Annotated in this window: 101 protein-coding genes and 2 pseudogenes (1 of these 103 only partly in view); 42 read left to right on the top strand and 61 right to left on the bottom strand. The window is 55.6% G+C overall.

The window, feature by feature from the left end; translation table 11 throughout:
* From DSM3645_RS17445 to DSM3645_RS17400, 9 genes are all read left to right on the top strand, one after another.
* Positions 1-300, top strand: partial view of an ABC transporter permease gene (locus DSM3645_RS17445; RefSeq protein ID WP_002653586.1) — the 3' end only. Its footprint begins 2478 nt before the window's first position; 300 of the gene's 2778 nt are visible here — the last part of the coding sequence; its start codon lies beyond the left edge, outside the window; its stop codon occupies positions 298-300.
* A gap of 900 nt (positions 301-1200) precedes the next feature.
* Positions 1201-2148 (top strand): DUF1559 domain-containing protein, encoded by a 948-nt coding sequence (locus DSM3645_RS17435; protein ID WP_040351935.1) that lies wholly within the window; start codon positions 1201-1203, stop codon positions 2146-2148.
* A gap of 50 nt (positions 2149-2198) precedes the next feature.
* Positions 2199-2678: a carboxypeptidase regulatory-like domain-containing protein gene (locus DSM3645_RS17430; RefSeq protein ID WP_116344518.1), complete on the top strand. Its 480-nt coding sequence runs from the start codon at positions 2199-2201 to the stop codon at positions 2676-2678.
* 38 nt (positions 2679-2716) lie between these two features.
* Positions 2717-3880, top strand: a complete 1164-nt coding sequence (locus tag DSM3645_RS17425; RefSeq protein WP_002653581.1) for a PepSY-associated TM helix domain-containing protein — start codon at positions 2717-2719, stop codon at positions 3878-3880.
* Positions 3880-5049 carry an ABC transporter substrate-binding protein gene (locus tag DSM3645_RS17420; RefSeq protein WP_002653580.1) on the top strand — a complete coding sequence of 390 codons (1170 nt, stop codon included), beginning with the start codon at positions 3880-3882 and terminating at the stop codon, positions 5047-5049. Before DSM3645_RS17425 ends, DSM3645_RS17420 begins: the two co-directional genes overlap by 1 nt.
* Positions 5042-6115, top strand: a complete 1074-nt coding sequence (locus DSM3645_RS17415) for a FecCD family ABC transporter permease (RefSeq protein ID WP_202594956.1) — start codon at positions 5042-5044, stop codon at positions 6113-6115. The genes DSM3645_RS17420 and DSM3645_RS17415 overlap by 8 nt, the downstream gene beginning before the upstream one ends.
* A complete protein-coding gene (locus tag DSM3645_RS17410) occupies positions 6112-6900 on the top strand; it encodes an ABC transporter ATP-binding protein (RefSeq protein WP_002653578.1) in 789 nt (262 codons plus the stop codon). The genes DSM3645_RS17415 and DSM3645_RS17410 overlap by 4 nt, the downstream gene beginning before the upstream one ends.
* The gene (locus DSM3645_RS17405; protein ID WP_002653577.1) at positions 6870-8231 is read left to right on the top strand and encodes an MFS transporter; all 1362 of its coding nucleotides are present in this window, start codon (positions 6870-6872) and stop codon (positions 8229-8231) included. Before DSM3645_RS17410 ends, DSM3645_RS17405 begins: the two co-directional genes overlap by 31 nt.
* Positions 8232-8262: 31 nt before the next feature.
* The gene (locus DSM3645_RS17400; protein ID WP_002653576.1) at positions 8263-9015 is read left to right on the top strand and encodes a class I SAM-dependent methyltransferase; all 753 of its coding nucleotides are present in this window, start codon (positions 8263-8265) and stop codon (positions 9013-9015) included.
* Between the two features lie 252 nt (positions 9016-9267).
* On the opposite strand, the gene DSM3645_RS17395 is transcribed toward DSM3645_RS17400, so the two are convergent.
* From DSM3645_RS17395 to DSM3645_RS17385, 3 genes are read right to left on the bottom strand one after another with little or no spacing between them, the layout of a single operon-like run.
* Positions 9268-9762 (bottom strand): hypothetical protein, encoded by a 495-nt coding sequence (locus DSM3645_RS17395; RefSeq protein ID WP_002653575.1) that lies wholly within the window; start codon positions 9760-9762, stop codon positions 9268-9270.
* Positions 9763-9808: 46 nt separating this feature from the next.
* Positions 9809-10780 carry an HNH endonuclease gene (locus DSM3645_RS17390; protein ID WP_040351934.1) on the bottom strand — a complete coding sequence of 324 codons (972 nt, stop codon included), beginning with the start codon at positions 10778-10780 and terminating at the stop codon, positions 9809-9811.
* A gap of 48 nt (positions 10781-10828) precedes the next feature.
* Positions 10829-11113 carry a hypothetical protein gene (locus DSM3645_RS17385; RefSeq protein WP_131282666.1) on the bottom strand — a complete coding sequence of 95 codons (285 nt, stop codon included), beginning with the start codon at positions 11111-11113 and terminating at the stop codon, positions 10829-10831.
* A gap of 280 nt (positions 11114-11393) precedes the next feature.
* Here DSM3645_RS17385 and DSM3645_RS17375 point away from each other — a divergent pair, with 280 nt between their 5' ends.
* The gene (locus DSM3645_RS17375) at positions 11394-12521 is read left to right on the top strand and encodes a PepSY-associated TM helix domain-containing protein (RefSeq protein WP_002653571.1); all 1128 of its coding nucleotides are present in this window, start codon (positions 11394-11396) and stop codon (positions 12519-12521) included.
* A gap of 85 nt (positions 12522-12606) precedes the next feature.
* On the opposite strand, the gene DSM3645_RS17370 is transcribed toward DSM3645_RS17375, so the two are convergent.
* Positions 12607-13737: an ISAs1-like element ISBlma8 family transposase gene (locus DSM3645_RS17370; RefSeq protein WP_002652115.1), complete on the bottom strand. Its 1131-nt coding sequence runs from the start codon at positions 13735-13737 to the stop codon at positions 12607-12609.
* A 553-nt stretch (positions 13738-14290) separates the two neighbouring features.
* Here DSM3645_RS17370 and DSM3645_RS17365 point away from each other — a divergent pair.
* The 7 genes from DSM3645_RS17365 (at position 14291) to DSM3645_RS17335 (ending at position 20070) form a co-directional block, all read left to right on the top strand.
* The gene (locus tag DSM3645_RS17365; RefSeq protein WP_040351930.1) at positions 14291-15181 is read left to right on the top strand and encodes a PEP-CTERM sorting domain-containing protein; all 891 of its coding nucleotides are present in this window, start codon (positions 14291-14293) and stop codon (positions 15179-15181) included.
* An 82-nt stretch (positions 15182-15263) separates the two neighbouring features.
* A complete protein-coding gene (locus DSM3645_RS17360) occupies positions 15264-15989 on the top strand; it encodes a PEP-CTERM sorting domain-containing protein (RefSeq protein ID WP_002653568.1) in 726 nt (241 codons plus the stop codon).
* A 462-nt stretch (positions 15990-16451) separates the two neighbouring features.
* The gene (locus DSM3645_RS17355) at positions 16452-17168 is read left to right on the top strand and encodes a DNRLRE domain-containing protein (RefSeq protein WP_002653567.1); all 717 of its coding nucleotides are present in this window, start codon (positions 16452-16454) and stop codon (positions 17166-17168) included.
* A 79-nt stretch (positions 17169-17247) separates the two neighbouring features.
* Positions 17248-17844: a class I SAM-dependent methyltransferase gene (locus tag DSM3645_RS17350; RefSeq protein ID WP_040351928.1), complete on the top strand. Its 597-nt coding sequence runs from the start codon at positions 17248-17250 to the stop codon at positions 17842-17844.
* A gap of 358 nt (positions 17845-18202) precedes the next feature.
* Positions 18203-19186 carry a polysaccharide biosynthesis/export family protein gene (locus DSM3645_RS28580; protein ID WP_002653565.1) on the top strand — a complete coding sequence of 328 codons (984 nt, stop codon included), beginning with the start codon at positions 18203-18205 and terminating at the stop codon, positions 19184-19186.
* Positions 19187-19199: 13 nt separating this feature from the next.
* Positions 19200-19619, top strand: a complete 420-nt coding sequence (locus tag DSM3645_RS17340; RefSeq protein WP_002653564.1) for a hypothetical protein — start codon at positions 19200-19202, stop codon at positions 19617-19619.
* Positions 19620-19674: 55 nt separating this feature from the next.
* Positions 19675-20070, top strand: coding sequence for a hypothetical protein (locus tag DSM3645_RS17335; RefSeq protein WP_040351927.1), 396 nt, complete (start codon positions 19675-19677; stop codon positions 20068-20070).
* A gap of 58 nt (positions 20071-20128) precedes the next feature.
* Here the strand turns inward: DSM3645_RS17335 and DSM3645_RS17330 are convergent, their stop codons facing one another.
* The 17 genes from DSM3645_RS17330 to DSM3645_RS17250 all read right to left on the bottom strand — a co-directional run bounded on the left by DSM3645_RS17330 (position 20129) and on the right by DSM3645_RS17250 (position 41391).
* Positions 20129-21310, bottom strand: a complete 1182-nt coding sequence (locus DSM3645_RS17330; RefSeq protein WP_050769413.1) for a glycosyltransferase family 4 protein — start codon at positions 21308-21310, stop codon at positions 20129-20131.
* Positions 21307-22086, bottom strand: a complete 780-nt coding sequence (locus DSM3645_RS17325; RefSeq protein ID WP_237564844.1) for a glycosyltransferase — start codon at positions 22084-22086, stop codon at positions 21307-21309. Before DSM3645_RS17325 ends, DSM3645_RS17330 begins: the two co-directional genes overlap by 4 nt.
* Positions 22087-22550: 464 nt before the next feature.
* Positions 22551-23531, bottom strand: a complete 981-nt coding sequence (locus DSM3645_RS17320) for a glycosyltransferase family 2 protein (RefSeq protein WP_002653560.1) — start codon at positions 23529-23531, stop codon at positions 22551-22553.
* A gap of 38 nt (positions 23532-23569) precedes the next feature.
* On the bottom strand, positions 23570-25105 hold the full coding sequence (locus DSM3645_RS28575) for a lipopolysaccharide biosynthesis protein (protein WP_002653559.1): 1536 nt from the start codon (positions 25103-25105) through the stop codon (positions 23570-23572).
* Positions 25102-26289 (bottom strand): glycosyltransferase family 4 protein, encoded by a 1188-nt coding sequence (locus DSM3645_RS17310; RefSeq protein ID WP_002653558.1) that lies wholly within the window; start codon positions 26287-26289, stop codon positions 25102-25104. Before DSM3645_RS17310 ends, DSM3645_RS28575 begins: the two co-directional genes overlap by 4 nt.
* A 44-nt stretch (positions 26290-26333) precedes the next feature.
* Positions 26334-27128, bottom strand: coding sequence for a sulfotransferase family 2 domain-containing protein (locus DSM3645_RS17305; protein ID WP_161603378.1), 795 nt, complete (start codon positions 27126-27128; stop codon positions 26334-26336).
* A gap of 14 nt (positions 27129-27142) precedes the next feature.
* Entirely contained in the window at positions 27143-28357 is a 1215-nt protein-coding gene (locus tag DSM3645_RS17300; protein WP_002653556.1) for a glycosyltransferase family 4 protein, read from the bottom strand.
* The gene (locus DSM3645_RS17295) at positions 28351-29484 is read right to left on the bottom strand and encodes a glycosyltransferase family 4 protein (RefSeq protein ID WP_002653555.1); all 1134 of its coding nucleotides are present in this window, start codon (positions 29482-29484) and stop codon (positions 28351-28353) included. The genes DSM3645_RS17300 and DSM3645_RS17295 overlap by 7 nt, the downstream gene beginning before the upstream one ends.
* Positions 29481-30593, bottom strand: a complete 1113-nt coding sequence (locus tag DSM3645_RS17290) for a hypothetical protein (protein WP_131282662.1) — start codon at positions 30591-30593, stop codon at positions 29481-29483. Before DSM3645_RS17290 ends, DSM3645_RS17295 begins: the two co-directional genes overlap by 4 nt.
* Before the next feature lie 275 nt (positions 30594-30868).
* Positions 30869-31621 (bottom strand): FkbM family methyltransferase, encoded by a 753-nt coding sequence (locus DSM3645_RS17285; RefSeq protein ID WP_161603377.1) that lies wholly within the window; start codon positions 31619-31621, stop codon positions 30869-30871.
* Positions 31622-31796: 175 nt separating this feature from the next.
* The gene (locus DSM3645_RS17280) at positions 31797-32903 is read right to left on the bottom strand and encodes a glycosyltransferase (RefSeq protein ID WP_161603376.1); all 1107 of its coding nucleotides are present in this window, start codon (positions 32901-32903) and stop codon (positions 31797-31799) included.
* Positions 32904-32968: 65 nt separating this feature from the next.
* Positions 32969-34285, bottom strand: coding sequence for a glycosyltransferase family 4 protein (locus DSM3645_RS17275; RefSeq protein WP_002653551.1), 1317 nt, complete (start codon positions 34283-34285; stop codon positions 32969-32971).
* Positions 34286-34293: 8 nt separating this feature from the next.
* On the bottom strand, positions 34294-35568 hold the full coding sequence (locus DSM3645_RS17270) for a glycosyltransferase (protein ID WP_081444870.1): 1275 nt from the start codon (positions 35566-35568) through the stop codon (positions 34294-34296).
* A gap of 8 nt (positions 35569-35576) precedes the next feature.
* A complete protein-coding gene (locus DSM3645_RS17265; protein WP_002653549.1) occupies positions 35577-37103 on the bottom strand; it encodes an MraY family glycosyltransferase in 1527 nt (508 codons plus the stop codon).
* Entirely contained in the window at positions 37100-37918 is an 819-nt protein-coding gene (locus DSM3645_RS17260; RefSeq protein WP_131282660.1) for an exosortase-associated EpsI family protein, read from the bottom strand. Before DSM3645_RS17260 ends, DSM3645_RS17265 begins: the two co-directional genes overlap by 4 nt.
* A gap of 45 nt (positions 37919-37963) precedes the next feature.
* Complete coding sequence (locus DSM3645_RS17255) at positions 37964-39973, bottom strand: polysaccharide biosynthesis tyrosine autokinase (RefSeq protein ID WP_237564841.1); 2010 nt, start codon at positions 39971-39973, stop codon at positions 37964-37966.
* A gap of 425 nt (positions 39974-40398) precedes the next feature.
* The gene (locus DSM3645_RS17250) at positions 40399-41391 is read right to left on the bottom strand and encodes an exosortase/archaeosortase family protein (protein ID WP_081444869.1); all 993 of its coding nucleotides are present in this window, start codon (positions 41389-41391) and stop codon (positions 40399-40401) included.
* 772 nt (positions 41392-42163) lie between these two features.
* On the opposite strand from DSM3645_RS17250, the gene DSM3645_RS17245 reads away from it, so the two are divergent.
* The 5 genes from DSM3645_RS17245 (at position 42164) to DSM3645_RS17225 (ending at position 50445) form a co-directional block, all read left to right on the top strand.
* A complete protein-coding gene (locus DSM3645_RS17245) occupies positions 42164-46453 on the top strand; it encodes a tetratricopeptide repeat protein (protein WP_002653544.1) in 4290 nt (1429 codons plus the stop codon).
* Between the two features lie 364 nt (positions 46454-46817).
* The gene (locus DSM3645_RS17240; protein WP_002653543.1) at positions 46818-47720 is read left to right on the top strand and encodes a DUF1559 domain-containing protein; all 903 of its coding nucleotides are present in this window, start codon (positions 46818-46820) and stop codon (positions 47718-47720) included.
* The gene (locus DSM3645_RS28570; protein ID WP_002653542.1) at positions 47695-48189 is read left to right on the top strand and encodes a hypothetical protein; all 495 of its coding nucleotides are present in this window, start codon (positions 47695-47697) and stop codon (positions 48187-48189) included. The genes DSM3645_RS17240 and DSM3645_RS28570 overlap by 26 nt, the downstream gene beginning before the upstream one ends.
* Before the next feature lie 218 nt (positions 48190-48407).
* Positions 48408-49208, top strand: coding sequence for a PEP-CTERM sorting domain-containing protein (locus DSM3645_RS17230; RefSeq protein WP_131282658.1), 801 nt, complete (start codon positions 48408-48410; stop codon positions 49206-49208).
* Positions 49209-49425: 217 nt separating this feature from the next.
* Positions 49426-50445, top strand: coding sequence for a DUF1559 domain-containing protein (locus tag DSM3645_RS17225; RefSeq protein ID WP_081444868.1), 1020 nt, complete (start codon positions 49426-49428; stop codon positions 50443-50445).
* Positions 50446-50827: 382 nt separating this feature from the next.
* Here DSM3645_RS17225 and DSM3645_RS17215 read toward each other — a convergent pair whose 3' ends face one another.
* The 7 genes from DSM3645_RS17215 to DSM3645_RS17190 form a co-directional block, all read right to left on the bottom strand.
* A complete protein-coding gene (locus DSM3645_RS17215; RefSeq protein ID WP_237564840.1) occupies positions 50828-51037 on the bottom strand; it encodes a sulfotransferase in 210 nt (69 codons plus the stop codon).
* 240 nt (positions 51038-51277) lie between these two features.
* The gene (locus tag DSM3645_RS17210; protein ID WP_081444867.1) at positions 51278-51940 is read right to left on the bottom strand and encodes a group II intron maturase-specific domain-containing protein; all 663 of its coding nucleotides are present in this window, start codon (positions 51938-51940) and stop codon (positions 51278-51280) included.
* Positions 51846-53600, bottom strand: a complete 1755-nt coding sequence (locus DSM3645_RS17205; RefSeq protein WP_040351922.1) for a recombinase family protein — start codon at positions 53598-53600, stop codon at positions 51846-51848. The genes DSM3645_RS17210 and DSM3645_RS17205 overlap by 95 nt, the downstream gene beginning before the upstream one ends.
* On the bottom strand, positions 53597-53848 hold the full coding sequence (locus DSM3645_RS17200) for a hypothetical protein (RefSeq protein WP_131282656.1): 252 nt from the start codon (positions 53846-53848) through the stop codon (positions 53597-53599). The genes DSM3645_RS17205 and DSM3645_RS17200 overlap by 4 nt, the downstream gene beginning before the upstream one ends.
* Positions 53849-53958: 110 nt before the next feature.
* Positions 53959-54345: a reverse transcriptase domain-containing protein gene (locus DSM3645_RS30975; RefSeq protein WP_002653533.1), complete on the bottom strand. Its 387-nt coding sequence runs from the start codon at positions 54343-54345 to the stop codon at positions 53959-53961.
* Positions 54333-54581, bottom strand: coding sequence for a hypothetical protein (locus DSM3645_RS30970; RefSeq protein WP_002653532.1), 249 nt, complete (start codon positions 54579-54581; stop codon positions 54333-54335). Before DSM3645_RS30970 ends, DSM3645_RS30975 begins: the two co-directional genes overlap by 13 nt.
* Before the next feature lie 739 nt (positions 54582-55320).
* The gene (locus DSM3645_RS17190; protein ID WP_131282654.1) at positions 55321-56205 is read right to left on the bottom strand and encodes a PEP-CTERM sorting domain-containing protein; all 885 of its coding nucleotides are present in this window, start codon (positions 56203-56205) and stop codon (positions 55321-55323) included.
* Positions 56206-56367: 162 nt separating this feature from the next.
* On the opposite strand from DSM3645_RS17190, the gene DSM3645_RS17185 reads away from it, so the two are divergent.
* Together DSM3645_RS17185 and DSM3645_RS17180 are read left to right on the top strand one after the other, a co-directional pair.
* Positions 56368-57228, top strand: a complete 861-nt coding sequence (locus DSM3645_RS17185; RefSeq protein WP_237564839.1) for a PEP-CTERM sorting domain-containing protein — start codon at positions 56368-56370, stop codon at positions 57226-57228.
* A 301-nt stretch (positions 57229-57529) separates the two neighbouring features.
* Positions 57530-58801, top strand: a complete 1272-nt coding sequence (locus DSM3645_RS17180; RefSeq protein WP_002653529.1) for an IS701 family transposase — start codon at positions 57530-57532, stop codon at positions 58799-58801.
* Positions 58802-59024: 223 nt separating this feature from the next.
* Here DSM3645_RS17180 and DSM3645_RS17175 read toward each other — a convergent pair whose 3' ends face one another.
* Positions 59025-59561, bottom strand: coding sequence for a hypothetical protein (locus tag DSM3645_RS17175; protein ID WP_002653528.1), 537 nt, complete (start codon positions 59559-59561; stop codon positions 59025-59027).
* 183 nt (positions 59562-59744) lie between these two features.
* A pseudogene (locus DSM3645_RS17165) lies at positions 59745-60454 on the bottom strand (IS701 family transposase).
* Between the two features lie 471 nt (positions 60455-60925).
* On the opposite strand from DSM3645_RS17165, the gene DSM3645_RS17160 reads away from it, so the two are divergent.
* Both DSM3645_RS17160 and DSM3645_RS28555 read left to right on the top strand, forming a co-directional pair.
* Complete coding sequence (locus DSM3645_RS17160; RefSeq protein ID WP_237564838.1) at positions 60926-62047, top strand: transposase; 1122 nt, start codon at positions 60926-60928, stop codon at positions 62045-62047.
* Positions 62048-62065: 18 nt separating this feature from the next.
* On the top strand, positions 62066-62332 hold the full coding sequence (locus tag DSM3645_RS28555; protein ID WP_131282650.1) for a hypothetical protein: 267 nt from the start codon (positions 62066-62068) through the stop codon (positions 62330-62332).
* Positions 62333-62480: 148 nt separating this feature from the next.
* On the opposite strand, the gene DSM3645_RS17155 is transcribed toward DSM3645_RS28555, so the two are convergent.
* The 11 genes from DSM3645_RS17155 to DSM3645_RS17110 all read right to left on the bottom strand — a co-directional run bounded on the left by DSM3645_RS17155 (position 62481) and on the right by DSM3645_RS17110 (position 74258).
* Complete coding sequence (locus tag DSM3645_RS17155; protein ID WP_002652115.1) at positions 62481-63611, bottom strand: ISAs1-like element ISBlma8 family transposase; 1131 nt, start codon at positions 63609-63611, stop codon at positions 62481-62483.
* A 38-nt stretch (positions 63612-63649) separates the two neighbouring features.
* On the bottom strand, positions 63650-64081 hold the full coding sequence (locus DSM3645_RS30495; protein ID WP_154657810.1) for a hypothetical protein: 432 nt from the start codon (positions 64079-64081) through the stop codon (positions 63650-63652).
* Positions 64082-64148: 67 nt separating this feature from the next.
* Positions 64149-65834 (bottom strand): IS66-like element ISBlma9 family transposase, encoded by a 1686-nt coding sequence (locus tag DSM3645_RS17150; protein WP_002653521.1) that lies wholly within the window; start codon positions 65832-65834, stop codon positions 64149-64151.
* A 33-nt stretch (positions 65835-65867) separates the two neighbouring features.
* A complete protein-coding gene (tnpB, locus tag DSM3645_RS17145) occupies positions 65868-66257 on the bottom strand; it encodes an IS66 family insertion sequence element accessory protein TnpB (RefSeq protein WP_002653520.1) in 390 nt (129 codons plus the stop codon).
* Positions 66251-67180: an IS66 family insertion sequence element accessory protein TnpA gene (tnpA, locus tag DSM3645_RS17140; RefSeq protein WP_131282648.1), complete on the bottom strand. Its 930-nt coding sequence runs from the start codon at positions 67178-67180 to the stop codon at positions 66251-66253. Before tnpA ends, tnpB begins: the two co-directional genes overlap by 7 nt.
* 220 nt (positions 67181-67400) lie before the next feature.
* Positions 67401-68006 (bottom strand): hypothetical protein, encoded by a 606-nt coding sequence (locus DSM3645_RS28550; RefSeq protein WP_002653518.1) that lies wholly within the window; start codon positions 68004-68006, stop codon positions 67401-67403.
* The gene (locus DSM3645_RS17130; RefSeq protein ID WP_002653517.1) at positions 67993-69831 is read right to left on the bottom strand and encodes a DUF4209 domain-containing protein; all 1839 of its coding nucleotides are present in this window, start codon (positions 69829-69831) and stop codon (positions 67993-67995) included. Before DSM3645_RS17130 ends, DSM3645_RS28550 begins: the two co-directional genes overlap by 14 nt.
* Before the next feature lie 163 nt (positions 69832-69994).
* Positions 69995-70852, bottom strand: a complete 858-nt coding sequence (locus tag DSM3645_RS17125) for an IS5 family transposase (RefSeq protein ID WP_002653516.1) — start codon at positions 70850-70852, stop codon at positions 69995-69997.
* Between the two features lie 655 nt (positions 70853-71507).
* Positions 71508-72275: a siderophore-interacting protein gene (locus tag DSM3645_RS17120; protein ID WP_116344427.1), complete on the bottom strand. Its 768-nt coding sequence runs from the start codon at positions 72273-72275 to the stop codon at positions 71508-71510.
* Positions 72268-73509, bottom strand: coding sequence for an FAD-dependent monooxygenase (locus DSM3645_RS17115; protein WP_002653514.1), 1242 nt, complete (start codon positions 73507-73509; stop codon positions 72268-72270). The genes DSM3645_RS17120 and DSM3645_RS17115 overlap by 8 nt, the downstream gene beginning before the upstream one ends.
* 59 nt (positions 73510-73568) lie before the next feature.
* The gene (locus DSM3645_RS17110; RefSeq protein ID WP_002653513.1) at positions 73569-74258 is read right to left on the bottom strand and encodes an O-methyltransferase; all 690 of its coding nucleotides are present in this window, start codon (positions 74256-74258) and stop codon (positions 73569-73571) included.
* 171 nt (positions 74259-74429) lie between these two features.
* On the opposite strand from DSM3645_RS17110, the gene DSM3645_RS17105 reads away from it, so the two are divergent.
* A complete protein-coding gene (locus DSM3645_RS17105) occupies positions 74430-75254 on the top strand; it encodes an AraC family transcriptional regulator (RefSeq protein ID WP_040351921.1) in 825 nt (274 codons plus the stop codon).
* Between the two features lie 275 nt (positions 75255-75529).
* Here DSM3645_RS17105 and DSM3645_RS17100 read toward each other — a convergent pair whose 3' ends face one another.
* The 4 genes from DSM3645_RS17100 to DSM3645_RS17085 form a co-directional block, all read right to left on the bottom strand.
* On the bottom strand, positions 75530-76429 hold the full coding sequence (locus DSM3645_RS17100) for a hypothetical protein (protein WP_040351920.1): 900 nt from the start codon (positions 76427-76429) through the stop codon (positions 75530-75532).
* A gap of 210 nt (positions 76430-76639) precedes the next feature.
* Positions 76640-77167, bottom strand: a complete 528-nt coding sequence (locus DSM3645_RS17095; RefSeq protein WP_002653510.1) for a hypothetical protein — start codon at positions 77165-77167, stop codon at positions 76640-76642.
* Between the two features lie 18 nt (positions 77168-77185).
* Positions 77186-78202, bottom strand: a complete 1017-nt coding sequence (locus DSM3645_RS17090) for a nucleotidyl transferase AbiEii/AbiGii toxin family protein (protein ID WP_002653509.1) — start codon at positions 78200-78202, stop codon at positions 77186-77188.
* On the bottom strand, positions 78199-78825 hold the full coding sequence (locus DSM3645_RS17085) for a DUF6088 family protein (RefSeq protein ID WP_002653508.1): 627 nt from the start codon (positions 78823-78825) through the stop codon (positions 78199-78201). The genes DSM3645_RS17090 and DSM3645_RS17085 overlap by 4 nt, the downstream gene beginning before the upstream one ends.
* A 518-nt stretch (positions 78826-79343) precedes the next feature.
* Between DSM3645_RS17085 and cas3g the strand changes: the two genes are divergently transcribed.
* Genes cas3g through csb2 form a run of 4 tightly spaced genes read left to right on the top strand, consistent with a single transcriptional unit; the run spans position 79344 to position 87679 of the window.
* Positions 79344-82211, top strand: a complete 2868-nt coding sequence (gene cas3g / locus DSM3645_RS17080) for a type I-G CRISPR-associated helicase/endonuclease Cas3g (protein WP_081444864.1) — start codon at positions 79344-79346, stop codon at positions 82209-82211.
* Positions 82208-85021 (top strand): type I-G CRISPR-associated protein Cas8g1/Csx17, encoded by a 2814-nt coding sequence (gene cas8g1 / locus DSM3645_RS17075; protein WP_002653506.1) that lies wholly within the window; start codon positions 82208-82210, stop codon positions 85019-85021. Before cas3g ends, cas8g1 begins: the two co-directional genes overlap by 4 nt.
* A gap of 15 nt (positions 85022-85036) precedes the next feature.
* Positions 85037-86143, top strand: coding sequence for a type I-G CRISPR-associated RAMP protein Csb1/Cas7g (gene cas7g / locus DSM3645_RS17070; protein ID WP_002653505.1), 1107 nt, complete (start codon positions 85037-85039; stop codon positions 86141-86143).
* Positions 86144-86146: 3 nt separating this feature from the next.
* Entirely contained in the window at positions 86147-87679 is a 1533-nt protein-coding gene (csb2, locus tag DSM3645_RS17065; protein WP_081444862.1) for a type I-G CRISPR-associated protein Csb2, read from the top strand.
* 416 nt (positions 87680-88095) lie between these two features.
* Here the strand turns inward: csb2 and DSM3645_RS28545 are convergent, their stop codons facing one another.
* From DSM3645_RS28545 to DSM3645_RS17040, 5 genes are all read right to left on the bottom strand, one after another.
* Positions 88096-91674 (bottom strand): DEAD/DEAH box helicase family protein, encoded by a 3579-nt coding sequence (locus DSM3645_RS28545; protein WP_202594955.1) that lies wholly within the window; start codon positions 91672-91674, stop codon positions 88096-88098.
* Between the two features lie 105 nt (positions 91675-91779).
* Positions 91780-93153: an IS4 family transposase gene (locus tag DSM3645_RS17055; RefSeq protein ID WP_002651881.1), complete on the bottom strand. Its 1374-nt coding sequence runs from the start codon at positions 93151-93153 to the stop codon at positions 91780-91782.
* Positions 93137-94786 (bottom strand): hypothetical protein, encoded by a 1650-nt coding sequence (locus DSM3645_RS17050; RefSeq protein ID WP_002653502.1) that lies wholly within the window; start codon positions 94784-94786, stop codon positions 93137-93139. Before DSM3645_RS17050 ends, DSM3645_RS17055 begins: the two co-directional genes overlap by 17 nt.
* Before the next feature lie 269 nt (positions 94787-95055).
* Positions 95056-95373, bottom strand: coding sequence for a hypothetical protein (locus DSM3645_RS17045; RefSeq protein WP_002653501.1), 318 nt, complete (start codon positions 95371-95373; stop codon positions 95056-95058).
* A 270-nt stretch (positions 95374-95643) separates the two neighbouring features.
* The gene (locus tag DSM3645_RS17040) at positions 95644-96156 is read right to left on the bottom strand and encodes a hypothetical protein (RefSeq protein WP_002653499.1); all 513 of its coding nucleotides are present in this window, start codon (positions 96154-96156) and stop codon (positions 95644-95646) included.
* A gap of 368 nt (positions 96157-96524) precedes the next feature.
* Between DSM3645_RS17040 and DSM3645_RS17030 the strand changes: the two genes are divergently transcribed.
* Positions 96525-98099, top strand: a complete 1575-nt coding sequence (locus DSM3645_RS17030; protein ID WP_040351918.1) for an ABC-F family ATP-binding cassette domain-containing protein — start codon at positions 96525-96527, stop codon at positions 98097-98099.
* A gap of 514 nt (positions 98100-98613) precedes the next feature.
* Here DSM3645_RS17030 and DSM3645_RS17025 read toward each other — a convergent pair.
* From DSM3645_RS17025 to DSM3645_RS16990, 10 genes are all read right to left on the bottom strand, one after another.
* Entirely contained in the window at positions 98614-98943 is a 330-nt protein-coding gene (locus tag DSM3645_RS17025) for a hypothetical protein (protein WP_002653496.1), read from the bottom strand.
* 35 nt (positions 98944-98978) lie between these two features.
* On the bottom strand, positions 98979-99128 hold the full coding sequence (locus DSM3645_RS30490) for a hypothetical protein (protein ID WP_154657809.1): 150 nt from the start codon (positions 99126-99128) through the stop codon (positions 98979-98981).
* Between the two features lie 466 nt (positions 99129-99594).
* Positions 99595-99906: a hypothetical protein gene (locus tag DSM3645_RS17015; RefSeq protein WP_131282646.1), complete on the bottom strand. Its 312-nt coding sequence runs from the start codon at positions 99904-99906 to the stop codon at positions 99595-99597.
* A 4-nt stretch (positions 99907-99910) separates the two neighbouring features.
* Positions 99911-100084, bottom strand: coding sequence for a hypothetical protein (locus tag DSM3645_RS30485; RefSeq protein WP_154657808.1), 174 nt, complete (start codon positions 100082-100084; stop codon positions 99911-99913).
* 2 nt (positions 100085-100086) lie between these two features.
* Entirely contained in the window at positions 100087-100881 is a 795-nt protein-coding gene (locus DSM3645_RS30245) for a class I SAM-dependent methyltransferase (protein WP_131282644.1), read from the bottom strand.
* Positions 100878-101396: a hypothetical protein gene (locus DSM3645_RS17005; RefSeq protein ID WP_002653491.1), complete on the bottom strand. Its 519-nt coding sequence runs from the start codon at positions 101394-101396 to the stop codon at positions 100878-100880. The genes DSM3645_RS30245 and DSM3645_RS17005 overlap by 4 nt, the downstream gene beginning before the upstream one ends.
* Complete coding sequence (locus tag DSM3645_RS17000) at positions 101393-101752, bottom strand: hypothetical protein (protein WP_002653490.1); 360 nt, start codon at positions 101750-101752, stop codon at positions 101393-101395. The genes DSM3645_RS17005 and DSM3645_RS17000 overlap by 4 nt, the downstream gene beginning before the upstream one ends.
* A gap of 1 nt (position 101753) precedes the next feature.
* Complete coding sequence (locus DSM3645_RS16995; protein WP_002653489.1) at positions 101754-102011, bottom strand: hypothetical protein; 258 nt, start codon at positions 102009-102011, stop codon at positions 101754-101756.
* Positions 102012-102021: 10 nt separating this feature from the next.
* Positions 102022-102180, bottom strand: coding sequence for a hypothetical protein (locus tag DSM3645_RS30480; protein ID WP_154657807.1), 159 nt, complete (start codon positions 102178-102180; stop codon positions 102022-102024).
* 60 nt (positions 102181-102240) lie between these two features.
* A complete protein-coding gene (locus tag DSM3645_RS16990; RefSeq protein WP_040352735.1) occupies positions 102241-102450 on the bottom strand; it encodes a hypothetical protein in 210 nt (69 codons plus the stop codon).
* 641 nt (positions 102451-103091) lie between these two features.
* Between DSM3645_RS16990 and DSM3645_RS16985 the strand changes: the two genes are divergently transcribed.
* From DSM3645_RS16985 to DSM3645_RS16965, 5 genes are all read left to right on the top strand, one after another.
* Positions 103092-103292, top strand: coding sequence for a helix-turn-helix transcriptional regulator (locus DSM3645_RS16985; RefSeq protein WP_002653485.1), 201 nt, complete (start codon positions 103092-103094; stop codon positions 103290-103292).
* A 351-nt stretch (positions 103293-103643) separates the two neighbouring features.
* The gene (locus DSM3645_RS16980; RefSeq protein WP_002653484.1) at positions 103644-104822 is read left to right on the top strand and encodes a tyrosine-type recombinase/integrase; all 1179 of its coding nucleotides are present in this window, start codon (positions 103644-103646) and stop codon (positions 104820-104822) included.
* A 513-nt stretch (positions 104823-105335) separates the two neighbouring features.
* Positions 105336-106511: a CHAT domain-containing protein gene (locus tag DSM3645_RS28540; RefSeq protein ID WP_002653483.1), complete on the top strand. Its 1176-nt coding sequence runs from the start codon at positions 105336-105338 to the stop codon at positions 106509-106511.
* Between the two features lie 1257 nt (positions 106512-107768).
* Positions 107769-108038, top strand: a complete 270-nt coding sequence (locus DSM3645_RS16970) for a DUF3892 domain-containing protein (protein WP_002653482.1) — start codon at positions 107769-107771, stop codon at positions 108036-108038.
* Between the two features lie 126 nt (positions 108039-108164).
* Entirely contained in the window at positions 108165-108647 is a 483-nt protein-coding gene (locus DSM3645_RS16965) for a DUF2321 domain-containing protein (protein ID WP_237564837.1), read from the top strand.
* Between the two features lie 348 nt (positions 108648-108995).
* Here the strand turns inward: DSM3645_RS16965 and DSM3645_RS16960 are convergent, their stop codons facing one another.
* Complete coding sequence (locus DSM3645_RS16960; RefSeq protein WP_237564836.1) at positions 108996-109391, bottom strand: winged helix-turn-helix transcriptional regulator; 396 nt, start codon at positions 109389-109391, stop codon at positions 108996-108998.
* Between the two features lie 204 nt (positions 109392-109595).
* Here DSM3645_RS16960 and DSM3645_RS16955 point away from each other — a divergent pair, with 204 nt between their 5' ends.
* The 5 genes and pseudogenes from DSM3645_RS16955 to DSM3645_RS30685 form a co-directional block, all read left to right on the top strand.
* A complete protein-coding gene (locus DSM3645_RS16955) occupies positions 109596-110723 on the top strand; it encodes a Gfo/Idh/MocA family protein (RefSeq protein ID WP_040351915.1) in 1128 nt (375 codons plus the stop codon).
* Positions 110724-110926: 203 nt separating this feature from the next.
* Positions 110927-111811, top strand: coding sequence for a helix-turn-helix domain-containing GNAT family N-acetyltransferase (locus DSM3645_RS16950; RefSeq protein ID WP_202594954.1), 885 nt, complete (start codon positions 110927-110929; stop codon positions 111809-111811).
* 345 nt (positions 111812-112156) lie between these two features.
* A pseudogene (gene mobF / locus DSM3645_RS31835) lies at positions 112157-112932 on the top strand (MobF family relaxase); the annotation flags it as partial.
* A gap of 201 nt (positions 112933-113133) precedes the next feature.
* Entirely contained in the window at positions 113134-114831 is a 1698-nt protein-coding gene (locus tag DSM3645_RS16945; RefSeq protein ID WP_390072417.1) for an ATP-dependent DNA helicase, read from the top strand.
* 58 nt (positions 114832-114889) lie between these two features.
* Positions 114890-115343: hypothetical protein (locus tag DSM3645_RS30685; RefSeq protein WP_161603372.1), on the top strand; the 454-nt coding region annotated here is incomplete at its 3' end.

The following is a 115343-nucleotide window of genomic DNA, read 5'->3' as shown; positions in this document are numbered from 1 at the left end:
GGCATTTCGAGGTCGGCAATTTTGCGAGCGATTGTCGCCGAAGGGGCGATGATCGGAATCGCCGCCAGTCTGCTCAGCGTGAGCTTTGGCGTGATGGCAGGCTGGTGCGGCTGCGGAATCGCTCAGTATGTCAGCTTCTTTGGAGGTTTGCATCCCGCGCTGAATATTCCCTGGCCCGCAGTCTCGCTCGGCCTGCTATACGTCATGGCGCTATCCACTTTGTCCGCGGTTTGGCCGGCCCTTTCTATCAGTCGGCTAAGTCCATTGACGCTGCTCCAGCGGGGCCGAGCAGCCATTTGACGAGAGGTGATTTCCTCCTATGACAAATCGCAGCACGACCATTATGCGCTGATCGATTAACGTCCCCCTGAATGTATTGGGTTCGACGATTCGGAACCCGCGTCGCCCTATTTTGATCGTCGGAATTGACATGCATGGCCCTGCCGCACCGCAAGGGGGGCGGGAAATGGAGACGTGTAAACTTGCCGCCTATGTTGACAAGTTTCTGGGAGAATTTCGTGTTGAAATTCTCGACACCTCAGTCGACTTGGGTGACATCGGTGCTGAGCCGATCCAGTTCCGAATACCCTAGCGGCAAGCAATCAGCGGCCCCAGCTGTTTCCCTTCGCCGGGAAAAATCGGGCTGGTCGCACGAACCGCGAATTACCTACCACAATTATGCAAGTTTGGCGCGGTAACTGCATCGTGCTTGTGGACTTCGGAAGAGATAGGTTGGGAACGTACGCTTACTCGGCTGGCGAAAATTTTTGGAAGCACAACGAGCGCGAGTACCTACTGGATTGTCGCTTGATTGGGGCGTCGTCGGCAGCATCCGCGAATCGATTACCAGGATTTCGTACGTTGGGGGCGGCAGACTTCATGTTGAAGTTGCTGCCTCACTTGCAGTGGGGCGCTCGCGTATTAGAATAAAGGCTCAGAAATTGAGACGTAGTATCAAATGTAGTTGGGTCGCACGTGCCGACTCCCTATGCCCCCCTGCCTGAACGGCTTTCTTCTGAAGCCCTCCACGCGTTGGACCAACAACCAAAAAGTCCAACGGCACGTTCGGTGACGAATTCGTGTCAGGTCAATGCTTGTGCGAGTTGATTCGCCCGACAGCGAGCGTGCTTGGGAGATCCCACTCGAACGTCCTATCCCTAAACATAAAATCGAAAGGCAGCTTCCCCCGTGAAAACGCAAATGTCCCCGATACGACGCGGATTTACGCTTGTTGAATTGCTGGTCGTCATCGCGATTATTGGCGTTTTGATCTCCCTGTTGCTCCCAGCCGTTCAACAAGCGCGGGAAGCCGCTCGGCGAATGCAGTGCACGAATAACCTCAAGCAATTAGGATTGGCGATCCACAACTATCACGACACCCATCGATCGTTGCCGTTTCCCGACATGGGAGTCACCTACAACAGCGGTCATTGGGTCAGCAGTTGGGGTTTGGCGATCTTGCCGCAGATGGAGCAAAGCGCCGCCTATAACCTGTTTGATCCGACCGCCGCGAACGGCGTTTCCGATCAGGCTAATCAGGTAGTCGTGGGAACCGAGTTGACTGCGTTCAACTGCCCGTCGACACCGCGGGGAAGCGGACAAATTCAAGGGATTATCGAAGACCAGTCGACCACGGACTTGAACAATGACTTCGTTGCCGGAACCGGCGACTATTTCGTGGCGCGCAGCTTTCGCGACGATACGATTACTCCCCGAGAAATTGTCGGGGCTCTATTTGACGGCAGCTATCAATCGACAGTCGGCTTTAGCGCCATAACTGATGGCCTATCGAACACGATGTTCTTCTTCGAGCGAAGCAATTTTCCAAACGTGGTGAAAGCGAACGGTTCGCCAAAAGACGTTAGCGAGTACAGCTACCAGCAAGTGGTCGACACGAATTTTCAAGGCTGGTGGGCGTCGACCCAGCATGACCGAATTCGCAGTTGGAACTTCGACGGCACGATTTACTACGGTCCTTGCGTAGTCAACTGCACCAATGACTGGGGCGGCGCCTATTCGTTCCATGCCGGCGGCATGAATGCGTCAGCCGGGGATGGCTCGGTCCGTTTCGTTAGCGAGACGGTCGACAAACTTACGTTTCGCGCCTTTGTCGGACGCAACGAAGGGGAAGTGCTAGGTGAATTTTAGTCACTTGTCGAATGGAAGCTCGCAAGCCGCCTGAAGAGAAAACGCAACCAATGATCGTCTATCGAACCACCGTTTGGGCTTTGCTCGGGGTCGCCGTGCTCGCCGGGTGCAACAATCGCCGCGCTTATGAGACAATTCCAACGATTCCCACCTCCGGAACAATCACGGTAAACGGCGTTCCGGCCAAGGGCGCCATTGTCCGACTTTACCCGAAGACGAAGCAAGCCGGCGTCAATTCGCCGCTTGCACCTAGTGGGCGAGCAGATGCGTCCGGCAAGTTTCAACTGACAACTTATTCCGGGCCAGACGGAGCCCCGCCCGGCGATTACCTCGTTTCGATCGAATGGCCCGATCCCGCTTGGCGACCGCCAGGCGGCGGAATGGCGCCTCCGCCGCCGGATCGCCTGAAAGGGCGCTTCTCAAACCCTCAGCGTTCGAAGATCGAGGTCACCATCCAGGAAGGCGACAATGAGATTGAGCCGATCGTGCTGGAAGAGGTCGCCATTCTGAAAGGATCGTCGCTTCAATGAGGGGCGATCGCAACTGCGTCGTACGCGTTTAAAGAGGTATGAAGTTTCGCCTGCGTAAAATCTGGTTGAAGATCCACCGCTGGATAGGGTTGACGATTGGGCTGCTGTTCGTATTGACGAGTCTCAGCGGCAGCTTTCTCGCGTTTCACCACGAAATCGACCACTGGCTCAATCCCGAGATCTTCTCCACTGCCGAAGCCGGTTCGTTCTGCACGCTGACCGAAGTCATCGCTGCGGCGGAACAGAAGGCCTCTCAAGCGGCCAGATTTGTCGATTGGCCGACCGAAGAAGGGGGCGTCTGGACTGTCTGGTTTCAAGCAGGTCCGAAGCATGCTCCCGTCTTCACGCACGTCTATGTCGATTCGCACTCAGGACAAGTAGTGGGACATCGCAAACGCGGAGAGTATCTTACGTCTTGGATCTACTTGCTGCACATTCAGCTTCTTTCTGGCCAGACAGGAGCGACGCTGGTCGGCTTGATCGGAATTGCCTTGATCCTTTCGATCGCATCTGGGATCTATCTTTGGTGGCCCCTCTGGAAGCATAGTTGGCGAGCCGCTTTCGCGTTGCGGGATAAGAGTCGCTTCACCTACGACTTGCATAAGTTGGTTGGCGTCATTGCTGCGCCGATTCTATTTGTTGTCGCTTTCACCGGCGTCTATTTGGTCTTTCCGCAATGGATAAAGCCTTGCGTTACCTGGGTTTTGTCGGAGACCCACGTGCCGGCGGAGAAATTACGATCGCAGCCTCAAGCGGGCAAGGCGACGACAAACGCCGACCAAGCCGTCGCCACAGCCGAAGGCGTGTTCGCCGACGACCAGTTAAAACGGATTCACCTGCCAAGCAAGAGCGACGGCGCCTATGTCATCCGAGTTCGTCGCGCGGGAGAAGTGCGAAAAAGTTCAGGAAACAGCCGGATCTGGATTGACCAGTACGACGGTGAAATTCTCGCGGTGCGCGATTGGAACGAAAGCAGCGCCGCTGACATTATCTTCGCGTGGCAGTTTCCGCTGCACAATGGCGAAGCGTTTGGCGCTGTTGGACGTTGGATCGTTTGCCTGCTGGGTTTGACGCCTGCCGTTCTCTACGTCACTGGGGTTCTGATATGGTGGAAGCGGACAAGAGCGAAGTTGCGGAAACGCCAGCCGCGTTCCTCTGTGATGACAACCATTCATGACGGCAGTACCCCAGAAAGAGTTTGATGCGACAAAACCTCAACGCATTTTTCCTGCTTGCGATCATTGGCGCCACGATCCTGGCTGGATGCTCTGATGGGCCGCGGCCGCGACAGACGCCTCCGGCCGACGATACTCTCACGGTCGTCGATCTGGCGGGCCGCACCCTAACTTTAAAGCGACCGATCAAACGCATTGTGCTGATGCGTAGCCTTTGCATCTACGAATTGGCGACGGTGCTGGGAGACGAAGTCGAGGAAAAACTGGTCGGTTGGGACTCGTCGCTGAAGACCGGCGACCAAGACGCTTACGAAAAGTTCGTTCAGCGTTATCCCGGTTTGAAGGAGTTGAACGTACTGGGAGACGTGCTGCGCGATACGGTAAGTGCGGAAGCGGTGTTGGCGCTGAATCCAGATCTGGTGATCATGAGCACCTATATGCGAGATCGGAATTCAAAAGGTCTGGAACGCTTGGAAGACGCAGGCGTTCCCTTGCTTTACTTGGACTTCACCGATCCTTTTCGCGATCCGCAGCGCAGTATCCTGTTGTTGGGAGAAGTTCTCGGTAAACAACAGCGTGCTGAAGCGGCAGCCGCCTGGATTGACCGACAGTTTGCGGAGGTAACCGGTAGATTAGAGAAGATCGACTCACCAGCTCCCCGCATTTACCTCGAAGCGGGCACGCTAGGAGCGAGCCAATACGGCAATACGTTTGGCAGCGATGATCACGGGAAACTGGCCAACTGGGGAAGCGTGATGGACCAACTTCGCTGCCGGAACGTCGCCGCCGGGTCGGTGTCGGGCATGTACGGCATGGGAGTGATTAGCCCTGAACTGCTGCTCACAGAGGACCCGCAGGTTATCGTCATAACTGGCGCCCATTGGACGGCCTTTCCAGATAGTCTTCGCCTGGGCTATTTTGCCGATCCTGAACAGACGGAGCGACAATTGAGCGAGTACGCTAACAGACCTGGTTGGTCGAATCTTCAAGCAGTCAAATCGGGACGTGTTCACGCAATTCATACGCGCTTTGGCGGTCACATTACATGCTTCGCCGCTGCACAGCAATTGGCTAAATGGCTCTATCCGAACGAATTAGAGACGCTCGATCCAGAAGCTCGCTTGCGGGAGTATCATGAGCGTTTTATGCCGATTGAATATAGCGGCGCTTGGATGACGAGTCTCAAAGATGAGTAAGCCCTTACCGTCAGCCCTCAGCGTCTCCATGGGCGCAGGCGTCGGCTATCAGCGATTGGGGCGACGTCGGCTGATGATCGTCGCTTTATCATTTCTGCTGCTCGTTATTTCTTTCACTTGCGATATCCTGACAGGACCGGCGCAGTTGCCGCTTTCAGACATTCTCTCGACGATCTGGAGCCCGGATTCCGCGAGCGACTCGCTACGGACGATTATCTGGACATTTCGCTTTCCCACGGCGTTGATGGCGCTATTAGTCGGTGCGTCCCTGGGCGTGGCCGGCGCCGAAATGCAGACGATTCTGAACAATCCGCTAGCGAGTCCGTTCACGCTCGGCATATCTGCCGCCGCCAGTTTTGGTGCGGCGCTGGCGCTGGTTTTCGGTGCTGGAACGTTCGTATTCGCTTCCACTCTGCTTGTTCCCGGATTTGCTTTCGCAAGCGCGCTCTTTGGCGCGATGATGATTTATGGCATCGGCCGGATGCGCGGCGGGTCGACCGAAACGCTAATTGTCGGCGGCGTGGCGCTCCACTTTATCTTCAGCTCCGGCGTAGCGTTTCTGCAATACGTCGCTTCCGACGACACGTTACAGGCGATTGTCTTTTGGATTTTTGGCAGTCTGCAGGGCGCGACCTGGAGCAAGGTTGCGATCCTATGCGTCGTATTGTCAGCGGCCATGTCTCTGCTAGCCACCCAGGCATGGCGACTGACCGCGCTACGACTGGGGGATATTCAGGCTCGCAGCATGGGAGTCGACGTCGATCGTCTGCGACTGCAGACTCTAGCGTTGATCTCAATTTTGACCGCGACTGCGGTATGTTTTACTGGCGCCATCGGGTTTGTAGGGCTCGTCGCTCCTCATCTGTCGCGTGCGTCAGTCGGCGAGGATCAGCGTTATTTCTTACCGTTGTCGGCATTGTACGGTGCGCTGCTCGTTTCCGTTGCGGCGGTGATCTGCAAGCTGGCGATTCCCGGTGCGATCTTTCCGATCGGAATTGCGACGGCAGCGCTGGGGGCCCCGTTTTTCGCAGCGCTTGCTTTGCTGAAAAGGAGAGCCTACTGGTGATTCTTGAAGCAAGCCAACTTTCGTTCCGTTATGACTCAGATCCGATTCTGTCCGATATTGACATCCATATTGGCCCCGGCGTCTCCGCTATCATCGGCCCCAATGCGGCCGGCAAGTCGACCCTGCTCAAGTGCCTGAGCGGAATCCTGCAACCGGAAGGGCGAGTACGCCTCAACGGGAAAGATATTCGCCAGCTATCGGTCAGCGAAATCACGGCGTCGATCAGCTATCTTCCTCAGGAGTTCACCCCACAGGCCGTGCTCACGGTTTTTGAAACGGTGTTACTGGGGCGTTTAAACCAACTTGGCTGGCGGGTGACTTCTGAAGTCCTGGAGCTTGTCGAGCGATTGCTGGAGGAATTACAGCTCACATCGATTGCCGGTCGCTACGTGAACGAACTGAGCGGCGGACAAATGCAGATGGTCTCGATCGCGCAAGCGCTGGTCCGCCAACCTGCCGTGTTGCTAATGGACGAGCCGACTTCCAATCTCGACCTCCGGCGGCAGTTTGACGTCTGTGGTTTTATCCGCCAGCTGACCGATTCACGCGGGCTCAGCACGGCGATCGCACTGCATGACCTGAACATGGCGGCCCGGTTTGCCGATACCATCTACGTGCTGGAAAATGGCAGAGTCCGCTGCCAGGGGGAGCCGGTCTCGGTGTTGACCGAGGAAATGATCACCGAGGTCTACAGGGTTGAGTCGCGTGTCACCATCGAACCATCGGGGCGTCCGCATGTGGCCGTCTTGGGGCCTTGCTCGCAGGCGCCGACAAGAGAGACTTAAATTCTCACAACCATTCGCAATTCGAAACCCCAACGGGGCTGACTCCCATTATCGCTCGGTTTTATCTCTATTCGATCTTCAAGAATCTGCGGTTCTCCGATCCGTTTCTGATCCTCTATTTCTTGGATCTGCGACTTTCGTATACGGAGATCGGCCTGCTGATGGGATTCCAGCATCTGATCACGGTGTTATTAGAATTCCCCTCAGGCATCCTTGCTGATTCGTGGGGGCGGCGTCGCGCGACCGCACTCTGCTTCGTCTTCTATACTCTCTCGTTTATTGGCCTAGGAGCGACCGATCTCCGCGGCGTGATTCCACTCTTCGCCTGGTTGAGCGGATGCCTGACGTTCTTCGGTTTGGGAGAAGCGATGCGCACCGGCAGCCACAAAGCGATCATGCTCGATTATCTCGATTCGACTAGTCAAGCGGAATTGGCGACGCAATTGATTGGTCGCACACGAGCCGCCTCTAAGTATTCGTCGGGCGCTGCGGCAATCTGCGGAGGGATTCTGCTGACGGCGACACGCGACTATTCATGGCTTTTTTATCTCTCGGCAGCGGCGGCAATTTGCGGCTTCTTTCTGATGCTGACTTATCCCCGTGAGCTGGAAGGTGACGCCTTCCGAGCTCGACAATCCCAGGCGGACAAAGGAGAGCCAAAGGTGGAAGGATTTCGTTCGATGTGGCGACAGTCGGGCTTTCTCGCCATTCTGGTTCAGTCCATTTTATTTGAGAGTCAAACGAAGATTGCGCTCAAGTACTTTACGCAACCATTCCTCAAAGTCGGATTGCAACTGTTCGGCGTCGCGATCGTCGCTCCGCTGGGAGTTTCCGGCATCGCTGCTTCCGGCGCGCTCTGGGTCGGCCTTAGCGAGTTTGTCCGCGATGGGCTTGGCGGCTTCGGAGCACGGCTGAGCGCAACCTATGAACAATGGGCGGGAAATCGCTTCTTCGCTTTGAACCAGATTTTCACCTGCGGATTCGTCGCCGTTACTTGCCTGGCGTTCTGCAATTGGAATCTCCAATGGGGTTTATTTCCCGGCCTCCTCCTCTTGTTCGGCTTGACTATTTTGCAGAACATGCGCCGGCCTATTTTCGTCAGTACGCTCAATACAAAAATGCCAAAGACCCGCCGCGCGTCCGTTCTTTCTCTCGAGAGTTTTATCCGCGCCGTCACCGTTGCAGCGCTGCTACCTGTCATTGGAATCGCAGCAGACGCTTTTGGCTTGGTCGCTGTCTGGGCGATTTGTGCTGTGATTCTATCATTTGGATTCATTTTTAGATTAGACGCCAATTCGCTTGCGACTCCGACCGACGAGCCCCATGCGTAAGCGACGAGACCTTAAAGGATGAGACCTTTCCATGAAGAATGCGGATGAGCTAAAGCAGATTTTTCGCGAGGGTTGGCGTAACGCCGACGTCGTCGCACACCGCGTCGAACGTTTCATCGACGGTGAGTTTGGATTCGAACCGTCGCGACGCGCTTGGCTCGAAGCGCTATCGCAGGCGACGCACAAGTGCGACATTCGCCGCGCGCTCGACATGGGAACCGGCCCCGGTACGATCGCCCAGATTTGGGCAGAACTTGGCTACGAAACGACCGGCGTCGACTTCTCGTCCACCATGCTCAGCGCTGCTCAGCAGGCCGCAACTCGACGCGGGCTATCGATCGAACTGATCGAAGCGGATGCAGAGTACCCGCCGTTTGAGCCAGAGTCATTTGACTTGGTTTCCAGTCGCGCTCTGCTGTTTACCTTACCACACCCCGGCTACGCTATCGCTCGCTGGACGAAACTTCTTCGCCCTGGTGGAATCCTGGTGTTGATCGGCGAGAACAGTCCAACCGATCCCGAGCGAATCAAACGAGGCTTTCGCCCCGCCCCCAATTGGACCCCTGACGACGAGTATCGCAGCGCCTTGCACCAAATGCCGCTACGCGAACATACCGATTCGTTCGTACGGGTCCTGATGGAAGCGGTCGGAATCGAAGAGATCCGCAACATCCCAATGCAGTCCGTCATCGCCGCAAGAGTAGAACACGACGCTCTCGATCCTCCATATGGAGTTCTGCAAGGAACGCCGTACATCGTCGCGGGACGTAGGGCAGAAGACTAAAAAACGCAATCCCATCGTCTGCAAGAGGACGCGGTGGATGGCGAAAATGTTGCGTAATGAAACAGAAATTTCAGCAGATCGGCGCAAAAAGATACCCTTGTGTAACGCATTGCTACACAAGGGTTTACAAGTCGGGGTGACAAGACGGCGATTGAACTTTTTGTCGCCGGGATCAGGGCATTGGCGTTGCAGCTATCTATCGGTGACATTGCATTCATCTCGGCCGTCATTCCATCCACCTGAGTCTTACGACTACCACCCAACGTTCTGATTCCCAGTCGCAGCCACAATTGCGGTCGCATTGGCGTTCGCCCACGCTCGCAAGTTGGCCATGCAAAACCCCCAACCATCGGCCGTAGCGTCTGCTTCATTCTCCCTCTGCTGATGCGTGGCCCCGATTGTATTCGCGAAGCTTCCTTGCTGGGCATAATGCCAAACATGGGCCAACTCGTGCCCGATGAGATCGGCAAGAATTGCATCAGGCATCAGGTCGCACACGTCGGAATTAAAGTTCAAGTGGTGACCGAAAGCCTCAGCCGCGGCTGCCATGTTGTAATTGGCCAGAAGCTGAACCTGCGGAGACGCCTGCCCCGCGAAACCTGGCTGCCACCAGGTGACTATTCGCTGCTGGTCGGCGGCAGGGATCGTCAGCCACGCCGTGCGGAAAACATTCGCGAACCTCTGCCGGGCACCATCGCTACCATCAGCCAGTTGAAGCCCGCTGGCCGTGTCGATCGAGATAGGCATGATGGTGCATCTACCTTCCTGTTGTCTTTTCCTCTTACGCTTGATTCTACTTCGCTGTCGTTTCCGCGATTGGCCGAGTGATCCCAATGAGTTCCACCAATTGGTGCGTCGCCGTCGTGGTTGTCCGGACGGGCTCCGTGCCGGACCAGTCGCCCCAGGAAAACGTGGTCGGCCCGAACGGCCAGTCGGGCCCAAACCGGGACGGGTAGTGCTTGAGCGTGACGGGGAGCGTGCTTCCTTCGCCGGCCCAGTGCGCGTCCGCCGGGCAGCCGGGAACGAAGACCTGGAAGCGGAAGTTGCAGAACTGGACGATGAACCACAGGTAGGGTTCCGCGCCGTCTCCCTTTCTGCGAAGCAAGACCGCCTCGCTCGCCGCGTTGCTGATCGGCCCCGGCGTGAAGGCGAAGTACACCGGGAACTGGGACATGCGAAACCCCTGCCGCTCTGCCAGCCATGCGATCGCGTTCTGGCACTGGCTGAGGTCTTCCGAAGGGCAGAGCGAGCATGCCATCTTAACCAGCGCCATCCCCGCCCGGATGGGGACGTGCGGTTGCGACGCGGTGTTGCCCGTCAGTTCGATGACGTCTGGCAGCCCGTCCGCAAGCAGGTCGTCGACCGAATGCGGGGACGGAACGTGAATCGACAACCCGGAGGCAACGGTTTCGACCCTCAGATCGTTACTCTTGAAAGTCGGTCTCTTGTTCTTCTTCCCCGGGACTTGCGCGATCGCACGGGCGAGGTTCGACCACTTGCCGAGGTGGTCCTCGTACTCTTGCCCGTAGCGCCGGTTGCAGTCATTGCACTGGTTCGGCGAAAAGAGGGACTTGTTGCCCAAAAGGTTCGAAACGGCGTGGGCGTCGTCGCTAAAGCTCACCTGGCCCGATTCTTGCCCGCAAAACCTGCACCGTCGCCGTGCAGGGTCATCCGGCGGCAGCATGATCGGCCGGGGCGCGACAAGGGGATGACGAACTGCGACCTCGTACCGCTCGTCGAAGTACTGCCGCGCGGCAGCGTCCATCTCACACGGTGTCATTCGTTCACACTCCGAAGCCTTGTACGGCGCCGGTCAGAAGATTGGGAACACCTTCCGCCGCGCAAGCTCTACGAGGAGAACTTCCTTGAACGTCCCCCGATGGCTCTGCTGGCGAATCTCCTCCACCCATCCGTGGACGATGCAGTCATCCTCGAACGAGTAGTCGCCGTCGAAGACGACAACTAGCGTCCGTTCGTCGGCGTAATTCTTGCCGTGCTTCTTTTCGATGACCTTGACGATCACATGCGGAAATTGCAGGTGGTCGTGGGCATGGTCGGCCTGGATCAAGTAACGCGCGAGTGGACCGGTGATCGGCAACTCCGTCGGCGCGCCCGGATCGGGGGCGCTAACGGGTGCATTGACCCTCGCCTCGCCGCCGGCGACGGACTTGCGTATTACGTGCTCGTTGGCCGGCAGTGCCTGGACGATCTCGAACAGGTCGGTGCCGGCGATGCGGGCGTCCCATGTCTCCCTCTCGTCGCCGAGTTCGATCGTCGTGTCGCCGGGATAGCCCTTGTGGCGAGCGACCGCCTGAATGGCCAGGTACTCTTCGCGGAGGTACTTGTCTTCGCGGGTCTCTTAGCGCAGATACCAGTCCATGTACTACGTCGAGCCGGCCGCGACGCCGCTTTCACTAGATAAGATGCGCGAAACGGTTGCCGCCGAATTTCCTGACGAGCGCATTTCTGGCGTCGCGTTGCGTGGAGAACCGCAATGTACCGTCGAATTTATGCTGCAGAGCGATGCGTATGGTTTGCGACATGTATATGTCGATCCCTATACGGCCAAATTAGTAGGAAATCGGGTCCATAACGAATGTTTTTTTCCAGTCGTCCGCAGTCTGCATCGTTCGGTGTACGCCGGCGTCTTCGGCAGATTGTTAATGGAGCTCGCGACGGGTTGGGGAGTCATTTTGGTAATCACCGGCCTTTACTTATGGTGGCCGAAAACCAAATCGGCCGCAGGGGTTTGGTATCCGCGGTGGAAGGGGATGACGACGAAAATCGTGTTGCGCGATCTGCACGCGGTTTTCGGGATGTACCTGGCGCCTATCGCGCTGGTCATCGAAGCGACGGGGATGTTCTTTACGTTCATTTGGGGGCAGAGCTACCTAACCGTGATGTTCATGTCCGGCGGAGGTCCTCTTGCATACGTTGACGCACCAGCCTCCGATCCTCTCGGCCACTCACGAACCATCCCGCTGCAGCAAGTTTTCGAAATCGCCCAGCAGCAAGATGCGGGTGCGTTTCCGCTCTCGATTGATTTACCGCACGACGAGAAAGACGTCTACCGCGTGCATCTGGGCGTCTCATCCGATCCGACAAGCCAAGCCATCTACGTCGTCGATCAATATACTGGTCAGGCGAGCACGCGAACCGACATGAGTAATTCGTCGGTCATGTTGTCCTTGCTCGTCTTCGCTTATCCGTTGCATGTCGGTTCGATCTTGGGAATCACAACGAAGATCCTTGCCTTTCTGGCATGCATGGTTCTCATCCTCACATCTATCACCGGTTTCTGGATGTGGTGGCGGGCCCGCCCCCGTGGTCCCCGGGGTTTTCCTCAGCGCGCCGAAAACTATCACGTAAACCGCTGGGTGGTTTTGGTCGTCTTGACGGCCTCCTTGGTCCTCCCAGTGGTAGGGGCAAGTCTGGCAGTGGTTTTGGTGGGGGAATTTGTCTGCTCATTCATTGCTTTGCAAGCCTCAAGAGCGCGGCAGTTTTAAAAGAGAGGGAGATTTTCCTGGTGCGATGGGATTAATTCCTCTCCTCTAGCTAGATGAGAGAGAGCCACGGCGATCGCACCATAAATCACGTCCCCAGCAACACTTCCAACAAGTAGGCGTCGTTCCTTCCAGCTTTTAGCCGCTTGTTCTTCACGCCCACCTTCGCCGTTTTGTTGTTCTTCAACAAGCTCAGGCTTGTTCTTCTTAGCAGACTGAAGTTGACGTCGGCGTGGCCTTTGCGGATTCGACTTTGGTCTTCGCCGAACGTTACGTCGAGTTGCCAGTGGAGCGAATTCTCAATGCTCCAGTGCCCTCGGACCGCTTCGGCGAAGCGTTTGCCGGTGAGATATTTGCTCACGATGTAGTAGCGTACTTCACTCGTCTCTTTGCCGTTTTGCTTGACGATATTGATCGTCATTCCGATCGCCTTCAGCTTCGTCCAACGCGAGGCGTACGGAAAATCATCGGCGTCGATTGGACAGAGATAGTAGTAACGCGACTCTTCGCGGCCATGCCCTTTCTCGTGCGTCTCGTGGCGGTGAACTTTCATTTTCGCAAAGTCGATTTCCATCGCAGCGGCGAAGTGATCGCGAATCGCTTGATGCAGATAACGCTGATTCCCTTTAATCGCCAGACAGTAATCACCGCCTGCGTTAACGATCTTGGCGGCGATCTCTTTCTGACAACCCATCGCGTCGATCGTCACCAAACAGCCGGAAACCTCGATGATTTCGAGCAATTTCGGAATCGCCGTGATCTCATTACTCTTCGCGTCAGTCGCGACTTGCCCGAGACTCACATGATTGGCGGTCGCCCAGGCGCTGACCATATGAATCGCGGCCTTGCTGCTGGCGGCGTCAAAGCTGCGCCGCAAAGTTTTGCCGTCGATCGCGATAATCTGCCCATCGGTAATCTCTTGCAACGAAGTGATCCAGCTAAGCAAACACTTCTCAAATTCAGCCGGCTTCAAAGCGCCGAGAATCGCGTTGAAGCGATCATGCGAAGGAACGCCGGTGCTCATGTCGAGGAACTGCGAAAGCCACTCTTTCTTGTCTTCGGCCCAGTCAGTGATCGCAACGAAATCATCTGCTCCACCTAGCACCGCACAGAGCGACATCGTGACGATGTTGACTAGCGGATAAGTTACCTTGCGAGTCCGCGGATCCGTCAGATCGGCGAAGTGTTCTTGAATCGAAGCGCGCGATGAAGACGACATGCTGAACAACTCTCGGCAAGACAAACGCTTGGCCGCGATCAAGCAATCACGAAACCGCCAAGACGCACTTGCCGGATTGTCGCAGGTTGCCCATCATGGCGCAATCGCCGTGGAGAGAGAGCCCGTGGCATCGTTGCAATCGTTATAAGCCTAGTCTCTGTTATAGGTTAGAATGTTTCGATGAGCTTTTCACGCAGCGGTACGGAGATTGCTAAGAGTCTCGGTGTCAATTTTATGACGTCGCCGTGCAAATCAGCAAGCCATCGCCAGCGATTACAAGCCGTTGCGGCCCGCGAAACAACCATCCCTTAACTCTAAGGCGATGACTGTTTCACCATCGATTCAAATTAGGTGGTTGGTGCTGAGTGAAATCCTCTTGGACCATGCGCGCAGGTCTTCTTGCCAGCCGTATTGGTGCGATGTCGTGCAGACGGCGGGGAATTGTCGGTCCAATCTTTTTTTCCGATCGCACGTTTTAGTCCGCACCGTTTCCGCAGCAATTGATCGCTCTGTTCGACGTAGGAAACGGGGTGGGTACACAGGTAGGATCATCGTGATTTGCAACAGTTACTTCCGTTCCATTTGCTTGTTTGTAGCCGGCTTCGGTGCGACCAACTCGCACGCAGCAACCGTCAGCATTGACTTGTCGGGCAACGATCATTCGGGCTACCTTTCTTTCTCAAGCGTTAAGGGGTGGGCGAATGAGCCGAATCAGACGTCGGATCCTAACGAGATCACGGAGTATCCCTACTATTACGACGAAGATTTAGGACGCTGGATTGGCATCGCCGTCAATCCACTCTCGGCGGCGTCGATCTATGCCGAAGAATCGGAGCATGTCGTCTATAACAAGACGATCACTGATTCCGATTTCAGTTTCACCGATATCGGTGATATTTCGTACGACGATGGCTTGTTGAGCGGAACCGGTACGGAAGTTCTTTCGCCGAGCCAATTCAGTGTGGTGCTGGACGCAAGCGATTTTCATTCCTACGACTCGCCCCACAATACCGGAACTGGAATCGGAAATTTTCCGTTTCGATATACCCTATCGTCATCCAATTCGTCGGGTAACGGTTTGACGTTCGTCGATGGCGAACTGACGAGTATCGATTTGATCGCGGATGTCGCCGTGACGGTGGCGTTTTATGGCGACGGCGGAACGCTCAATTTCCCCCTGTGGGAGGAAGGAGCGGGATTTGGCGGTCCCGTCGCCCAGTTCGTTGGCCAGTTGACCTTCGCCGGAAACCAGTTCGCGTTTGATCTGGATGTAACGCAAACCGTTAACTCCGTACTAGGAGCTCTCGCCGATACGCGCCTGGTGCTGAATCGCTCTGGAAGCGTTGACGCCGTTGCGGCAGTTCCTGAGCCGGGGAGTTGGATATTGCTGGCATCGGGCATCTCAGCGGTCGCGATTTGTCTGCGGCGAAAGCGAAACGGTTGAACTGCATGAGCCTCTTAGTTTTTCATGATGACGAAATGCCCTCTCCCAAAACTATTTTCAAAGATATTCGGAAAGATTGACTATGAAACTTTGTCGTTGGATTTGCCTGTTTATCACGATGTGGATCGCAGGGCCCGTCTATGCGGAAACGTTAAGTATTGACGCGACCGCAGATGGTTCGAGCCGTTGGTCTGAGTACTTTTCGGACGCCTTCGTCCAACTTGACCATCAGCCGGGTTCGTATTTGATCAGCGAATATGAAGCGGATGGGAGCTATGTCCCGGTCGGCGACGGTTCGCAGATCGCGTTTTTGAACGACGGAGACTTCAATAGCTTTTTTGATATCGAATTCACCGCTCCGGCGGGTAGAAGCGGGACTGTCGCGATTGACGCTTTCACCGCGGATTTTGACGACTTCATTGCCGATGACGATGCGATTTTTAATACTGGATATGCGACGACGATCAATAGCTTTACCGGAACAGCGACGTTCGTAGGGGGTGTCATTTCGCAGATTGATCTGTTGGCGGATATCATGTTAACGTACGACGCCTCAGGCTTCGGGTTGGGCATGCTCGACTATGCGGGAACCTTCGCAATCACGGGAGCGGAATTCGCACTCTTCGCCGACGGAAGTTACGAGACTGGCTTCACCCCCGCCAGATATGTTTGGGATGTGACAGGCACGCTCGATCTGCCGGAGCCCCCAACCGCGACGCCTGAACCGGGCTCGTTGCTGCTTGCCGTGGTCGGAGGCGTTGGGCTGCTAACGTTCCGCCGTCGTCGCAAACGCGTAACCGCCGAATAACGGCAGAGATGTCGATGTGCGAAAGGAGATTGCGAATTCGAGTTAATTCGCAATCTCCTTTTTTGCCCCTGTGCCGAGAATTGAAATCGGATGAATCGCTCGACAAACGAAGGATTTTCGTTACAGCTACTGTTGTGCAAGTGTTTTTTAGATCCCCTTGAACGAACCGATTCGCGAGTTTTTATAAGTCGGGTCGTCTCGCGCAGATCATTCGCTCGTGAGGAATAGCTGGGGGCTTTTAGAGTCGAAAGTCATAGCTCCACCATTCGCCAGAAAATCGACGCCATCCAACGTCCAGCAACGTAACCCCTGGGCCTGTCTTTTTCGGAACGGTAATTGCAATTTGCGTCGAATGTAGAGACAATGACGTTACTCATTACTCATTAGGCAAAACTTTGCGGGATAGGATTTCCTGTTTTTTCCCGACAAAAGAGCTTTAACTTTCTAGTTCGAGTGAACGAAATGGTTCGCCAGAAAAGTCTCTTCATCGTTGTAATCGCTGTACTGTCTGCATCGGCCAGTGGTGGCACAGCGAACGCGGAATTGCTTATACCCGTGAGCGAGGACTCGTATGTCCAACAGAATCAGCCCGACTCAAGTTTTGGCGCTTCGCCGTTTCTTCAGGTTGGCGACATCGCCGGTGGCAATGCTAGTAAGGCGTATTTAGGGTTTGACGTTTCCTCCGTTGGACATGTCGGCGAAGCGACCCTCTCACTGACGTTTTTGACGAGCACGCAACCGCAAGGTCCAGGCTCTGCGAGCTACGAGTTCGCCGTTTTTGGAATCGATGAAGGAGAGTCCGATTGGTCGTCGAACACATTGACTTGGAATAACGCCCCGGCGAATGACCTTTCTTCCGGAAGCGGCGTTTTGTCAAGTGCGGCTACTTCTTTGGGAACGTTTTCAACTGTCGGCGGTACCGGAATTGGTCAGATCACCGGCAGTGCATTGGCGACGTTTTTGAATGCCGACACGGATGGCTTCGTATCATTTATCGTCGTGAGGCTTACCAGTTCGACGTCGGTTGGTACCAACTACGTCCATATGATTCCGAACGGCTTTTCTATGTTGCAAGTTGTTGAGACGCCGCTGCCAGGTACGTTGACGATGCTTGCCGCCGTTGGACTCCCTTTCGTGGGTTTTGGTTTGCGTCGACGTATCGGGGCTCTTCAGGACTAGGCGGCATAGCAGTTTTTGGGATTGGGACGAGTCGACATCAGAGTTGATAATACGTCCAAGAAGGCGCGCCGGGGTGAGGATGAATCTAACGTATTGGGTACGTCATCCCTGGCAAGCCGGGCAACGTATTCGCTATCTCATTTGGCAGCGGCGTAACCCGAACGCCCCTTGGCTATGTCCTGGGACGATTGCTTTTTGCGAAAAGCACATTCATGACTCCATGACGGTGCTAGAGTTTGGTTGCGGTCGTTCCACTCATTGGTTCTCTCAACTAGCCGAAACGGTCGTCAGCATTGAATATGACGCCGATTGGTATCGACACGTTGGCGAACAATTGCGTTTGGCGCGAAAGTCGAACGTTGATCTGCGTCTGACGCCGCTCAATCATCCGCTGGAAGTTGCCGAACAGCCTGATTACGACCCGGTTCCCGACTACGTAGGAATTCTTGACTCGTTTCCTGCTGAGTCCCTCGACGTCGTTCTGGTTGACGGGCACTATCGCACCATCTGTGCTCGACGAGCGGCGGTAAAGATTGCACCGGGGGGCTTCTTAATTATCGACGATCTGCAGCGCTGGCCAGATTGGGCCCACCTAACGATTCCGGAAGATTGGGAACTGGTTGATCATAGCAGCAATGGCGTCAAGTCAGCCGGAATTTGGCAGCGACCTCACTGATTATTCGATCGTAGATCGTCAACTCTTTGGGCGATGGACGTCGGAGGGCTTTCGGGGAACGCGCCAGTAAGGATGTGGCGATTGCGGAAAGAATATGGATTTTAGGGGGCATGCAGACGATTCCGATTAAAGAGATTGTGTGGGCATTGCCGATCAAAAGGATGCCATCTCTAGCACAAACGCTGGCCAGCCTCGACACCGGACTATGGAAACCACGCCTCCGACGACCAGACTCTCAAAACCGACTGGTAACTGGATTCTGGTAGCAGTATCGCTAGCGTTTTTTGCTGGTTGCACGTCATTTTCCCATCATTCGCATCCATCGGACCCATTGCTGGATGTGCCGAGGGAACTCGAAATGACGACCCACCCCGAGTACCGCGTCGCTGCGCCGGACATTCTTCTAGTTGAAGCGGTCAATAATATTCGACCACCGTTCAGCACGCTGCGCGCTGGAGATCAGGTCTTGGTGCAGATCGCCAGAGGCTTGCCATTGGAGCCGGACGTCGAGCAAGAGACGAGCCCGCTTGAATACCAGGCGGCCGTCGAATTCGAGCAGGCGTTTAAGACCATCAACGCAATCTATCTTGTGGGAGCGAACGGCTCGATCGATCTCGGCCCGTACTACGGAGCCTATCCTGTTGCTGGTAAAACGGTTGAAGAAGCGCAGCAGTTGGTGCTGCAAGTGTTGAAAGATCGATTTGGCCTGCGAGCGCCTCAAGTATCGCTGATCTTGCCCGATGTCGCAGGAAAACAGGCGATTAGCGGGGAACACTTGGTTCGACCAGACGGAACCCTTGCGCTCGGCGTGTACGGCAGCGTCTACGTCGCCGGGATGACATTGGACGAAATCAAGAGTCTCTTGGAAACCCATCTAGCGCAGTACATTTACCAGCCTGAGTTATATGTCGACGTTCTTTCTTATAACAGCAAGACTTTTTACGTCGTCATGGATGGCGGCGGCTATGGCGAACGGGTTGTTCGGTTGCCGTGCACCGGCAGTGAGACAGTACTTGACGCGATCGCCCAGGTTCAAGGGCTATCCGAAGTGTCGTCTCGCGATATTTGGGTGGTAAGACCGGCGCCGGCGGGGAGTTCTTGCGCCCAGGTTCTGGACGTTAATTGGAGCGAGATTGTCGCTGAAGGGATTACGACGACAAATTATCAAATATTGCCGGGGGACCGCATCTATGTCGAAGCGGACCGGATGATCTCCATCGATAACGCTTTAGCGAAACTGATTTCGCCAGTCGAACGAGTCTTGGGTGTCGTATTGCTGGGTACGAGAACAGTTCAGCAAATCGACAATCCTAACGCAAACAATAATAATTTTGGTTTCTAGGATTCTACCGCCAATGAGAAACTCATTTGTAGCGACGTTCGGCTTCGCACTGCTATTGTTCACTGCATCTCATGGCAAAGCGCAAAACACGGCCGGAAGTGGAGAAGGGTATCGATCGTTTGTTTCAGAACTTACGGTCGCTCCTCCTCCTCTGATGTCTTGCGATACGGATTACATCGCGTGCGCATCAACGGAGAACTATGCACACCATCCGCACGACACGAACTATTTGCTTCGCGTCGCCAAGGATGCGACTCACTTCATATTCCGATGGCCGAAGCACTGCTTCGCGCATCCCATCGCTCCGCCGGTTGGCGGAAATGGGTATGGATATTTTGAGCCGCAATGGCGTCCGTTTGAGACGACCTTCGCGCCGCCGGTCCCTGGCGACGCGGTTGAAATTGAGATCGTCGATACCCCGTTAGCGCAGTAACGCAATTGGTCGAACCCGACATTTTCCTTCGTTGAAATGAAAAGGAACCCCGATCATGAATCGTCGCACCTCTATTCTCGCTTTCGTAGCGACCCTTTTGACGTTCGCGTGCATGGACGTCTCGTTCGCTCAGGATGTAATGCAACCGCCACGGCTGCAACCGAACCGGCTGCCGACGACCAGTCCTTATCTGCTGTTGGGAAATCGAAGTTTTGACCCTGCACTTAGCTATTACCGCATCATCCGCCCCGAAAATCAGATTCGCAGCGCTTATACTAGTCAGGCTCAGCGTATCACTCAGCTCCGTAGCGAGGTGAATCGTCAGCAGCAGGAGATAGATCAAGCGGAGAACTCGCTGCTCAACCCGACAGGACATCGCGCTATGTTTCAAAACTACGGTGGGTATTTTGGCGGCTACTCGCGAGGAACTGGTTATTTCGGCGTGCAATAGATAGGGGAGGGAAACTTTGCATCGTAATCGCATTGAAGGGGGGGAATCGCGCAGATTACTAAACGCCTGCGAGTCGATCATACGCTGCGAGAATCGTCTCTGCCTGAGATCGCCATGCGAACTTCGCCGCTTGGGAAAGCCGCGCGAAACTGCTCGGATGCCTTCCACTTTTAACATTTACGAGGGCGTGCTTCCATGCATTAACGTTTCCGACCGAGGCGAATATGACCGCCTCGCCGCCGACTTCACGCAGCACGGGAATATCGCTGGCGACGACCAAGGCGCCGCATGCAAGTGCCTCGACGATCGGGAGGCCGAAGCCTTCCGCCTCGGTTGGCTGCACGACGACTGCCGCATCGCGATAGTACGCGGCCAATTGATTTCGAGAAAGGCCGCGGAGTTGGGTCACGTGAGGACGGATTTCAAGTTCATCAAGCAGCGTCTGTTGTGTGGTTGTCCATTGGCCGCCAATTTGAACCAAGCGTAATTGCGGCCAAAAGGTCCGCGTCTGAGAAAACACGCGCAGCAGAACGTCGATTCGCTTCCTCGGAATGGAAGTGCCGACATTCAGCAGAAATGGGGACTCGCCTTGCAAGAGTTCGGAGTCATCCAATCTGTCGACGGAAGTAAACTCGCTCGCGACTCCATTGGGCGCCAAGACGAGCTTCTCCGGCGAAACCAAGCCGTACTGCAAAATTTCTCTGCCGGTCTGAACGGTCGGATGAAAGACAATTGCCGCTTTGCGCAGCCCGTCAAGGATTGACCGCGTCATGTGACGATACCAGCGTGGACGCGGATCTCGTTCCGGCTCTAGTAGGCAGCGGAATGTATCTAAGTCATGACAAAACGCGCCGACTTTGCCGGCAGGGAGGCGATGTAACAAGTGGGCGTAGCTGTGATCGCATAAGTGATAAAATGAGTGTGGGCGAAGCGACGCCAAGTGCTGCGGATATGCCCGCATTCGATTGTAGAGCCGATCGAGATTCCCTGCATGCTTCTCGCCGATCAAACGCTTGGTCCACGTAAACCGTCGGCGATAGTTGGGAAGGATTAATTCGCCTGCCCAAGACCGATCGTTCCGTTTGCCGATTTCCTGGTGCAGCATTTCCGCCGCCAGATCCATGCTCGGCCAGTTCTCTTCCCGAAAATCGCAGAGGATGCCGAGGCTTTTGCGGGCGACCGGCGATTCATCCAGGCTCGGAGTTGCGCCCATCGAACTTGTCGAATGGCGACTGGTCACGATCGATCCTTTTCGCGGCTCGCCAACTCACGGTAGAACCGCTTGTAGCGCTCGGCCGTTTGATCGACGCTGAAATGCTCGGCGCGCTGCAGTCCCTTTCCGATCAGCGAATTTCTTTTCTGATCATCGTCCAGTAGACATTCGATCGCCTGGGCGTACTGGTTGACGTCTCTTTCGGGGACGATGATTCCGGCATCGCCGACCGTGAATGGAATTTCTCCGCTGTCGCTCGCGATGACGGGAACGCCCGCGGCGAACGCTTCGATCAGCATGCGGCCGAATTGCTCCTTCCAATTGGGCATCGTTTGGCTGGGAGCGACCATGATATCCATTGCGCCCTGGTACGAGGGGACCTCGGAATGTGGAATCAATTTGATGGCGATCCGGTCTTTTAAACCGTGCGATTGCGCCCATTGTCGAATCCTGACTTCCAGTCGACCGCTTCCCATGAAGAAACAGGACCAGGAGCGATGTTTGATTTTTTCCAACGCCGCCAACAGGATCTCCACTCCCTTATCTGTTTCCAATCGCCCATTGAATCCAATAACCGGCCCCTGCAGACCCAGCGATTGTTGCACTTGGCTTTTTTGTTCTGCCGTTAACGGCCGGAATGTGGAAGTGTCGACGGCCAGATTCAAAATCGTGCCGGCGGGCGCCGAGTAACCCCGATTCAACATTTGCTCGTGTACCAGGCTCGCACCTGCGATCCATCCGCTGGCGTGCCGTAGGACCGACTTCTCGAACCAATTGAAGGGAGGAGGATAGCGTTTGTTCATACTTTGGGCAGTGCGAAAGCAATAGCGTGACGGCAGGTCGCGACAGCTTTTCGACACTTGATATCCGGCGTAAATGTACGGCTCTTCCCATGCGTGAATGACGTCGAATTCGGAACTGCGGACCAGCCGCCGTAATTGTCCGCCATGGTACCAGAAGAGGTGAATATACCGGGAAAGTCGCGTCGAGATTGGAATAGTTTTGAGCTTGGATCCCGTCGGTTCCGGTTCGAATTCAATCGGACGAAGGTCGCCATGAAAAAAGGCGGGCCCACCGACGGTTATGTCCAATTCTGGATCCTCCGCGATTTTTCGCAGAATTCCTCGGTTCATCGCCACGCAATAGGAGTGGCCAATGGAAAGTACTTTTAGTCTTGACATAAGTAGAAGGTTCTGAAGTGGTCGCGGTGCAAGGGAAGGCGTTCGCATTCCATGGAATCGGTATCCGATGGCATTTCGTCGTCTAGTCACCGGTGGGGCGTCGAGCGGCTTCTGCTCCCTAAAGTCCAACCCTCTTGAAAGGCGACGATGGAATCCCGGAGGAGTCGCATCTCGCGAAAATAATTGCCAAATCGCCAGGTCGCTAAGCAGGAAGCTAAGACGCCGGGACCGCTGAGGTTTCCCACGAAGATCTGGTAGCAATAAGCGAGCTTTCGATGACGAGCTGAAAAATGCTTGGAAAAAATGTATCCTCGATTGAACAGGCCATTTAAAACTTTTACTTGCAGATCCCCTTCTCGTCCGCCGCTATAGGCCGTGTTCGTGGGATAATGGTCCACGACATTGGCATAGTCGAACACAACTCGATAGCCGCGAGAACGAACCTGCAGGCAGGCGTCCAACTCGAACAATTGCCAATAGCGCCGCAGGTTTTCGTCAAACTTGTCGAACGCATTTCTCCGCAGACTGAAGTTGTAGCCGACGAGATGATCGACGTCTTCCGGCGGTCGCAACCTCCACTGGTCAATCTGATCGTACATGTTTCCCGAGATCTTGCCGGTCCAATGAATGCGTCCAACCGGTTCGACGGCTCGCTTGGGAAATGGACCTGCAGAAGAAAAATTGTCGGCCGGGCCTCCCACTGCGCCGACCGACGGATCTTGGTAAAACTGCAAATGCCGCGCGAGCCAATCCGGGGTTGCGACTGCGTCGTCATCAATCAGCACGATGATCTCTCCATTCGCATTTTGCAGGGCAAGATTTTCGGCGGGAACAATGCCGGGTTGCTCCAGATGAAGATCTTGAACCGATAGCCGGTCCGAATTCTGGAATTCGCGGACGACATTGCGCGATTCCACGTCGTCCGCCTGCCAAACCACCAAAACCTGGTCCGGCCGGTGCAATTGTCGGGTTAGTGATTCCAAGCAGTTCCGCAGCGACGCTGGTCGACCGAAGGTCGGAATTAAAACGCTTGAGGTCAGGAGTTGAGAGTCGGTTGCGGGATTCATGTTTTCTTGCCGGTGAGAGCGCGTGTGGCGGTGATCCGCTATGCCGGATTTTTTTGCGGTAGGCGAAGGAGCGATCCAACGCGACGTCTCGAGATGGCACGAATCTCGGCGTCCCAGATCAGAAACCAACAGGCGATCAGATAAACTCCGGCCGTGGCGGACATCCAGATCGCCAGTTCGAACCAACCAGGATTTTGCCGATACTGCGACAACCACCAAACGATCGCCGCATAGGGTACGCCCAGTAGCAACGGTTTTAACGCTGCGGCGAAAGCTGCGTTTTTCGACATACCGAACTCGCGCTCCAGCATGTATGGCAGACAACAGAACAATAGGAGCGTCGTGCTGAGGGCTGTTCCGATCAACGGGCCAGCCAGTCCCCATAGATAGGTAGCGACGACGCTCACGACGATGTTGACAGCCGCCCAATAGAGATTTAACCGTACAAGCAGCGGCGATTTGGCGGTCGCGCCAAACGCCCACTTCCATTGAGCGATGACCGGATGAACGTAGCCGACGATCATCGCGGCAATCACTAGAAGCCAACCGCCAAATAGATCCTCGCCCACCCAAAGTTTAACGAATCGTTGTGCGAAGATACCTGTCGAGATGCAAAACGCTAATGCGATAACCGCCGTATAACTCGTCAACTCGATCAATCGTTCGTTGAATTTTTTGCTTTCGCCCCGATGATGCAGTTCCGCTAGCGCCGCCCAGCTTGAACTCCCCAGCATCAATACTTGATTTTGGGCCAACTGGATAAGCCGTTGCGTCGCAAAGAAGGGGACGATGGAGGAGGCGCCGAGGAGGAACGCCACAAGAATCTTGTCGGTCTCTAGCCCAACTTTCCCGGTGACTTGCATCAAGATTGCTGCGTAGTTCAATTTGTTTAGCTTGTTGCGAACGGACTCCAGGGCCACTGGTCGCAAAGTGTCGGGCGTCGAATTCCCTCCTTCCGTTTGCCGTAACGAAAACCGCGCAACGATAGGAAGGAACATATGACCGATCGAATAGGCGATACATTGACCGATGATTCCTCCACCCCAAACGGCGAAAAGAAGTGAGAATCCCATGATCAACAATGATTGAACCGTCAGTCCAAGATTGACCCAATAGCCGCGTTGTCGCGCATCTGTCGCGTACAAATAAAGACTGAACGGAAAAACGGCGCTTATCGGGAGCAAGCAGAGCACCCCAATCTGCAATTCCAACGCATATTTTTGCGAAACGGGTACTAGCCAAGGAATCGCTCCGGCCAACAATAGCGTCGCAATGGCTAGAACTCCGGCCAAGCGAATGTAAATTTTTTTCCCATATGCGAAGACTTCCTGTGCCCGAAACTCGGCCTCCCCGGCGACTGCCTCGGCGAAGACGGCGCGCAGGGCCTGTGCGAGCCCCAGTTCGACCAGACCCAGCAGCGCATGCCAATCTGTAATTGCGCGAAACGCTCCGAATTGCTCGTCTCCCAAATAGCGTAGCAATAGCGGAACTGCGACCAGTCCGGTTAGCATCGTCGTGCCGCTAGTAAAGACGCTCGAAAGTAACGTCCATATCGATCGCTGCGTGCGACTCATCTTATGGCTCCCATTCGCGGAGCGATCGATTCATAGACGACGCGAGTAAGCCGTGCAGTCTCTTGCCAGGAAAACTGCTTGCCGCGATGCAAAGAACACTGGGATAGTGAATGCCGGAGCAGGGGATCCTCGGCGATTTTCCGCAGCAGGGAGGTCAAATCGTCGACGCTTGTCGGGTTAAACAGGGCTCCGCCATCTCCCAACACTTCTGGCAAGCTGGTCGCATTCGCAGCCAGAATGGGACATCCCATCGCCATCGCTTCGCACAACTGCAGGCCGAAGCCTTCCTCAAGGCTTGGATAGACGAACGCCATCGCATGACGATAGAGGGAAGGCAAATCGTCATCGTCGACCCGGCCCAAGAAGCGAACGTTGTCGAGAATCTCTAGTTCCGCTGCAAGCCGACGTAAGCGATCGCGGTTGTCGTCGTCTCCACCGGCAAGCGCTAAAACGACGTCTTTCAGGTTTGCAGCCGCAAACGCTTTGAGAAGAAAGTCGAGATTCTTGCGTCCTTCAAATCCACCAATGTAGAAGAGATAGGGCTTCGCAAGTTGAAAGCGCGCGGCGGTCTCTTGAATCTTTTCTTCCGCGGGAAATGTCGCGAATATCGGATCCGCCGCTTCAGGAATGATGGAGATCCGCTGCGCATCGACGCTGAGTCGTCGCACGAGTTCGGACTGGGAGAAGCGGCTGACCGTGATGACCTTGGTCGACTTGCGCCGAGCGACAACGTGCGAACCATAATTCGCCCAATTGCCGATCTGCATCGCGTGTCGCCATCCGTTAAACTGGGGCCAGCGCTGTTGGCCGATCGCGTCATGAAGGGTGACCACGCAGGGGCACTTCGTGGCGAAAGGAATTCCGAAGTGATAAGGGGAATGAAATACTTCGATGCCGTCGCGGCGCAACTGACGTGGCAGCCACCATTGTTCCCACTTCGTGTAGTTCATTTTCCTGGAGACAGATTGAACGCATGAATCGTCTCGAAACCGAGCGAGAAACTGTCCGGCGATCGGCTCCATCGAATAAAGAACCAATTGCACGTTTGCGGAAGGTAAGTGTTCCAGCAGGTTGACGGCATAACGATTCCAGCCCCGCATTGCGGGATCGCTCAGCAGGTTTGCATTGAATCCGACCCTGAGCGGACCGGCTTCGATCGGAGCTGTCGTGGATTCGATTTTCATTCGCTGTTCGTCACGCGTTTTTCCATTTACGATGCACGATCGGCTTAACCGCCGGTTCGTTCCACTCGCGAACGAACGTAGTCGTACAGTTCCTGATCGAGATTGCAACACTCCTGAATTTGCGAGATCTCCGATGGACTCAGTTCTGCGGAATACTCGCCTACCATTCGACGATTGCTTGGCGGCTGGAATGGGATTTCTATCGTTTTGGCGACCTTGCCAAAAAATTTCGGTAACTGCTCCGTCACACCGACCACCTCCGCCTGATCAATCGTCTCCTTGGCGCGTTTCACCATGGCTTGTTCATCTTCGGCGCACGGCAGGCTTTGCGGATCATCCCAGGGTTCATAATCGAATTGAAGCAGCTTTTCGCGTGAGATCAGTGGGCTCCAACCTAAGTGACGGACTTGCATATTCCAAAAGATGGGGCGGAGAACTTCGTCTTCCAGGCAGTCCAAAAGCGACATCTTGCCGCCGACGATTCGCTGGTGATGCTTTCGATCCGGTGACCGTTTGATATGGTGGTAATGCGAGACGATGCGGCGAACGGGGTCGCGCAGGATGGTGACGATACGACAAGGTCTTTGAATAATTTGTGGTAGCAACAACCCGAAGTGTCCCCGGTAGAGCGAATAGCTGTCGATTCGATCCGCTGGCAGCGACCGAAGGCCCTCAAACTCCTGAGGGCCGCAAATGCGTTCTCGCAGTAGATACTGTTCCACACCTTTCCTACGCATGCATTCTCCAAACGCGGCCGTCACAGTCGTGCCAGCCGTCTTGTTGATATGCAAGAAATAGAGAGGGCGTTTTTTGAAACGGGCTAAGCTACGGCGAAACATCAACAAGTCCAAATTTAAACAGGGGAAATGCGATTCGCGAAAATTAACCGGCGGTAGGCCGTTTCTAAGCGATCTAAGGCCGCTGGCGCACTGCAACATTTTTCCAACAACTGTCGGGCCGCTTTTCGCTGACAGTTTTGCAGTTCGACGCTGGTTAGTAGTTGTACCGTTCGCTCGACCAATTCTGCATCGTCATCCGTAATTGCGGCATGCTCGCCGTCCTGCGCAGGGATTCCTTCCACTCCTTCGGACGTCGTCACCACAGGCACCCCCATGGCGAATGATTCGAGCACTTTCACTTTCATGCCGCTTCCTCGCCCCGGAGCGTAGAGCAGCACGGCGGCTTGCCGGAAATAGGGGAGAATGTCGGGCACGTTCTCGTGGATTTCGACGTCTGGCATTCCGACATATTGTTGCAGGACGCGGCGGGCCTCCCATCCAACGATTTGAACTCGGGCGTTAGGTACGCGTCGTTTAATCCTTGGCCAGAGATCGCGGAGCAGCCGTTCGGCTGCGGATTTCGAGGGATACCAACCCATCGAGCCAATTACACTGATGACCGGCTCCGGGGTTCTTTGCTCGTCGGGAATGAAGTCGTAGTTCTCAAGGTCCATCCCCAGCGGAACGATGTCGACGCTCGTCGAAGGGTATTGCTCATGAATCGCGCCGGCGATGCGCTCGGAAAGGGCCAGAAAATGTGCGGGGCCCTGGAGCAAAATACGCTCTCCTCGAAGCATCAGTTGGTGATCCAGCCACTGACGCCAACTGCATTTCGAGGTTTCCGCCAAGTCGATGGAGAAAAGGTAGTGAATATTGATCAGCGTTTTGGATGCGTTCGTCGGAGCCAGCCAGCCGCACCAGAGATGCTCCATATGAAGCACATCATATTCCTTGGAAATACGCTCCTTCAAATTCTTCATGAGATCGTCAGAGAACATATACGAATAAGGACGTCGAAACGAACGCCACTTCGCCGCTAAACCGCCTCTCTGCGGAAACGGAAACAGCCTCAAATCATACTGCGGCGCCGGGAAAAGTTGCTGCGAGAGCTTAATATCATCTGGATTGCTGCAAGCTGCGAATCCCGTCACGTCGTGTCCTCGTGCGACCAACCCTTTTAACAATGCATAGAACCATCGACCAGCGGCGTTCCCAAATGGGAGCGGCGGTTCAAGCATTACCAGCACGATACGCAGGCTTTTTCGATTCTCGACGTTGATGGTTAACATGACGATTGAGCGTATTCCAGAATATTTCGCGAGGCGTCGTCCCAAGTGTAACTGCGTAGTTGACTCGCCAGATTCAGCCAATCATTGCGGTAGGCGTCTGGAGCACGACGCCAATTTTGCAGACGCTCTGCGAGATCCGTCGCGCCATGAGGGTCAGGCAAGAGGAATGCGTTGAGCGATTCTGGATAGCGTTCGGCGACGCCGGCATCTGATGAAACGAACGTCGGAATTCCACAGCAAAGGGCTTCGTGCACTCCCAATCCATAGGCTTCGTAGCGAGTCGGCGAAACAAGCGCGTCACTGGCGCGAAGAATCCTTGCAAGATCGGAGCGTAATCCAAAAAACTGAATGCAACGCCTGAGCCCGGCAGTTTCAACTTCCTGTTCAAGCTTTGGTTCGAAACGTCCCAGTACGGCGAGCGTCAAATCTTCGCGAGTCTGCGAATTAATCGCTTTCCAGGCCTGCAGCACCGTATCAAATCCCTTGCGGGGATCACTTGGCGAACCGACGAATAAGACGTACTTGCGGTCATCGGACCATTGCAAATCCTTGCGAGTCGCTGCGCGCTCTTCAACATCGGCCGGATAAAATGCATCCAAGTCGACCGAATAGTAGACTAGCCGGATGCGATCTTCCGGCACCTGAAGTCGTTGCATTAAATCCAGCTTCGTTCGTTCCGAATTGACGATAATCAACTTGCTGATCCCCAACGCGCTACGTTCGGTCTGTTCGTACGTCCGAACTTTCCAATTCTGTATGAGTTGCCGAGGAAGCGTCCCTCGGCGCTTCGGACTGTAGGCGGCGTGAACGTAGTGCACCCAATTCACAGCAGGCAGCAAACAATTTCCGCCGTTAACGAGCGTTATGCCGTCTTGTGCCCCCAATCGCCGTGACCAGTATTGTCCGTAGCGATTCAGCCAAGGCGCGCTAAGAAAGTAGGAGTCTGCAATCTTGGGAACGCGATGAAATTCAACGTTCGGTCGTTCCACCAACGTAGAATCGGCGCGGTGCCCGACCAGATGCACCATGTCGCCGCATCGCGAGAGATAGTCGGCCAGAGCGTAATTGGCGCGATCCATTCCTCCCGTGCGAACGAAGTCTCCGGTGACGATTATATGTGATTTCATGCTTCTAGATACGATTCCCAAGCGGCCCGTTTTTTGGCGAAATGGACCGCCCCAAACAATACCGCATTGAGCAGCCAGAATTCGAGACCTCCTTGTCCGATGAAGTACGGATAGTTGAACGTTACGGCGATCGCGCCGACGTTGTAAGCCAAGATGGCTGCGGCCTGAATAGGCAAGTCGCCGGGCAGTTGCGATATCGTGACGCGCCAGGCGAACCAACAGGCCATCGCCAGTGCGGCCGGATATGCCAGCAAGAGCGGCAGGCCGCCATCCAGTAGCCATCCGGTCCACATGATCTCGACCCAAATCGGTTTGGAACTAAGGTCGTCGGAGTTTCCAAAGTATCGATGCATCATGCCCCATCGTCCTAAGCCGGCGCCAAGCGGATATTGCGGGATCTGCTTGTTGATTGTGTCTTCCAGGAAATGTCCTCGATTTTTGTAATAGACCTCTCCCATATCGTCGTCAATCAGGCTCGATAATCGTCTTGTTACCGACTCACCGCCGACTGCGACCGCCCAGGAGAAACTGACTACCAGAATGGCTGCAAGCATGCCTCCTGCGAAAATAGTGCGACGCCATTCTCCACGATAGGCAAGGCACGCCAACAAAACGCAGCAGCAGATGCCGGTCATGATAAGAACCGATCTGACCTGACTTAAGTAGATGCAAAACAAACCGATTGCAATTCCGCCGAGAGCCCCGGCGCGTACCAAGCTTCGCTTGCTAGTAAGAAAAAACATTAGGCCGAAAATCGTCGAATACATGCCGGCTGTCGCGGCTCCGCCAGGCATGTCCGACAACCCCATCGGCCGAAAGACGTCGGCTCCGCTGGTGAGCGTAATTTTTAACGAATCGTGGTACATCTCGCCAATCACTTGAGAGACGGGGGGTTGAAACCGACCGGGGAAGTAGACTTGCAACAGGCCGAAGAAGGAACTGAGGCAATGAAATCCCCAGAAAGCGGTCAAAAGATGGGTGAGCGTCCGCTCTTGAATCGGAAGACGCGCGACCCACAGCAGCGGCGCCAAGATCGATGCGATCAGCGCAATTTGCGCGACGGCGCTAAAGATTGTATTCGTATTGGGATGGAAAACCTGAGCTGCCAAGATTAGGAGTATTATGGGGACGAGCTTTGCGGAGGGATGAGATTTTCCTCGGCCAGGAATGACCAGGAAAAGTAAGCTCGCTCCAAAAACGGCCGACCGAAAAATGATGCGTCCCGGCGCCAGAGCCGGTACCAGCAGCGCCAGCTGACACCCTATCAGCAACAAAAGAAAGCAGAGTAACCAGCGCAGCGCGCGGTCCTTGCCTCGATCATGCGGCAAAAGACGAACTAGCGCGTCGACCGTCGCTTCGGGTATTTCGCCATTAATGGTCAAACTCATATTCCAGCTACAAGTCCGTTTCTCAGGCTGCCAGTCCGGTGGACGCCAGATCGTAAGCAGCGCCAGCCGCTTTCCTGATCAGCGGTCGCTCGTACAGATTTCAGGTCGATGGTCGCTAAATAGTTTGGCGCTTCAAATCGTTTCGAGAGTCTGGCGGATCCCGCTCCCCCAAAAATTAGTCGCGAAATCGTCCAGCCAATTTCCACCACGTCATAGCCATAGTCGGACAGAATAGAGACCGGTCGGCTGTTTGGCCCATCGTGGTTTTCGAAAATGACGTGGCGGATCGCCTTGCGCCGCAGTGCGTTTTCTGCACCCAGTAAGACTGCGGTCTCGTGCCCTTCCACATCGAGTTTTAGCACTGCGATTTCGCGTGATCCGATCGCTTGGTCAAGCGTACGGACCGTTACCTGAACGCCATTGGAATCCGACTGCTGCAAAGTTAACTGCGAAGTCCCCTGGTTTTTCGCAAAGTCAGGACCAGACTCTAAGAATGCTTGACCGTCACAAGTACTCAAGCCTTCTTCGTGGATATTGACCGAAGTGGCATCGGGACGACATTGACGTAACAAACCGACGTTTTTCCGCAACCGCTGTGCTAGCGCAGGGTGAGGTTCGAATGCGTCGACGCGCCCTGTGGTGCCTGCTAAATAGGCCATAACGCAGGTCATATAGCCCATGTTTGCCCCGGCGTCGATCACTGAATCGCCTTCGCGAATCAAGCGAAAGAGTAGTTCGGTGATCGGCAATTCATAGATTCCCGTCGTCCAAATGCTACGCCCGACTGTTTCCTGCGGATCGACGAGAATCGATTGTCCCCATGGCAATTCGACAAGCGTTTCGGTTTGAGGAATCGGCGAGCAGAATTGCCGGCATCGGCGCACGATCTGCGACGGACGATAGAGATACCATGGTTTCCAGACGTTAAGCATGGAGCAACTCTTTCCGATTGGATAGGGACGCGGCTCGCAGGATATTTTCAAGACTTAACATTTGAGCGTTTACGTCACACAATTCGGCGGCGCGCCCCGGTCCGTTCGCGCCAAGCTCACGCCGGCGATTGCGATCATCGAGCAAATGTCGCAAAGCGCCTGCGAGCGCTTCAGCGTCATTTGGCGCCACCAATATTCCGCAGTCATTCGTCACGATCTCTTTTGCGCCGCCAAGATTCGTCGCCACAATGGGAAGACCAGCGAACAACGCTTCGATGAATACGATGCCGAAAGGTTCGGCGCGAACATTGGGATGGCAAAATGCATCGCCCGCCTGCAAGATGCTCGCGACGTCAGTGCGCTGGCCCAAGAAACGAACGCGAGCGCTTAGCCCTCGTCGTTCAACGAGCTTTTTCAATTCGGATAAGTATTGTCGTTCGGCGTCGCGTTGCGCGCCCCCGACGATCCAGGACTGCCACGATCGGCTCTGCGGCAAAGACGCCAAGGCGTCCAAGTGAATGTGAAGTCCTTTATAACCTTCGAGTCGCCCCGCTTGGATGATGACGAACGTTTCGTCACTTGCGCCAAACTCTCGTCGCAATATCTCGCGCCGCTGTTGGTTAATCGCGGGAGGTCGCTCAATTGGGCAGTACAGTACGTTAGAAGGAATTGTGCGAAACAAGTGCTCTTGAATCGACGCTTGCGTCGATTCACTATTGGCGATTACGCCGCAAGGTTGGATTCTCGCAGCCCATTTCTCAATCCAATGTTCGCCGTAGTTGATGTCATGTCCCCAGAAAATGACCGGAAGTCGTCGTTGCACGGCGCCTCCTAGCAAGGCATGAATCCAACAAGCGTGCGTTACCGCCAAGTCGAAATGCTGATCAGAAAGCAATCGGGCCAGACGATGTTGTGCGCGAATGATTGTCCAGGGACGACTAACGCGCATTTGGCCTAAATTATGAACGATGCAGCCCGCTTCCGACAATTGGTCCGATAGTCTGCCCGAAAAACAAACCGCGAATTCCGGCTCCATGTCCGGCGCGGTTGCGCGACGATGGGCCAGTGTGGAAAGGATCGTCTCGATGCCTCCGAACATGTTTCCGGAGTATAGATGCAGGACCCTCAGGGGCTTCGTCGCGCGTTGCGGATTATCAGCAAACGTCATCTGTGCCCCCGATTCTTACTGCTATAGTCAAGATTGGAAAGAGATGACATCGCGCAGCTCAGCAACTTTAAATAGATCGCACGAAGCCTTTCTGGAAGTTGGTTTTGGTTGAACCGTTCGACCGCCGCCATCCGGGCGTGCTGACCTAATTCGGTTCGAAGTATCTTGTCGCCGACAACTCTTCGCAGTGCCGCGGATAAGGAGTCGGCATCGCATGCCGACAAGGCAATTCCTTCAACGTCGTTCTGGAACACCTCGGCGGCGCCTCCCAGTGCGGTTGAGATTACCGCTTTTCCGCTTGCCATACCTTCCAAGATCGCCAATCCGAATGGTTCGGGACGAATGCTCGCATGAACGACGACGTCGAGTCCCGAATAGATTTCCGGCATTGCGTCTTGAAATGGTACGAACGCCACATCCTGTTGGAGGCCAAGGTTGACTACATACCGTTCGAGTTGCCCCCTCGTCACTTGGGAGTTATGCGTGCGGTAAATTGGACCCCCGATGATGAAATAGCGGGCGTGAAGCCTCGGCGTGCGACGTTTACATTCCGCAATCGCGTCCAAAAACAGGAAGTGTCCCTTCCAATTGGCATAGGTTGCGATCAAACCGACGTTGACTGCTCGACCGCCGCCGCGATTGACGCAACCACTGAGTTCACCCAACCGGATTCTCGCATCGCCCTCGACTTGCGGCGTAAACTTTTCCGTATCTACAGTATTGGGAAACACTTCAACTATTCGGCTTCCCACAGAACGTTCAAAGTCTTTTTTGACCGCTTCTGATATCGCCAGTCCTAGAGTGAGCCGAGGAGCGGCCAGCCGCAACAGATGTTTCGCCATGCGGCGATCGCCGAGAAAGTCATGTAAGTGCCAGACGATTGAAGCCGATCTCGGAGTCGCAAGCGATGTCAGGAGATGGGCCTTGATGCCATTGGTATGGACAATGTCAGGACGCAAATTGGAAACAATACGGCGTAAATCTCGTCCCCATTTTCCCAGCGAAAATGTTCCTAAGAGCGTATGTTTACCAAGATAAAAGATGCTTTGAAGTGGGGAGGTCTGGGATAGTCCGACATCTCCGAGGTGCGCCCAACGATCCGGAAGTGGTAACACGAGAATCTCGTCCACAAATTGTGCGGCAAGCTGTCGAAGCGGACCATCCTCGAACAACACCAAGGTGATTTTCGCTTGTGGTAATGCCGTACGGCATGCCTTCATTAGGTCGAGCAATACGCGTTCCGCTCCGCCAAGTCCTGCCGTTGCGTTGACGTAGAGGATTCGCAATGCTGGAGTTCCGAAATGTATAATCATGGGCTATCTCACGAGAATTGAGCGAGTAACGTCTCATACTCACGGTCGATGCGACTGATCATGTCTGGCAAATTGAAAAGCTTAGCAGCCCTCTGTTTTGCGCCTTGGGCAAATTCGGCTCGCAATTGCGACGAATCGTATAGTCGATTCGCCGCCGCAGCGAGCTGGTCGGGCGATTCAATCCGAATGGTTAATCCCGATATTCCGTCAAGGCTGACCCAAGGAACTCCGGAGTCTTTGATTTCGCAATTAATAACCGGGCATCCAGACGCCATCGCTTCCACTTGGGCAAGACCAAACGCTTCGCTACGAGCGATGCTGGGAAACCAGAGCGCAGTCGCCAGATGATACAACGCTTGCAATGTTACGTCGTCCGCATTGCCAATCCAGGCGATGCGACGCTGTACTCCTAACTTTGCTGCGAGTGACCGTAGTTCGTCTTCTTTGGGGCCGGCTCCGACGATCGCCAGCGTACCTGGGACCTGACTCAAGGCCTTGATCGCAACATGCGTACCCTTGTAGTAAACCAGTCTTCCGACGGCCAACCAAACTGGGCCTGGCCAGTTCTGGCGCAGCTGTTCTGCACGTTGATATACTTCAGAGCTTGGCGAAAGGAACGGCTCCAGCGGCATTCCAAATGGCACGACTTTCAACTTGTCGGCGAATGGTTGCAGAGAACGTGAACCGTTCGAGTAGCGGGGATTCGAGACCCAAATCTGGCGGCAAGTCCTTAAGAGCCAGGTCTCCAGCGGTTGCAGCAATCTCGCGGCGACGCGCTGCCGAACGATGTCGCTATGCCATGTCACGACAATCGGCGTCTTGGGACGAATCGTCGCCAGGGCGATCATCATCGTCGGATTGGGAAGGTGCAAATGAATCAGGTCGCAGTCCTGAATCTCCCGACGCAGTTTGCTGCTCAGACGCGGACAAATATCGAGTCGCATGACATTCGCGATTCGCCCAATGCGAAGAACGGAGACGCCGTCATCCTCGTTCCTGGCGTCCGTCGTTCTAGATATGATGCCGAATGGTCGGCAAGGATCGGAGGATTGATCGTTGACGCAGACGACTTTCATCGAGTAACCCTGTCGAACTAATCCGCGGGACAAATCGCGGACATGCGATTCTATTCCGCCTAGCGAAGGGTGATAATATTTCCCCAAGTGAACTACGGACGGCTTACCATGTGCGCAGACCAAGGGGTCATCCGCAGTTCGATGCGATGGTAGCTGGATCGCGGAACATGAAGATTCGTTTTTGTGTTGAATCGATGGTACGCCCACGTGAAGTCCTAGACTGTCGAAGCTGATTGATTTTTGGGCCGGACGATCGAAGTGGACGCCGCCAGATCTTGTTCGTCGACGCGATCCATTTCCAAGAGATCTCGCATCTGCAATTCAAATGGCTTCAAGCCCTCCAATAGTTCACTCAGCCATAGAAACGTCGCTCCATCTAGGGCCTGACCTGTCAAAACCAATTGGCCGACGTTAATGTCGTCCGCGAACAGGGGGATTTCAGTTTTCCATTGCCGGTGCTCGACGGAAAGCTTGTGGGGACTTTCCCAGCAGGCATGGTACTCTTCTCCAATGGACGGAGAGCTGACGTTAAACTGGATTGTTTGAATGCCGCAGACTTGGGAGAATTCGACGAGAGCGGACCACAGGCGTTCCCATTCAAGGCGACCGTTCATCTGTGTGACGATCGGCAAAGCGTCGCCTGGTTCGGAGGATCTTAACGTCAATAGCGATCCTCCGACGCGGCTGATACGAGTCAGAAGCAGCTTGCACTCGTGGAACCCAAATGTTCGTGACAATACTAAACCAGCCAGAATGCTCAACAGAACGAATGCGGCAAGCCATTCATTTTGCGTGAAGACGCTCACGATGGCGGCGACGGAGCAGATGACCGCTAGTCCGCCTACGAACAGCACAGTCCTCCGTGGACCATAATTCAAACGTTGCAGTACATGATGCAAGTGCCCCCGATCGGTTGCATAAATGCTACGTCCCGTCAATTTACGTCGCAACACCGCCATGCAGACGTCAAATGCCGGTATCGCCAGAACGAGGCAGGGGCCGACCATCGCGAAACTTGTGGGACCTTTAAGGCAGCTACGAATCGACAATATGCCAAGGGTAAAGCCGATGAGCATGCTTCCAGCATCCCCCAGGAAGATTCGAGCGGGAGGCAGATTGAAAGCGGCGAAACCAGCAAGGCTCCCAGCCAACGCCAGGCCGCAAAATGCATCGAATAGATGGCCGGTCAACCATGCCATCACGGCGAACGCCATACAGTAGATGATGCCTAGCGTCGTGGCCAATCCATCGACCCCGTCGATCAAATTCAAAGCGTTCGTGGTGACGACAAGCCAACCCATTGTAAAGGGAATAGCGAGAACGCCGAGCTGTATCGGTACTCCGAACAATTCGATCGATTGAATTTGAAGGCCGAAAGCGACGGCCGTTATCGCCGCCAATGCCTGACCGGCAAGTTTTTGGCGTCCGCGAATTCCCCATTTATCGTCGATGACTCCCGTCACTGCGACCACCAGCGTGGCGGCGATCAGTCCGAAGAGGGATTGCGTATCGAAGCCCTCGATTGGTTGCGTTAAGCAATAGTAGTAGATCAGACCCAAAGCGGCGCCATATCCGATCAAAACGGCCATACCACCTCCGAGCGGAGTCACTTTGCTATGCAGCTTTCGGTGGCCGTCCGGGCGATCCAGCATATCGAAGCGATATGCCAGCTTTGCGACCAGCGGCGTCACCAGCAAAGCGACCAACAGGGATATGGTCATGATCGAAATGGCGATACTCACAGATCTCTCTCCCAAAGTCCAAATCCATTCGTGGTCGGAGATCGCCTCATTTCAAAGCAGACGGTAACCAGTTTCCCGGGCGATACAAACCGATGCGTTAGCGAGGGAGTTTCAGCGAGAATTCCATCCGGTATGAGAGAGCGGTGGACCGTCATCACGTCTGCGCGAGGCGTCGCCAAGGAAGATCCTTGAGTAGCGATCCACTGCCGAATCGAATCGGCAAATCGGAGCATGTTCTCTTTTCCTTTGGATCCGGCGCGGCCATCGGTCTGCAAAACAACCTTCACTAAGGGAGAGCACGACTGTTGTCCCCAGATGTTCTGGCGCGATTGGCGTGCCCCTTCGCGGTCGTAATAGACGTCCTCACCGCGCTGAAACCAATACAAGACTTGCACCGTGCCGGTTGCTTTGCCGAACTCTACCCAATGCATCGTTCGCTGCGGCGCCGTTTCGTCTCGTACTACGACTTCTTCCTTGACGTGCCATCCCGCGGCCGGATAGCACTCAAGCGGCGAATGTGGGCACCAGTGTTCGAGCGAGTTGAACGTTGCGCAATGAATGCTGACGGGCCACTCGATTTCTTTTTGGTATTGGCGATTCAGCAATTCGTCGGCGTCTATCGCGCGAAGCAGATTCGGATCACTCTCCGCCGTTTGACCAGCCCATCCATTCAATTCGCCTGGAATCCTTTCCAACGGCTGCGAAAGAGGTTGCACGGTCACATGAGAGTATTGCTGGAGCATCGCAATGGAAATCAGCTGCACCCCGAGGAGAGCGATCAGCAATAGCGGGATCCGGAATTGTAGTAACTTCATGTGCTGCGTCTCTTGGTTCGCTTTTTCAAAGGAGCCGCTCAAGCCTTAGACCGTCGACGTTTTCGTGCGGCGGACTTTGGCGTGATAGGACGTGGTTTCGATTCCGGTCAAGACTGCGCCTAAAATGGGGACGTTGTACGATTGCAGGATCTCGCATGCTGATTCCAATTGCGGTATGCGGCTGACGTCTCGCATAAGTGAAAGCAACGCTCCATCGGCATATTGCGCGACGAGTCGCGTATCGACGACCGGAATGACGGGACTAGTGTCGACTAGGACGAAGTCGTATTGACTACGAAACTCCTCAAACAATCCCTTCATGCGATGAGCAGCAAGCTCTTCGAGAACATGTCCTTGCCATTCGCCCGCCGGAAGGAGATAGAGTCCTGCTGCTTCCGTGGGCTTTACAGCCGCCGTCCAGGAGACTTCACCTCGTAGCGTTTCGCAGATGCCTGGAATGGAATCGACCTCAAATAGTTCATCCAAGGCGGGGCGGCGCAGATCAAAGTCAATCAAGAGGACACGGTGACCTCCAGTAGCGAGCGTCATCCCCAAGTGGCTGGCGAGCGTCGTTTTGCCTTCGCCGGAAACTGCGCTCGTAATGACTACCGTCTTTAGATTTTCCAATTGTTGCTTGCGAATCAGCGTGGCGGCGATCGAACTGATCGAGTCGTTAAGCTTTTCGCGCCAAAGGATTTCCGATTGACGGCGCAGCGATCCGATTCGGGGCGTTGGTGGAACGGCGCCCAATATCGAGACCCCAAGTCGAGCGTCCAAATCTTGCATGCAGCCAATCCGCTTTTTGCGAATGTCTAACCAAATTAGGCCGCAAGCAGGGAAGAGGAAACAGGCTAGGCCAGCAGCCATCGCCTTCGGCAATTTTGACTGATGCTCAAAACTCTTTGGCTCAACGGCTGTGCTGAGAGAGCGTATCCGCGGATCGGTGTTGATTTCCACCTGCAGTTGCAAGACTTCCTCGGTTAACCTCTCGCTGATTCTCTTATGGGCGGCCAGCTTAGCTCGTTCCATCTCAAGCACGATCGACTTGCGACCGAAGTTGCGAACTTCGTCGTCCAGCTTTTCCAATGACTTCTCAAGTTCCTTCTCCTGCTCATCCGCGAGGACGATTTGCATGGATAGCAGCTCGATCCGATCTTCCGCCGAATAAGTGACTTCCCCTCGACGCATCGCTCTCAACTCTTGCTGTAATTCCGCCTTGCGAGCTTCTAGCTTCTCTTGTAGTTCTGCCAGCTTGGAATGGATTTCGGGCAGTTCGGCTTTGGCCGTCTCCTCATCGAAGCGTGTTTCGAACATTTCCGCTTTCGCATCGAGACGATCGATCTTTCCGAGAAGGGGAGAAGCCTCGGGGTCTGTTGCCAGCGCTTGGACTACCAACGTCTTGGACAAGTCGCGGAGTTGGGATGCATTCGCAGTTGATTTTTCAGCAGGCGGCGCTTCGCCGACAGCCTCATCCGGCGGGACGCCGTTCATTGGCGCCTCTTCCTCCAGGGGGCGAAAAGCGACAGCCTCGGCAGCCTCTTTCACAAGCGACTTTTCGGATTCCGCTTGCAAACGAGATTGTAGCAAGCCCAGTTCGGCTTTGGCTGCGATTCGGGTTAGCCGCACCTTGGTCAGTTGATTTCGCGTCAAGTTCAGATCGGCGATTACGCCTTGCTGGGCGATCGTCAATTGATCTTCGTTGCTGGTGCCGAGGGCTTCAACGAGCTTGGAGATCGACTCGCCCGATTTGCGGATCAAGTCTTCTTGCATGTCTTGCTGACGTTCGAGGTCCGCCAAACGATTAAGGCGTCGATTCCGGTCCGCCATCACGACTTCGCCCAAATAGGAGTCGACGACGCTGTTGACAAGTTTCGCCAAGATTTTCGGGTCCTCCCCCTGAAGCGAAATCTCCATGATTTCGGCTTCACCTGGAAACGTAATGACCAATTGACTTCCCAGCCACTTCACAGGGTCAATCTGATTGCGCACAACCGGCAATTCCGCAATCTGTGTTTGTGATAAAGCATTGTTCAAGACGAAACGCGTCGTAATCATTTGAGCCTGAGTGCTCTTAAATATTTCATACGGATTACGACCTGCGCGATCGACTGTGTTAAACACCAATGGGGTGTGGTCCGAGGCGATATGGACGAGCGCCGATGAACGATAAACGTCTCTTTGCATACGCCAGACGCCCAAGCTCGCCGCAATAGCCAAGACCAAACCGATCCCCGCGCCCAGCGGCCACCTTCTGCGAATCGAGTGCATGGCGGCGACATAGATCTTGTCATCGGAATCGTCGAACGGGGCCGCCGCCAAGACTCGTCGTGCGTAAGGCGCTGCCGATTCCTGTGAGACATTCCGAGCGCGACTGGTCAGTTGCGCTGGTCCACTAGAAATGTCGGATTGGCTGGAGTTGGGTTGAATCGCCATAGTCTGCGGTCAGGTAGATATTCGAAAATTGTCGATTGCTTGCCTTTTTACGTCGCGTCGCCGGTTTTAAGACGTTTTCGTTCACCAAGTCCTAAGTTAACTCTTCCAGCCTTTCCTTCGAGCCAGAGACTCTTTAGCAGCCAAGCCTCCAGGACTAGTAGAGCGACGGCGATCGGCATCATGAGCAAACCGGCGAGATCATGGAACAGATGGTCCGCCAACTCACGACTAAAAAATTCATGTGCGACGCCTGTGATCGTAATGCGCATAACATTCGTGACGACTCCGATGAGCGGAGCGCTCAAAATGAGAACCGCTTTCTCCCAGTTGGGACGATTCAGGATGAATGACGCCGCGATTGTTATCGCGAAGAAGACATTAAGCATTCGCAAACCGCTGCAGGCTTCGACGACGCCGATCCGCGCTTCCGTCAGATAGATGACGTTCCCACGGGCGATGGCGGGAATTCCCAGCGTCTGCAACGAAAAAGTGCTGACGATCGTTCCAATTCGCTGCAGTGGCTGGCTTAGCAGGCCCGATATAAAACCCGGCAACGGGATCATAAAGACGAGAAAGCAAACTGCCGGCCACGACCATTTTCCCCATGACCAGCCGCCAATGATCAAGAATGCCCCCATCAGGCACGGAATTAGCGAAGCGGGCTCCAGCAAGTCAAATTGTTGATAAATGCCTATCCACCGCATAACGCCCGCCGCCAAGATCAGACCACATCCCGTCAGAACGGCGCTCCACGTAATGGTCGATGTTTGCCTCAGAAGATCCCGACGTCGCCAGAGCAGGTAAATTGAAAAAAGCGGTACGACAAATCCATGGGAATAGTCAGGTTCAGTGAGCCATCGCTCGCTCAACATCAAGATCGATCCGACATAAGACCAGACCAAGATCATAGCGACGCCGACTGCCAGGGAAATGAACGCGGAACCTCTCATCGCCGCCGGAATCCCGCGGCTTTCCTGATTCTGCTTTGCGGGCTGGCGCGCTCGCGAATCTTTCGAAAGTGGTCTTAGTAATTTGTTCATAGAAACGCCGTCATTATGTAGTTGAAATGTGCCTTTTTACGTTGCAAGACCTACGCAATCAGGAATATATGAAGGTCAAAAAACATCGCTTGTTGATGCTGTAAACCTGAAAAACTGGTCACTATTCCAAATACATTCGAGCTAGTATTGGTATAGCGCAGGCGAACGATCGGTCACGCATGACGAGCATGCTTGGCTGAGTCAGCGGACTTTATCAAGATCCGCAGATTCTTTCGTAGTTGCCATCAAGTCTTGTGGGAGCGTATTCGCGGAAGGCATAGCGAGTGGATGAAAGCCATAAATAATCCACTTCGCGACACCCCTCTTGCTGAGGGGTCGGTGCTCTCTTGGGACTCCCCAATGAAGCGCTTTCCAATACGAACTTCCCGGCTTTTATTGCATTGGCTCGGTAGAAGCGGCCTGGCTAGGCACGCCTGGAAGAACTTAATGAGATCATGTCTCAGGTGCTGATAATAAGGGAAGGGCTGGGAATGTCAACGTACTGCTGCGCGAAATTGCGAAGATTTATTTGGCAGGAAAACTTGCGCCCTCTCTCGTAACGTGAGGGAAGCAGTACATGCGTCCAGATCCGACCGCGCTGCTCGAGATGTAAGTAGTTTACATCTGTGTGGCACAGAGATAGACTAAAAGGAGTACTTGATATAGCATCTCAGTAATGGATCTCCCTGGCAGCCGCAGTTTCGCGAACCTTTCTATGGGCACCTAGATCGCAAGTTGCGTTAGTCTGTAGTATTAATGAGTGTTTTACCTTATGCGGACCTTGAATTTTCGGCTGCTTTTGCTTCTTTTTGTCGGCTTTGCGGTTGCGTCGCTGGCGATCTATTTTCTTCACGCGGTTCAGGTCACTCGGCAATCAGATGCCTATCTGCTGCATGCGACTGAAGCGAAGGAGATGGGTAATCTGCCGGAGGCGATTGATCATCTCTCGCGTTATCTGGATGTGGCGCCGGAAAACACCGAAGCGATGGAGCAACTGGGGGAGTTGCTCGTCCAGACAAGGCGATGGAACGAAGCTTTTAGCGTCCTTGAGCAAACGCTCCGTCGAGAGCCGGATCGCGTTGAATCGCGACTACGCCTGGCGGAAGTGTCACTGGCGCTCGGCCGATTTTCCGATGCGAAAGAACAACTGGAGCAGATTATCGCCAGTTCCGCCGCCGACGCGGAAACTTACCTGCTGCTCGCCGCTTGTCATAGCGCGAACGGGCAATGGCGATCCGCCGCGGATGCTTGCGAAGACGCCATTAAAAAGGATTCGGCGAACATTGCCGCATATCAGCAATTAGCCGCGTTGCAACGATCCCGTTTGGATGACCCCGCGGCAAGCGAAGCGACGATCGATCAAGTTGTCAGCGCAAATCCCACCAATGCGGAGGCTTGGGTCTTGCGAGGCGCTTGGCGATTGCAATATCGCGACTCCGCAGCGACGCAGTCGGCCATTGCAAAATCGCAGGAAGTCTCGCCTCGCGTTGGTTCGATCGAAGTGTTGTCCCAAGCCAGCGACGATGCGGAAAAGGCGATTCAGTTGGATCCTATGAACGCCGATGCAGTTCGGTTGGCCGCTTCAATCTTGCTCGTTGAAAAGGACTACGCCGCCGCGCGGAAGCTCGCCGATAAGGCGATCGAAATCGCCCCAGAGGCCTCTGCATCCTACGTACTTCGCGCTCAAATTGAGGCCGCCGCCGAAAATCCAGAACGCGCGTCGCACTGGCTGAAAAAAGGGATTCAGTTTGACCCTGGTAATTTGGCGTTAGTTTGGGCCCTCGGTAACTCGCTGCTAGATCAACAGGAACTCGCCGAGGTTGAACAGGTGATTCGTATGCTCCATGACGCGGGATACGAATCAGCCCGGATTCGATTCTTGAAAGCGCGGGTCGCCATCGCCGAGCAAAAATGGCTGAAGGCGTCGGAGCTTCTGGAGGCGTGTCTTCCCAGCCTGATCGAAACGTCGGATCTCGCCAAGCAGGGGCACTATTTACAAGCCAATTGCTATCGCCAGCTGCGGCGCCCGGAACTCGAGGTCGCCGCTTTAAAAAAGGTTGTCGCGATTGATCCGAATTGGTCTCAGCCGCGGCAGGAATTGTCGGTCGCACTCGCCAAGCTAGGACGCGCTGACGAAGCGGCGGACCACATGCGGCGCGTTGCGTCGGCTTCCAAAACGGAACAAAAGAAGGCGACGGTGGAGATTATTCAGATGATCGACTCCATGGCGGGGCGCGCCGTCGCAGATCGCGACTGGGAAGCCGTCCATCGCAAGATCGATCAGCAACTGAAGGAAGGGGATGATCCTCTAATTCGGATTTTGAAGGCGCAAGCTTACCTGCGGCAGAATGAACTCGAATTGGCGCAGGACGTATTGAGGCAGGCAAGGGCAGCCCATCCCCAGCATCAAGAGCTGTGGCTCAGTTCCATTCTTCTATCGATGCGAACCGAACAATGGGACGAGGTCGACTTATTGCTTGCCGACGCCGAGAAAGCGATCGGCAGTCCTTTGCCGCTACGATTGATGCAAGCTCGGGTGTTGGCTGCCCGAGATGAGATGGAAAGCCGTGAGCGATTGCTGCAGTTGGCGGTCGCGCCGGATGGCTATGACTTGCGCGAAAAGGTCGAGTTACTGGTCGGAATTGGCGATACGTTTCGACGAATCGGTGGCGTCGACGAAGCGCAGCAGCTTTTTCAGGCCGCTGGGCAATTGGCGCCCAGCAATTTGATGCTTCGACTTTCCCTGTTCGATCTCGCTTTTCGGCAGAAAGACTTGGACGCGATGGAAGCGGCGCTGCGCGACGTCAAATCCATCGATGGAGACGGACCCTACTGGAAATATGGCGAAGCCCTTCGTCTGTCGATGAAGTCGAGCAAGGAGAACAGTCCTGCACTGTTGGATCAGGCCGAAACGCTGCTCCTCGGGGCCCACAAAGAATTGTCGACGCTGCGGCAAATCCCCTTGTTGCTCGGCCGGATCAGCGAGAGCAAGGGAAAAATACCCCAAGCCGCGGTATATTATCTAGAGGCGTTTGATGCCGGCGAACGCGAAGCGAGCGTCGTCGAGCGATTGTTAGCGGTTCTCCTGCACGAGCAGAAATCGTCAGAACTGCAGCGGGTCGTCGCTCAATTGCGGCAGGAAGGAATCCCGCAGACCGATGCGATGAAACGAATTATCGCGGAGCATGATTTGCGTCAGGGCAATTACGCCGATGCGATCAAGCAAGGGCGGGAGTTAGTAAAGAACTCGGACGGCGTCCAGGAACATCTCTGGTTGGGACAGTCGCTGGCGCGAAATGGTCAGATTGACGAAGCCCGTCAAGAAGTCGAGCGAGCGATTGAACTTGCTCCCGAGCAGTCGGACGCTTGGATCGCCAAAATCAAACTGTTGCAAGCGACTGGAAAAAAAGAGGCATTCCAAGAAGCCGTCGATAAAGCAAATGCCGCGGTAAAATCGCTGCCGCTGTCGATCGTCATCGCTCAAGCCCACTTGGCGCTCGAAGGAGCGGAGTCGGCCGAAGTACAGTTCTCAAAACTGCTGAACGAGAATCCCAATAGTGCGGAGGCACTGCAGGCAGCGATCCAATTCGAACTTCATGTCGGCCGGCGAGAAGAGGCGCAGAGACTCCTTGAGAAACTGGTGGACCTCGCTGCAGCGACAAAGGAGCAACAGCGATGGGGACGAAGAAATCTAGCCTCCTTGGCGGCGGCCTCTGGGAAACGCTCCGGTATCGACGAGGCCAAGACGCTGTTGCAGACCAATCTGACGGAAGGGAACGAAGCCGCCGACCAGTTCGCCATGGCTCGCGTCCTGGCTTCGGCGCAAGATCCCCAGTCACGAAAGGAAGCGATCTCCATCCTCGAAGTAGCCAGGGGGGAAAGAACGCTGTCGCTGGATGAGCGTTATCTTCTCGCGGACTTCTATTTCATGGATTCCAACTTTGAAAAAGCGGACGCCTTGATGCGCGATTTGATCGCAGCAGCGCCGGAGAATCAACTGTTCTTGCGACGTTTTATTCAGGAACTCATTCAACGCGAACAGACCAGCGAAGCGGAGGTCTGGTTGAACCGTCTGAAGCGACTCTCCCCCGGCGACATCGCCACGATTCGCGTCGAGGCGTCGCTCTATTTACATCGCGACGCATACGTTGACGTGACGAAATCGCTGACCGATTTTGCGGCGAAGCCGCCGGAGGACGCCATAGATGAAACTGCCGAGAAACGCTGGAAGTTCGCTACGGCTTCCTTGCTTGACGAGTTTGCTGCCAGACTGCGGCATCAGGGCGCCGACGCCGAGTTGATCCGTCGTTTGACCGATCTCTCCCAGACGCTCTGGCGCGAGACGCTCGGCGAAACGCCCAAAAACCAATCGCTGCTCGCGTTGCAGGCGGCCCGTCGTGGAGACGTCGACGTTGCGCTACATTGGCTGCAAGATTCCCCCTCCGGTGCATCTCCTGGGCAATTGGCGGTGATTGGCAGTACGATCGCCTCCTCCGGGCTCGCCAGCGATCCGCAGTTGCGTCAGTTGGACGAGACGCTGGAGAAAATCATCGCAGGTAATTCCAATTCGTTGGAACTGACGTTATTGCAGGCTGACCTGAAGGGGCGCCTCGGTCAGATCTCGGCTGCGATTGATGTCTATCGCGAAGTTTTGGCGAAAGACGAAAAAAATGTGCTGATTTTAAACAACTTGGCGGCGCTATTGGCCATGCAGGGAGCATCGGCGAAGGAGTCGCTGCAGCAGATCGATAAGGCGATTGAGTTGGCCGGATCGAACGTCAACTTTCTTGACACTCGAGCGATGGCGCTGATCGCCCTGGGGCAATATCCAGAGGCGGTCGCCGAGGCGGAGCGGTCAGTCGCTTACCGGAAATCGGCGGCCAACCTGTTCCACCTGGCCTGGGCACATCACGCACAGCGACAGGAAGAGGAGGCCAAACGAGCTTTCCAAGAAGCGGAACGACTCGGCCTCCTGTCCGCCCAAGTGCACCCGTTGGAACTGCCTGCTTATCAGCAACTGCGTCGGCTCAACGAAACAGCGAACGGTTCAGTGGCACAATAAATATCTGCGACATTTCCAGCGAACTTCGGAAGCGAAGAATATCGTACATTGTCCCTTGCATGTGAGTTGAAGCTTCTTTACAATCGAGCACATATTGAGATGAAATCTCAGTTTCTTTGCCAGCGATCCGCCAGCACTCTAAATCGCGAAAATCTGTCGAGAGTTTTCGATTAAACCATCGATTTCTCGATTCCTACCTTGGCCCGCTACAAGTTCCCGCGAAGCGATAAGCTTCGACTGTCCTCCATCCGGAGTGACAAGTTAAAGCAACCGAGAATCGAAGAAGGTTGCTGAATCGATTCCGGCTTCGATCGATACGAGCTTTCCTAGGCCATTGGGAAGGGCGCAACTGAGGCAAACGCCAATGAGCATGCGTACGTCATTAAGTAGAACAAGCGAGCGACAAGGCTTCACATTGGTGGAGTTGCTTGTGGTAATCGCCATTATCGGAATTCTGGTTGGCGTGCTCCTGCCTGCCGTTCAACAAGCGCGCGAAGCTGCGCGAAGAATGGAGTGCAGCAATAACCTGAAGCAGATGGGGCTGGCGGTGCATATGTATAACGATACGTACGGTCGATTCCCTCCGGCGGCATTCAAAGCAATTGGCTTCGGTAGCGGACAAACGGCTTTCGGGTCGATTCTTCCCTTCCTAGAGCAAGCGGCCATATTCGAGATAATTCTGCAGGGCGGTCAACTCCGAGCCGATACGCTCGCTAAGCCGCTTGCAGTTTACACTTGTCCATCAGATGACGTGCCCCCAGGTTGCACGGCTTTGCCGCCAAGCAGCTACGCACTATCAACAGGTACGCTTTACTATCGTTATAACGACAACAACGGAGCAATTGTCGACTACTTGAACTTGATGAGTGGGTTCTGGGGGCGTCCGGTTGACATCAAAGTAAAGGAAACGTCGATTGACAATGTGCAATCGCAGGATGGATTGTCGAATACGTTTTTGATCGGTGAGCTTGGGCATCAAATCAATAATCTAGAGGATCCCGCAACAGGGGCAAATCAAGGCGGATTAACTCAGTGGACGACGGGTTACCCAAGCCATTCGACGGCGTCGACTTCGGGAGTATTCAACGCTCGAGAGCTAAGCACTGCTAGTGATACAAGTACGCTTGAAACCTTCCGAGGGCCCCATCCTGGAGGAGTGAATTTCGTTTATTGCGATGGTTCCGTCCATCTAATTCACACTTCGATCGACGAAACGACCCTCGATAATCTGACGGCGCGAGGTGACGGCAATCCGATCGTACAATGAACTTCAAATTAGTCGACTGGTTGATTTAATGATTCCTTCAAGACTGATCCTGGTTTTTGTGATAGCGTTTGCGCTAAACGGTATCGGTTGCGGGTCTGCAACTCCAATCAACGGTCAAGTCATCAGCGGCACAGTGACGGTGAATGGAAAGCCGTTGGCGCGGGGCTTGATCATTTTTCAACCGATGCAAGGAACGGCGGGGCCTACGGCCACGGCGGAAATTCGCGATGGTCAATTCGTTACGAAGAAAAATATTGGTCCTTGGCCGGGCAAATTTCTCGTCAAGATCGAATCCACGCCGCCGGATGTTATCGCCATGATTGAGGGAGCGTCGCCTGAAGAGATGCATCGGCGTGCCCGAGAGCCGCACAAGATGATCGCGCCCAAGTTCAATCGAGACTCACAAATCACGGTGGAAGTCCTAAATGGAGATAATCCGCCGTTCAACTTTGATACCAAATGGGATTAGAAGGCAAGTTTTTGCCGGCGTTGCTTTGCGATCGCCAAGCGACTTCGATTGGCAACTGGAAAGGAGGTGAATCGTTCCACGTTTGATTTTCGCCAGCTAGTGAGCGCCAAGCCCGGCGGGCCAGCCAGCCTTGTTATTCATGTCACATTGCGGACCGCTGAGAGTCTTTACAACAAGGTTGTGCATCGGTTGGTCCTCATCTATTGGAGAAATAGTTTATGTCGAAAATAAATTGGAGCTTACGGCTCCTATTGGCGGTAGTGGCGATACCATGTGCTCTTGCCGTGAATGCTTTTGCAGCGATGTCCTTGATCGATCCAGGACTGAGTGGAAACACACAGTATGACGAGTGGACCAATAATAGTTTGACGATCGCAGGTAGCCCTGGATATCCAGGCTTTCCTGGATCAGGCGCTTGGCCAAATCCAATCGGTTCTGACCTTGGTGGTGACGCAACGCTCAATAAGACCGCCAACGGAACTGGGGGCGGCCCCTATCCTGCCAGTGGCAGCATTTACTACGGCGGATTTAGCGGAGATATCAACAACAATGGCGGCACATTGGCCGTTGCTGACGCGACGCCCATTTCCAATTTGCAAACGGTATCGCTGCAAATTCAGATTGGTGAAGCTTGGACTTACGACTTCTACAACGAAGTTTTGCCGACGCTTAGTTACAATGGAGGAGCGCAGAGCGTTGCGCCAACAACTTCCAGTTTACTTGAGCAATTCTATAACGGCACGGTCGAAATGCCCACTGGCCCAGAAGATGTGTTTATCAACACCTATTTGTTGACTTGGGATCTTAGTGGGATTGTTGGAACTATTGCCGATTTCGCCGTTAGTTTCACCGGCGTACAGCACGCGCAGCTTTACACTTTGCGTCTGGACCAATCGGATCAGGTCTCGGCGACTCCCGAGCCGGGTAGCTTGGCGCTGCTGTTGGGAATTGTCCCCGCGGCTGCATGGTGCATGCGGCGTCGTCGCGACGCTGCAGCGACGGAACTTGCCGCCTGTTGATTCTACAATAGGCTTCGGAATACTCGCCGTTCTCGTGACGGCGATGTTGGTTGCTTCTCGCCCCGCTTCCTCAGGGCGAGCGACGAACGGAGACGACGGTCTGGCACGGATGCCATCTTTCATTTTCATCGCCAGAAGTGCGAAGCTTTTTTGTGCGCAAGGGGGAAAGTGATTCGACTCCAACGTTGCGTTCCCTTTCAATCAGTAGGTTCAGACAATGTCGTTTATTGCGCTTCGTAGAGCACAAGTGCCTCGCGGCTTTACGTTAGTTGAGCTTCTCGTCGTCATTGCAATTATCGGCATTTTATTGGGGTTATTACTCCCCGCCGTGCAGCAAGCCCGTGAAGCTGCCAGGCAAGTGCAGTGCCGCAACAATATGAAGCAGATGGGGCTTGCGATCCACAATTTTCACGACACGTACGGCATGCTGCCGCATCGGTTTAAATTTGGACCGCCGACCAGCGTGCCGGGATGCACAGAGGCGAGATCTCCCCTAGCGCTTCTATTACCTTTTCTTGAGCAGCCGGGGTTCGACGAAAATCCCGATATCCGAACCCAGTCGATCCCGATGTACGTCTGTCCTTCCGATTCGTCCCCCGTTGGAGCCGACGATACTTATTGTTCTTACGGACTCAACTGCGGTAGCAATAACTACGCCTGGGGATACTGGTGCAACGGAACCTCCGCCTCCAGCTATTATTGCGTCTATTTTCCCGCCGACAAAATGTACTTCAACGGGATTATTGATTCTTCCCTCAATTGTTCGACGCGAGGCGGTGGGCGTACGATTCGCTTCGCCGATATCACCGACGGCCTTTCCAACACGCTAGCCGTGGGTGAGCGCTGGGGACGCGTCATTGACTATGCCACAAAGACGCCGATCGGAGAATCAGGGTATGAGACTTGGCCAGGTACCTATGGTTCGTTCGCATTGCTCGCCACCAATCGCCTAAATAATCATTACGGCGGAAAACTTCCCAACGACGGCGGAGACCTTCCGGTCTGGGCGAGTTATGGAAATTCGTTTCGCTCCGATCATCCCGGTGGCGCGATGTTCGCCCTCGCTGACGGGTCCGCCCGATTTATCTCGGAAGAGATCAATCGGGACGCTGAGCCCGGTTATCAATATCCCGAAGGGACCGCGGCGCCATCGCGCGGCGAAGTGAATCCCAATGAGGCGGGGCGTTTGTTCAAATCGCTGGCGTCGCGAGCCGAAGGAGAAGTCGTTGAGTTTTAATACGCTCCGCGGACTGCTTACAGGGGGCGCTGTGGCTCTCGTGCTTCTCTTGGGCGCCTTGGGATTTTGGCGACTAGGCGCCACGCTCTTTCCGCCACGGCAAAAAGCCGCCACGCCGGAGCAAATGAAGGAATCGTTCCAAAGATCGGAAGCACGAGATCGCGAAAACTGGAAAAAGATGCAGGAAGAGGCGAAGAAGTCATCGCGCTAGATTCGAAGATGCGGTCAGAGACGCGGATAAGCAGGATAGGGCCAGCCCAATAAGGAAGTTCGAATGTGCACAGAAGCGGCTGAACTTCCACAATTTTTTCTCTCTCAAGATTCTCCAAAAAACGCACGGAGTTGTGATCGAGGGTGCCAAGGAGAACGTATCCCTCTACGGCTAGCTCAGAATCTCGAATAGCGGCCCAAGATGCTTTTCGTAGCGTCGCCAGGCTCCAATCGAGGACTGATAGACCGGTCGCCGAACTTGCCATTTGCTGGGCGTTTGTACGGTTCGCTCGGACTGGTTGAATTGAAGGCAGGCGTCATCCCAGGTCAATCCGCAAAATTCAATAAGACGTCGACTTTCCGCCTCTTGTGATTCGACCAAACTCTCATACTGAACTTCATGGATTTTAGCGGCGCCATCTCCTGCCAATGAAGGTAGCTGTCCATTTCCCTACCCTATCCGCGATTCCCATTTGCTATTTCGGAATCTGGGATTAATTCGTCAGTGGAGCTTCGGCATTCGTCTTTTTCGGGCAGAGCGATCGGGATAGGGGGGAGCCTTGCGGCTCCGCCCCTCCCACACCACCGGGCGTACGGGTCCGTACCACGGCGATTCGGCTGGTTAAACTTTGGTGACAGGCGCGAGCCTGGGGAGGCCGAGCGAGTCGAACAGGGCTCCGTTGAGCCCCCAGTTCAGCGCCGGGCTGCGGCTTAAATGCCAGTAGCCTTTGCGGCTGCCGGCGGTCTTGGCGGCGACTTCTTTTGTCACCCCCAGGCGCCGCAACTGGGCGAAGCGGCGTCGCCCGGTCTTCCACTGTTTCCACGCGTAGCAGCGCAAGCGCCGCTGAATCCAACTGTCGAAGCCGCGCAGCACCGACGGAGTTTGGCAGAAGCCGAAGTAGCCTCGCCAGCCCAGCAGATAACTGCGCAGTTCGCGAATCACGCGCTCGAAGGAAGTCCCGCGATTGCGCTTGGTCAGTTGTCGGATTCGCTGCTTGAACTTCGCCACAGACGACGGAGCGATGCTCCGCTGACGCCGCGTCGTGAACGAGAACCCCAGGAACTTTCGTTTCCGTGGCCGGTCCACCGCGCTCTTCGATTGGTTGACTTTCAGCCGCAGCTTCTGGTCTAACCAACGCGTCACGCTTTGCAGCACCCGCTTTCCCGCACGCTCGCTTTGGACGTAAATGTTACAGTCGTCGGCGTAGCGTACGAATCGCAGGCCGCGAGCTTCCAGCTCGCGATCCAGTTCGTCCAATAACAGATTCGAGAGTAACGGAGACATCACGCCTCCAACAAAAGTGCAAAACTTTTTCCTTCCCGGCTTTGCTAGCTTTCTTCGCAAAAAGGGGGAAGTTGATTCGGTAGACGATCCGGATTTGGTCCGGCTCCACCATGACCTTGTTAATCAGCGTGCGCAGGATCTCGCGACGTAACGTCCAGTCGGCGGCTTCCAAGTTCGTGCCGATCGTGGCGCAGAAACTATCCAGACATGACAACGCCTCTCGCAATGTCGATTGTTCGCGCGATTCCGATTCCAATTCGTGCAACTGCTCTTCATGCTTCGACAGTCGCTCGCGAGCACGCTGCAAACGCGGATCGAACTCGGACCGGTCTAGCACGCCATCGGCGTAGGCGTCGATCAGGCGGTCCACACTTCGCTTGGATGATGCGATTTGCTTCTTGAGCGAGACCGTCGAGTTACTATCGCGCGGCGCGGCCAGGCGTCGCTCGTACTCTTTGCGAAGCAACTTCGGATGACGCAGCAACTCGCACGCATCATTCCACGCGGCTTCGTCAAGCTTGTCGGTGCGAACCTGCTTGCAATCACACACGCGCTTGCCGCCAAAGCGATAAGCGTCGGTCCCGACGCAACGGTAGTAAGCGTAGTTACGCACCTTTCCTTTCGCGCTCAAGCGACTCACCGGTTTGCCATAGAACGCATAGCCGCACTGGCCGCATTCCAACAAGCCTTGCAGCAGATACTTCGCACCGCGTCGTGACTCGCTGCCGCGCTGGCGGTTCTCAGTCAACTGAGCTTGCACGACCTCGAACAGTTCAGACGATACGAGCGCGGGAACGGGGATCGACAACTGCTCGCTCACTTCGGTGTCGTAAGTCGATCCCGTGCGGCGCGGCGCCTTCGAGCGGCCTCGTTGCGTGCGAAGCTGCGCTCGGCGCGGCCCGGTGCGAGTTTTGCCGAACGCCGCAGAACCCTTATATGCAGGGATTTTCAGCATTCCCCACACCGTTGTGCGATCCCACCACTGTTTGCCAGTAGCAGTTGTCGCATTCGAAATGGTCAACCGTCGCGTGACTTCTCCGATCGATAATCGATCACGACCGACCCACTCGAACACCTGACGAACGATGGCCGCTTGCGCGTCATGGATTTCAAAAGCAGCCCGGCCAACGCCTTCCCGACATGTGATATAACGGTAGCCGTAAGGTGCAGCCGACAAGACGTTTACGCTGCCGCGCGTCGCTGCGTGACGTTTGCCGCGACGACTGCGTTCCATGATTTTGGCGCGTTCGTATTCCGCGAACATGCCTTGCATCTGCAACAGCAAATCTTCTTCAGGACTGACGCCGATCGCGCGGTTGAGAAAAACAATTTCAATGCCCAACTTCTGCAGTTCATCCACGACCAGAACTTGATACGCATACTTGCGTGCGAGGCGATCAGGCGAATGAACATAGAGCCTTTGAAATTGACCAACATACGCGGCGTCGCGCAGTCGCTCGAGCGCGGGTCGATTGAGCGTCGAGCCGCTTACACCGTCGTCGAGAAAGCAGTTCTTGTCTTGCAATACAGCAGCGTCGTCGCTCACGCGTCGGCGCAGGTCGGCGACTTGCGATTCGATGGTTTGGTCTTGGGCCTGCGCGTCAGATGACACTCGGGCGTAGACGGCTGCTTCAATGACGGAAGTGGATGGAGTTGTCATACAACCCCCTCCACTCCATTGACTCGTCGGTCGGCACATTGATCCAGAGCGTCGTGTTGTATCATGTCGCTGGCGCGCGGATCGGCGGCCACTTGTTTCCCTCCGGCACTGGCCGAACCATCCGCTAGACCACGCTCGGCAAGATCAAAGACCTGAACTAGCAATTCGCGTTCGATCCGAATGGGCTGGTAGCTGCGAATGACAGCAGCTGGCTTGCTGTCCCGGCTGCGTTTGGCAATTGCCGACATGGGAATCTCCTCCATGAGATTGATTCAAAAAAACATAAGCTCAAACAGAGCTATCGTTTACGGCGGCTTCCATCCTTCGCCATACACCGCTTTCAATGCAGCTCTTGAGATCAGCCTATCCAAGAATCCGCAGTTGTTTGCAATATCGTTGGAGGCGTGAACGGACCTCCCTGCGGCGTTCCTTCCGGAGTCGCCTCGGTCAGTCCGTCGATCATCACTCCCGAGTTCAAGAATGCGCGGATCAGCTTCAACACTCGTTTGTCTTCGACGCGTCGCGCCACGCGGCTCATCAGCACGTCATGGTTGACGCGGTCGAAGAACTTTTCCAGGTCCATGTCGACCACCCAGTTGTAACCCTCCTCCAGATAGTTCTGGGCTTGGGCCACCGCTTGGTGCGCCGACCGGCCTGGTCGAAAGCCAAAACTGCAGTCCGAAAACGTCGCGTCCCACGGGGGCGAGAGAACCAAGAGCATCGCCTGTTGAATCAGACGATCCACCGCCGTCGGAACGCCAGCTTACGCGTTCCGCCGTCTGGCTTGGGAATCTCGGTTCGTTTCACCGGTTGGGGCCGATACGTTCCGGCCAAGAGTTCGGCGGCGATTCGGTCGCGGTGGCGCTCGAAGTACTTTTCGAGTTGGTTCACACGCATCCCGTCGACGCCGGGCGATCCGCCGTTGGCGATCACTTTACGCATCGCCGCGGCGAGATTCGCCGAGTCGCAGATCGACTCCATCAGCCTGTCGCTACTTGTCGGGCTTTCGGCATTCGAGTTCGCCGTCAGCGGCGCGTTCCCTTCCTCACGGGCCCTCGGAGATTCGCTCCTACTCTCCCGCGCGAAGGCGAACGATGATTGTCGTTCCTTTTTCGGACGCTTGCCGCTCATGAGTTCTCGCGCTTACTTGCCGCTCCATTTACCCCGCTTAACGCGGGGGACCGTTCGAGCCTTCGGCGCGCCGCTACGATCTTGTGAGCCCCGGCCGTTTCCGCCCTTTCGGGTCGGTGTCTCGCTCAAGCGGATCGGTTTTGCGCGGTTACTATGCTCTCTGCTGACTTCTGACGCGCGGTCGCCGGTTCTTGCGAACCGGCCAGTCCAAGTCGTCGCAAACAAGGCGATTCCTCTTGGACGCACGCCAGATCTCCCAGGGTAAGTTCATCAACTGTCTTCGCACGCCCGCCGGATCTACGACGTCGATTTCCGATGGATAGAGGACTTCGCCGTGCATTGGCGGCTCGTCCCGTCGACATCGCCTACTATCCGATTCCTGTACGTCAGGCCGCGAATTCGCTCCACGCTTCCTTCAGACGCACGCCTCACGACGACGCCCTTGCGCTTCGCTCATCCTTCACCTCCATCTGGTTGGATAAGGGACTTGCACCCTCAAGTTGAAAAACATGCCTGGCACACAAAAAAAGTCGGGCCGTCTTACGACGACCCGACCAGTCCGAAATTGGGATGTTCCGTCAGGTTAACTTTAGGTTTCGGCACGGCGTCGGCGGAACGCGCCCACCATCCCTAAAACTCCGAGGCCAGCTAAGACGACCGAACCCGGCTCCGGCGCGGCGGCTGGGGCCAACGCCGAACTCAGCGAGAAGGTATCGCTACTTTCCAGTTGCAGCGCAAGCACGCCAGCATGAACGATCTGACCCCAGTCGATATCATAGGAACCGATGACGTCGCCGATCGAACTCAAATCCCATTGGAAGGTGTAGGCAATAGTTTCGACTGGGCCGCCAAAGTCAATCGTCCCGTAGGATTGAGTCCCGAGGTAATCCGCCGCGATCGCTTGCGTACCGCCGTTGAAGTTCAACGTCGGGGCGATACTCATTGCACTTTCGCCGTTCGGCCAGCTCAAAATCGAGAAAACTACTGTGTTGACGTCAGAGAGAGCGGAAGTGTCCGACACTTCGAACGTCGAGTTGCCTGAAAACGAATAAAGGCTGCTTCCGGCGGGATAATGCGACCCGCTAGTGCGCGTCAGCACGCCGTCGCCCGAACCGGACTCATTCGATCCAAAACCCGACGTTAGGTCCGCGGTGGTGAGCGTTCCTGCTTTCAGATCGACCCAGCCGTCAAATTCTGTGTTGCCGGTCAATCCGTTCGAGACGAGTGCGGCCTGGGCCGACGATCCCATCGACAGTGCGCACGCAGCAGCGCAAGCTGCCCCGAATTTCCAGGAAAGGAGATGACCCGCCATTGCACGAAAACTTCGCATTTTCAATAACCTCCAAGAGAGAGCAAAAAGGGTAGGATTTTGCACTTGGCGGGCGGACCCAGAAAGGGTCTGGAGGCTTGCTAACGTGCTCAATCGTGACAATTGAGACTCAATTAAATTATCATCTGGAATATTCGCTATCAACCCCTTATCTTAAGATGATCCTAGAAAAATGAGTGCCATCCAGCGCGCTTTGCCACACGGAAATTTTCATCAATCGGTTCTATCGAAAGGAGGAAGCGACTTACTGAGATTCAAGCCAGCCCGCAAATTCTATCGCCAGCCAGCACCGAACTGTTTTGCATCTTGTTTATCACTTTTTTTCTAGTTTGGGCTGTGCGTCACGAGCGGCGCCCGAACCATGCCAGGCAATTCCTAGCTACTTGGAGATTCCACAGAATGTATTGGAAGAATTGGAGACTGCGGACAGGGCTGGCCGCGACGTTCGTCGTCAGCTTGTTTGCGGCAAATGTTTTCGCTGCTCCCATCGATTTGAACTTGGTAGGAAATACGCAATTTGATCAATGGACGCAATTAAATAACATTAATAACCCAGGGATTTCGAGCTATCCGGGCTCGGCGCCTTGGACGGGGCCGATCGTCTCCGACGACGGCGACTCAAGCTTTATCAAGGTCTCCGGCGCCGCCTACCCAGGCACCTCGCCGACTTCTGGTGTTTATTCCAGCGGTATGTCGCTCACGCCCAATACTATTGGGGGCGGTTTCACCGTGACGGATTCCACTCCGCTCGCCAATTTAGCGACGGTTGCGTTTCAAATCGAAATTAGCGAAGTGTTTGGGTATGACTTCTACAATGATGCAATGCCGACGCTGAGCTATAACGGCGGATCGCAAGCTTTGGTCGCGGGCGAAAGCCTTCTTCTGAGTCAAGTCCCAGGGGCCGTCTTCGGGGGAGATCCGTCTTTCAACAATAGCTATCTGTTTGGATGGGATCTCAGTTCAATCACAAATCCGATCACCAGCTTTGTGGTTAGCTTTACGGGAGTGCAGCACTCGTCGATTTACTCGATGCAGCTGGACCAATCGGACGTTGTTCAGACAGCCGCCACGCCCGAGCCTGGGACGTTGGCGATTCTACTAGGTGCTCTCCCGGCTGCGGCGTTTTACTTACGCCGCCGTTTCGCGTCGATCAGTTCCGTGGCATAGTTGCAAAGAGGCAATTTACGTCGCGCGACTCTTGCAGCGTTTTCAGGAATCGATAAGGTTCCTGAAAACGCACTTGTTTTGTTTACGAAAGCGGAGGTGAAATATTTCCCAATCGTTGAATGGCGCGGGAGTGTGGCAAAATTAAGCATTGGTAGCTGAAAGAAAATTTGGGCGATCTTTGCGGACTGAATCTTGACAAGTTCACTTGGTGTTATTAGTACTACAGCGCTAGGTCGATCTTGGTAAATTCCGCCCGATCCGTCAAACTCAAAGCGTCAATTTCGCACACGGAGGTGCTGCCATGGATGCTCGTGAGATTCGTCGGATGAAGCCGGAGCTGACACGTTACTTGAACCGCTTTGCGGATTGCTTTTCCCGCAAGGATACCCGGGCGCATTTGCCTGTTTACGTCGAAGGGCAGCTTTCCGATCTGCCGCGAAAGAGCGCCGAGCCGATTGCCTTGGCGGCGGGCGTGCCGGTGCGAACGCTGCAAGAGTTTTTGAGCCAGCTTCGCTGGGATGAAGACGCCTTGCGAACTCGCTTGCAAACAATGGTCGCCGCCGAACATGCGAGTTCTCACTCGATCGGGATCATCGACGAGACGAGCGACGTGAAGAAAGGGATCAAGACGCCAGGCGTGCAGCGGCAATGGTGCGGCTGCGCAGGCAAGACGGAGAACTGCATTGTGACGGTTCATCTGGCCTATGCGGCGAACGACTTTCATTGCCTGCTCGACGGCGAGCTGTTCCTGCCGGAAAGCTGGGCCGAGGATCGAGCGCGATGCCAGGAAGCGGGGATACCCGATGAGATGACTTATCGCTCCAAGTGGGAAATCGCCTTGGAACAATATGACCGGGCGATCGCGAACGGAATCGCATTTGAGTGGCTCACGTTCGACGAGGGTTATGGCTCGAAAGGCCCGTTTTTGCGGGCTTTGAGCGAGCGAAGGCAGAAATACGTGGCCGAAGTCCCCGTGACGATGACCGGCTGGCTGACGCCTCCCAAGGTCACTTCCCGGCGCAGCCAGCGAACGGGCAGGCCGGCTCGTATTCCGCGGTTGACCAAAAATAGTCCGCGCCCTCAGCGGATCGACGAATTGTTGAACGATCATCCCAAGTTGCGCGACCAAGCGTGGAAAAAATATCGCATCAAGGACGGCGAGAAAGGCCCGATGGTGTGGGAAGTAAAGCATGCGATGCTGATTCGTCCTACCAAGCAGGGCCTGCCGGACGAGCGGTTGCACTTGCTCGTCGCTCGCAACATACTCAACGAAGCGGAAGTGAAATACTTCTTTAGCAATGCTCCGGAAAAGACGCCGGTGACGACGCTGCTCTTGGTGGCCTTCTCGCGGTGGCGAGTCGAACGTTGCTTCCAAGATCAGAAACAAGACATCGGTCTCGACGCCTGGGAAGGGCGGCGTTATCTGGGGCTCAAGCGTCATCTGATCTTGTCCAGCGTCAGCTACTTGTTCCTGGCTCGCATGCGAGCCAAGTTACGGGAAAAAAAATCCAGAAGTGACGATCTATCAAGTGCACGAGGCGGTCTCGGCGTTGGTGCAGAGTTGGTGGCTTAACGACCGCGCCTCGACAGCCCTGCTGGACCACGTCGCGGCCACGATCCAATACCGCCAACAACGCAACGCCCAGGCCCGCAAAAGTCATACAAAGCGAACTCGCAGGAAACTATGGAAAAAAGGCATTAGACTAACGGAAATCGAACGCTGCCGCTGGGGGGCCAACCTAGCGCTGTAGTATTAGCTGGACAGCGCCACTTTGACGTTATGTTTTCAATCTCCATCAGCCTTTTGGCCGAATGGATTTGATCTTTTCCGGGTCGATACCGAGAGCTTCGTACTCCGCCTGTCGCGTTTTTTGGTGGCTTCGGCTGGCTGCTGCGTTTCGCCTTTGATGATATTGCATGCGGGCCAACTCCGCTTGGTGCTGTTGCTTGCGTACTTTCGGCGGTAGACCGATGGATCGAACGTACGTATCGGCGGCTCGGCGGACCTGCTCCAAGGTCAAACGTTCGGCGTCCGTGACGACTTCACTTTTGCAGTACCGATGTCGGACTCGAGCACAGAATAACTGGCTGAGAATCGTCACGATCAAGTGACGGTGAACGCAGCCCCAGCCGCGACACTCAAAGTGGCCCCAGCCAAGTTCCTCTTTCGCCTCCCGAAAACAGGCCTTCACTTTCCAGCGCCCAAACGCCACCCGCAGCAGAGAGCGGAGCGACCAGCCACTGCGGCCCGGGACTCGGTTGCTGAGGAAGTACTTCACTTCGCCGGTGCGAACGTGCTTGGCAACGATCAGCGTGCAGGCCGAACTGGCCAACTTGTCCGTGTGAGTCTTGCGATAGCATTCATGCCAGCGAACTTCTCAGACTTCGGGACCTTTCTGCGTATCGCTAATCCGATAACGCTGCGGTTTCTGTTTCGCGAAGTCGGGTGAGTGCTTCGCCAGGTTTTGAACCTCTTTGCCGACTCGGTCCCGGCGTCTCAGACGCGGATAAATCTTCTACCGGCCAACCTTGTTTCGAGCCGGTTTTTGCCGCAAATTCGGCTTACTCAGCCAAACGTGGAACTTCGGCGGGACCTCACCGACGAAGGTCAATTTACGTTCATCAAGGCCGTCGAGAAATTTTCCATCTCGCCCGTAATTCTCATCGAATGTCCAGGCTTTCACCTCGACGCCTTGCTCGGCCGATTGATCGATGAGCTTCAGCGCGAGTTGCGGCTTGGTCAGAAACTCAATCTCCTCCGGAACGTAGTTTTTTTTCGACGCGCCAGGTCGCTCGCCCATTCCAGCGGCAGGTACATCTCGGCGGCGATCAGACAAGAGAACGTCTCGGCCGCGTAGGACAAGGCGACCGCGACCACGGCGTTTTCAATCTTGCCGCGGTTGCCGTTGTATTGGCGTTTCACGCCGACCGTATGGCTGCCGCTCTTGGCCGTCCCGGTCTCGTCGATCACGCCGATGGCCTCTTTGTCGGCATGTTCGGTCGCGACCAACCGCTGTGAGCGCCGGAGCACTTCGTCGTGGTCCCATTGGATCGACTCGAGGAACCGTTGCAGCGTTCGGGGGGCGACGCCTTGCTTCAGGGCGATCGCCTCGGCGTTCTTCCGCGGAAGATCCGAAAGCAATCCGCGAACATACGCCAACAGCAGACGCCGGCCTTTACGGCCGTGAAAACAGGTGGCGAAAAGTGAGAGAAATTGGGCAAGCATCTTTCCGAGCGATGCGATATCCTGAAGCGACATAGGAGCGACCTTCCGTGGTTTCGTCATGAAACGTAAAGCACACGGAGGGTCGTTTCTTTTTGGCGCCCGTGTCAATCGCAATAAATAGCGTTGAGGGCACAGGTTACGCGCGAGACGCCTAGACAGCGCCATTGTGGGCGATGACAGCATAGTTAACTCATTAACTTGCCTCGAGTTGCAATAAAACCATTAGGTTTCAGTCTGAATTCGGACGTCGTGAATGTAAGCGATTTTCCAATAAGCACTTAATCGTGCTAGCCTGATTCAAAGTGGCGCTGTCCAGTTAGGCACTGTCAGAAAACTAAAATTTGACTTCTGCCGGCAATCCTCGAAGGCTTGAGGGAGACAACTTTCTCTTTCAACCCCTAGCAGCCCGTTGAAAAACCCCCACGCCCCCGCTATTCTCCGACAAGGTCTTCCCATTGCAAAGGATGGATGATGGCTTTAGGAAAGCGGGCTTCGGAAACTCAGGCGGCTTGGGTCGCCTCGACCGATTTGCCGAAGTCGCCGGGACATGTGTTTTACAAAAAGTTGAATCAGCTGCTGGCGGAAGCCCGGTTTGATGCGCAGTTGGAAGAGCTTTGCCGGCCGCACTACGCCGCAGGACGCGGGCGGCCGAGTTTGCCGCCGGGCGTTTACTTTCGCATGCTGCTGTTCGGCTATTTTGAAGGGATCGGCTCGCAGCGCGGCATCGCCTGGCGATGCGCCGACAGCTTGAGCCTGCGAGAATTTCTGGGGCTCGCGCCGACCGAAGCGTCGCCCGATCATTCGAGCTTGACCAAGATTCGCAATCGCCTGCCGCTAGAAATTCACTTGAGCGTCTTTCAGCTCGTGCTGCAAATTGCCGCCGAAAAGAAGTTGCTGAGCGGCAAGCAAGTCGCGGTCGACTCGACCACGCTCGAAGCGAACGCGGCGATGAAGTCGATCATTCGTCGCGATACGGGCGAAGACTGGAAAGCGTATGTGACGCGGCTGATGCGGGAAGAGGGCGTCATCGATGATGAGGATGAACCGACCGACGACGAACTGCGTCGCTTCGATCAGAAGCGGAAAAACAAGAAGGTTTCCAACGCCGATTGGCAATCGAAGACCGATGGCGACAGCCGCATTACGAAGATGAAAGACGGTACGACGCATCTCGCTTACAAGGCGGAGCATGTGGTCGATCTGCAGACCGACTTGGTGCTGGCGGCGGAGATTTATCACGCCGATCAGTCCGATTCGCAAACGCTGGTCGACAGCGTGGTCGCCGCGCAGACGCATCTGAACGAAGCGAAGTTGGCGGCGAACATCGAAGAAGTTGCAGCCGACAAAGGTTATCACGCGGCGGAGACGTTGGAGCTGGCCCAGTCGCTCGGCCTGCGAACGTATGTCGCCGAACCGAAACGTCCGCAACGATTGCGTTGGCATGACAAACCGCCAGAGTTTCAGCAAGCAGTTTACGCCAACCGCCGACGAACGCGGCGCAACAAAGGAAAGCGTCTGCAACGCAAACGCAGCGAACTGACCGAGCGAACCTTCGCACACACCTGCGAGACCGGCGGCGGCCGCAGAGCCTGATTGCGAGGGATCGAGAAGGTGAGAAAACGCTGGACGATCCAAGCTGCCGCGCGCAACCTGGGGCTGATCCTGCGCACGGTCTTCGGAATCGGCACGGCACGCAGCCTGCAGGATCTCGCCAGGCTTTTTTCGGCTCTCTATCTTGCCCTGATTCTTGTCGAGAAATGCCTGCGAAGACTCGTTCAGCCTGAGCCGTACAAAAAAAGCGAACTCGATCACTCACGCATTCTCTCGCCAGCCAATCACCATCCGATAGAAACGGCGGCTTTTTCAACGGGCTGCTAGGTCCCGTGTTGAAAGTTAATGCGTTCCACCGTTTCGAAACCGTTGCTCGTATATTCTGCAAGGCGAGCAAAGTTCAGAAAATCGCTTTTCTTAAGATGCATTTTATAGTATCTGCTCGCGTATTCAGGCACGGCGATCGCACCATAAATCACGTCCCCAGCAACACTTCCAACAAGTAGGCGTCGTTCCTTCCAGCTTTTAGCCGCTTGTTCTTCACGCCCACCTTCGCCGTTTTGTTGTTCTTCAACAAGCTCAGGCTTGTTCTTCTTAGCAGACTGAAGTTGACGTCGGCGTGGCCTTTGCGGATTCGACTTTGGTCTTCGCCGAACGTTACGTCGAGTTGCCAGTGGAGCGAATTCTCAATGCTCCAGTGCCCTCGGACCGCTTCGGCGAAGCGTTTGCCGGTGAGATATTTGCTCACGATGTAGTAGCGTACTTCACTCGTCTCTTTGCCGTTTTGCTTGACGATATTGATCGTCATTCCGATCGCCTTCAGCTTCGTCCAACGCGAGGCGTACGGAAAATCATCGGCGTCGATTGGACAGAGATAGTAGTAACGCGACTCTTCGCGGCCATGCCCTTTCTCGTGCGTCTCGTGGCGGTGAACTTTCATTTTCGCAAAGTCGATTTCCATCGCAGCGGCGAAGTGATCGCGAATCGCTTGATGCAGATAACGCTGATTCCCTTTAATCGCCAGACAGTAATCACCGCCTGCGTTAACGATCTTGGCGGCGATCTCTTTCTGACAACCCATCGCGTCGATCGTCACCAAACAGCCGGAAACCTCGATGATTTCGAGCAATTTCGGAATCGCCGTGATCTCATTACTCTTCGCGTCAGTCGCGACTTGCCCGAGACTCACATGATTGGCGGTCGCCCAGGCGCTGACCATATGAATCGCGGCCTTGCTGCTGGCGGCGTCAAAGCTGCGCCGCAAAGTTTTGCCGTCGATCGCGATAATCTGCCCATCGGTAATCTCTTGCAACGAAGTGATCCAGCTAAGCAAACACTTCTCAAATTCAGCCGGCTTCAAAGCGCCGAGAATCGCGTTGAAGCGATCATGCGAAGGAACGCCGGTGCTCATGTCGAGGAACTGCGAAAGCCACTCTTTCTTGTCTTCGGCCCAGTCAGTGATCGCAACGAAATCATCTGCTCCACCTAGCACCGCACAGAGCGACATCGTGACGATGTTGACTAGCGGATAAGTTACCTTGCGAGTCCGCGGATCCGTCAGATCGGCGAAGTGTTCTTGAATCGAAGCGCGCGATGAAGACGACATGCTGAACAACTCTCGGCAAGACAAACGCTTGGCCGCGATCAAGCAATCACGAAACCGCCAAGACGCACTTGCCGGATTGTCGCAGGTTGCCCATCATGGCGCAATCGCCGTGCGTATTCAGGATCGCCGATACCGTTGTGATGTGGAAGAGCGACAGTGATTAGATCGTTCCCCACAGTGAATAGACAAGTAATCGCGAAATCTATCTCATCGTTACCATACCTCGTCGAGTGGATCACGACCCTTCGGTCAAGTAACGTATCGCCAAATCGCTTGTCAGGGGTTGCCGTATTGGCACAGCCAGCAAAGGGGCCGAAATATTCTTTCGCATTTTCTTTTGTGCCTCCGTTTCGAAAGAAGTCGCGTAGAGCCAATCGAACGCATTCCGTCGATGGATGTTTTACGAATTCATAACCCTCCATTTCAAATCGGGCCAAAAAGGCCGCTTTCAGCAACGAACCGTCGATCACTCCATCGTAACCGTCCGGCCAACTACACCCCCTCGCGTTCCGCGCCGGATTCCATTCAACGCTTCAACTACGCATCGTCTTGCTCGCGCAGTTGTTGGATCCGCCAGACATGGTTCGGGTTGGCTTTCAGCCATTGGTTGGGCAGGAGTTGGTCGAGGTTTTCGCGGGTTGGATTTTCGCCCAGGCTTGGCAGTTGCTCGAAGACGTCGCGGAGGTAGGCCCACGGTTCGACCTGATTCCGTTTGCAAGTTTGCACGACGCTCATTAAGACTGCAGCGCGCTCGCCTCCCGTTCGGCTGGCGACGAAGAGCCAGTTTTTTCGGCCGATCGCCACCGGGCGCATCGTTCGTTCGGCGGCGTTGTTGTCGATTTTTAGTTCGCCCGATTCGCAGTAGCGCGTCAGCGCCGTCCATTGGTTGAACGTGTAGGTCGCGGCCTGGCCGATTGGGCTTTTCGGCAGCAGCTGTTCGCGCTCGGCGTCGAGCCAGGTTTTGAATTCCGCCAGGATCGGCAGCGAATGTTCTTGTCGCGCGGCATGACGCTCTTCGTCGCTTGCGCGTCTGGCGTCGCGCTCGATGTGATACAACTTTTGGATCAGCGCCAGAGCATGGTGCGCTCGCGCGGGATCGGTCTTTCGCGCCTCGAACCATTTTCTGCGCGCGTGCGCCCAACAGGCGACTTCGATCGCGCCGCCGCCCGCGTAAATTCCGTCGTAGCCGCCGTACGCGTCGGCGTGCAAGTAACCTGCGAAGCCTGTCAAAAATTTCGCCGGGCCATCCCGTTTTCGACTCTCGGTAAAATCATAAACAACGTGCGGGTGCTGGTCGTCGCCAAGGTACGCCCAGAAGCGCGCCTGCTTCGCTTTGCAGGCCAGCGGATCGAGCAGGCTCACCGTCGTGTCGTCGGTATACAGCACGCGCGAAGCTAAAACGAGCTCGCACATCCGCCGATAGAGCGGCGTCAAGAGGACGGCCGCCGCCGCGATCCAATCGCAGAGCGTGCTGCGCCGCAGCACAATTCCGCTTCGCGCGACGATATCTTCTTGCCGATACAGCGGCAAGTGATCGCCATATTTGGAGAGAACCGTTTGCGCCAAGAGGCCCGGGCCCGGCAGTCCTTTTTCGATCGGCTTGCTTGCTGGCGGCGCGATCGCAACGTTTTCCTGGCACGCCCGACAGGCGTATTTCACCCGCTCATGAACCAGAACTTTGAACGACGCCGGAATAAACTCCAGCTGCTCGCTCGACTCGCAGCCGATCTCCGCGCGCGCTTCGCCGCAGCACGGACAACTTCTTTCCTCCGCCGAAAGCTCGTGGCGAATCACCTCCCGCGGCAGATGCTCCGGCAACGGGCGACGCCCATGCCCGACTTGCTTTTTGCCGCGGCGGCGCGCAAGAAGTTTTTCTTGCTGCTGCGCGCGCAGCTCCGCTTCCGCCTCTTGCGCGAGTTGTTCAATATCTTCGACGCTGAACAGCATCAACTGATCGGGACTGACGAATCGCTCGCGGCGTTGGCCGTAGAGTTGCTTTAAAGCTAACGCCAGGCGATGCTCCAACTGCTCGCGCTTTCGCTGCAGTTCTTGAATCGTCTGCGTTTGTAATTCAAGCTTTGTAGCGAGCGTTTCTTGCTGCTGCTCAAGTCGCCGAATCGTTTCGGCTTGCGATTCCGCTTGCAAGGCGAACGTTTCGCGTTCGCGTTCCGCCAGCGCGATCAACTCTTCGCGCGAAAGCTGAGATAATGCGTCCGTGCTCATGTTTTTAGAAACGCCGCACGAGAGAAAAAAGACTCACGCAACGGGCGTTTGTTCAGAAGGATTTTTGGCCGGTTCCGGGCGACGATAACGCTTGCGGCGTTTGACGCTCGAAAGCTCAATGCCCGAGAGAATCAAATTCAAATCGGCCGCCGAGATTTCAAGTCGCGTCGCGTCATTGTTCGCCCGCGGCAGGCGAAACGTCCCTGCCTCCAGACGTTTATACCAGAGCGCCAAGCCGTCGCTATCCCAATACAAAATTTTCAGCCGATCGCGCCGCTTGTTGGTGAAGACGAACAGGCCGCCGCCGAACAGATCTTCGCCGATCGCCTGCTCGACGATCGCGGCCAGGCCATCATGACTCTTACGAAAGTCGACCGCCTCGACGGCGATAAAAATTTTCAGCGAGCCGGGGACGCTCAACATGCGACGGCTCGCAACACTGCGATCGCCGCCTTGAGCGTCTCCGCATCAAAGCCGGCCGGCACTTCGATGCGCACGCCGGCGAGATGAATTTGCAGCGGCGCGCTCATTGAGAGCTTCTCCGCCGACGCCGCGCCATCCCCAACCATCACTTCCACAAACCGCGGCGACGCACCGCCCGCTTCATCATCCCGCCGAGCCAACTCCCGCTTCCAAGCATAGAAAGAAGCCTCGGAAACGCCCCGCTGCAAACAAAACGCCCGCACCGACAGCCCGCTCTTCGCGTGGCCAGAAAACAACTCCCGCCACCGCCGCTCCTTCGCAACATCCCGCCGCGGCCCCTTGCTGCTCGCCATATCAATTCTCCCTCGCCCCCAGAAACGCCTGTGATGACGCCAGGGTAGCATGGGTGGGAAGATGGGGTTGGGCGGACGGTTACCTCCATCTGGAATTATAGTGGACTTTCGAACCACTGCATTCTTGTCGTCATTATCGAAACGAGGCTCACGAACGTGCACGATCTCAAAGGAACCGTTGGAACCGTGTAACTCTAGCCGTTGGAAGTTTGCGGTCTTCTTACTGCCAAAGAATGCTTCTACAGGTAAGCCATTGCGGTCAATCACTTGAAATGGGCCTGACCGCCTAAATAGCATGTTCAGATCGATGCCAGGGAGACTCCGTAGGGCAAGGAGGAAGATTAGCTCGGGTTCAATCTTGCTGCCGAAGTACGAATCTATTTTGCTGCATTGGACAACTGTTTTCCGGGAAACGTCTGATATCGCTTCGTTCAGGATATGACCGTTGCAAAGCCGTGCATCTTTTGTGTCTTCCAGCTCAATTGGACACAGGAATTTGACGACGTCTTTTCCATATACGGTACGAGCTGACTCATTCAGCCGCGTTAGTTGCGATTGGTTTATGGTCACCGTCATCTCCCCAATATGACGAAATTCTCTATATAACTCTACACCGCAGAATTCCTATTTGGGAGGCCCTGACTGAAATCAATCCGACTATCGTCATTTCTGAGCGCGAAGACACACATAATTTCGTTTTAGCTGATCTAGACCGATACGACTGGCATCATCAGTTTCGATGCAGAGAATGCATCAGTCGACCGCTGGCGCAACTTCGCGTTTGAAGCAATCAAGGGCCATCGTAGCGCGTTGGGCAAAGTTCCTCTTCATTCACCTTAATCTCTCCATCGACATACCAGGTCGCCTTGGCCAGCAGTTTATCCTTGATGTGGCGACCGGTCAGGATGTCCAAGAACAAGCCGACTTGGTAGTGGAACGTCTCGTCATTCGGTAATTTCGGTGCCGTGAAGGAAGAAAGCTTGAATTGGTCAATGTCGCGTGCGTCGGCATCGGTGTTCGATGTCTTCTTCACCTCCACGACAAGTACGTTGACCGGGTAACGTCGCCAGTGTATGAGGACATCGGGATAAGCTTCTTTCCTGGCAAGCTTCCGCTTATCGATCTCATCTTCGATCCTCCAGAGATACTTCGGGTGGCGATCACCCCAACCGTTGTACTCTACATCAACGTGAAGTTCGCGAAATCGCGGGGCTAGGTATTTCGCAAACTTATGGACGATGCATTGCTCGGTGACGTTGAGCGTCAGCAGTATTGCGTCCTTGGCGAACAGCTCTGCGAGAGCCTTCACAACCTTCTTCCTGGCCTCAGCGATTGTGAGGCGATGATCCTTGTAGTACCCATTGTATTCGGGTGGTTTGGGGCTAGCCTTCGCCATGATTGCCTCCTGACTCCTCGAAATTCTTCGCTTCGGGGGGCGTCGCAGCAGGCGCCTTCTTCCGCCTGCACATCCCCAGCAGAAGCATCGTGTGCAGAACCCGGTCGCTCACCCAGCGGTTAAAGTCCTCCTCCATCATCAGGCCGTGGCACATCCGATTGCGGATGTTCAAGCCTCTTGAGTCGGCGAGGAACGCGACCATATACAGGTGGGCGTCCTCCCCGAACTTTTCCTTGATGGCCGGTTCGTACTCCAGGATGTCGGTCAGTGTCTTCTCTGTCATCCCCGGCTGGTTGCCCCGCTTTGGCTTGTTCGGCGGGCGGCCGACCAGCGGCAAGAGGAATCGGAGTCCGTTTTCGATCTGCGGCACGAGCAGGCTGATCGCCTTCGGGTGGTCTCCGGCGAGGTATGCTTCGACGCCCTGGTGGATGATGCTGCGGAAGCCCATCGTGAAGGCGACCGACTCGAAAAGGAAATCGACAATCTGGTCGGCCGTTATAGAGTACCGTTCCCTCAGGCGGTCGAGTGACTTCTCAAGGAAGAACTTGCCATGCCGGATTTCGTCGGCAACAGCGTTCAGCAGAGCACCGTCCGGGTCTGCGTCGATAGAGCCGATCTGACCCACCATCTGGCCCTCGGCCATCTTGGCGATCGGCCACATTGTTCCCATCGGGAACTCTTTTCGGAACCGCTTGAGCCGGTCACGCAGGGTGTCGAGGTGGGGCACGAAGTGTCCGGCGATGCTCTGAAGCGCAGTATCGAGTCCACCATCGGTCAGTTCGGTCAGGAACTTTTCCAACTCGTCGGGTGGCACTTCCACATCAGCTGATATGGGCTTCGCCTCGCCTCGCGCCTGCTCGCCCCGCCGACGCGCCTTCATCTGTACTAGCTCGGCCTCAGCGTCGAGACCGTTGATGCGGTAGAACCTGAAGACCTGGTCCAGCCAGAAATAGGCCCTGGTGTGATCCACTGTCGCCGCGAAGCGTTCTGCCGCTTTCCCGCAGGCGAGCACAACCCGGTCGGCATCCGGTTGACGGCTCAGTCGCTGGTAGTGCCTCACGAGCCTGGCTGCGACATGAAGTGACCCGCCCGGATCGATGCCTTCCGGCTTTCCGGCGACCTCGGTGACATGGGCTTCGAGTCCCGCGACTACCGCGTCCCGTTGGGCGTCCGTGAGCTTGATTTTGGGTGAATCCTCGAAGAAGTCGTACAGCGTCACCCAGCCCCAGGTCTCATTTACGCGGGTGAACAGGTCCACCAACGCATCGCGTGCTTGCTCGGCCCTTGGCGTGTCGCGAATGCTCACCGCGAGCTGAATGCCGCGCTCCAAGCGGTCAGAGGCCTGCATGGCGCTGTCCGAGTCCGCGAGCGCGGCCGCTGCCACATAGCCGTCGATGGTGATCCTCGCCGCGTCGATGGGGGCCTTCAGTGAACACGCCACCTTCGACAAATCCCAAACGAGGCCGGCATACCGGGCGCGGAGTAAGGGATGCTTCGCGACCGCCATCCGCTTTTCCCAATACTTCACAACCGCTTGGTCGATCCACGCGAGGTCGGGGTTGCGGAAGTCACCCATCACGACCGCTGGTCCGAAGTGGGTCTTCCACTCGCTAAGTTCGTGGGGCGCCTGGGGGTAGAAATTGAACGCCCAGCACTCTGCGTCCGCGGCCTTCTTCTCCTCCGCCGTCGGAGACTCGATTTCTTTGGCTGCGGCATAGATTTGTCCTGCCACGTCGGTCTCGTCAAAGAACTTCGCCTTTTCAAACTGATCGAGGATGGCCGAGACCCACGACGGTGTATCGAGTTCTGCAAATTCCGCGCTCATAATGTCCCCCTAATGCTACACCGTGAACTTCACCTAGCTGTCTTGGGAGACAGGTGTGGGATTGCAGGTATAGCATTGGTATGTAGCCCTGGCCCGTGGAATCGCCCCATGCAGCATTGATCCTCTACTTGCAGGTGAACTCAGAGCCTATCCGGAAACACGTTTACGCGGTAAGTCGATATTTGAACGGAGGTTGTCCGCCTGACGGGGCGAGCCTTCGTAGCATGCGTCCGATCGACGCGACCCGGACCATCGCTTCGCTCGATTCGGCGTGATGTTCGTAGTCGCGACTCAAGCGTCGCCATCGCCCCAACCAACTGAAAGTGCGTTCGACGACCCAGCGTTTTGGTAGTAGCACGAAGCCTTTGGCTCCTACCGGCCGACGAACGATTTCCAGTTCCCAGCGAATGTTCTTTTGGTGCGAGAGCCAAGAGCGGAGACCATGATTATGATACTTCGAATCGGCCCACACTATTTCCAATCGAGGCTGCTTCACTTGCGAGAGCTGTTTCATCACGGGACGCGCGGCGTACGCATCATCCATCGACGCGATTGTCACCACGACGGCCAGCAGCAACCCCAACGTATCTACTGCGATATTTCGCTTGCGCCCGGTGATTTTCTTGCTGCCATCGTATCCACGTGTCGCGGAACGCTCGCTCGTTTTCACGCTTTGGCTGTCAATACTGGCGGCGCTGGGATCGATCTCTTGGCTCGGTGCTTCCAACTGACGGATCGCGCCGACAAGCGTTTCATTGATCCGCTGCAGCGTGCCGTTGTCTCGCCAAGCGGCGAAGTAATCGTAGACCGTGCTCTTCGGAAGCAGGTCATGCGGCAGCATATCCCACTGGCAGCCTGAGCGGCATTGATAGAGGATCGTATTCATGACTTCACGCATGTCGACCGAGCGAGGGCGGCCTCCTTTTTTGCTTCGTCGCGAACGCGGGATCAAACCTTCAATCAACTCCCACTGCTGGTCGGTTAAATCGCTCGGGTATCGTTTTCGGCTTTCGTCGGACATCGTGTGCTCCACTAGTTTTTGAAGCAGCCAAGTCTTACGAAAACCGAGGTTTCAAGAAATAGCAGTTTCCGGATAGGCTCTCAGCCAGGGAACTGTCCGGTCCTACCTCAAACCTCGATTTTGTCTGATTCTCATCTAACCTAGCGTCGGTCCGACACATCGACGCGGCTTAAGTTTCTCGCTACTGAAGGATGAGATTTAGTTATGGCCATTTGCGTTCCGAGGGCGGTTTGTCTGCTTTGAAGGTTTTCCTCAGCATTTTCGACTCCTGCTCCGATACCGAAGCTCAACGCCATCGCAACACGACTGCTATACCATTGCAACTTGGTCGGGTAGACGCCAATTGAACTTTTTATCGCAGGGATCCGGGGATGGGAAGACGGGCCGCAGTGGAGGTTGAATGACGATAAGTCGAATCTGGACTGATGATTGTATAGCCTCTTTCTTGGAGAAATCAACGATCGCGGGTTCGTGACGACAGCGGACAGCGTCTCTGTTCAACGCTAAAGCACCGAGCCATTTCGAATGAGCGTTTTTTTGACTGCATTCCTTGGCAAGCTGGTTGCGTTATTTCTTATGGATCTTTTCTTCATCCCAGTACCGCTTGTCGAGCTAGGTGGCGCGAACCTCGGGGGCCGTGATGCTTGGCTTTGTCTCAATCCAAACCTTTCTTGCCCGGCGCCCAGTAAGCTCGGGTATGGAACTGCGCGGAAGAACAGCTTCGCTGTCGGAGTGCTTGGCGGATTCTTTGAATCGCGGTCGATCTCCCGGCGAGCACGAATTGCGCGGGCTGTTGCGAATCCAGGAGCCCTAACATTCGAGTCTCAAGTTCGGGTAAGTGTGCATCGTCATCGGCGCGAACGCAGTGCTGAGCATTCGCTATGCCCAGGTGCTCCAGGGTCTGAACGGATTCGGATAGCGTGGAGACTTCAAATAGAAATTCGACGCCCTCGGTTTCGCTCGTCGTGGCGCGGAGTGCCCGTGCCAGTCCGAACGTCGTCTCGTCTCCGAAGAAGACGGCCGGGCGGCGGAGTTGTGTCAGATTGATCGACCTACGCGGACCAAAGAGGGGGCACGCATCGCCGACGCGTAGAGAGCATGCCCAACGTGTGCCGGGGCCTTCCGCATGCAAGTAAACCAGAATCCGGGTACGTCCTTCGTCGGGCTCCCAGTCCAAGGGCGTGTAGGTGCGCTGGACCCATCCGCCCAATTGGATTTGAATCTTGTCTCCCGGTGTCCAGACCACATTCTTCAGCGCATCTCCGTTTAGTGTGATGAGCCGGAATTTCGGGTTCAATTCTTCAATCGAATCCACAAGTGCCTGGCGTGCGAACAGTTTTTGCATCGCGAACTCCACCATGCCGGGGCGATTCCCTGCGGGTGGTGTGCTTTCTGGGACGGCTGGCGAGTGACGATTATTCATGAAGACGTCCCGCGTTTAATAGGTTCTCTTTGATGAGTCCAACGTAGTTTTTGAGTGCAATGGGCTCTACCATCTGTCCGAAGTCTGGGAGGTCGTCCGAAACGATGCCATCTTTCGCTTCGATCGGTTCGCCAGAGTTCGTCATCTCCTGATGAGCATTCTGCTCCAGAGCGACATCCTGGTTGCGGAGCACATATTCCCGCAGTCCATCCTCATACGCGGCTATGCCCGCGACCAGATCAGCTTTACATGTGGCGAGTTCCCCGGCCAGGACGTAAGAACCGACCATCGCGACTGTCGTGCCCTGGCCCGTCGCCAACGCGACGCTGTAACCGGCATCGCCGACCAACACGACCCGTCCGCGTGACCAGCTGTCCATGCGGATTTGGCTGATCGAATCAAAGTGGAAGTCGGGTGCCCGCAGCATGTGTTCCACGATCTGCGGAAGCACCCAGCCTCCGTCCGTGACGCGATCGGCCACCAATCGCTTCTGCGCCTCGATGTCGCGGTGATCGTATTCAACCGGTTCCGTAGACGTGAAGCCGACATACGCCCTCGCGTCAGCATCCTTTCGTAAACCCATGACCATCGCGCCCACGCCGACAGAGGCATCTTCGTGCTGGTACATGACTTCCCAGTGATCGAGACCGAGGAAATTCGGCATGCCGAATACCGCAACGTATGAGTTGCCGAGACGGAGCAAGAACTGTTCTTCGGGGCCGAATGCGAGCTTCCGTACTCGCGAATGCAATCCGTCAGCGCCGATCACAAGGTCGAAGCGGCGAGACGCGGCAGTCTCAAACGCGACGTCAACACCTGACTCATCGGGGGTGAGCGACGTGATAGAATCATCGAAGAGGTATTCGACTGTGTCGCCCACGGCTTTGTGCAGCACCCTGCATAGGTCATCTCTCATGATCTCGACATCGGGGCTGTCGAATCGCCCGCCCGTCAGGGTGCGTTCCGTGCTGCGGAAGGTTTCGTTACCGGTGGAATCGACCTGCGAGATTCCTGTCAGTTTCGTGCTTCTATCGCGAATCGTGGCGAGGATGCCCATCCGCTCTGCGATCTCTAGACCCGGACCGCGCACATCGAGTGCCTGACCGCCCGGACGCAGATGCGGCGCACGTTCGACTACTGTGACATCGAAGCCATAGCGATCGAGCCAGTAGGCGGTGGTGAGGCCGGCAATGCTGGCGCCGGAAACGAGTATCTTCATGTCATTCTTCATCATCTATAAATTCCTCCTTCGAGAATGTATCCACCGGCAGCCGCTGGCGTGTTGTATGACGTTTACCTTGTGACAACCGTGAATTCGTTGCCGCGTCCCGCCTCGAATGGCATGGTCACCGAGAGATATCCATTCTGCGGGTTGCGCACATAGTCGAGGTATCCCGGTTCGACCGCGTTCTCGCCGATCACGAGGGCGCCTGTCTTCAGGTGAGGTTCCAGTAGCTTGAGGACAGGCAGGTAGAGATTGAACGCTCCATCGAGGTGGACCAGATCGATTTCCCCGTCGATGCCGCTTTTCAGCGTTTCGAGTGCATTGCCAATGCGGATATCCACGAGGTCAGCGAGACCGGCAGCGTTGAGGTTTTCTCTTGCGGCCGCCGCCTTCGTCGCTTCCAACTCGGTCCCGATTATCTGACCGCCGCCGTTATCGCGAAGCGCACAAGCCAGATGAATGGTCGAGATGCCGAACGATGAGCCGAATTCCACGATCCGCTGGGCGTTGCAGGTGCGAGCGGACATGTATAAGAATTTTCCGAACTCGGGCGAGACGTTGAGATAGTTGCCTGCGTAGCCCCGGTACACCGCTTTGTAGTCCTTCGCCTCGTCGTCGAGAACTTTCTTAAACTGTTCATCAGAAAATTCCTGACCGTCTCCGCTTAACGCTTGGATGAGCGGTCGATCTGCCGCTTCGGCTTGCTGGAACAGTCGCGTGAGCTGATCAGCGATCGGGGATGTTGTTAGTGAATCCATGGTCAGAACTCCTTGAAAAAGTGGGTTTCCATTGAATACCGGCGGATGCAGGGGCTGCTTTGGTAGATCGGAGGATACATCGGTTTCTGCTTGACCGCATTAGGATGTTCTGCCACTTTATGTTGAATTCCGGCCAGAATTGCTCACGGCCGCTTTTTGGAGAAGATGACGATGCCGATGTACCGCGAAAATGATGATCTGACCGATCCAGACCTGGTGCCTCGACCGGTGATGGCCGTGGGTGGTAGTATCGTGACCGACCCTGGCGGGATGGAATTAGAGACCCATCACCACCGCAAGGGAGAACTGATCTACATGACACGCGGTGTTTTGAAATGCGAAGTGCAGCAGGGTTTGTGGATCGTGCCGCCTCAATGTGCCGTCTGGATTCCCGGCGGCACACGACACAGTGTCAACGGTGTTGGGGCCATCGATGTCTACATTCTGTTTGTGGAACCGGCCTCAGCCCCGAATCTGTCGGATGCCTGCTGCACCGTCTCTGTTTCGCCCCTGCTACGGGAACTTCTCCTGCGATGTGCCAGTTTTCCCACCCTGTACCCAGTTAAAGGAGTGGAATCACGTATCGCGGCGGCATTGCTCGATGAACTCGCAGTTGCACCTGTGGAAAAGCTGCATCTTCCGATGCCTGCGGATGGCCGTTTGCGAAGGATTGCCGACGGAATGACAGCCGACCCGTCCGACAGGGCGACTGTGCAAGAATGGGCGAATCGCATTGGGGCCAGCGAGCGGACTCTCCGTCGGCTCGTGGTGCAGGAGACCGGTATGAGCTTCGGCCGCTGGCGACAGCAACTGCATATTATTTTGGCCCTGCAATGGCTCTCCCAGGGTGCGTCCGTTCAATCGGTGGCGACCGATCTGGGTTATGAAAACGCGAGTAGTTTTGTCGTCATGTTCCGCAAGGCACTCGGGGCCTCCCCGGCTCGATACATGACCCAGAGGCTTGCTGGATCGCCGCCTGCTACTTTGGAGATGTAACGTCTTTGTGCATTGCAGGCACCTCATTGAAATGGCGAGGAAGCCAAGCATCCTGATCCCAAACAAAAACTCAATGCCACCACAACACGACTGCTGCGCCATTGCAACGGAATCGGCGCGACAAGACGGTCATTGAACTTTTCATCGCCGGAGTGCGGGAATGGGAAGCTGAGACTCAGCAGCATTTCCCGGGGAAATCAAAGCAAGAATGAACTTTTCTGGATAATGAAGACACAGGTCATTCCGGTATCGCCTCACGGCCAGCTACATTGGCCTCAGATGAAGGTTAATGCCGACTGGTCGAGCCAGCGATGCCCGGACAGTGACTGCGGGTTGATGAACTCTGCCAGGGTAATCAGAAGTGGAAGCTGGGTGAATGAATCCGGCAGAAACGCAGTTGAGATGGAGCCGTAACAGGCAAAGCGACGTCGACGGTCGCCGTCCGAGATATAGCCGTGGTGCGTATTCCGGGCTGACCGGACATACTCGACAACGAAGTCGTCGTCGGTAAGCGGTGCCTGGCGGTCCACGAACTGGTGTGATGGAGGGTTCCAGTCGCGATAGACACGGACTCCTCCACCAGGCTGCACTAGGTAAGCTGGCCACACGCCCCGCGCCGATCTGATGTTGGAGTACAGGTCATCGTAGAGTTGGGTTGCGACGTTGGTGAAAAACGCATCCCAGGGAGCAGGTATCATTGCGAAACTCGGCAGCAGCACGTTGTTCAGGAACGGTCGCGTGCAGAAGTAATGAAAGTTGCGGGTCTGTTGGATGCCGGGGAAAGAGCACAACTCTTGGAATTTGTCCAGAACGGCGAACGTCATGAGACGGGCAGTAGCAGAGTTGGTGGCCGTTGCCACCATGATGCATTCCAATAAGATTCGATCGAGCGTCAGGTATTTCTCAAAGCAGGAGATGAAGTCGATGTCATCGCCATCAACGTGATTACAGATTTCGATCCGATTTTCTGTATGTTCATTGAAACGGTCGATGAAGAAGGCGATTAGGTCAGCGAGCGCATCGTCTCCTGGATATTGAGTGTTTCGATACCTACCCGCCCATGCGCCGACCGGGTCCGAGGGACTGCTGGTGAACGTGGCTGGGTCGTCGCCGCGAAGAAAGAACTGTGGAACTTGTAACTCGATTTCTTCCCTCGGGAACGGTCCACGGTCCATTACCGGTGGGGTGGGATTCCCGAACAGATATACCGCTCGCCATCCAAACCGCCGCCCGACCATGCATGCCCGGAGTGGGAGGAAATTGCCGACCAGGACTGTGAGAGCATTTTCAATCGCTACGACGCCGGAGGAGTGAAGCGCTGACGCAGTCTCGGGGGAAGACACGCCGTTTTGTCGCATGTCGTCGTAGCCTTGGCCGCCGTTTATCTAAAAGTAGTTTCCCAGGCGAAGCGGTGGCAGGCGCGATTCGAACCTGGAATCGGTGGCGATGAAAATTACCCGGCCCGCCGGAAAGCGGCTACTGAAAGCAGGCATGACGTCTTGTTGAATGAACGCTGCGCGGTCGGACCGCTGACACAAGCAAAGGGCCGAATCCAGCCAGTACAGGAATCGGAAGTCAGCGTCTGTTGCGGCTTCAGCCAGCATATCCCGGCACTGCTGAAGTTCGGCGACCTGTCCCACTTGGTCATATCGCGAGTCGATGTTCGCGGTCCATGTGGTATCCCAGCCGCCGGCGGCAGAAGCGGGAAGCGTCGCCAAAATCTTGGCGCAGGGAAGGGGAAAGCCGCCTGTCCGGCGTGGTTGGTAACGCAACCAGATGTCACCACCTTGAAGCTGCCGCTCGTATCCAACCTGTTCCAATGCGTCAGCTATTCCGCGGATGTAGGCGTCGCTATTGGGGCCGAGTCGGGCGTACCCCTGATCTCGATTGCTTAATTGGATAATGTTACTCATTGAGGCGAGTCTCCTTTGCTATCCGCCACCAAGTTGGTTAATGCGGCGTTCCAACTCGGCCAGTACAGTAAGAATTTCGTCGAAGGTCATTGGATCGGAGAGATACATATCCAGCATCGCCTGATAATCACGTTGAATCGCGGACAACCGCTCGGACGGAGGGACAAGCCGGAATGTGCCGGGCTTCGCCTGATCGTAGTTCGCCCATGAACTGCCGAAGAAGCGGCTTTTCCATTGGACGACGCGGCTGCGAAGCTCGTGGTCGTCTACAGCTTTGCTCGCGGTCGGATGCTTTGCCAGCGCCGCCGTGTCCGCATAGTGCCGGGAAAACCGATCCGGCGTCGGTTTGTCGGCCGGGCGGTGGTACTCGGTGTGAAGGATCGTCGCCTTCTCCCAGAAACTCCGCTCCACTTCCAGTGCGACCACTTCGCATTTCCAGTCGGAAAAGGCATCGGGCAGCACCTCGGCAATCCACGGTCGTACCGGATGGCGGCCAGTTGGTTGCTGGTCGGTGAGCGAGCCGAACTCCAGCTTAACCGAACGCTTGAGGTACTCGAACCCAGCCGGTTGGGTCGAGGGGTAATGGAAGAGGAGGACCGGTGAATGCGTGCCGGGATCAGTCAGGAATTCGAACCATATCTGGTCACGCTCGCCAAGAACCCTCGTCACGGCTGCCTCCAGCACCGGTGCGATTTGATCCTCGACGGCGACGCCGCAAGCGGCTTCGGCTTTTGCCATCCACTTGTTGGCTTGGTTGCGGCTCGTACCAGCTTCCGGCAAGTTCAGGAATGTTGGCGAAAGCGACAGATCAATATCTTCTGAAAATCGTTCGATGACGCCGAAGACCTTCGATAGCGATGTTCCTCCCTTGAACACGAGGTCGCTCGCGAACTCAGATTCGAAGAGAATGCCCAGCAGCCAGCAGACCCAGAAGTCCTTTTCCAGAATCACGGGGGACAGACTGCGTCGAACCGCCGCCTGTTCGATGTACAGGCGGCGTTCATCTTCGGGCAATGCCAGAAAATCGAGTTTCATGCTTCCTCCTCTGCAAGTTCCCGAAAGATCGGATGCATCCATGCCGGGGCGAGGCGAATGTCCTTCAGCAACTGCCGCCGCTTGCCAGCCGGGATGGTTCGCTTCAGGTGATCGATCCGTTGTTGCGTTACATGCTCCTGACCCAACTCACGTAGGGCCTGGATCAGCAAGCCGCTGAGACGCCCCGCTGCTTCCATGTTTTTCGGTGTCGTTCGGCGGAGCTGGATAGTGGTCGAGCCGATCTTGACGGTCCGGGCTGGGCCGTCCGTCAGAAACACCACCTTGGCCGGCACTTGCTCGGAAAGCCCCAAGGCGTTCGCGGCATACGCTCCCGCCGGTTGAAGGCGGGTTCGGTCACGCCCTGCCAACGCCTGGGCAATTTCCTCGGCGGAAGGTTCCAGCGGGCCGAGCACCGGATGTTCCTTGGGAAAATCGTAGATTCCACGAGCCATTCGGCGTATGGTTCCCTGACGAACCAGTCGATGCAGGGCAACATCCACGGCCTCGCGGCTGCCGATTTCAAGAAAGTCCGCCGGGACAAAGACAGCCCCGCGTCCACGACTACGAATAGCCGCAACGATCTTGGAGTCAATGGCTTGTGGTGACTTTTTTCTTCCGCTCATGTAAGAAATAATAGCCCATATTTCTTACAGAATCAAGTAATGATTTGCGGGGAAATCAAATGGCTGAATGCCTCTGTGAACCCGATTACTGATCCAGTTCGAGCGGTACCAAACCTGGCTGCTACACCATCGACATTGAAAGTGAATGGCATTAGCGGGGCACCAGTAGACTACCGTGATGGGCATCGCACACGGCGGCTACTGGTTCCTCAACGATTCTGGACGGTTCCCGGGAATCCGCCATCGTCAAGAATGACGGTGGCACAGGGGGCGTTGAAAACGCCATCGCGCATATTGTACAGCGTGATCGCATGAAAAGACCTGCGCCGGAATCCGGAAAACTTCCGCTAGGTTGGACATGATCTGTCCTACCTACTCGCTACGCTCATACAAAGAGGCTGTAGCACCCGCACGAAACCTGTCGATTCGTGCTGCAATTCGCTACACTGTCTTCACTCATACTTCACTCATACAAAAAACATGCAGGCAGTTTTTAACAGAGAGGTGGGTCACGAACAATGACGGAGAGCGCAGCGGGCCAGAGCGATGTTTTCACGGCGCTCTTTCGGCAGGCAACTGGTGGTTGCAAACCTCATCCTTATCAGGAAAGGCTCGCTACTGAAAGGGAAACGACTCCGCAGTTGCTGAATGTGCCCACCGGTCTTGGGAAAACTGCCGCTGCCGTACTCGCCTGGCTTTGGCGGAGACGGTTCGCTGACGAGAATATCCGCAATCAAACGCCGCGCCGCCTTGTGTACTGCCTGCCGATGCGCGTGTTGGTCGAGCAGACCTTTGGCGAGTCGGTCAAATGGCTCGACCGGCTGGGGCTGCTCGCCGGAATCGCAGATTGGACGGAGACTGGTCCAGATGGTTTGCCAACAAACGAAGCTCGACTGAGACGCAACAGCAACGGCCAGGGATGCGGATACGAACCCAATCCTGCCGCTGCCTGTCGCGATGATTGGGCATCGCAGAATGGGGGTCAGGGGCAGCACCCCATCGCGGTCCATTTGCTGATGGGAGGCGAGCAACGCACTGACTGGGCACTTTGGCCCGAACGCGATGCCATCCTCATCGGCACCCAGGACATGTTGCTTTCGCGGGCGCTCAATCGCGGATACGCCGGCCGCCGTACACGTTGGCCGATTGAATTCGGGTTGCTGAACAACGACTGCATGTGGATATTCGACGAGGTCCAGGTGATGGGGAGCGGATTGGCGACCGGACTTCAACTGGAGGCATTTCGCAGTAAGGAGATCAATGGTACATCTTATTTTGGCACGGAACGCCCTTGCGTGTCGTGGTATATGTCGGCAACGGGCAGCCGCAGATTGCTCACCTCCCGTGAATGGCGTTCGGGAGAAGGGGACATACGTCCAGACGATTTCGTTCGCGAACTCTCTCCGGCAGAACGAGATGACAAAGAAGGCGTATTAGGCCAGCGGCGGTTGGCGACAAAACAGCTTGAGTCCCAACCGGCGTGGTCACTTGATGAGAGAGACGCCGCCGAACGAATTGTCGCACGACATCGGGAAATGTTGCAGGCTCTGGCCGGTGCGCCACAAGAGATTCCACGAAGAACGCTCATCGTATGCAATACGGTTGATCGCGCCCGAGCAATCCACGCCGCTCTGACCGACAAACTCGATTACAACGCCGAAGAGACGCTGGTGCTTCTCCATTCACGTTTCCGTCCACCAGATCGCGCCCGGCAGCAAGATCGACTCAAAGACAAACTTGATCCGAACATTGGCCAGATCATTGTCGCCACCCAGGTCGTCGAGGCTGGTGTCGACCTTTCTTCCGCCATTCAGTGGACTGAAGTCGCACCACTTCCCAGCATTGTTCAAAGGCTCGGGCGACTGAACCGTGCAGGTGAGTTTGGACACGACGGACAAACCAAATGCGGTTGGACACCGGTTGCCGTGCTCCTGGGCGTGCCGCTTCCTTCTCCGCCGCCCAAGCAAACAAATAAAGAGATGGAGCAACATGAAAAGGCCGTCACGGGCGCATATCTTCCGTATGATCGGAATGAGTGCGAGGCGGCGCAGGAATCTCTCAAGGATGTCCGTGACGCCAGCCCCGCCAACCTCGATACACAGCTTCGATCCGCTCTAGACAGCACATTACAGCCACCGGCTTACTCGCTGCAACGTCACGAATTGCTTGATTTCTTCGACACCGATTCCAATCTGTCACTTGGCTACACGGACGTCTCCCCCTTCGTGCGTGGCATTGATCCGGAAACGGATATCTATGTTGTCTGGCGCGAATGGGAGGGCGCTGCCCCGCCGTTCGACTTCGATATTGGTCGTCAGGAGATTTGTCAGGTTCCCATTTGGAAGGTGATCGGCAAGGACAGGCGGCAGGGATTCGTTTGGCAAGGGCGCGAGAGAGGCTGGCAGCCGGCGACACGCGACAACCTACTTCCAGGGGCGACTCTGCTCCTTCCAACCAGCGCTGGTGGCTACGCCGATATCTTGGGCTGGACGGGGGACCAGAATTCGCAGGTTTCCGACTTGTACCAGCCACCGAGTCGGCCAACTGATGAGGATCTACTTTCTAACCTCGAACGAGGATGGCAAAGCATCGAATCACATACGACCGATGTTCAGTCCTGCTGGAACACGATCCAGGAACTGCTAGGTCTCGACGATGTGGAACTCCGTGCCGCAATCGACGAAGCTATTCTATGGCATGATTATGGCAAATTAGTGAGTCGCTGGCAGGCCGCAACGCGACTGTTGGCGTGCAAGGCCGGCCTTGTGTGGCCCCGCGATATCGCTCCCATCGGCAAATTTTCGATCTCTGAGAGTCCTCTGTTAGTTGGCTTATCTGGGACCAAATTGTATTGGGCCATCCGCAACATTCGGCGTTCCTTCGCACCGAAGTTGCGGCACGAGGTCGCTTCGGCGCTGGCGTTGCGACAGCATCATCGGCGCGATCGCCGCGATCCAAAGATTTGCGAGCTTCTCGCAGAATACCTGGTGATGGCCCACCACGGTCATGTTCGAAAAGCTCTCCGCGATGAACTGCCTCGCGATCCCCGTCGTATTCGGCGAGGCCCGGATGAGGTACGGGGAATTCGCGACCAAACACCGATCCCTGGGGTCGCTATTAACGAGAAGCCATTGCCGGCGACGGAATCGCTATCGATTGCCTGTCGTCAGATGGGGCGACTTCCGGACGGTTCCGAAAGCTGGACTCGAACAGTGTTGCGATTGCTGGACCATTTCGGACCATTTCGTTTGGCCTACTACGAAGCCCTGGTACGGGCTGCTGATTGCCGTGCCAGCGCGGAGCCAAAAACGAACGTCCTGATCGCGTCGCCTCGACAACCTAACGAACCGCTTGTCAGTACAACGCTGGAGGAATTCGAACAGTGACCGCGTCTCACCCGATTCCGCTGTTCGGCTGCCGCCATGACGTGCTCGGCCATGCACTGAAGGCTATCGGTATCCTCCGGGCGATCTCGGCCTGCGCTGCACTGGAAGACCGCGATCCAGACGCCGAGGGCTGGTGGAGTCTCGACGACGCAGCATTCATGATTCGTTCGTCTCGTTATCCAGACGCCGCGAGCCTCGTGAAGTTCTTTGCCGAAAAGTATCAACCGACTCCAATCATCGCTGCCTGGAACAAAAGTGGCGGAGTGACCAACAAGATCGAAGTGGCAATTTTGTGCCTGTCTGGCGATGTCAGTCAGTTTCGCGCCGATCATGAAGCGATGCTCGAAGCGAGCGGCTTGAAAAAAACGAAGAAGCTCTCCAAGGTCGGCGCACTTAAGTTTGCGCTTTCCGATGCAGCGCACCTGGATGATCTAAAAAAACAGGCCACTGTCGCTGGCCTTGTCTGTTCTTACAAAGAAAAGCGGACACGCGGCAAGGTTACAACAGAAGTCACCATCGCCTCTACGGTCGAACCGTTGGAGAGATTCCGTAGGGAACAGTCGGTGCCGTTGGCTGAATTGGGATTCAGCGTCACAAAGAATCTGTCGAACGACGGGCAGCTGAAGTTTTCAACAAACTCGTCCAATCGATCTAACGTCGAGAGACTGATCGCCGACTTCAATGCTTCACTCTCCGATGGATCTCGTGATGCTGGCTCAGATGGCAACACCAAATCTCAGACCTCAAACGGGCCGCTCTATGCAGAAATCAGTGCTAAGGAGAGCGGCACTGATGGAACACTGCCGAAGATCGAGCGAATGAGCATGGATCCCGTACTGCTCAGGTGCCTTGCATTGGCTCGGGAGTGGGTGAACGAGCTGCAAACGCAAGGAGCGTTACGAAATGACTCGATCAACATCCTTGCACAATACCGTGATAATCTGCCCACGCAAGTTACCGAGGCATTCGACGCGATTTCGATTTGCCACCTAATCCGACGAAATGACAATCCCCTTTTTGTCAACCGAGGGCAGCAAGGGCGGACCGATGTGTTCCGAATGAATTGGGAGCACTTCATCGAGTTTCGAAATGCTCCAGACGTATTCACGCAATCAAGCCTTTTTGGTGAAAGAATCACCACTGGCCATACCGGAAGTGTTAAGGGAAAGGGGACTCCGTTCTTTCCCGACGTTATCAAGAGCTACAACCAAGGGCTCGACTGGGTGACGGAAGACCTGCCGTTTTGCCCTTTGGACTATTTGCTCGCCGTCGAAGGTGCATTCGCTATGCGAGGGTCGGTCTCAAAGTCGCTTGGTGCACGGTCGCAGGCGTACGCGGCGTTTCCGTTCGTTTTCGAAGGCCCTGAATCGATGACAGACGATCAGGGCGATGTGACTGGACTTGGAGCGTCCCTTTGGTTCCCGATCTGGACCCGCCCCGCCACGTTTGGCGAACTGCATTCATTCATACTCGATTCGCAAGCCCGACTACCAAAAAAAGACTGTCGCTTCTCCAGCGATTTCATTCGGGCTATCCGTTCGCAGGGCGTCGATGCCGGGTTTACCGCGTTTCAGGAATTCCGATTCAAGATGAAGGGGGCCAGAATTCCTTGGGCTGTAACCGGTCAATTCGTGACCTGCTCGACAACAACATCTGCCAGTCTGCTGAACGAATTTCTCGCACCCGTTGACGCGTCCGGTTTTCTGAATCAGTTCCGTTTCAGAACACCACGCGAGGTGAAGCGAGATCGAAAGCCGGATCTGCATCCGTACCGCGCTCCTATATTGGAGGCAATCGAAACGGCGGCTGTTGAACCGAGTTCTACCAAGATCATTGATGTCTTGAGCAAATTGGCGACGCTCAATACGCAGCTCGCCCAGTCAAAGGCTCTCCGTGAGAAGGTCAGCGGTGGGCGGGTCACGTTCGTTCCGCCGCTCCGTTGCGACGACTGGTCGTCGGCCTTACAAGATCTGCAAGTCGATCCTGAGTTTGAGATTGCATGGGCGCTGGCCTCAATCTGCGGACACGAAAAGCAGCCCGACGGAACCTCCTCTCAGGTCGAGCCATTCCTTGGTTCCCTGATTCCGCTGCGTCGACTGGGAGAGAAATGGGTTCTTCCGGAGATGCCCGATCCGCCATCGCCACAAGCCGTCTGGACGGGCATCGACCTTGCTCGTGATCTCTCGTCGGTGCTTGCTCGCCGCGTCCTTGACTCAGCTAAAGATTTCCGGCCTGCTATCGTCGGCACCTGCACCGCTCAATTGACGAGCATTCTCAGATTCCTGCAAGGCGAGTTAGACGATCGACGGATCGCCAGACTCGTCGAGGCGCTGAGCTTGATCGACTGGCGGTATTCGGCAGCCCACACCGTGGTGAACAAATCCTTTTCCGATGAAGAGGTTGATTGGGATTCAGTGCCAATTGCCTATGCGGCAGCACGCTCCCTCATAGAGGTCGCCTGTGAGAAACGTCGCACCGAGGCTGCAGAAATAGAAGATCGATCCGGTCCACGTACCAAAGTGCAACGAACAGTCGCATTGCTTTCTCGTCAGGAACCCCGGCTGGCTGCGTTGGCTACAACCGATGCACTGCGTCGATTGGCAATCGTCGGAGTGCCGAATCCCTACGGCGAAGAGAGTCGGCGTGAGAAGCCAAAATTGTCCGGACGCGATGTCGTGCTGGTCGACGGATCTCTGGGCATCGACGTCGATTTAGCCCGTCGTCTCGCAGCCGCTGTACTGATTCCACTGGACCGGCGAGACCGTTGGTCTTTGTTCCGTTCCATCACTCTTCCACAGAACAACCGATAGGAGTAACGCAATATAATGTCTGAGTTAGCATTTTCATTCGGCGGGATTTCGCTCTCTGCCGAGACCAAACGGCTTTATGTGACCGCCGAGTTGGTCGCCAGCAACGGCGATCCGCGCATCCAGCCAACCGGGTTCCCGGACATCGGTCCCGTGTTCTATCCCGATCCCTCGGGCAAACATGGGCAGATTTGCCTGATCGAGTCCGAGGCCTCGATGGCAAATCGGCTGGAAGAAGTTTGCGTGGATGACAAGTATACAGGTACTCTCCGCTCCGAGTTTGCCGGTCTGCCGTACATCAGGGCGATGAAGGGCGAACAGTTCATGACGGCATCGACGCTTGATGGTCACCGATTCGCATCCGAATACATAATGAAGGCGAAGTTACGGGAGGATAACGGCGACGCGAAAAAGGATGAGAAACTCGTCGATTACGTGAAAAGAGTGCTGGAGGGATCGGCGGACAACATTCCGGCTGCAAATGTCCCCCGAATTTTTCGGCTTGCGATGGAACTTGACCCACTGTCACTGATTCACGGCTTTCAGATCTCATTGAAAGGCGAACTCACGTTCGTCGGGCTGCGGTCGCCACGGGCTTTGACCGCCAGCATCGTCGGCTTGAATGCCGGACCGGTCGGTGTCCCCGGAGTGCGTATCGATCCGATTGGGACCGGTGATGCCGGTCAGGCAATCTTTCGCAAGGAACGGATCGTTGCGCAGAAAATCCAAGCCAACTTCGCCATTGATGTGGGACTACTGACAGGACTGGCCGTGGGACCAAAACCGGCAGAAGATGAAACGGATGAACAGAAAAATCAACGAGAATTATCTGAAAAGAGTCGACGCAATCTCCTAGTCGCTCTCGCACTCTGGAAGGTGGCTCGATTCCTCAAGGATCTGAGCGAAGGACATCGGTTGCGGACTGAATGCGATCTGGTACTCGAATCCGCCAAATACAAAACAAAGTGGAAGGGTGATTCTCAGGACTTTCCGTTTGATCAGATCATCACGGATAGCGAAAAGGAGAATGAAGATAAACCGGCCGAAGGTTCCTTGCGGGATATGATCGACAATTCGGCGTTGCCGCAAGACCGCTTTCCGCTGACTCTGGAATTCGGAGGCTGAGCCGTGCTGACACTTCGACTGACTTTTCCTTGGGGCCGATACTACGCCCATCCGTGGGGGCAAAACCCGGCACGAATTTCCGAAGCGGAATGGCCCCCGAGTCCGTGGCGATTGCTCCGGGCGATTGCCGCGGCATGGTTTCAGGCGAATCCAGGTTGTGAGCCAAGTGCCGATCTGATCTTGACGTTGGAAGTCCTTGGGCGAGAACTCCCCACCTTTGTTCTTCCCAAGGTAAGTTTTTCACGGGCAATTCACTACCAACCAAACTATGGTGCAACAGTTAAGAACGATGTGGCGCTGGCAAAATATAAGCGGGTTCGTCACGAAAACCATTTCGTCGCGGTTGGTGATGATGTATTCGTCCGATGGAATTTCAACGGGTTAGACGCGGCAACACGCGCGCAGGTTCATTCATTGGTTTCCAGCGTGGCTGGCCGCATCGCCTATTTTGGACGCGCTGAATCCGTCTGCGAACTGTCTGTTGAAGATGAGTCGCCAGTTAACAGCAACGAAGTCCGTGTCGCGATCCAGCACAACCAACCGGCCCGTCGTATTGGCCCTGGTTACCGAGATGTCTTCTGTCCAAATCCGATCGACTTTCAGGCAACGGACCTGTGGAAAAGACGGGAATCCGAGATTGATGATCGTTTGGCCAAGAAACACCTTGTTCAAGACCTCATCGATACACCCCAGCCGCTTCCGGACGGTAGCGCATGGTTCTCTTATCGAATGCCTGAAGGCTGGCCGCAGCAGTGGGTTGTTCGGCACGCGGCGAAACCGAGAAGGAAGATCAGATGCGACAGAGTCATCTCGCATTTTCTCGAATTCTCGCTTCAGTGTCGAATTCCGGTGCCGGTAAAGCACACCGTTTCGATTGCCGAGATGTTCCGAGAATCGGCGATTCGCAACCATAGGTCGCCATCTTTCGCGTTGAGCGGACACGACCGTCCAGACGACGTCGATGGCAATCACATTCACGCTTTCTATCTGCCACAGCCTGATCCCTCGAGGCAGCACCTGATCAAACTCAGGGTTCAAAGCATTTACGGTTTCACGCAACGAGAAGTAAACGCGATGATGAGCGTCGGCGCGTTACGCTGGGCGGGCGGGCGGTTCCCGGCTCGACCAGTCTTGCTTCGCCTTGAACGTGAAATTCCAAAGATCGAACCTGCCACGGTTTGGCAGTCGCTGACGCCTTTTGTTCCACCTCGACACTGGTATCGAAAGAAGATCGCTGAGGCACGGGTCCGTGACTCGGACAGTCCAGAACGCCAGTTCCGCGTCTCGCTTGGCGAAGCCGGAGTTGAGACTTCTGATGTAGTGATCACACGTTTTGAGTTTGAGCAGTCGACTTGGGACGTATGCAAGGTACATCTTCCGAAGCATATTCGAGATGCGAACGCGGAACCCGATCGCCGAATCGGAATCTTCCTGAGAGCATCGTTCCCTCGACCAGTGATTTTGCCATTCCCGGTGTTGGGTCATTCGAGCCATTTCGGATTGGGACAGTTCGTAGCCGCAGATTTGTCACGCTGAGCCGCCGAGTTGCCCAGCGCGGCGGCTCAGTAAATTCAAAAGAGTTGTCAAAGACAAGGAGAGCATTCCAACGCTTTCGCCAACCGTGTGGCGGCAAGTAGGCTACCGGACTCATCTCTTCCTGATTCGCGGCCCCATCCAATAGTGCGGGTGATTATCTGCCTTTCACATGTGAATCGCCATCGTGTCCGACGGGCTTCATTTACCGTCGCCGTCGGAGTGTTTCGTCGCGGGGGTTCGCAAGAACTGGCCACCCGACGAAATGCGACTAAGGCAGAGGTAATTGCAGGTTATTTATTTGAGCCTGAGGTGGCTTTCCGAGCGGGGTTCTTTGACAGAAAAAAGCAGGACCGAAGGTCTCGATATGGTCCCGTCCCTGGCTGAAACGCCAAGGACGGGTAGTTCACCTGCTGCCCCTATGCCGGACTTTGTCCGCCGTTTTGCATGTTTCGTTCATGCAAAATGCGCTCGCTGAACGAACCGGGGATTGCAGCAGGTGAATTCGGTGATTCGCCAACTAACGTCGTCTCTTCCTGCCTGCGGCGGATGCGGGCCGTGATTGGCTCTTCGGCGATCGTCTGTTTGCGTTCGGTACGCTGCGGCGTCGCTTCAAGTGTATTGGCGGCTTTGAGGGCTTTGATCTGAGCGGCTAGATCGGATGCGTTTGGGCCGTTGTTATCCGCAGGCTCAGGTCCTGATGCGGATAATTTCGCCTTGAGTTGATCGCGTAGACTCGTCAGATCCGATATGTAGGCTTCATGAGAGAAGGGTCTGCCAAGCCGGGCTTGGTAGTCGCGTAATTGCGATTCGGCGATGAACAGTTCCTGCTGAACGCGAACCGTTTCGCCAGCGCAGCCGCTGGCGATGCGTTGCAAGGCGTTCAGAACGGCGCGTGGGCCTTGATGTTCCTTCGATAAGCTGGACGTGCGAGTAATCGCCCCTTCCAGATAGACATCCGGCGGAAAACTCGGATGGAGGATGACGCCAAACGCCAAACCGCGATAGACGCCAAAAGAAACCTTCGTCGATTCCCTGACCGAAAACGGCAGCGCATCCAAACGCTTGCCCAGCACGGCGGTTACGTCATCACGGGCCAGCGGATGCTTGCCGATGGTGATCAGATCGCCCTCATGCTGCTGAATGGCTTTTTCGTCGGCAATCAGTTTATCCAACCGACCATTCTGCGCACGGATAAAATCGGGCAGGTCCCGTACCTTGCGACGGGCGACGTACTTCTCATCGAGATGGTTCTTCTTGAGGAGCGTGAGCCGTTGTAGCTCCGCGTCCGCCTCAGCCAGCGTCAACACCGCTGGGTTGCCGGAGGCGATCGCCTTCACCTCGGCATAAGAAAGTTCCTGGCTGCCAATATCCTCGGCGCGACGGGCGGCGTTGTCGCCGGTTATCACCTGGCTGATGAACCGAGCCTTGGTCTCCAGTGCTTGCCACATATAGGCGTCGAACGAACCTTCCGTGACGTAGCGATAGATGGCGACTTCCTTGTTTTGATTCCCTTGGCGTAGGATGCGTCCGTCGCGTTGTTCGACCTCGGCCGGTTTCCAAGGCGCGTCCAGGTGATGCAGGGCGATCAGACGTTTCTGGACGTTGGTGCCGGTGCCCATCTTGGCGGTCGAGCCGAGCAGGACGCGGACGGTCCCTTGCCGAACTTTCTCAAAGAGAGCCTGTTTCTTGGCATCCGACTCGGCTTCGCCCATCGTAGCGATCTGTTCGCGGGGAATGCCGTGGGCGACGAGTTTCTTGATGATCTCGATATAAGGAGAATAGCCCCACTCGGTTGGATTCACGCCCATATCGGCAAAAATCATCTGTGTGCCGCGCGTCGGAACGGATGCTTTCCATATCTCCACGACGTTTTCGACCAGGCGATTGATCTTCGATTCGGGGAAATCGGGAGCGGTGGCCGAGAGCATCTGGGCGTCGGTCGCCAACTTACGTCCGTCTGTCGTGATGGCCAAGGCATTGTCGATGCGCGGATCGATCTTCTCCGACCGGATGCGGTCATAACGCTCCACCAACTCTTGTTGTAGTTCCTGCTGCTCGTCCGACATCGGACAGGCTACCACGATCGGCTTGCCGCCTTGGAGCTTGGGGCGAGGGAGGTTCAGCGTCTCCACTGTCTGCACATCGGAAAATGCCCGGAACATCTGCTGAAGCTCCGGCAGGTTGGTGAATTTTGCAAAACGCGAACGTTGGCGCAGACCGCCGCCGTCGGGCGAGATCTCCATCGTGTCCACGACCTCGCCGAACGTCGCCGCCCAAGCGTCAAAATGCTCGATGCCCCGGCTGCGCAGCCCACGCGGATCAAGAAACCGCTGCATGGTGTACATCTCGACCATCGTGTTGGAAATCGGCGTGCCGGTGGCGAAGGTGACGCCGTGCCCCGGATGCTGTTCATCCAGGTAACGAGCTTTCATATAGACATCAAAAGCGCGTTCGCTGCCGCTGGTCTGGATTCCCGCGACGCGATCCATCTTCGTAGGCGTTTCCAGGTTCTTGAAGTAATGGGCTTCGTCAATGAAGACATGATCGACGCCCAGTTCGTCAAACACCAGCCCATCATCCTTCTTCTCTTTCGCCAGCAGGTGTTTGAGTTTTTCCGCTCGGGCCGCTTTCTGCTTTTCGATCGTCTTGATGAGGTTGCGGTTGGAACTGCGTTCGGCAGCGTGCTCGATTAAAAGTTGGTCGTATTCGGCGATCTGCTCGCGGAGAATTTTTTCCTGATAATCGCGGGACATGCCGATCCGCTCAAAGCTGGAATGGGTTACGACGACGCCGTCCCACTGGCCGCTGGCGATCTTGGCGGTCAGCATCTTGCGGCGCTGCCTGGTCAAATCTTCCTTGCTGGCGACCAGCAGCTTGGCGTTCGGATAGAGCTGCATGAACTCGCGTGCGAACTGCTCCAGCAAGTGATTCGGTACGACGTACATCGGCTTGTGGATCAGCCCGGCCTGTTTCATTTTTATGCCGGTGGCGGCCATCGTGAAGGTTTTGCCTGCGCCGACGACATGGGCCAGCAGCGTGTTGCCGCTCGACATCCCGCGCCAGACGGCATCTTTCTGGTGTGGCCGCAAGATGAGCGCTTGGTTCATGCCGGGAAAATCGAGGTGCGAACCATCGAACTGGCGAGGCCGCAGGTTATTGAAATTGTCGTTATAAATCCGCACCAGCCGCTCGGTGCGATCGGGATCGGCGAAGACCCACTGGCGGAATCGCTCCTTGATTCGTTTTTGTTTTTCGCGGGCCGCCATCGTTTCTTCCTGGTTGACGACGCGCTCTACGTGGTCGCCATGGTCGATGGTGTCGTAAATCGTCGGTGACTTCATGTTGAGGGCGAGATCCAATAGCCACGTACCGTTGGCCCGAGCCGAGCCGAAATCGGAAGTCGCGGCGACCGACGCCTTGGCGGCGTAGCCCGCGTCCAGGCTCCAAACGGCGTCTTTTTTCAGATGGGCGACCGGTACGGACGAGGGGGCGACCTTGAACAAGTCGGCGGCAAACGCCTGAATGTCGGTTGCGGGAATCCACGGCGCGCCGAGATTGGCGTCGATGTCGCCGGGCAACACGTCTTCGGGTTGCACTTCGCGTAATGCCTTGACGTTCCTGGCGAACTGGGGGGCAGATCGTTCGGCGACAGCCAGTTTGTCGCGGACATTGCCGGAGAGATAGGCGTCGGCCGTTTCCCATTTGCCGGTTTCCGGGTCTTGGTAGATCAGGTCTCCGAGTTCCTCAATGACTTGGAGTTCCGGTTTGCCATAGAGCTGAGAAATGTAGTCGAGATAAACGCTCCCATGTTGGTTCAGTGAGACGAGCAAGCCTTCTTCGGCGGTGCGGACTTGGGTGATGGGCGGGGTTTTGCCGACCACGTCCCGCGACATGATGGCGGCCTTGGTTGCTTTGCCGGTCGTCTCGTCATAGTCTTCCAGCGACATGACGAGCATCGCGTCGGGGTCTTCCCTGAATTTGACGAGGTTCGGCATCCGGCGAACGATTGTTCCATCTTTCGTTTGACTGAACGTGGTTTTGTTGATCGGGCCGTAGACCATTACAAAATGGTCATAGGCGCGAATGGCACGAGATTAATTCTAAGCGGCTGTAGCATAACGGTTTCGGGGCGTTTGCATTAGCTTGTATTCCTTAGGCCGTCGCTTGAGTTCTCGCGGTTCGTTGCGGTCGGGACGGTTGCCGACTTCGAGCTGGCGGATCGTTTGCAGGAGGTTGCTCCACTGAGGGTCTCGCTGTTTGGGATTCCAGCGGAGCGCGGCGGCGAATTCTTCGACGGCTTGCAGCGCGCCGTTGAAGCTCAGACGCCAAGGGGGCAACTGGAACTTCAGCGCCGTCGCCAGCATCGCGGCACGCACCAGGTTGTAGCCGATCATGTGGCAGTGCAGTTCTTTGCGAACCATCGCTGGACTCTTGCAACGGAGGTGATCCATCTGCATCTGGATTTTCAAACTGCGGATATGCAGTTCCGCTTGCCAGCGGCGACGATACAAATCGGCCAGATCTTCCGCCGGATAAACGTCGCCTTGCAACAGCGTCGTCGCCAACGTGATTCGACGCGTACGAAAGCCTCGCTGCGTCACTTCATATCGCAAGTGACGAACGAGAATCGACGATGGATATTGGTCGTATTCGTCCGTCGTCATCCACGTCGGACGCTGCGGCTTGGCATAGCCCACGATCTGATCACAGTCGCCTTGTCGCAGTCCTCGACGAAAGTCGATTTTGCGACGATGATGCGCGCGAGCCACGATGTCGATCCCGCGCAGATCCGATAAAGCGAGCAACCAGAAACTGGCGTAGTACCGATCGGCGAGCACGATTTCTCCCGAGTGAAACTGCGACAAGAGCGTTCGTAAGAGCGACGTCTCGCCCGTCTCTTTCCCTGCGTAACGCCCCATCGCAAACATCGTCGCCGCTCCTGTCGCCAGTGAAAAAACTTGCACGATCCGCGCCAAGGGAAAGCCGCACCCAGGCTTCTGGTTTTCAATTTGCGGAAAGGCGGTTTGATTCGCTCGCGTGTCGGCCATCGTGACGGTCGTACCGTCGACGATGATTACTTCGCGCCCCTGGAATCGCCAATCGCCGAGGCCCGCTTCGTCGCACTTTCGCGCCGTCCAAGCGAGCAGCCGTTGGAACAACGCAATCGGCAAACGTCGCCGCGCTTGGCAGTATGAAGTCGTATCGCCGCTGCAGCGCGACAACCCCTGCGCCATGCGCCAGGCGTTGAGCCGCGTCACGACTTGCTGACAACTATGATCGGCGGATAGCGTCTGCATCACGAACATCCAAACGACGATCATCGGCGAATAAATGCGCTCGCGAAACGAGAAGCCGATTTCGTGACAGATCGCGGCGACAACGCCGCTGGGGAGCAAGAGCTCGCTGGATAAGTTTGAAACGTCACGGAACTTGCTTTGTACATCCTGCGGCGAAGCGTTAAAATGATCGGACACGGCGGGGCCTCCTGAAACGGCGATTGTTACACCACCAATTCAGCGAAGCTCCGCCGTCTTTTTCAATCATCTTGCTTAAATTGCAGTGATGACCACTTGCTGTCGCAAGATCTTGCGACAGCAACTTCCGCCGATTACCGCATGCTGGGGCGGAGGCTTTAAGCTCGTGCCATTCGTCATAGGCGCGGTTTAGTTCGCGGCGGGCTTGCTCGCGGTGATCCTCGGGCCAGCCTTCGTTCTGCGATTGCAGGACGCAGCGAGCCTTGTCGCGCAGTTCGAGCAGAGCGGCCAGTCGCTTGCCGGTCATCGTGCCGTTCGATGTTAGCTGCGTGCCGCTATAGACGACGGGGATGCCCTGGCCGCCGTCGATCTGGTAGAGGACGCGGTCATCGCCGACAAAAAAACTTCCTTCATTGAGATGACGTTCGGCAGGTGGTGGAACGAAGGATGGCGGCGCTGTTTTCTCTCTCTTCGATGTTCGGCTTGGATCGAATTTCGGAAGGCGTTCAATAGCTTGACTCAGTTGCTCGGTTAGCTCGCCGCTACTCTCCAAGCTAAAACCGGTGCCGCCATAGAGCGTGTCCTTGCGGCTCCAGCTGCCCAGCACCATCTCGGGATGATTCAGGAAGTAGCGATTGACAGGGACTTGCGCGCCATCGATCTCCAGTGGGACGACGCCCAACCAGTCGGGATCGACGTGATGTGCCGGTTCGCCCGGCGCACGCTTGCGCAGAAAGACGATGTCGGTGACAACGGCGGTACCTTCACGCTTAAAAGCGTCGGAGGGGAGGCGGATCGCGCCGACGAAATCGACCTTATCCGCCAGGTACTCGCGAATCGCGGCGTTCTGTTTGTCGAGCGTGAAGTGCGACGTGACCAGCGCCAAGACGCCACCCGGTTTTAAGGCGTCGACCGACTTGGCGAAGAAATAATCGTGGAGCGAGAATTTTTGGCCGTGATGATCGAGTTTCAGATCGGAGAACGGCACGTTGCCGATCACGGCGTCGATACCCGCGTGGGGTAATTTCGTGTCGTGAAAACTTTCGATGCGGATATCGTGCTGCGGGTAGATCGCCTTGGCGATGCGGCCGGAGATCGAATCGAGTTCGACGCCGATAAAACGCTGGTCGGACTTGCCGTATCCTAGAAAATTGCCGATACCGCAGCCAGGTTCCAGGATGGTCGCCTCATCAGAGATACCCAACCGGCGTATGGCATCATGGATACCCCCAATGACGATCGGCGACGTATAAAAGGCGTTGAACGTGGTCCGTTTGGCGCTGTCGTATTCGTCTGGGGTGAGGAGCGTTTGTAGCTCCTCCCCCAGTGCCTGCCAGCCGGCGTCTTTATAGCGCCCGCTGACGGGTTCGGGAAAAATCGAAAGAGCGACCGGGCCGAAGCCGGAGAACCGGGCAAGGATTTGTTTTTCTTCGGAAGTGGCCGGGCGCTGCTGTTGCTCAATGGTCTTCAGGGTGCGGATCGCGGCGAGAATATCGCGGGCCTTGGCCTTTTCTCCGCTGGCTATTCCATTGGACGCAGCGGGGAGTTGATCACGGGCGCGGTGCAGCGAATTAGCGGGATCGCGCCGGTGAGTAGGGGGTTCGAGTTGCAGGCTAAGTTGTGAACCTTCCATTCCATGGTCTCCTTCGATCGTTGCCGGCCCGCTCTGCGGGGCCTGACGGCCGGAAGAAAACCCAGTCTCCAGCCGGGGCTCGGCTCGCGCAGCGACCGTGCCAGCGGAAACTTGGGGGAGACCTTCCGGGGGAACCGGGTTTCCGCTGGCATGGCTCGGCGGGTTGGGTAACGTGCCGTCAGTAGAAGCCCCGAGCGGGGCGGACGGCGTCGAAGAAGGAGCGGGGGTGGGGCGGTCGAAGTCGAACAGCGATTGCTGACGAAGGCCGCTTATTTTTTCAGCGTGTGACGGCGGATGAACGCCATCGCCCTGTCGAGAGAAAGAGCTTCGGGTTCGTCGGCCGACGAAGCGGGAAGCAAGCGATCTTCCAGTTCTTGCAAGGCCATCTCCAAGGCTTCCGACGAGATTAGTACGGGGTGGCTGTCGGTCCGTGTGCGCGCGAGTTGCTCCTTGTACGTCTCGTGGAGAGTCTTCAACTCCGTCGCCAGACGATCCAGTGTTTCCAGTGGATTCTCCTCGATTGGGAGATGTTCTTTGATGCCCGGTCGAAATTCCAGCATTTCCATCACGATCGTCTTGTACTGCATGGCTTTCTCCTTCCGCGTGAGCTGGAAATTGTTCTTGTTGGTCAGTCGATTCGGCTGGCTCCGGCGGGAAGAGCGACGGCTGTCGCGGATCTGGGGGCCGGCGCCGCCGCATGGTCAGTGACCCTCAGGACGATACGTCCTGCCTCGTGCCTGCCCAGGTGCCTGTTCCTGCCCTGATGATTGGCAGAAAAAGACTTGCCTGGCAAGCGTGGAATGATCCTGAACGAAGCGCGGCATACGGACCTGCTTTCTTCCCGAGCAGCCTGCCGCTCAGAACGGCACTTCCTGGCCAGAGTCGATCCCTTTGGCCTGCCGGACCATGCCGCGCACTTCCTGAAAAAGCCGCTCGGCTTCAATCCGAGTCGTCATCGCCGAATCGGGATGGATCGGGTGAACCCACATCAGGTCGCGGGAATTCCAGCGGTAACCGGCCGATTTGATGAGATCCAGCACCTCTTGGGGCGGCTTCTCCTCAAATTTGATCGCCATTTGGCGATAGCGACGGCTCTCGAAGAGACGAACGCCAGCGACAACGTCGCCAGCAATCCCGAACGGATCGGGAGCGACCGCCCGGCCGCGCTGCTGTTGGACACGTTCGACAAAACTCGGCTGCGGTTCAGGCGCCTCGGATACCGACAGCGCCTCTTGCGCGGTGGTAGTAGCTAGTTCGGACTGAACTGGGGTTTCTGTTTCTGTGGGTGTGGTTCCTTTTGGGGTGCGTTTACGTGCCATATCTTCCTCCGTGAAATCGTTGGGGTTTTCCTCAACCCATGATTCGACCATAGCACGATTTGAATCCTTCGCGCAAGAGTCTGAGTGCGGGTTTCAGTAGGTTTGATCGTTTGAGTGCCGCAGAAATACAGGTGACGCAACAACTGTTGATGACGGAAAGGTGCAGAAAATCAATGCTTTGTGCATTGCACAAAAAAGTTCTTTGTCGATAGTTCTTTTTTCTCAATAGTTGTGATTGGCGGCGTGGATGCCGCCGAACGAAAACGACCGAGAACGAACTCAAGCGAATCCGCGCGAACCCAAATCTTGCAGGCGGTGTCTTTCGCTCTGTTCGTGTCCTCAAACCAGGTGATACCCATGAAGTTGACGAAGTTGACCGCTGATATTCCGCACACACCGTCACCGGAGACTTCGTACTCATGGCCGCATCTATCCTTCTGTCTGATCTCACGTGGTCCACTCCCGATGGTCGCACTCTCTTCAGCGACCTGAATGTCACATTCGGCATGGTGAAGACTGGACTTGAGGGTCGCAACGGAGTGGGGAAAACGACCCTTCTCAAACTCATCACGGGTGAGCTTGAGCCGCGTTCCGGGCTGGTCACCGTCAAAGGTCGCCTGGGAATTCTCCGCCAGACGCTTCAGCCGCATCCGGGTGAAACGATTGCCGATCTCTTTGGCGTTGTCGATGCGCTGGCCATCCTGCGAAGAGCCGAATTGGGCGAAGCCACCGACGACGATCTGAATATCGCCGACTGGACGTTGGAATCCCGCATCCGTGCCGCCTTGGATCGCCTCGATCTTCATGTGTCGGCCGAGACTCTTCTCCAAACGCTTTCGGGTGGTCAACGAACGCGGGCCGGACTTGCCGCACTCGTCTTTGCGGAACCCGATTTTCTCTTACTTGATGAACCGACCAATAACCTCGACCGAAACGGTCGTCAAACAGTCATCGACTTGCTGGCCGGATGGAAGTCAGGGGCTGTCGTCGTCAGCCATGACCGAGAGTTACTCGACACGATGGAATCCATCGTCGAATTGACGACGCTCGGCGCAACCCGCTACGGCGGAAACTGGACGACGTACCGCGAATTGAAAGCCCAGGAGTTGGCCGCAGCAGAACGATACCTGGCTGACGCCGAGAAGCGGATCGCCGACGCGGCTCGTGTCGCCCAGGAGCGAACCGAACGTCAGAACCGAAAAAACTCAGCGGGTCGGCGAGATGGGAAGAGCGGCGGAACACCGCGCATCATCCTGGGTGGCAGGAAAGACCGCGCCGAAGACACCACTGGCGGGAATGCAAGACTCGCCGAACACCAACACGAACAGGCCATGCAAGCTGCTTCAGAGGCCCGCGAGCGGATTGAAGTTCTCCAGCCATTTACGGTCAAACTACCGCCGACTGGTTTGCCCTTGGGCAAGCGAGTTCTGGAAGTCGTCAAGGCAACGGCAGGTTACCGACCAAAACAACCCGTCATTCGCGATCTTTCGCTGACGCTCACCGGGCCAGAGCGAGTTGCCGTGATCGGGCCAAACGGCACAGGCAAGACGACGTTTCTGTCTCTTATCACGGGGAAACTCCATCCATGGAGTGGGACGGTCGAGATGTCAACGCCCTTCGCATTGCTCGACCAACAGGTGAGCGTACTCGACCCGTCGGCCTCCATTCGGGATAATTTCCGGCGGATCAACCCGCAGGCGGACGAACAGACCTGCCGATCTGCCTTGGCCAAATTCATGTTCCGGGCGGACGCCGCGCTGCAAACGGTTTCGACTCTGAGCGGTGGGCAGGTGTTACGGGCGGGGCTTGCCTGTGTACTTGGGGTTGCTCCCCCTCCGCTGCTGATTCTCGATGAGCCGACGAACCATCTGGACATCGACTCCATCGAAGCGGTAGAGGCCGGACTGCGAGCGTTCGACGGGGCGCTATTGGTCGTGAGCCACGATGAAACATTCCTAAAGGCCATTGGAATTACGCGGCGGATTGAGTTATGAGCTGCTGCCTCACGAAGGAATTTGCCGACGATCTCTGGGAACCAGCGTGAGCGAGCTGAAAGATGGCCTCTGTTAGGCTCGTCCAACGCGGCTTTCAGGCGTCTGACCGGCGAATTTCCCGGGGAAATTCCACCTATGCTGTGCATAGGGAAGACGCCTGAACGTTTTTATGCTTTTGCTTTTCGCATTTTGTCTCTCCCCGCATCGGTTTGGCAGGGAGGCCGATTCATGCTTCTGGCAGGGCTGAAATCAGGGAGAAGCCAACCGGTAAGGAGACCGGTTGGCGATCCGAGTCGGGGAGGGAATACAGGGATTCCCAGTCGGCTCACAATGCTCACCGATCAGGGAGAAGCGGCAGCCGAATCCACCTTGTTGCCGGATTCGGAATCGTTGTCTGATATGCTGCCTATGCTCGACTTTTCAGCAAGACTGCCATTCCGTCGTTGAATGTCCTCATAACGCACGGATGCCGTATTACGAGTGGGGCATCCGTGCGTGCTCAGGGCCTTGCCATTTATGGCTCGTTCTCAACAGTCGGCATCGGCAAATGCACCTGAATACAGGCACCCTTTGGAATGGGTTTGCTGCTGATGAGATAGCCAATCCGGTTGACGTGATGAAAGCCGCCGACCAGGTACATGTCGCCATCATCACCGTCGATGAGCGTCCAGACAAACCGGACATCCTGTCCCCGGACAAATGCCAACTCTTCGCCGTAGGTTTCAAAGAGGCATCCGGGGCCGTCGCCGATGGCCCAGCCTGCGTGCGAATTAAGGTGATTCGAGACCAGCGGAAACCTCTGGTCGAATTCGTCTTCGGTCAGTTCGATGAACGTCTCGGTCATGATTCGATTCCTTTCGCGGTGAAATGGTAGACCGCTTACGCGAAGCGGTCGCCGTATGTTGCGTCGTCGAAGCACTCGTCATCGAGACGGCTGGCCGGGGGGCCGACGAGGTCGCGTATTTCGTCCGGGTTCCAGTCGAGGAAGTCGGTTGAGTCAGACAGTGGCAGGTCGAGAATGGTAGGCATGATGATCTCCTTGTCTTTACGATTCAGGCCGCCCCATGCGGCCTTCTGGGGGCAAAGACAAGCCGACCCAAAGTCAGCGGCGTTTACGCGTACCTGCAAGCGAAAGGCCGAAGGCTTCCTTTAGGAAAGCGGCCTTGGCAGCTTGCAGGCGATGACGGGCGGCTTAAAGACTCCGGTGAAGAAGGCCGATGGTGGCTGGTCGTAGAAAGCCGGTTGAGAAGAGGTGATGGCCATTGTCTGCCGTCGCATTGTGAAACAGCTACGGCATCATCACGGAATCGGCACAACGCAAGCTACCGGTTGCGGTGGTTCCTCGCTGCCAGTTCCTCCTCATAGTACGCATAGGCCCGGCGACGGGTGGCTTCCTGGTCGGGTGGTCCACCTTCTATTGCAGCCTGATCGACGAAGGCGGCAAACGCGCAGCCAAGGAACAGGTCGTCCCAGAAATCATCGTCCCTCATGACCGCTATGCCTCCTCGTTTGCGCCAGCAACAAATACCGCCAGATCGCCATAGAAGCAACCGTCCCATTGGATCATGTCATCGGCGGCCACGAGCCACACTTCCTCCTGGCCGGTTTCGGCATGGATGCGGATATTACCGCAATAGGTCATGGCGTAGTGCGAAAGTGGCCCGAAGACCGGACCGGCAATGCCCCAGTCATTCATTTCCTGATGGGGGTCCGTGCGACCATGAAACAGCCGCAGGTACATCTTGCCGGGAACAAGGATTGTCCCCGGCGATACGATGAGTCTTGAGACGAGAGCAGAATCGATCATGATGTCACGCTCCTTTGCCTGGTGTGATTGGACGGCGTTCCAGGATGCCATTGGGCAGGATTTCCTTGACCCATCGCCTCTGCTCAAGATCAGAAAACAGCAGGAAGGAACGGCGCTCAGCCTGCTGCGCGTCTGTTGCGGTAATGTCGATCTCGACGTTGATTCGGTAATGTTTCATGGCTAGCTCCTTTTGGTTGGTGGTTTTTCGAAGATCATGCAGGTGTCGTGAAGTCCGGGGATGAAGGACGAGCGATAGACTTTCTTGCTACTGCTGGCCCCGTGACTGAACCGGATGATGTCGGTGCAGTGCTGGCTTAAGCCCGTTGCAAAAGCGAGTCGCTTGGTGTGATGGGTCAGCGGGACGTAGCCTTCATCGCGGTCACTGTAATCGCCCATCAGGATGGCCAGCTTGCCGCCCGGCTTCAGACTGCGGGCACAATTGCGAATGAACTGTCCATAGCGGCGGAGAAAATGCTCCAGCGTGGGCGAACGGGACAAATCCCTTGGATCGTCGGCATAGAGTTTCATGCGCCAGTAGGCGGGATGTGCCCAGATAAAATCGAAACTGTCCGGCCCTGGGAACTCTGCCGGGTCACACGCATCGAATCCCGTATGGATGTCGAACGCCATGCAGGGGATGTTCATTTCATCGCATACATCGCGGCAGGTGCCGGAACCCGTCATGGGGTCAAACACCATGCCTGGTTTGAAGTAGCTGAGCAGGTCTTTGATCAGGTTGCCGCCACAATTGCCCGGATAGCTGCGGTCGCCATATTCTCCGGCACGGTGGAAGTGATAGAGGCTGGTCAGATGCGGAACGGGACTGCCGTTACGCGGGGCACGTGGCAGCCTGGCAAAAACGGTCTGGTCACACGCCTCGCCCATAGAATTTTCTGGCCTCGTTGCATCCCGTTTGGCCATGCGGCGTGCATAGAAGGGATTGATTACGTCGTGCTTTGAAGTGTGCTGTATCATTGGTCGGTTCCTTTCATAGTGTGGTTGGTGGGTGAATCGGAATTGTCGTGTGGACTGGTCTCGCAGGAGTAATGCATGCGTGCCCGGTCCAGTTCGTCTTCGAAATGGGTTCCCGTGCGGTCAGCCAGATGCATCAGGTTGCACAGCAGGTCGGTCATGGCCGATTCGCGGTCAGTACCGGCTTGCGATATGAATGCCTCCAGGCCGTAAGTGGCCCAGTCGGCCCGGCTGTCGTTCATGCCTTCCGGATCGGATGGCAGGCCATCGGTTCCATGCGTCTGGCTAAAGGACGGCGGGCGACATTCGTCTTGCGGATCGTCATTCAGTTCGTTGACGTAATGCCGACAAGCCTGTGCAAAGGAGATGTGGAAGTCTTCGCCATGGGCGTCGCACCAGTGCATGGCGTCGGCAAGCAGGTCGATGAGTCTCTGCTGATCGCTGCTCCAGTCCTTGCACCAGGTCAGGATGTGGCCAAACCGCATGGTGCGGCGGGCAATGTGGGTGCTTACTTTCATGGCTGGCCTCCTTTGTCCGAAGGCTCCGGGCCAAACAGAAGATGTGCCTGGCAACGCAGCACTTCCCAGCTGATGCCGAGATTGGCGTCATGCTGATGCTTGCAGGCTTCGAGTACCTGCCAGCATTGTTCCTTATTGAGGTCCGGCCTTACTTCACGCACGTCCTCGATGCTCCAGATAAGCGCGATCTGCGATCGCTCAGCAAGCCATGCCTCAATATCAATCTCGTGCCGGGCGATTTGGCCATCGAGCCATTCAATGACTTCCGACGGCACATGAAACGCTTCTTCGTCGGCCAGGGCTTCACGGACGCGGTTGAGAGTTGTCAGGTCAAGAGTGGAAAATGGTATTCTCATGCTATGCTCCTTTCTCGTTTTTTTGGCAAATCGCCTCACGCAGATGTGGCTCGTAGCGATCACCCCGCCAGGAATTGACGCCGAAGGCGATATTGCCGATGGCCAACTTATCGAGGTTGAAGACCGCGACATGGTGTTCTTCATCGAAGACGATGCTCACCATTCGGCCCTCGTCGGGATCACGAAAGATCAGGACGTGAAACGGCGCGCCGCAGATGCCGTTGCGGTGAAACTGAATATTTTCGATGGATAACTGCATGGCCGCCTCCCTACTTAATGTGGTTTATCTGGAAACGGAACTCCGCGAACTCGCGTTCCAGGTCGTCGTAGATGGTATCGAATTCCGCATCCCAGTCGCGGTCGAGGATTTCGGCCAGTTCTTGCATTCGGGTACGGATCGAGAATGTGGATTGGTGTAGGTTGCTCATGAGTTGATTCCTTTCGGTTGAGGGGCGAGCCTGATTGCCCGCCCCGTGGTTGATTCGTGATTAGTCTTTCTTCTCGCTGGCGACGCGGAGGGTGATCCGGCCATCAAGCGGAACGCTTTCGAGCTGGATGTTGAAGCCCTTGCCGTCTTTGTGCTGCCAAGCGGCGCCGATGCGGGTCCAGAAGCCCTTGTCGCCTTTGCCATCGCGTACCTGGTAGGCGACGTGCGTTGGGGCTTTGCTGGTGGATTCGGATTTGTTGGTCTCGGACATGTTGATGTTCCTTTCTCGTTCTTCGTTTTCAGCCGCGACCATCGCGGCCTGATGGCACCCGAAACAAAGCCGCTTGAGTCCGGGGCGGAGCGTGTGGAGCGCACCGGGCAAGCTGAAAATTGGGGGCGACCTTCAGGGGGAGCCGATTTTCTGCTTGAGCGGACCGGCGGCGGCTTTAGGCGTGCCCGTCAGGAAGGCCGCTGTGGTTGGAGGAATGACGCAGAGAAAGAAGGCGATCTCGTGAGACCGGAATGCATCCGTTCGCACAAGGCAACCCAACTCGCCGATCTTGCGACGGACGAAGGGAATTGCATGGATAGGAACCGTTGGTTACCGCAATGCAGCTGGCTGCACACAGCAGCACTCGAATGCTCCGCCTTCTAGTGGAACACACGCTCGCCAGCGAAATGAGACTGCCCAGCATCACAGGCGTTCGGCAGCCCTCGGTATCACCGACCAAGAATCACAAACGGTTGTAAAACGGACATAATCCAACTCAATCGCAGGGACGGCTGGGAGATGACGCATTCGCAAAGCGGCTGTGAGTGCGATTCTTCGAGACAATCGGGGCGAAATCGTGCTATTCTCAAAGAATGTAGGCATGGCAGAGACCGGCCATCAACGCAGACAGGGATGTGATTATGAATGAGATTCCAGAAACGGGTTTTCTGCGCTTGCCGCAGGTATTGAGCGTCATTCCGCTCGGAAAAACATGCTGGTGGGAAGGGGTGAGATCGGGACGCTTTCCGAAGCCGGTCAAGTTGTCGGCACGCTGCACAGCCTGGCGCGCCGAAGACATCCGCGAGCTAATCAACGCTCTGTCCGAGCAGACAGAGCAATAGTTAATGACACGACCACTCTTTATGATCTACTATTTCCCGACACGATGGGCAAAATACCTGGCATTTATGGTTTCTCCTAGCCGCCAACAATCGGGGGTCGATTTGGGGGTCGCGCTTTCCCGCACGCGTAAACTTGCGATGGTAAATCAAATGCTTGTCCCATGACTTCGAGTCTTCTTGGCCGCACCATAGCATCATCCGCCGACATTCTTCTCTGTCCGGCAAGGCGGAGTGGAAGCCAATCCGGTGCTACTTGTCGGACCGCATTTGTCCGCAATGAATCGTTGACATTCGCGCTTTACTGGGGGTAACTGTTGGGGTCGTTTTTTCAACCCCAATGGAGTTACCCCCATGACGCTCACCGATGCCGCCGTGCGCAATGCTAAACCTAGAGAAAAGCCTTACAAAATTTTCGATGCTGGCGGTTTGTTTCTGTGGGTTCAGCCATCCGGCGGAAAGTGGTGGCGATACAAATATCGCTTTGCCGGAAAGGAGAAACTTCTGGCGCTCGGCTCCTATCCGGATATCAGCCTCGCCGATGCGCGCGAGCGTCATGCTCTGGCCCGCAAAGTCCTTGCCAGTGGCAACGATCCGGGAGAGGTTAAAAAGGATGCGAAGCGTCTGGCTCTCCTCAACAGCGTCACGACCTTTGAGGCGTTGGCCCGCGAATGGTGCGAAAGCCGCAGGCATAAATGGGTCACGAGCTACGGTGAAGCCATGTTGACGCGGCTGGAATCTCACGTTTTTCCTAAGATTGGCTCTCGCCCCATAGCGGACATTACTGCCCCAGAGCTTCTGGCCGTGCTCCGCATCGTGGAGTCTACGGGGGCGCTGGATCTGGCGCAGCGGCTTCTCCAGGCGTCGGGGCAGATATTTCGGTATGCCATCGCCACGGGGAGGGCCGAACGGAACCCAGCGGTTGATTTGCGGGGAGCTTTGAAGCCTCCCGTCAGAAAACATCAGGCCTATCTCAAAGCCGACGAATTGCCCGAATATCTTCAAAAGCTGGATGCGTACGACGGGAGTCTGCAAACCAAGCTGGCCCTCAAGTTCCTGCTACTGACGTTCGTTCGCACCGGGGAATTGCGCGGGGCGGAGTGGAAAGAGATCAATCTGGATGAGGCCGTATGGCGTATTCCGGCCGAACGAATGAAGATGCGATCCCCGCACATCGTCCCCTTGTCACGTCAAGCGGTGGACGTTCTGAGGGAATTGCATCCGCTTACAGGCCAGTGGCGATTCGTGTTTCCCAACCAGCATAAACCATCTGGCTGCATGAGCGAGAATACGATGCTCTTCGGTTTGTATCGGATGGGTTACCATTCCAAAGCGACTGGACATGGATTCCGTTCCACTGCCAGCACGATTCTCAACGAACACGGCTTTTCACCGGACGTGATTGAAAGACAACTTGCTCATGTGGAGCGAAACCAAGTCCGGGCGGCGTATAACCATGCTCAGTATCTGCCCGAGCGTCGCGAGATGATGCAGTGGTGGGCGGACTTCATTGATCAAATGGCTATAAGATGAGCGGCCCAATGAAAAAGATGCGAGAACCCAGCGGCTGCATCTGATATTCGAAAAAGCCGTCGGAGCGGGCGCGGAAACAGCAAAACAGCCTTTAGCCATCGATCTGACCAATGGAAGCAGTTTGAATGGGTTTCTAAGCGGACAAGGATAATGCTCATTTTCACGATGCAAGTGATGCAGGTCGGTTCGACATGGGTGTGAGCAGACTCGCTCTGGATTCCAAACTATTCGGACCTGACATCGAGGCGACCGGCGATGGGGCTACTTGTCCGCCGCGTTGAGCGGTACTTTCGCCCGGCAGGCACCAACGGAACCTTTCACTCTAATGGATTGGCCAAATCCGGTTCGATTTGGTTGATTTGACTACCTCCGAAAAAGTATACTGGGCGGCAACTGTTGAGAAGTATTTCGGGCGCGGACACTATCCCGAATAGTCGCGACAACTCAGGGTTTACTAGGTGCTAGTTAAAATAGTGTGATTTGTTTCGCCAATCTTGCTAGACAGGTGCTTGCATGCCAGATACCAACATACTTTTGGTTTGTGCGAACCCGCGCGGAACTGACAGCTTGCGCACGGCGGAAGAAGATCGTACATTGCGCGAATCAATACAGCTTTCGCGTCATCGTGATAAAATCAACATTCGGACCTTAAACGCCGCGACTATCGATGACCTCAGACGGGCTTTGCTTGATAATACATTCGATATAGTTCATTTTTCCGGTCATGGCACTAAGAATGGACTCGTCTTTGAAGACACGAATGGTCGGTTGATGGTTCCCGCGTCGGATGCTCTCGCCGAACTCTTATTGCGCCGTTCGGTGAAAACCGTTCTGCTCAACGCATGCTATTCTCTTTCGGTTGGAAGACTCACATCAATGGGTGCGGAATTCACAATCGCAACTACGGGGCCAATTTCGGATCCCGCTGCGATTGAGTTCACACGCGGTTTTTACGACGCTATCGGCGCTGGTTACGATGCCGCCGACGCTTACGATGAAGGCATGTCGACGGCGAAACTCAAGGAATTACATATCGATACGATCCTACTTCGATCTGGCGAGGAATATGCCGCACCCGATCAGGTTGCCTCACCCTCGGTGAATACTGACACTACGCTACCGCGCACCCTTCTTGGTATCGCTGTCGATACATCCGGTTCAATGACTTCGAGTATTCAGAACAGTTCGGGGAGTAACCTCTCGCGCTTCCGGAGTGTTCAAGAATCGTTGACGGACATTGGCACTCAAGTTCGTGATGAATTGTTGAGACGTCGTGAGAATGTTGATGATCAGTTCCGGGTCTTCATCTATGCTTTCGGAATGCGGATCGGGAGCGGGGTGGCTGACATCGCCAGTTTGTGGCGGGCATCAAAGAACATCGACTTGACATCAGAGATTGAGACTCGAAAACGACGGTATGAAGAACAGGGTCGGCAGCAGGCAGCTAAATACGGCCCTCTCGCTGATCTCGCGCGGCGACATGGGTTTGGTGGTATCGTTGACACCCTCACCGACGCAGCAATGTCCTCTGCTCGCGAAAAGATCGTTGCCGAAATTGGCGATCAGGTTTTGTCGGAGGCTGATCGAATTGGGGATTCGAATTTGACGGCGCAAGAATTGTGCGAAGTATTTGAGACGGAACGGTCCACTGCAGACCACGGGTTCTTGAACACGTTATATACGGCCTAACACCAATGGCAGCCGCGGCACGGGAGGTCATGGCACGATTCCGTCGTGCAGATCCAAGCGATTACGATCAACGGACTCTTCTAGTGATATCAGATGGTTCTCCCACCGATGGTGATCCGCGCAGCACTTTTTCGGATATTAAATCTGATGGGATTACGATCGTTTCATGCTTTGTCACAAGTGAGGACATCGCCGACCCACGAGTTTTACTCGGTTCACCTCAGCCAACTTGGACAGATGGCGCAAGACTCATGTGGGATATTGCGTCGGATGTCGACGAATCTACTCCGTTTGCACGCTATCTTTTGTCGCAGGGTTGGTCTATTGAGCCTGGGGCGCGGCTGTTTGTTCAAGCGAATCACTCCGAAGTATTAAGTGAATTCGTGCGGCTAGCAGGAAGCCATTTTACTGATCAATCAATAGGATTGCTTCCAAAGGGACGATGACGAGAAAAGTCCGGATTTGGATGCGGAGGCATCGGAAACCTTATTCTGCAAGGGTTAATCCTTCGCTCTTCATCGATTTACGCCGCCGTGATTGTGAGACCGAAGAGAATGGAGATCGCTCCAATCTGCGTTTGGTTGAAAAAGTGGCGTGGTTTGCGACTCCCCGAGACTGATGTCGGTGGAGAATACCTATATGTCTGCGGGATCAGCTCGATTCCATCGCGTTCATCTTCACGGAGTACGCTCTCAACTCACGGCCTCTGACCTCGCGATTCATAAAGGCTCAGGCGTTGCGGCGAGAATTAGGTATGTTTAGTACTTGGAAGGCTGTGTCCAGCCGAGGGGAAAATGCAAAAAAAACGTATGAATCGTTGTGCCATCTGATTTATGCGCATAAGTATTCCGGACAAGCCGTGTATGGGAATCCGCGAGTATCGATAGGATGTGTTGTTCGAGAGTGTTGTTGTCAAAAGCCGGTCGAAACCCTTCATCCGCCCGCCGCGTCCTGACTAAGGAGGGCGTGTCATTCAGCACTTAATCCAGTAGAAAATAACGGTTCGAAATCGGTCCCTAACTGGGTGTCATTGGGTGCGTTAGGCGGTGAAGCCGAAGCCGTTCTGCAATCAATTGCCTTCCGAAGGTGGGCCATCCTATCATTTGGCCAAACGGGAGCGAATTCGCTACAATACTGGCTCTAGCTCATCCACAACAAATGTGCATAAGAAGCTATAGCACGTCTTATCTAGATTTTTTGTGTCGAACTACTAGTTCGAATTTTCAAACTCTTCCTATTGGCTTTGGAGAATCAAAGATGGCAGACAGGAAAGTAACACGTTCCGCCAAAGACAGCGATGGCGACATTACCGCTCTATGCAATACCGGTCAATCGTGGTCACCTCGGCAGAAAAGGGACGCGATCAATGATATCGAGAACGGCATACATTCGTATTTTGTTGAAGGGTCAAGGGGACGCGTGGACATTCGCGTCGTCAACGGACAGAGCGGAAAATACCTTCGCACTGACCCAGACAAGACCTCAAAGAACAATCTCGATGACCTCCTGATTGCTGAGATCGCCTAACAAGTCGCTACAGTTGGCCCGCCACCCCTGCGCGATTTGCTTTTGGAACGGCTACACTACTTGCAAGCCGCTTTCGTTTCGAGGGTGGGCAACTGAGCTTTAGCGTTATTCCGTAGGAGCCATCCGTTGAGAGAAGGATACGACGTTGCACAAATCTGCATGAACGGACACGTAATCGCGTCTACGGCAGGGTCCAGCCCAGAGTTTCGCAAGTCGTTTTGCGATAAGTGTGGCGAGACGACGATCATGGCCTGTCCGGATTGCCAATCACCAATCCAAGGCCATTATCATTGCCCTGGCGTTATCGGTTTCTTTGACTACGATGCACCGCACTACTGCCAGAACTGTGGCAAGGCGTTTCCGTGGACTACACGCGCCCTTGAAGCAGCGCGACAACTAGCGACCGATGACGACACGTTGTCTGCGGATGAGAGCGAACGTTTTGCAAAAGACCTTGAAGAAATAACCCGTGAAACACCGCAAGCAAAGGCAAGTGCAGGCCGTATCAAAAAGATGCTTGGCAAAATGACGGCTGGCACTGGGGCTGCCATCCGTGACATTCTTATCGATATTGCGAGCGAATCTGTCAGGAAGATGATTTGGCCTTAACAATTGACGGCACGGAATCACGGAATCACAATCCGATGCACGCGAGGCGGCGACGTCCGCGTCAGTGGTTGAATCACATGCGCCGCCCGCATGATTGGGCACGTTAGGCGCTGGAGGTCACATCGACCTCCAGCAGAAACCGCGGTTGGCAAATCTGCATCGGCGTGAAACTCCGACGCAGGTTAGTCGATTCCGCTCGCGACACAGGTGGGCGTGTCATTTGACTCTTAAAACTTCAACCAAGATCTCAACTTGTCCTTAAACACCGGTAAAAACCATTCTATAGCCAAACCGAAGAAGTCTAAATGGGTGGCCCTCGAACAGGTTTGGGGTTGGCATGCCTCAGCATTATTTCTGAGTCTTGGCGTCCGCCTTTCCGTCCAGATTCCTCTTTGAAGCACTCGCCTTGCGACGGCGAGTAATTTTCTTCAGGGCGTCAGCATGTTCTTCGCCCCAGGCATACAGCATTTCGATCGGTTCGATAAACAATTGCCCGAGCGGCGTTAAGGAGTACTCGACCATCGGCGGCACGACGGGATATACCTTGCGGGCGATCATCCCATCCCGTTCCATCTCACGGAGTGTTTGCGTGAGCATCTTCTTTGAAATGCCCGGTAGCGTCCGTTGTAATACGCCGGTTCGACAACAGCCGCCATGCAGATGAATCGCGTGCAAGACCATGCTGGTCCATTTGACGCAAAAAATTTCCAACACGCGCCGTGGAATACAGTTCTCGTCCAGCACGAGCGATTCAGGGTCTTTCATGATGCCACCGTGTCGTTGCTATGTCACCAAATGGTAACTACGTCCCAATTTAGTACCTTCTCGACATTTTAGATTCAAGGGAATAGTGTTGCCATAGTTAACGCAGCGACGCTTTGAGGAATTGGGTTTGGCGACCAAGTCCGAGATGACGTCAGCGTACAAAACCACAGAAGGAGAAGGCTGATGACAATGTCGAAAATTCGTGTCGGACTGGTAGGAGCGGGGCAATGGGCGCGTTTCGGTCACATACCGGTGCTTCAGCAGTTGCCGCAATATGAGTTGGCGGCCGTCGCCACGACGCGACGAGCCACGGCGGACGCAGCTGCCGCAGAGTTTAACGTTCCCTCCGCCTATGATAACTTTTCGGAGCTTGTCCAGCAGTCCGACGTCGACCTGGTCGTCGTGAATACCCGTGCGCCCGAGCATTTTGTCGTCGCTCAGGCCGCGATCGACGCAGGAAAACATGTTTATTGCGAATGGCCGCTGACAACTAATACGATTGACTCAACGACTCTCTTGGATGCCGCAAGCCAGGCCGGAATTCGACACGCGGTTGGACTTCAGCGCCGAATGGCCGCCAGCAGCCGCTACCTGCGGGAATTGTTGGAGGAAGGGTACGTCGGCCAGGTTCGCTCCCTGCACTTGCATGTGAGCGAGCCGACGTTCTATCGCCAGCGAGCCGATGTGCTGGCCTTCACGGCGCCAGGTGAGAACTTCTCCAGCGTCCTTTCGATCTACGGAGGACACTTCTTGGATATGTTGTTTTGGATCTCCGGATGGCCGAATGAAATTGTCGCTGTTACGACGAGCCAGTTTGATGAAGTGACATTGACCGGTACAAACGAGGTGATTCCCTCGTCGGCGCCGGATCAGTTGCTGATTAGCGGAACTTACACTTCCGGCGCCGTTCTTTCAGTCCATGTGGAAGGGGGTAAACGAAACGGCTTTGGCGTTCGTCTGGAAATCACGGGAACGGACGGCGATCTGCGTTTGACTTACGGAGAGGCTTTTAGCAATACGCGAGACGGACGCATTGAAGGCACCCAAGGAGAGCGGCAACCGATGGTTGAACTGGCGATTCCTGAACGCTTGCAGTGGGCACCGCAGTTGAAAATGGGCGGCAGCGTGCGGGAGCTTGGCAATCTCTATGCAGCCTTGGCGGCAGACATGGCCGCAGGAACCAGCAATGCGCCAACCTTCGCCGACGCCCTGCCGATGCATCAGTTTCTGGACCTGGTCGAGGAGTCCTCGAAAACCGGCAGGCGAGCGATATGGAATAGCAAGCTTGATTCATCCATCAACGCTACTTAAAACCGAACCAGCACTATCCCATCACTCAGAATCCGGTTTCGGCATGGTTCACTCCTAGCTGTTCCATCGCTCTTGACATGGTTGCACAATGCAACTATCCTGAGCGGATTATGGGAGCAACGAAGCGAAAGTCTGACTCGAGCGTGGAACTGGTTCTTCCGTTGAGGGAAGCGTCTCGTCGACTCGTTCGCGAACTCGGTTTCTTGCGGCCGACGTTGGCGAATAGCGGTTACGGTCCGTCCGCTGTCCATGCGATTTTAGAGATTGGCAAAACGCCCGGGGTTCAGGCCCGCGACTTAGCGACGACGTTGCGTCTCGACAAGTCGAGCATGAGCCGACAATTGACCAAGCTTGAATCTGCTGGTTTGGTGCGGCGGGAACCAGCAAGCGATGACGCCCGGTCCTATTATCTTTTCTTGACAGATGTCGGTCAGAGTCTCCGAAATCAGATTGATCGGTACGCCTCTGCACAAGCGAAGGAAGCGCTGCGTCAGTTGAAGACCGCCGACCAGCAGGCACTGGTTCGATCTCTTTCCCTCTATGTTGAGGCACTCAACCAAAACGGGGAAACGTCGCCTCGTTCCGATGAAAAAATCGACGAATGGATTCAGGAAGGATACGTTCCCGGCTGTATTGGTGACATCGCTAGTCTGCATGGACGATCTTACGCCCATGGTTGGGGGTTTGGCATCTTCTTTGAAAAACGTGTCGCCACGGAATTAGCGGAGTTTGCAGCGATGCTTCCGGCACCCGGGAAAGGTCTTTGGCTGTATGTGAAAGAGGGGCGAACGCTCGCTTCGATCGCTATCGATGGAAATGATGACGATTCGCATGTTGCGCATTTGCGTTGGTTTATTGTCCACGAGACGCTGCGCGGCATGGGAATTGGGCGTCATCTTCTCGCACGGGCGTTAGAATTCGCCGATGAGCATTTTAATGAGACCTATCTTTGGACTTTTAAAGGCCTAGATACGGCCCGTCATCTCTATGAGTCGTTCGGTTTTCAACTGACGCAGGAATTGCTCGGTTCGCAATGGGGCTCGACTGTTGTCGAGCAGCGATTTGATCGACGGGTTCACAGGGCTTGAGCAGGACTGATCCACTTGCATAGCGCCGACAAGCGCGAAGGCTATCCCATTTCTCGCCAAGCGAATTCTCTAAGCAGTTGGCGTCTTTTGCAGTCCACGTAAGTGCTTTGCATGACTCATGCGAAGACAAGCAAATCCTTTCGCTCCAACTGTCTTGCCAGCCGCAAAACAAACACGGTTAAAGCTCCAGAATTTCAGGAGAAAAGAACGATGATGCGATCACGTGGCAACCATGTTGCCGCCACGTAGCAAGCTGCCGAATCTTCCCCAAATCGGCTCTCAGAGCCAGAGAGCAGAAAGGCGTTAAGGAAGCGTTAACGAAATTGTGCCATGATAAAATGAGGCATGATTCGCGTCTCGCAACAGAACAGCGCCGCCGGCGCCAAGCGTTATTACGCCACGGCCGATTATTACCTGGACGGTCAGGAACTTGTCGGCCAGTGGGGCGGCAAAGGCGCCCAGCGGCTCGGTCTGTCTGGGACGGTTGATAAAAAATCGTTCGAGCAGCTTTGCGATAACCTCGATCCCCGCAGCGGCCAGCCGCTGACCGTTCGTACCCGGGCGGAGCGGACCGTCGGCTACGACTTTACGTTCTCGGTTCCCAAGTCAGTTTCCTTACTTTATGGGCTCTACGAGGATCAAGCCATCCTGACTGCATTTCAAGAGGCGACGCGTGAAACGATGCGGGAAATGGAAACGGAGATGAAAACCCGTGTTCGCAAAGATGAGAACCGTACGACAAGCAACATGGTCTGGGCGGAGTTCATTCACACCACCTCGCGTCCTGTCGATGGTATTCCTGATCCGCAGCTTCACGCCCATTGCTTTGTTTTCAACAGTACGTTCGATCGAGAAGAAGATCGCTGGAAGGCTGGCCAGTTTCGGGAACTGAAACGCGACGCGCCTTATTTTCAGCGGCATTTCGCGTGCGACTGGCGAACCGCTTGCAAGAGTTGGGCTTCAGCGTCGTCCGCAAACGGGATGACTTTGAGATCGCCGGAATGCCCCAGGACATACTCGGGCGGTTTTCACGGCGGACGGAACGGATCGAACAGATCGCCCAGGAAAAAGGGATCACCGACGCCGATCGCAAGGCGGAGTTGGGCGCCGAAACGCGCGAACGCAAGGGTAAAAATCTCAGTCTCGCCGCACTCCAAAAGGAATGGCGGTCACGGCTGACGCGGGACGAACAGGACTGGATTGCAGAAGTGCACCGCCGCGAAGCAAAACCGGTTCGACCAAGCCCGGGAGAACGCTCGGCGGTCGATCATGCCGTGGAGCACTCCTTTGTTCGGGACGCGGTCGTTCCTGAACGGAAGCTGATGACCGAAGCGCTCAAGCGAGGGCTGGGCGCCGTGACGGTCGATCGCACAGAGCAGGAACTGAAACGGCGTCCGCTGATTCGCAGCCAGGTCGATGATCGCGACATGGCCACGACGCGGGAGATGCTCGCGTTGGAATCGAAGATCGTCAGCTTCGCCCGCGAGGGACGAGGACGCTGCCGACCACTCGGCGATCCAAAACGTCCACTTACGCGGGATTGGTTCAATGAAGGGCAACAAGCGGCGGTGCGGCATGTGCTGGGCTCGCGTGACCGCGTGATGATGATTCGCGGCGTGGCCGGGACTGGTAAAACGACGCTGGAACAGGAGATCGGCGAAGCCTTGGCCGAGACGGGGAAACCGGTCGTCGCCTTGGCGCAATCGGTAAAGGCCAGCCGTGAAGTGCTCCGTCAGGAAGCCGGTTTTGCGGAGGCCGATACGGTCGCCCGATTCTTGAAAGACGCGGAGATGCAAGCGTCGGCCAAAAACGGCGTCATCTTGGTGGATGAGGCGAGCCAACTCGGCACGCGGGACATGCATGCGGTTTTCACCGTGGCCGAATCGGTCAACGCTCGCGTCTTGCTCGTCGGCGACCGCCGCCAACATAAGAGCGTCACGGCGGGGGAACCCTTAAAACTGCTGGAAGAACGAGCCGGGCTGCCGGTTGCGGAAGTAACCGAAATTTTGCGACAGCAAGGCGACTACAAGAAAGTGGCCGAGCATTTGAGCGAAGGACGTGTCGGTCCGGCGTTTGACGAACTCGACAAGCTTGGCTGGATTCGTCAGGTCGCCGATGACCAGCGTTACCAGGAACTGGCGTCCGCCTATCTGGCAGCAATTAATGAGCAAGACAGACATGGCAAGCGAAAGACCGCGCTGGTGGTTTCACCGACTCATGCCGAGGCGTCTCGCGTGACCGACGCCATTCGCAAATCGCTGCATGCCAGCGGGCTGCTTCAGGAAGAACGAACAGTCACGACCTATGTTTCCGCTCATCTGACCGACGCCCAAAAACAGGACGCCACCGAGTACGAATTGGGCGACTTGATCCAGTTCCATCAAAACGCCCCCGGATTCACTAAAGGGACGCGGCTCGTGGTCGACGAGACGCCGCCGCCAACGGACCTTGCCGACCGGTTCGAGGTCTACCGCGCCAAACCTCTAGCCTTGGCGGTTGGAGACCGCATCCGCATCACGGCGGGCGGCAAAACCAAGGACGGAAAACATCGCCTGAGCAATGGGGCGTTATTTACGGTCGAAGGATTTACGGCGCACGGCGATCTCTGTGTGAATAACGACTGGATAATCGATCACGATTTCGGTCACCTCGCGCATGGCTACGTTACCACCAGCCACGCCAGCCAGGGCGCGACGGTCAATAAGGTGTTCGTCGCAATTGACAGTGAGTCGATGAAAGCGACCGACCAGCGAACCGCTTATGTCGCCGTCACGCGCGGGAAAGAGCAGGCGGTGATCTTTACGGACGATCATCTTGACCTCTTGAAAGCCGCCGCCCGGGCTGACAAGTCTCTCTCCGCCATGGAACTGGCCGAGCCCAAACCGGAAACGAAACCGACTCCGGCCGAAGTTTTTGCTAACCGCAGACGGCGCGGCGCAAGATCCGTTTCATCGGAGTATTCGCCAATCGTTCCATCAGCACCAGAACGCCCAACCAGGGAGCCAGATCGTGCGAGATGATTCGACAACTCATACGGATCGTGTTTCCGGCAACCCGCATCTATCGGGCAGGATGCCGGTGAATGCCCCCAAAGGCCAAGAAGGAGGTGAGGGGACTTGTCCGGCGTTCGGCTATTTGCGCGGCTTGCACGAGCGGGCAAGTTCGATCGAGTTCCGCCTAGCCAACGGCAATAGCATCTGGTTCCCCTATGGCTGGCTCGGCACCGTGACGTTTGATCCTTCGGCGGGACTGCTCATCAAATTTTCCGGCGATTTGATCTATCTGGTGTTGGTCCAAGGCAGCAATTTGGATCGCGCCGTCGAAGGGAGCGGGATTGATTTGATTCGCGCGGGCTTGCAGCGGCATCGCGTTCTTTGGATTCGGGAAATGGCAGAAGACGATATTGCGGATGTTGAAGATTCGAGCCCTACGATCGACCGAATTGAGATCGGCGAATTCGAATCGCACGATGCGCTCAAGCAATGGCTTGGCAAGGAGGCCCCCGCATTCGTACAGACGCTTGGGCACAGAT

The sequence above is a fragment of the Blastopirellula marina DSM 3645 genome, from assembly GCF_000153105.1.
Lineage (GTDB): Bacteria > Planctomycetota > Planctomycetia > Pirellulales > Pirellulaceae > Blastopirellula > Blastopirellula marina.
The sequence above is the reverse complement of the archived record's forward strand: the minus strand, read 5'-3'. Positions and strand labels throughout refer to the sequence as shown.

Excerpts from the sequence above, each read along its gene's own strand:
- DSM3645_RS17435 (WP_040351935.1), top strand. The coding sequence starts at position 1,201 with ATGTCCCCGATACGACGCGGATTTACGCTTGTTGAATTGCTGGTCGTC.
- DSM3645_RS17430 (WP_116344518.1), top strand. The coding sequence starts at position 2,199 with ATGATCGTCTATCGAACCACCGTTTGGGCTTTGCTCGGGGTCGCCGTG.
- DSM3645_RS17425 (WP_002653581.1), top strand. The coding sequence starts at position 2,717 with ATGAAGTTTCGCCTGCGTAAAATCTGGTTGAAGATCCACCGCTGGATA.
- DSM3645_RS17420 (WP_002653580.1), top strand. The coding sequence starts at position 3,880 with ATGCGACAAAACCTCAACGCATTTTTCCTGCTTGCGATCATTGGCGCC.
- DSM3645_RS17415 (WP_202594956.1), top strand. The coding sequence starts at position 5,042 with ATGAGTAAGCCCTTACCGTCAGCCCTCAGCGTCTCCATGGGCGCAGGC.
- DSM3645_RS17400 (WP_002653576.1), top strand. The coding sequence starts at position 8,263 with ATGAAGAATGCGGATGAGCTAAAGCAGATTTTTCGCGAGGGTTGGCGT.
- DSM3645_RS17395 (WP_002653575.1), bottom strand. The coding sequence starts at position 9,762 with ATGCCTATCTCGATCGACACGGCCAGCGGGCTTCAACTGGCTGATGGT.
- DSM3645_RS17390 (WP_040351934.1), bottom strand. The coding sequence starts at position 10,780 with ATGGACGCTGCCGCGCGGCAGTACTTCGACGAGCGGTACGAGGTCGCA.
- DSM3645_RS17375 (WP_002653571.1), top strand. The coding sequence starts at position 11,394 with ATGTACTACGTCGAGCCGGCCGCGACGCCGCTTTCACTAGATAAGATG.
- DSM3645_RS17370 (WP_002652115.1), bottom strand. The coding sequence starts at position 13,737 with ATGTCGTCTTCATCGCGCGCTTCGATTCAAGAACACTTCGCCGATCTG.
- DSM3645_RS17360 (WP_002653568.1), top strand. The coding sequence starts at position 15,264 with ATGAAACTTTGTCGTTGGATTTGCCTGTTTATCACGATGTGGATCGCA.
- DSM3645_RS17355 (WP_002653567.1), top strand. The coding sequence starts at position 16,452 with ATGGTTCGCCAGAAAAGTCTCTTCATCGTTGTAATCGCTGTACTGTCT.
- DSM3645_RS17350 (WP_040351928.1), top strand. The coding sequence starts at position 17,248 with ATGAATCTAACGTATTGGGTACGTCATCCCTGGCAAGCCGGGCAACGT.
- DSM3645_RS28580 (WP_002653565.1), top strand. The coding sequence starts at position 18,203 with ATGACGACCCACCCCGAGTACCGCGTCGCTGCGCCGGACATTCTTCTA.
- DSM3645_RS17340 (WP_002653564.1), top strand. The coding sequence starts at position 19,200 with ATGAGAAACTCATTTGTAGCGACGTTCGGCTTCGCACTGCTATTGTTC.
- DSM3645_RS17335 (WP_040351927.1), top strand. The coding sequence starts at position 19,675 with ATGAATCGTCGCACCTCTATTCTCGCTTTCGTAGCGACCCTTTTGACG.
- DSM3645_RS17325 (WP_237564844.1), bottom strand. The coding sequence starts at position 22,086 with ATGAACAAACGCTATCCTCCTCCCTTCAATTGGTTCGAGAAGTCGGTC.
- DSM3645_RS17320 (WP_002653560.1), bottom strand. The coding sequence starts at position 23,531 with ATGAATCCCGCAACCGACTCTCAACTCCTGACCTCAAGCGTTTTAATT.
- DSM3645_RS28575 (WP_002653559.1), bottom strand. The coding sequence starts at position 25,105 with ATGAGTCGCACGCAGCGATCGATATGGACGTTACTTTCGAGCGTCTTT.
- DSM3645_RS17310 (WP_002653558.1), bottom strand. The coding sequence starts at position 26,289 with ATGAAAATCGAATCCACGACAGCTCCGATCGAAGCCGGTCCGCTCAGG.
- DSM3645_RS17305 (WP_161603378.1), bottom strand. The coding sequence starts at position 27,128 with ATGTTTCGCCGTAGCTTAGCCCGTTTCAAAAAACGCCCTCTCTATTTC.
- DSM3645_RS17300 (WP_002653556.1), bottom strand. The coding sequence starts at position 28,357 with ATGTTAACCATCAACGTCGAGAATCGAAAAAGCCTGCGTATCGTGCTG.
- DSM3645_RS17295 (WP_002653555.1), bottom strand. The coding sequence starts at position 29,484 with ATGAAATCACATATAATCGTCACCGGAGACTTCGTTCGCACGGGAGGA.
- DSM3645_RS17280 (WP_161603376.1), bottom strand. The coding sequence starts at position 32,903 with ATGTTCGGAGGCATCGAGACGATCCTTTCCACACTGGCCCATCGTCGC.
- DSM3645_RS17275 (WP_002653551.1), bottom strand. The coding sequence starts at position 34,285 with ATGATTATACATTTCGGAACTCCAGCATTGCGAATCCTCTACGTCAAC.
- DSM3645_RS17260 (WP_131282660.1), bottom strand. The coding sequence starts at position 37,918 with ATGAAGTTACTACAATTCCGGATCCCGCTATTGCTGATCGCTCTCCTC.
- DSM3645_RS17255 (WP_237564841.1), bottom strand. The coding sequence starts at position 39,973 with ATGATTACGACGCGTTTCGTCTTGAACAATGCTTTATCACAAACACAG.
- DSM3645_RS17250 (WP_081444869.1), bottom strand. The coding sequence starts at position 41,391 with ATGAACAAATTACTAAGACCACTTTCGAAAGATTCGCGAGCGCGCCAG.
- DSM3645_RS17245 (WP_002653544.1), top strand. The coding sequence starts at position 42,164 with ATGCGGACCTTGAATTTTCGGCTGCTTTTGCTTCTTTTTGTCGGCTTT.
- DSM3645_RS17240 (WP_002653543.1), top strand. The coding sequence starts at position 46,818 with ATGAGCATGCGTACGTCATTAAGTAGAACAAGCGAGCGACAAGGCTTC.
- DSM3645_RS17230 (WP_131282658.1), top strand. The coding sequence starts at position 48,408 with ATGTCGAAAATAAATTGGAGCTTACGGCTCCTATTGGCGGTAGTGGCG.
- DSM3645_RS17225 (WP_081444868.1), top strand. The coding sequence starts at position 49,426 with ATGTCGTTTATTGCGCTTCGTAGAGCACAAGTGCCTCGCGGCTTTACG.
- DSM3645_RS17210 (WP_081444867.1), bottom strand. The coding sequence starts at position 51,940 with ATGTCTCCGTTACTCTCGAATCTGTTATTGGACGAACTGGATCGCGAG.
- DSM3645_RS17205 (WP_040351922.1), bottom strand. The coding sequence starts at position 53,600 with ATGACAACTCCATCCACTTCCGTCATTGAAGCAGCCGTCTACGCCCGA.
- DSM3645_RS17200 (WP_131282656.1), bottom strand. The coding sequence starts at position 53,848 with ATGTCGGCAATTGCCAAACGCAGCCGGGACAGCAAGCCAGCTGCTGTC.
- DSM3645_RS30970 (WP_002653532.1), bottom strand. The coding sequence starts at position 54,581 with ATGGAGTCGATCTGCGACTCGGCGAATCTCGCCGCGGCGATGCGTAAA.
- DSM3645_RS17180 (WP_002653529.1), top strand. The coding sequence starts at position 57,530 with ATGGATGCTCGTGAGATTCGTCGGATGAAGCCGGAGCTGACACGTTAC.
- DSM3645_RS17160 (WP_237564838.1), top strand. The coding sequence starts at position 60,926 with ATGGCTTTAGGAAAGCGGGCTTCGGAAACTCAGGCGGCTTGGGTCGCC.
- DSM3645_RS17155 (WP_002652115.1), bottom strand. The coding sequence starts at position 63,611 with ATGTCGTCTTCATCGCGCGCTTCGATTCAAGAACACTTCGCCGATCTG.
- DSM3645_RS17150 (WP_002653521.1), bottom strand. The coding sequence starts at position 65,834 with ATGAGCACGGACGCATTATCTCAGCTTTCGCGCGAAGAGTTGATCGCG.
- tnpB (WP_002653520.1), bottom strand. The coding sequence starts at position 66,257 with ATGTTGAGCGTCCCCGGCTCGCTGAAAATTTTTATCGCCGTCGAGGCG.
- DSM3645_RS28550 (WP_002653518.1), bottom strand. The coding sequence starts at position 68,006 with ATGGCGAAGGCTAGCCCCAAACCACCCGAATACAATGGGTACTACAAG.
- DSM3645_RS17130 (WP_002653517.1), bottom strand. The coding sequence starts at position 69,831 with ATGAGCGCGGAATTTGCAGAACTCGATACACCGTCGTGGGTCTCGGCC.
- DSM3645_RS17125 (WP_002653516.1), bottom strand. The coding sequence starts at position 70,852 with ATGTCCGACGAAAGCCGAAAACGATACCCGAGCGATTTAACCGACCAG.
- DSM3645_RS17120 (WP_116344427.1), bottom strand. The coding sequence starts at position 72,275 with ATGAATAATCGTCACTCGCCAGCCGTCCCAGAAAGCACACCACCCGCA.
- DSM3645_RS17115 (WP_002653514.1), bottom strand. The coding sequence starts at position 73,509 with ATGATGAAGAATGACATGAAGATACTCGTTTCCGGCGCCAGCATTGCC.
- DSM3645_RS17110 (WP_002653513.1), bottom strand. The coding sequence starts at position 74,258 with ATGGATTCACTAACAACATCCCCGATCGCTGATCAGCTCACGCGACTG.
- DSM3645_RS17105 (WP_040351921.1), top strand. The coding sequence starts at position 74,430 with ATGCCGATGTACCGCGAAAATGATGATCTGACCGATCCAGACCTGGTG.
- DSM3645_RS17100 (WP_040351920.1), bottom strand. The coding sequence starts at position 76,429 with ATGGACCGTGGACCGTTCCCGAGGGAAGAAATCGAGTTACAAGTTCCA.
- DSM3645_RS17095 (WP_002653510.1), bottom strand. The coding sequence starts at position 77,167 with ATGAGTAACATTATCCAATTAAGCAATCGAGATCAGGGGTACGCCCGA.
- DSM3645_RS17090 (WP_002653509.1), bottom strand. The coding sequence starts at position 78,202 with ATGAAACTCGATTTTCTGGCATTGCCCGAAGATGAACGCCGCCTGTAC.
- DSM3645_RS17085 (WP_002653508.1), bottom strand. The coding sequence starts at position 78,825 with ATGAGCGGAAGAAAAAAGTCACCACAAGCCATTGACTCCAAGATCGTT.
- cas3g (WP_081444864.1), top strand. The coding sequence starts at position 79,344 with ATGACGGAGAGCGCAGCGGGCCAGAGCGATGTTTTCACGGCGCTCTTT.
- cas7g (WP_002653505.1), top strand. The coding sequence starts at position 85,037 with ATGTCTGAGTTAGCATTTTCATTCGGCGGGATTTCGCTCTCTGCCGAG.
- DSM3645_RS28545 (WP_202594955.1), bottom strand. The coding sequence starts at position 91,674 with ATGCCGAACCTCGTCAAATTCAGGGAAGACCCCGACGCGATGCTCGTC.
- DSM3645_RS17050 (WP_002653502.1), bottom strand. The coding sequence starts at position 94,786 with ATGGAAGGTTCACAACTTAGCCTGCAACTCGAACCCCCTACTCACCGG.
- DSM3645_RS17045 (WP_002653501.1), bottom strand. The coding sequence starts at position 95,373 with ATGCAGTACAAGACGATCGTGATGGAAATGCTGGAATTTCGACCGGGC.
- DSM3645_RS17040 (WP_002653499.1), bottom strand. The coding sequence starts at position 96,156 with ATGGTCGAATCATGGGTTGAGGAAAACCCCAACGATTTCACGGAGGAA.
- DSM3645_RS17030 (WP_040351918.1), top strand. The coding sequence starts at position 96,525 with ATGGCCGCATCTATCCTTCTGTCTGATCTCACGTGGTCCACTCCCGAT.
- DSM3645_RS17025 (WP_002653496.1), bottom strand. The coding sequence starts at position 98,943 with ATGACCGAGACGTTCATCGAACTGACCGAAGACGAATTCGACCAGAGG.
- DSM3645_RS30490 (WP_154657809.1), bottom strand. The coding sequence starts at position 99,128 with ATGCCTACCATTCTCGACCTGCCACTGTCTGACTCAACCGACTTCCTC.
- DSM3645_RS17015 (WP_131282646.1), bottom strand. The coding sequence starts at position 99,906 with ATGATCGATTCTGCTCTCGTCTCAAGACTCATCGTATCGCCGGGGACA.
- DSM3645_RS30485 (WP_154657808.1), bottom strand. The coding sequence starts at position 100,084 with ATGAAACATTACCGAATCAACGTCGAGATCGACATTACCGCAACAGAC.
- DSM3645_RS30245 (WP_131282644.1), bottom strand. The coding sequence starts at position 100,881 with ATGATACAGCACACTTCAAAGCACGACGTAATCAATCCCTTCTATGCA.
- DSM3645_RS17005 (WP_002653491.1), bottom strand. The coding sequence starts at position 101,396 with ATGAAAGTAAGCACCCACATTGCCCGCCGCACCATGCGGTTTGGCCAC.
- DSM3645_RS17000 (WP_002653490.1), bottom strand. The coding sequence starts at position 101,752 with ATGAGAATACCATTTTCCACTCTTGACCTGACAACTCTCAACCGCGTC.
- DSM3645_RS16995 (WP_002653489.1), bottom strand. The coding sequence starts at position 102,011 with ATGCAGTTATCCATCGAAAATATTCAGTTTCACCGCAACGGCATCTGC.
- DSM3645_RS30480 (WP_154657807.1), bottom strand. The coding sequence starts at position 102,180 with ATGAGCAACCTACACCAATCCACATTCTCGATCCGTACCCGAATGCAA.
- DSM3645_RS16990 (WP_040352735.1), bottom strand. The coding sequence starts at position 102,450 with ATGTCCGAGACCAACAAATCCGAATCCACCAGCAAAGCCCCAACGCAC.
- DSM3645_RS16985 (WP_002653485.1), top strand. The coding sequence starts at position 103,092 with ATGAATGAGATTCCAGAAACGGGTTTTCTGCGCTTGCCGCAGGTATTG.
- DSM3645_RS16980 (WP_002653484.1), top strand. The coding sequence starts at position 103,644 with ATGACGCTCACCGATGCCGCCGTGCGCAATGCTAAACCTAGAGAAAAG.
- DSM3645_RS28540 (WP_002653483.1), top strand. The coding sequence starts at position 105,336 with ATGCCAGATACCAACATACTTTTGGTTTGTGCGAACCCGCGCGGAACT.
- DSM3645_RS16970 (WP_002653482.1), top strand. The coding sequence starts at position 107,769 with ATGGCAGACAGGAAAGTAACACGTTCCGCCAAAGACAGCGATGGCGAC.
- DSM3645_RS16955 (WP_040351915.1), top strand. The coding sequence starts at position 109,596 with ATGACAATGTCGAAAATTCGTGTCGGACTGGTAGGAGCGGGGCAATGG.
- DSM3645_RS16945 (WP_390072417.1), top strand. The coding sequence starts at position 113,134 with ATGACCGAAGCGCTCAAGCGAGGGCTGGGCGCCGTGACGGTCGATCGC.